Source organism: Aquimarina penaris (assembly GCF_040786285.1).
Taxonomy (GTDB): domain Bacteria; phylum Bacteroidota; class Bacteroidia; order Flavobacteriales; family Flavobacteriaceae; genus Aquimarina.
On the sequence record NZ_JBFMKQ010000004.1, the window covers coordinates 1 to 115,343 of the forward strand.

103 protein-coding genes and 1 pseudogene (1 of these 104 running past the window's edge) are annotated in these 115,343 nt (G+C 34.0%); 50 read left to right on the plus strand and 54 right to left on the minus strand.

The annotated features are described in order from the left end of the window. The 11 genes from ABW637_RS16885 to ABW637_RS16935 form a co-directional block, all read left to right on the plus strand. A partial coding sequence (locus ABW637_RS16885) for a non-ribosomal peptide synthetase (protein ID WP_367585906.1) occupies positions 1 to 2,196 on the plus strand: 2,196 nt, incomplete at its 5' end. Continuing rightward, the gene (locus ABW637_RS16890) at positions 2,193 to 7,814 is read left to right on the plus strand and encodes a non-ribosomal peptide synthetase (RefSeq protein WP_367585907.1); all 5,622 of its coding nucleotides are present in this window, start codon (positions 2,193 to 2,195) and stop codon (positions 7,812 to 7,814) included. The genes ABW637_RS16885 and ABW637_RS16890, both read left to right, overlap by 4 nt. Positions 7,815 to 7,824: 10 nt before the next feature. Beyond that, positions 7,825 to 8,568, plus strand: a complete 744-nt coding sequence (locus ABW637_RS16895) for a thioesterase II family protein (RefSeq protein ID WP_367585908.1) — start codon at positions 7,825 to 7,827, stop codon at positions 8,566 to 8,568. Between the two features lie 385 nt (positions 8,569 to 8,953). Further along, positions 8,954 to 10,303, plus strand: coding sequence for a TolC family protein (locus ABW637_RS16900; RefSeq protein WP_367585909.1), 1,350 nt, complete (start codon positions 8,954 to 8,956; stop codon positions 10,301 to 10,303). A 7-nt stretch (positions 10,304 to 10,310) separates the two neighbouring features. After that, a complete protein-coding gene (locus tag ABW637_RS16905) occupies positions 10,311 to 11,561 on the plus strand; it encodes an efflux RND transporter periplasmic adaptor subunit (RefSeq protein ID WP_367585910.1) in 1,251 nt (416 codons plus the stop codon). A 13-nt stretch (positions 11,562 to 11,574) separates the two neighbouring features. Then, positions 11,575 to 12,297 carry an ABC transporter ATP-binding protein gene (locus ABW637_RS16910; RefSeq protein WP_367585911.1) on the plus strand — a complete coding sequence of 241 codons (723 nt, stop codon included), beginning with the start codon at positions 11,575 to 11,577 and terminating at the stop codon, positions 12,295 to 12,297. A gap of 22 nt (positions 12,298 to 12,319) precedes the next feature. Beyond that, positions 12,320 to 14,704: an ABC transporter permease gene (locus tag ABW637_RS16915; RefSeq protein WP_367585912.1), complete on the plus strand. Its 2,385-nt coding sequence runs from the start codon at positions 12,320 to 12,322 to the stop codon at positions 14,702 to 14,704. Between the two features lie 103 nt (positions 14,705 to 14,807). Next, positions 14,808 to 14,960: a hypothetical protein gene (locus tag ABW637_RS16920; RefSeq protein ID WP_367585913.1), complete on the plus strand. Its 153-nt coding sequence runs from the start codon at positions 14,808 to 14,810 to the stop codon at positions 14,958 to 14,960. A 379-nt stretch (positions 14,961 to 15,339) separates the two neighbouring features. Beyond that, entirely contained in the window at positions 15,340 to 15,759 is a 420-nt protein-coding gene (locus ABW637_RS16925; protein ID WP_367585914.1) for a hypothetical protein, read from the plus strand. Between the two features lie 280 nt (positions 15,760 to 16,039). Then, positions 16,040 to 16,747: a 4'-phosphopantetheinyl transferase family protein gene (locus tag ABW637_RS16930; RefSeq protein WP_367585915.1), complete on the plus strand. Its 708-nt coding sequence runs from the start codon at positions 16,040 to 16,042 to the stop codon at positions 16,745 to 16,747. 161 nt (positions 16,748 to 16,908) lie between these two features. Beyond that, positions 16,909 to 17,991, plus strand: a complete 1,083-nt coding sequence (locus ABW637_RS16935) for a DUF2652 domain-containing protein (RefSeq protein WP_367585916.1) — start codon at positions 16,909 to 16,911, stop codon at positions 17,989 to 17,991. On the opposite strand, the gene ABW637_RS16940 is transcribed toward ABW637_RS16935, so the two are convergent. Both ABW637_RS16940 and gldJ read right to left on the minus strand, forming a co-directional pair. Continuing rightward, a complete protein-coding gene (locus ABW637_RS16940) occupies positions 17,988 to 19,268 on the minus strand; it encodes a UDP-N-acetylmuramoyl-tripeptide--D-alanyl-D-alanine ligase (RefSeq protein ID WP_367585917.1) in 1,281 nt (426 codons plus the stop codon). The two genes, ABW637_RS16935 and ABW637_RS16940, sit on opposite strands and share 4 nt — an antisense overlap. An 84-nt stretch (positions 19,269 to 19,352) precedes the next feature. Further along, a complete protein-coding gene (gldJ, locus tag ABW637_RS16945; RefSeq protein WP_367585918.1) occupies positions 19,353 to 21,029 on the minus strand; it encodes a gliding motility lipoprotein GldJ in 1,677 nt (558 codons plus the stop codon). Positions 21,030 to 21,449: 420 nt separating this feature from the next. Here gldJ and porV point away from each other — a divergent pair, with 420 nt between their 5' ends. The 6 genes from porV (at position 21,450) to ABW637_RS16975 (ending at position 27,773) form a co-directional block, all read left to right on the plus strand. Beyond that, positions 21,450 to 22,601: a type IX secretion system outer membrane channel protein PorV gene (porV, locus tag ABW637_RS16950; protein ID WP_367585919.1), complete on the plus strand. Its 1,152-nt coding sequence runs from the start codon at positions 21,450 to 21,452 to the stop codon at positions 22,599 to 22,601. Positions 22,602 to 22,771: 170 nt separating this feature from the next. Then, on the plus strand, positions 22,772 to 23,254 hold the full coding sequence (locus ABW637_RS16955; protein ID WP_367585920.1) for a cytidine deaminase: 483 nt from the start codon (positions 22,772 to 22,774) through the stop codon (positions 23,252 to 23,254). A gap of 150 nt (positions 23,255 to 23,404) precedes the next feature. Continuing rightward, a complete protein-coding gene (gene pdhA, locus ABW637_RS16960; RefSeq protein ID WP_367585921.1) occupies positions 23,405 to 24,406 on the plus strand; it encodes a pyruvate dehydrogenase (acetyl-transferring) E1 component subunit alpha in 1,002 nt (333 codons plus the stop codon). Positions 24,407 to 24,409: 3 nt separating this feature from the next. Next, a complete protein-coding gene (locus tag ABW637_RS16965; RefSeq protein WP_367585922.1) occupies positions 24,410 to 26,011 on the plus strand; it encodes a pyruvate dehydrogenase complex dihydrolipoamide acetyltransferase in 1,602 nt (533 codons plus the stop codon). An 84-nt stretch (positions 26,012 to 26,095) separates the two neighbouring features. Further along, a complete protein-coding gene (locus ABW637_RS16970; protein WP_367585923.1) occupies positions 26,096 to 27,070 on the plus strand; it encodes a M20/M25/M40 family metallo-hydrolase in 975 nt (324 codons plus the stop codon). 22 nt (positions 27,071 to 27,092) lie between these two features. Beyond that, positions 27,093 to 27,773, plus strand: a complete 681-nt coding sequence (locus tag ABW637_RS16975; RefSeq protein ID WP_367585924.1) for an SDR family NAD(P)-dependent oxidoreductase — start codon at positions 27,093 to 27,095, stop codon at positions 27,771 to 27,773. A gap of 37 nt (positions 27,774 to 27,810) precedes the next feature. Here the strand turns inward: ABW637_RS16975 and ABW637_RS16980 are convergent, their stop codons facing one another. The 3 genes from ABW637_RS16980 to ABW637_RS16990 all read right to left on the minus strand — a co-directional run bounded on the left by ABW637_RS16980 (position 27,811) and on the right by ABW637_RS16990 (position 30,086). Further along, the gene (locus ABW637_RS16980) at positions 27,811 to 28,185 is read right to left on the minus strand and encodes a hypothetical protein (RefSeq protein ID WP_367585925.1); all 375 of its coding nucleotides are present in this window, start codon (positions 28,183 to 28,185) and stop codon (positions 27,811 to 27,813) included. Positions 28,186 to 28,368: 183 nt separating this feature from the next. Further along, positions 28,369 to 29,244, minus strand: a complete 876-nt coding sequence (locus tag ABW637_RS16985; RefSeq protein WP_367585926.1) for a hypothetical protein — start codon at positions 29,242 to 29,244, stop codon at positions 28,369 to 28,371. After that, a complete protein-coding gene (locus ABW637_RS16990) occupies positions 29,241 to 30,086 on the minus strand; it encodes a hypothetical protein (RefSeq protein ID WP_367585927.1) in 846 nt (281 codons plus the stop codon). The genes ABW637_RS16985 and ABW637_RS16990 overlap by 4 nt, the downstream gene beginning before the upstream one ends. A 193-nt stretch (positions 30,087 to 30,279) precedes the next feature. On the opposite strand from ABW637_RS16990, the gene ABW637_RS16995 reads away from it, so the two are divergent. The 6 genes from ABW637_RS16995 to ABW637_RS17020 all read left to right on the plus strand — a co-directional run bounded on the left by ABW637_RS16995 (position 30,280) and on the right by ABW637_RS17020 (position 35,921). Then, positions 30,280 to 31,134, plus strand: a complete 855-nt coding sequence (locus ABW637_RS16995; protein WP_367585928.1) for a DUF4349 domain-containing protein — start codon at positions 30,280 to 30,282, stop codon at positions 31,132 to 31,134. 84 nt (positions 31,135 to 31,218) lie between these two features. Next, the gene (locus tag ABW637_RS17000; RefSeq protein WP_367585929.1) at positions 31,219 to 31,815 is read left to right on the plus strand and encodes a SprT-like domain-containing protein; all 597 of its coding nucleotides are present in this window, start codon (positions 31,219 to 31,221) and stop codon (positions 31,813 to 31,815) included. A gap of 2 nt (positions 31,816 to 31,817) precedes the next feature. Next, the gene (locus ABW637_RS17005) at positions 31,818 to 32,894 is read left to right on the plus strand and encodes a mannose-1-phosphate guanylyltransferase (protein WP_367585930.1); all 1,077 of its coding nucleotides are present in this window, start codon (positions 31,818 to 31,820) and stop codon (positions 32,892 to 32,894) included. A 5-nt stretch (positions 32,895 to 32,899) separates the two neighbouring features. Then, positions 32,900 to 34,342: a DUF389 domain-containing protein gene (locus ABW637_RS17010; protein WP_367585931.1), complete on the plus strand. Its 1,443-nt coding sequence runs from the start codon at positions 32,900 to 32,902 to the stop codon at positions 34,340 to 34,342. Positions 34,343 to 34,470: 128 nt separating this feature from the next. After that, positions 34,471 to 35,067 carry an LURP-one-related family protein gene (locus ABW637_RS17015; protein ID WP_367585932.1) on the plus strand — a complete coding sequence of 199 codons (597 nt, stop codon included), beginning with the start codon at positions 34,471 to 34,473 and terminating at the stop codon, positions 35,065 to 35,067. Positions 35,068 to 35,393: 326 nt separating this feature from the next. Continuing rightward, positions 35,394 to 35,921 (plus strand): DinB family protein, encoded by a 528-nt coding sequence (locus tag ABW637_RS17020; protein ID WP_367585933.1) that lies wholly within the window; start codon positions 35,394 to 35,396, stop codon positions 35,919 to 35,921. Positions 35,922 to 35,988: 67 nt separating this feature from the next. Here ABW637_RS17020 and ABW637_RS17025 read toward each other — a convergent pair whose 3' ends face one another. Both ABW637_RS17025 and ABW637_RS17030 read right to left on the minus strand, forming a co-directional pair. Next, positions 35,989 to 36,753: an ABC transporter ATP-binding protein gene (locus ABW637_RS17025; RefSeq protein WP_367585934.1), complete on the minus strand. Its 765-nt coding sequence runs from the start codon at positions 36,751 to 36,753 to the stop codon at positions 35,989 to 35,991. Then, on the minus strand, positions 36,753 to 37,490 hold the full coding sequence (locus ABW637_RS17030; RefSeq protein WP_367585935.1) for an MlaE family ABC transporter permease: 738 nt from the start codon (positions 37,488 to 37,490) through the stop codon (positions 36,753 to 36,755). Before ABW637_RS17030 ends, ABW637_RS17025 begins: the two co-directional genes overlap by 1 nt. 113 nt (positions 37,491 to 37,603) lie before the next feature. Between ABW637_RS17030 and pafA the strand changes: the two genes are divergently transcribed. Beyond that, entirely contained in the window at positions 37,604 to 39,244 is a 1,641-nt protein-coding gene (gene pafA / locus ABW637_RS17035) for an alkaline phosphatase PafA (protein WP_367585936.1), read from the plus strand. Here the strand turns inward: pafA and ABW637_RS17040 are convergent. The 9 genes from ABW637_RS17040 to gcvP form a co-directional block, all read right to left on the minus strand. Then, positions 39,236 to 40,297 (minus strand): flavin monoamine oxidase family protein, encoded by a 1,062-nt coding sequence (locus ABW637_RS17040; protein WP_367585937.1) that lies wholly within the window; start codon positions 40,295 to 40,297, stop codon positions 39,236 to 39,238. The two genes, pafA and ABW637_RS17040, sit on opposite strands and share 9 nt — an antisense overlap. Positions 40,298 to 40,369: 72 nt before the next feature. Next, complete coding sequence (locus tag ABW637_RS17045; protein WP_367585938.1) at positions 40,370 to 40,666, minus strand: carboxymuconolactone decarboxylase family protein; 297 nt, start codon at positions 40,664 to 40,666, stop codon at positions 40,370 to 40,372. A gap of 26 nt (positions 40,667 to 40,692) precedes the next feature. Beyond that, entirely contained in the window at positions 40,693 to 41,439 is a 747-nt protein-coding gene (locus tag ABW637_RS17050; protein ID WP_367585939.1) for an SDR family NAD(P)-dependent oxidoreductase, read from the minus strand. 62 nt (positions 41,440 to 41,501) lie between these two features. Further along, complete coding sequence (locus ABW637_RS17055; RefSeq protein ID WP_367585940.1) at positions 41,502 to 42,065, minus strand: TetR/AcrR family transcriptional regulator; 564 nt, start codon at positions 42,063 to 42,065, stop codon at positions 41,502 to 41,504. Between the two features lie 84 nt (positions 42,066 to 42,149). Next, the gene (locus ABW637_RS17060) at positions 42,150 to 43,001 is read right to left on the minus strand and encodes a glycosyltransferase family 2 protein (RefSeq protein WP_367585941.1); all 852 of its coding nucleotides are present in this window, start codon (positions 42,999 to 43,001) and stop codon (positions 42,150 to 42,152) included. A gap of 451 nt (positions 43,002 to 43,452) precedes the next feature. Further along, complete coding sequence (locus ABW637_RS17065) at positions 43,453 to 43,986, minus strand: class I SAM-dependent methyltransferase (protein ID WP_367585942.1); 534 nt, start codon at positions 43,984 to 43,986, stop codon at positions 43,453 to 43,455. A gap of 86 nt (positions 43,987 to 44,072) precedes the next feature. Beyond that, positions 44,073 to 45,131 carry a 3-oxoacyl-ACP synthase III family protein gene (locus ABW637_RS17070; protein ID WP_367585943.1) on the minus strand — a complete coding sequence of 353 codons (1,059 nt, stop codon included), beginning with the start codon at positions 45,129 to 45,131 and terminating at the stop codon, positions 44,073 to 44,075. Positions 45,132 to 45,252: 121 nt separating this feature from the next. Continuing rightward, entirely contained in the window at positions 45,253 to 45,618 is a 366-nt protein-coding gene (locus tag ABW637_RS17075) for a group III truncated hemoglobin (RefSeq protein ID WP_367585944.1), read from the minus strand. 70 nt (positions 45,619 to 45,688) lie between these two features. Next, positions 45,689 to 48,544, minus strand: a complete 2,856-nt coding sequence (gene gcvP, locus ABW637_RS17080) for an aminomethyl-transferring glycine dehydrogenase (protein WP_367585945.1) — start codon at positions 48,542 to 48,544, stop codon at positions 45,689 to 45,691. Between the two features lie 134 nt (positions 48,545 to 48,678). Here gcvP and ABW637_RS17085 point away from each other — a divergent pair, with 134 nt between their 5' ends. Further along, positions 48,679 to 49,506: a UbiA prenyltransferase family protein gene (locus ABW637_RS17085; protein WP_367585946.1), complete on the plus strand. Its 828-nt coding sequence runs from the start codon at positions 48,679 to 48,681 to the stop codon at positions 49,504 to 49,506. Here ABW637_RS17085 and ABW637_RS17090 read toward each other — a convergent pair. The 8 genes from ABW637_RS17090 to ABW637_RS17125 form a co-directional block, all read right to left on the minus strand. Next, on the minus strand, positions 49,495 to 49,749 hold the full coding sequence (locus ABW637_RS17090) for a hypothetical protein (protein WP_367585947.1): 255 nt from the start codon (positions 49,747 to 49,749) through the stop codon (positions 49,495 to 49,497). The two genes, ABW637_RS17085 and ABW637_RS17090, sit on opposite strands and share 12 nt — an antisense overlap. A 40-nt stretch (positions 49,750 to 49,789) precedes the next feature. After that, complete coding sequence (locus tag ABW637_RS17095; protein ID WP_367585948.1) at positions 49,790 to 50,053, minus strand: hypothetical protein; 264 nt, start codon at positions 50,051 to 50,053, stop codon at positions 49,790 to 49,792. 6 nt (positions 50,054 to 50,059) lie between these two features. Beyond that, the gene (locus ABW637_RS17100; protein WP_367585949.1) at positions 50,060 to 50,614 is read right to left on the minus strand and encodes a sigma-70 family RNA polymerase sigma factor; all 555 of its coding nucleotides are present in this window, start codon (positions 50,612 to 50,614) and stop codon (positions 50,060 to 50,062) included. Between the two features lie 119 nt (positions 50,615 to 50,733). Further along, positions 50,734 to 51,201: an SRPBCC family protein gene (locus ABW637_RS17105; protein ID WP_367585950.1), complete on the minus strand. Its 468-nt coding sequence runs from the start codon at positions 51,199 to 51,201 to the stop codon at positions 50,734 to 50,736. 3 nt (positions 51,202 to 51,204) lie between these two features. After that, the gene (locus ABW637_RS17110) at positions 51,205 to 52,116 is read right to left on the minus strand and encodes a TIGR01777 family oxidoreductase (RefSeq protein WP_367585951.1); all 912 of its coding nucleotides are present in this window, start codon (positions 52,114 to 52,116) and stop codon (positions 51,205 to 51,207) included. Positions 52,117 to 52,123: 7 nt separating this feature from the next. Next, positions 52,124 to 53,005: a methyltransferase domain-containing protein gene (locus tag ABW637_RS17115; RefSeq protein WP_367585952.1), complete on the minus strand. Its 882-nt coding sequence runs from the start codon at positions 53,003 to 53,005 to the stop codon at positions 52,124 to 52,126. An 11-nt stretch (positions 53,006 to 53,016) separates the two neighbouring features. After that, positions 53,017 to 53,457: a hypothetical protein gene (locus ABW637_RS17120; RefSeq protein WP_367585953.1), complete on the minus strand. Its 441-nt coding sequence runs from the start codon at positions 53,455 to 53,457 to the stop codon at positions 53,017 to 53,019. A 92-nt stretch (positions 53,458 to 53,549) separates the two neighbouring features. Beyond that, positions 53,550 to 54,053 (minus strand): GbsR/MarR family transcriptional regulator, encoded by a 504-nt coding sequence (locus ABW637_RS17125; protein WP_367585954.1) that lies wholly within the window; start codon positions 54,051 to 54,053, stop codon positions 53,550 to 53,552. 253 nt (positions 54,054 to 54,306) lie between these two features. On the opposite strand from ABW637_RS17125, the gene ABW637_RS17130 reads away from it, so the two are divergent. Beyond that, positions 54,307 to 56,826, plus strand: a complete 2,520-nt coding sequence (locus tag ABW637_RS17130) for a M20/M25/M40 family metallo-hydrolase (RefSeq protein ID WP_367585955.1) — start codon at positions 54,307 to 54,309, stop codon at positions 56,824 to 56,826. 79 nt (positions 56,827 to 56,905) lie between these two features. On the opposite strand, the gene ABW637_RS17135 is transcribed toward ABW637_RS17130, so the two are convergent. The 3 genes from ABW637_RS17135 to ABW637_RS17145 form a co-directional block, all read right to left on the minus strand. Beyond that, positions 56,906 to 58,927 (minus strand): M3 family metallopeptidase, encoded by a 2,022-nt coding sequence (locus tag ABW637_RS17135; RefSeq protein WP_367585956.1) that lies wholly within the window; start codon positions 58,925 to 58,927, stop codon positions 56,906 to 56,908. 555 nt (positions 58,928 to 59,482) lie between these two features. Further along, complete coding sequence (purE, locus tag ABW637_RS17140; RefSeq protein WP_367585957.1) at positions 59,483 to 59,968, minus strand: 5-(carboxyamino)imidazole ribonucleotide mutase; 486 nt, start codon at positions 59,966 to 59,968, stop codon at positions 59,483 to 59,485. A gap of 17 nt (positions 59,969 to 59,985) precedes the next feature. After that, a complete protein-coding gene (locus ABW637_RS17145; protein ID WP_367585958.1) occupies positions 59,986 to 61,143 on the minus strand; it encodes a 5-(carboxyamino)imidazole ribonucleotide synthase in 1,158 nt (385 codons plus the stop codon). A 165-nt stretch (positions 61,144 to 61,308) separates the two neighbouring features. Between ABW637_RS17145 and ABW637_RS17150 the strand changes: the two genes are divergently transcribed. Both ABW637_RS17150 and obgE read left to right on the plus strand, forming a co-directional pair. Continuing rightward, positions 61,309 to 62,415, plus strand: a complete 1,107-nt coding sequence (locus tag ABW637_RS17150) for an adenylate kinase (protein ID WP_367585959.1) — start codon at positions 61,309 to 61,311, stop codon at positions 62,413 to 62,415. Positions 62,416 to 62,502: 87 nt separating this feature from the next. Then, positions 62,503 to 63,501 (plus strand): GTPase ObgE, encoded by a 999-nt coding sequence (obgE, locus tag ABW637_RS17155; protein WP_367585960.1) that lies wholly within the window; start codon positions 62,503 to 62,505, stop codon positions 63,499 to 63,501. 11 nt (positions 63,502 to 63,512) lie between these two features. On the opposite strand, the gene ABW637_RS17160 is transcribed toward obgE, so the two are convergent. The 5 genes from ABW637_RS17160 to ABW637_RS17180 form a co-directional block, all read right to left on the minus strand. Beyond that, positions 63,513 to 63,833 (minus strand): GNAT family N-acetyltransferase, encoded by a 321-nt coding sequence (locus ABW637_RS17160; protein ID WP_367585961.1) that lies wholly within the window; start codon positions 63,831 to 63,833, stop codon positions 63,513 to 63,515. A gap of 155 nt (positions 63,834 to 63,988) precedes the next feature. Continuing rightward, positions 63,989 to 64,414, minus strand: a complete 426-nt coding sequence (locus tag ABW637_RS17165; RefSeq protein ID WP_367585962.1) for a DoxX family protein — start codon at positions 64,412 to 64,414, stop codon at positions 63,989 to 63,991. A 6-nt stretch (positions 64,415 to 64,420) separates the two neighbouring features. Continuing rightward, a complete protein-coding gene (locus ABW637_RS17170; protein ID WP_367585963.1) occupies positions 64,421 to 64,873 on the minus strand; it encodes a carboxymuconolactone decarboxylase family protein in 453 nt (150 codons plus the stop codon). A gap of 75 nt (positions 64,874 to 64,948) precedes the next feature. Continuing rightward, positions 64,949 to 65,524: a Crp/Fnr family transcriptional regulator gene (locus ABW637_RS17175; RefSeq protein WP_367585964.1), complete on the minus strand. Its 576-nt coding sequence runs from the start codon at positions 65,522 to 65,524 to the stop codon at positions 64,949 to 64,951. Between the two features lie 45 nt (positions 65,525 to 65,569). Further along, on the minus strand, positions 65,570 to 66,616 hold the full coding sequence (locus ABW637_RS17180; RefSeq protein ID WP_367585965.1) for an SMP-30/gluconolactonase/LRE family protein: 1,047 nt from the start codon (positions 66,614 to 66,616) through the stop codon (positions 65,570 to 65,572). Between the two features lie 212 nt (positions 66,617 to 66,828). Between ABW637_RS17180 and ABW637_RS17185 the strand changes: the two genes are divergently transcribed. After that, positions 66,829 to 67,440 carry a fasciclin domain-containing protein gene (locus tag ABW637_RS17185; protein WP_367585966.1) on the plus strand — a complete coding sequence of 204 codons (612 nt, stop codon included), beginning with the start codon at positions 66,829 to 66,831 and terminating at the stop codon, positions 67,438 to 67,440. Between the two features lie 33 nt (positions 67,441 to 67,473). On the opposite strand, the gene ABW637_RS17190 is transcribed toward ABW637_RS17185, so the two are convergent. The 9 genes and pseudogenes from ABW637_RS17190 to ABW637_RS17230 form a co-directional block, all read right to left on the minus strand. Further along, complete coding sequence (locus ABW637_RS17190; RefSeq protein WP_367585967.1) at positions 67,474 to 68,157, minus strand: TIGR02117 family protein; 684 nt, start codon at positions 68,155 to 68,157, stop codon at positions 67,474 to 67,476. Between the two features lie 180 nt (positions 68,158 to 68,337). Beyond that, the gene (locus tag ABW637_RS17195) at positions 68,338 to 68,904 is read right to left on the minus strand and encodes a DUF3575 domain-containing protein (RefSeq protein WP_367585968.1); all 567 of its coding nucleotides are present in this window, start codon (positions 68,902 to 68,904) and stop codon (positions 68,338 to 68,340) included. A 129-nt stretch (positions 68,905 to 69,033) separates the two neighbouring features. Further along, positions 69,034 to 69,457 (minus strand): annotated as a pseudogene (locus ABW637_RS17200) (alpha-2-macroglobulin family protein); the annotation flags it as partial. 76 nt (positions 69,458 to 69,533) lie between these two features. After that, positions 69,534 to 70,166: a DUF2306 domain-containing protein gene (locus ABW637_RS17205; protein ID WP_367585969.1), complete on the minus strand. Its 633-nt coding sequence runs from the start codon at positions 70,164 to 70,166 to the stop codon at positions 69,534 to 69,536. A 36-nt stretch (positions 70,167 to 70,202) separates the two neighbouring features. Then, complete coding sequence (locus tag ABW637_RS17210) at positions 70,203 to 70,481, minus strand: hypothetical protein (RefSeq protein ID WP_367585970.1); 279 nt, start codon at positions 70,479 to 70,481, stop codon at positions 70,203 to 70,205. 164 nt (positions 70,482 to 70,645) lie between these two features. Continuing rightward, positions 70,646 to 71,311, minus strand: coding sequence for a hypothetical protein (locus ABW637_RS17215; protein ID WP_367585971.1), 666 nt, complete (start codon positions 71,309 to 71,311; stop codon positions 70,646 to 70,648). A gap of 74 nt (positions 71,312 to 71,385) precedes the next feature. Continuing rightward, entirely contained in the window at positions 71,386 to 72,372 is a 987-nt protein-coding gene (locus ABW637_RS17220) for an alpha/beta fold hydrolase (RefSeq protein WP_367585972.1), read from the minus strand. Between the two features lie 126 nt (positions 72,373 to 72,498). Continuing rightward, positions 72,499 to 73,578 carry a helix-turn-helix domain-containing protein gene (locus ABW637_RS17225; protein WP_367585973.1) on the minus strand — a complete coding sequence of 360 codons (1,080 nt, stop codon included), beginning with the start codon at positions 73,576 to 73,578 and terminating at the stop codon, positions 72,499 to 72,501. A gap of 92 nt (positions 73,579 to 73,670) precedes the next feature. Then, positions 73,671 to 79,757, minus strand: a complete 6,087-nt coding sequence (locus ABW637_RS17230) for an alpha-2-macroglobulin family protein (RefSeq protein ID WP_445012729.1) — start codon at positions 79,755 to 79,757, stop codon at positions 73,671 to 73,673. A gap of 442 nt (positions 79,758 to 80,199) precedes the next feature. Here ABW637_RS17230 and ABW637_RS17235 point away from each other — a divergent pair, with 442 nt between their 5' ends. Further along, positions 80,200 to 81,558 (plus strand): UDP-N-acetylmuramate--L-alanine ligase, encoded by a 1,359-nt coding sequence (locus ABW637_RS17235; protein ID WP_367585975.1) that lies wholly within the window; start codon positions 80,200 to 80,202, stop codon positions 81,556 to 81,558. Between the two features lie 40 nt (positions 81,559 to 81,598). On the opposite strand, the gene ABW637_RS17240 is transcribed toward ABW637_RS17235, so the two are convergent. Together ABW637_RS17240 and ABW637_RS17245 are read right to left on the minus strand one after the other, a co-directional pair. Then, a complete protein-coding gene (locus tag ABW637_RS17240; RefSeq protein WP_367585976.1) occupies positions 81,599 to 82,042 on the minus strand; it encodes a DUF1569 domain-containing protein in 444 nt (147 codons plus the stop codon). A 107-nt stretch (positions 82,043 to 82,149) separates the two neighbouring features. Continuing rightward, positions 82,150 to 82,593 (minus strand): hypothetical protein, encoded by a 444-nt coding sequence (locus tag ABW637_RS17245; protein ID WP_367585977.1) that lies wholly within the window; start codon positions 82,591 to 82,593, stop codon positions 82,150 to 82,152. A gap of 228 nt (positions 82,594 to 82,821) precedes the next feature. Between ABW637_RS17245 and radC the strand changes: the two genes are divergently transcribed. The 4 genes from radC to ABW637_RS17265 all read left to right on the plus strand — a co-directional run bounded on the left by radC (position 82,822) and on the right by ABW637_RS17265 (position 86,545). Continuing rightward, a complete protein-coding gene (gene radC, locus ABW637_RS17250) occupies positions 82,822 to 83,520 on the plus strand; it encodes a RadC family protein (protein WP_367585978.1) in 699 nt (232 codons plus the stop codon). Between the two features lie 87 nt (positions 83,521 to 83,607). Further along, entirely contained in the window at positions 83,608 to 84,912 is a 1,305-nt protein-coding gene (locus ABW637_RS17255) for a polysaccharide deacetylase family protein (RefSeq protein WP_367585979.1), read from the plus strand. After that, the gene (locus tag ABW637_RS17260) at positions 84,905 to 85,591 is read left to right on the plus strand and encodes a YjjG family noncanonical pyrimidine nucleotidase (protein ID WP_367585980.1); all 687 of its coding nucleotides are present in this window, start codon (positions 84,905 to 84,907) and stop codon (positions 85,589 to 85,591) included. Before ABW637_RS17255 ends, ABW637_RS17260 begins: the two co-directional genes overlap by 8 nt. 183 nt (positions 85,592 to 85,774) lie before the next feature. Continuing rightward, positions 85,775 to 86,545: a hypothetical protein gene (locus ABW637_RS17265; RefSeq protein WP_367585981.1), complete on the plus strand. Its 771-nt coding sequence runs from the start codon at positions 85,775 to 85,777 to the stop codon at positions 86,543 to 86,545. Between the two features lie 85 nt (positions 86,546 to 86,630). Here the strand turns inward: ABW637_RS17265 and ABW637_RS17270 are convergent, their stop codons facing one another. Next, positions 86,631 to 87,914: a replication-associated recombination protein A gene (locus tag ABW637_RS17270; protein WP_367585982.1), complete on the minus strand. Its 1,284-nt coding sequence runs from the start codon at positions 87,912 to 87,914 to the stop codon at positions 86,631 to 86,633. A gap of 142 nt (positions 87,915 to 88,056) precedes the next feature. Here ABW637_RS17270 and ABW637_RS17275 point away from each other — a divergent pair, with 142 nt between their 5' ends. Next, positions 88,057 to 88,800 carry a rhomboid family intramembrane serine protease gene (locus tag ABW637_RS17275; protein WP_367585983.1) on the plus strand — a complete coding sequence of 248 codons (744 nt, stop codon included), beginning with the start codon at positions 88,057 to 88,059 and terminating at the stop codon, positions 88,798 to 88,800. Between the two features lie 10 nt (positions 88,801 to 88,810). Here the strand turns inward: ABW637_RS17275 and rlmB are convergent, their stop codons facing one another. From rlmB to ABW637_RS17325, 10 genes are all read right to left on the minus strand, one after another. Further along, entirely contained in the window at positions 88,811 to 89,545 is a 735-nt protein-coding gene (gene rlmB, locus ABW637_RS17280) for a 23S rRNA (guanosine(2251)-2'-O)-methyltransferase RlmB (RefSeq protein ID WP_367585984.1), read from the minus strand. Positions 89,546 to 89,613: 68 nt separating this feature from the next. Beyond that, the gene (locus tag ABW637_RS17285; protein ID WP_367585985.1) at positions 89,614 to 90,561 is read right to left on the minus strand and encodes a hypothetical protein; all 948 of its coding nucleotides are present in this window, start codon (positions 90,559 to 90,561) and stop codon (positions 89,614 to 89,616) included. Between the two features lie 16 nt (positions 90,562 to 90,577). Then, positions 90,578 to 91,351, minus strand: coding sequence for a SusD/RagB family nutrient-binding outer membrane lipoprotein (locus ABW637_RS17290; RefSeq protein WP_367585986.1), 774 nt, complete (start codon positions 91,349 to 91,351; stop codon positions 90,578 to 90,580). 80 nt (positions 91,352 to 91,431) lie between these two features. After that, positions 91,432 to 92,205 (minus strand): SusD/RagB family nutrient-binding outer membrane lipoprotein, encoded by a 774-nt coding sequence (locus ABW637_RS17295; protein ID WP_367585987.1) that lies wholly within the window; start codon positions 92,203 to 92,205, stop codon positions 91,432 to 91,434. 18 nt (positions 92,206 to 92,223) lie between these two features. Continuing rightward, complete coding sequence (locus ABW637_RS17300; protein WP_367585988.1) at positions 92,224 to 95,445, minus strand: SusC/RagA family TonB-linked outer membrane protein; 3,222 nt, start codon at positions 95,443 to 95,445, stop codon at positions 92,224 to 92,226. A gap of 718 nt (positions 95,446 to 96,163) precedes the next feature. Beyond that, on the minus strand, positions 96,164 to 96,889 hold the full coding sequence (locus ABW637_RS17305) for a hypothetical protein (RefSeq protein ID WP_367585989.1): 726 nt from the start codon (positions 96,887 to 96,889) through the stop codon (positions 96,164 to 96,166). A 118-nt stretch (positions 96,890 to 97,007) separates the two neighbouring features. Next, on the minus strand, positions 97,008 to 100,358 hold the full coding sequence (locus tag ABW637_RS17310) for a VCBS repeat-containing protein (protein WP_367585990.1): 3,351 nt from the start codon (positions 100,356 to 100,358) through the stop codon (positions 97,008 to 97,010). A gap of 227 nt (positions 100,359 to 100,585) precedes the next feature. Then, on the minus strand, positions 100,586 to 101,473 hold the full coding sequence (locus tag ABW637_RS17315) for a hypothetical protein (protein WP_367585991.1): 888 nt from the start codon (positions 101,471 to 101,473) through the stop codon (positions 100,586 to 100,588). 19 nt (positions 101,474 to 101,492) lie between these two features. After that, the gene (locus ABW637_RS17320; RefSeq protein ID WP_367585992.1) at positions 101,493 to 103,226 is read right to left on the minus strand and encodes a SusD/RagB family nutrient-binding outer membrane lipoprotein; all 1,734 of its coding nucleotides are present in this window, start codon (positions 103,224 to 103,226) and stop codon (positions 101,493 to 101,495) included. Between the two features lie 18 nt (positions 103,227 to 103,244). Continuing rightward, a complete protein-coding gene (locus ABW637_RS17325) occupies positions 103,245 to 106,484 on the minus strand; it encodes a SusC/RagA family TonB-linked outer membrane protein (protein WP_367585993.1) in 3,240 nt (1,079 codons plus the stop codon). Positions 106,485 to 106,957: 473 nt separating this feature from the next. Here ABW637_RS17325 and rpsL point away from each other — a divergent pair, with 473 nt between their 5' ends. From rpsL to rplN, 15 genes are all read left to right on the plus strand, one after another. Continuing rightward, on the plus strand, positions 106,958 to 107,332 hold the full coding sequence (rpsL, locus tag ABW637_RS17330) for a 30S ribosomal protein S12 (RefSeq protein ID WP_024770883.1): 375 nt from the start codon (positions 106,958 to 106,960) through the stop codon (positions 107,330 to 107,332). 23 nt (positions 107,333 to 107,355) lie between these two features. Then, positions 107,356 to 107,832 (plus strand): 30S ribosomal protein S7, encoded by a 477-nt coding sequence (gene rpsG, locus ABW637_RS17335; protein WP_367585994.1) that lies wholly within the window; start codon positions 107,356 to 107,358, stop codon positions 107,830 to 107,832. A gap of 10 nt (positions 107,833 to 107,842) precedes the next feature. Continuing rightward, positions 107,843 to 109,969 carry an elongation factor G gene (fusA, locus tag ABW637_RS17340; protein WP_367585995.1) on the plus strand — a complete coding sequence of 709 codons (2,127 nt, stop codon included), beginning with the start codon at positions 107,843 to 107,845 and terminating at the stop codon, positions 109,967 to 109,969. Between the two features lie 11 nt (positions 109,970 to 109,980). After that, positions 109,981 to 110,286: a 30S ribosomal protein S10 gene (gene rpsJ, locus ABW637_RS17345; RefSeq protein ID WP_010181931.1), complete on the plus strand. Its 306-nt coding sequence runs from the start codon at positions 109,981 to 109,983 to the stop codon at positions 110,284 to 110,286. Positions 110,287 to 110,434: 148 nt separating this feature from the next. Beyond that, positions 110,435 to 111,052 carry a 50S ribosomal protein L3 gene (gene rplC, locus ABW637_RS17350; RefSeq protein WP_367585996.1) on the plus strand — a complete coding sequence of 206 codons (618 nt, stop codon included), beginning with the start codon at positions 110,435 to 110,437 and terminating at the stop codon, positions 111,050 to 111,052. Next, positions 111,052 to 111,681 (plus strand): 50S ribosomal protein L4, encoded by a 630-nt coding sequence (gene rplD / locus ABW637_RS17355; protein WP_367585997.1) that lies wholly within the window; start codon positions 111,052 to 111,054, stop codon positions 111,679 to 111,681. The genes rplC and rplD overlap by 1 nt, the downstream gene beginning before the upstream one ends. A 5-nt stretch (positions 111,682 to 111,686) precedes the next feature. After that, a complete protein-coding gene (rplW, locus tag ABW637_RS17360) occupies positions 111,687 to 111,977 on the plus strand; it encodes a 50S ribosomal protein L23 (RefSeq protein ID WP_367585998.1) in 291 nt (96 codons plus the stop codon). Positions 111,978 to 111,986: 9 nt separating this feature from the next. Next, positions 111,987 to 112,811, plus strand: a complete 825-nt coding sequence (gene rplB / locus ABW637_RS17365) for a 50S ribosomal protein L2 (protein WP_367585999.1) — start codon at positions 111,987 to 111,989, stop codon at positions 112,809 to 112,811. Between the two features lie 6 nt (positions 112,812 to 112,817). After that, positions 112,818 to 113,096 carry a 30S ribosomal protein S19 gene (gene rpsS / locus ABW637_RS17370; RefSeq protein ID WP_019386271.1) on the plus strand — a complete coding sequence of 93 codons (279 nt, stop codon included), beginning with the start codon at positions 112,818 to 112,820 and terminating at the stop codon, positions 113,094 to 113,096. Between the two features lie 8 nt (positions 113,097 to 113,104). Beyond that, positions 113,105 to 113,512 (plus strand): 50S ribosomal protein L22, encoded by a 408-nt coding sequence (gene rplV / locus ABW637_RS17375; protein WP_367586000.1) that lies wholly within the window; start codon positions 113,105 to 113,107, stop codon positions 113,510 to 113,512. An 8-nt stretch (positions 113,513 to 113,520) separates the two neighbouring features. After that, positions 113,521 to 114,246 (plus strand): 30S ribosomal protein S3, encoded by a 726-nt coding sequence (gene rpsC / locus ABW637_RS17380; RefSeq protein WP_201922868.1) that lies wholly within the window; start codon positions 113,521 to 113,523, stop codon positions 114,244 to 114,246. A gap of 20 nt (positions 114,247 to 114,266) precedes the next feature. Continuing rightward, positions 114,267 to 114,686, plus strand: coding sequence for a 50S ribosomal protein L16 (gene rplP / locus ABW637_RS17385; RefSeq protein ID WP_027392546.1), 420 nt, complete (start codon positions 114,267 to 114,269; stop codon positions 114,684 to 114,686). Between the two features lie 14 nt (positions 114,687 to 114,700). After that, on the plus strand, positions 114,701 to 114,895 hold the full coding sequence (gene rpmC, locus ABW637_RS17390; protein ID WP_367586001.1) for a 50S ribosomal protein L29: 195 nt from the start codon (positions 114,701 to 114,703) through the stop codon (positions 114,893 to 114,895). 12 nt (positions 114,896 to 114,907) lie between these two features. Next, entirely contained in the window at positions 114,908 to 115,165 is a 258-nt protein-coding gene (rpsQ, locus tag ABW637_RS17395) for a 30S ribosomal protein S17 (protein ID WP_024770871.1), read from the plus strand. Positions 115,166 to 115,167: 2 nt separating this feature from the next. Next, positions 115,168 to 115,343, plus strand: partial view of a 50S ribosomal protein L14 gene (gene rplN / locus ABW637_RS17400; protein WP_367586002.1) — the 5' portion only. The gene runs 193 nt beyond the window's last position; the window shows 176 of its 369 coding nt (coding positions 1–176); its start codon is at positions 115,168 to 115,170; the stop codon falls past the right edge of the window.

Genomic DNA, 115,343 nt, shown 5'->3' on the forward strand with positions numbered 1-115,343 from the left:
TTGGCTTGCATTGGGAATCAATCGTATCAATATGAGGCACTTATAGATGAGTTAAAAATTGAACGTGATACCAGTCGAAATCCATTATTTGATGTTTTATTTTCATACCAGAATTTTATCGAAAAAGGACTGGATATTCCCGGGCTAAAATTGTCCGAATATCCAAATGATAGTAGGATGTCAAAATTTGATATGAGTTTGACCGCTACAGGAAATAATAATCAGTTTTCTTTTAGTATCGCTTACTCATTAGATTTATTTACGGAGCAAACTATAGAGAGATTTGTAGGATATTACAAGAGCATAGTTGCAGCAGTTACCGAAAATATAGATATTAAACTGTCTGATATAAACATTTTATCTGCAGAAGAGCAGAATCAGCTTGTAGACGAGTTTAATGATACATATTCCCCATATCCTAGAGAAGATTCTATAGTCTCTGTCTTTGAGACTCATGTTAACAATACGCCAGATCAAACGGCATTAATTTATGGGGACACCAAGCTTACTTATGCAGAGCTTAATCAAAGATCCAATACTGTAGCTCACTATTTACTAGATAAGGGGGTACAAAAAGGAGATGTTGTAGGGGTAATGTTAAATCGTTCCATAGAAATGATTGTTGGCATTATAGCTGTTTTAAAGACAGGAGGAATCTACTTACCCTTAGATGGCACTCAACCCAAACAAAGAGTATTACATAGTCTTAAGGATAGTAAAGCTGTAATGTTGCTTACAGACCAAGGCAGAAAAGAGCAGTACCAGGAACTCATTACCACTATTGATATTGATACTGGTATGATTGATAAAATGCCCAGCCATAATACGACTACAAGTATTGATAGTACCGATGCTGCTTATATTATTTACACTTCGGGATCAACAGGAAGGCCAAAAGGAGTAGCGGTAGGTCATCAATCGGTAATTAATCTTGTTTGTTTCCAAAGAGAAACGTATACCCTCAAAGATGATGATAGAATTTTACAACTGTCAGAGATTGTTTTTGATGCTTCTGTAGAACAACTATGGACCGCTTTGTTAAGTGGGGTTAGTTTGGTGCTTATTGATAAAGAGACAATGCTAAGCAGCAAGAATTTCAATGACTATATAAGAAAACATGAGGTTACCTGTCTATTGGCGACTCCTACGTTTTTAGAAAATATAGAGATAGAGTTTCATGAAAAATTAAGAAATATAGTTGTCGGGGGAGAGGTTTGTAATGCACATATAGCAAATAAACTGTATAAGAATTATAATTTGTTTAATGCTTACGGTCCTACAGAGGCCACAGTGATAAGTACAGTTCATGCAGTTAAAGAGCAGCCTGATTCAGATACTAAAATTCCAATAGGGAAACCAATACATAACACCCAGGCCTACATTCTAGGGAGCAATAAGGAACTATTACCGATCGGTGTTATTGGAGAGCTTTATGTTGGAGGAGAGTCTTTAGCACATGGATATCTTCATAATGATAAATTGACTCAAGAGAGGTTTGTAGACAATCCTTACAGGGCTAATGGCCGAATGTATAAGACAGGTGATTTGGCCAGATGGTTACCAGATGGTAATATCGAGTTCTTAGGACGAATAGATGAACAAATAAAAATAAGAGGGTTTAGAATAGAGCTAGGTGAGATAGAAAGTGAATTAAGAAATTTTGAAGCACTAGAGGAAGCCATATTAGTAGTTAAAGAAAAAGAAGGAGACCGCTACTTGGTTTGTTATTATACTGCTTTGGAAGAGATTAGCACCAGTGATCTAAAAAGCTATTTATCGGATAAATTACCAGAGTATATGATTCCGAATCATTATGTTCATTTAACTAGTATTCCCTTTAATTCAAGTGGTAAGGTTGACAAAAAGAATTTACCAGAACCAGAGGTGAAAATAGAACATGATTATGTACGACCTTCCAATAAAATTGAATGTCTAATAGCAAAAATATGGGCTGAAGTATTAGCCTTAGACGAAAAATTTATCAGTGTGGATAAAAGCTTTTTTGAACTGGGAGGTCACTCATTAAAAGCCATTGCTTTAGTAAATAAAATTGCCAAAGAATTTGAATTAGAAATCACCTTAAGAGAAATATTTGATAATCCAAAAATCAATAGCCTGTCGGACTATATCATAACGGTTAAACAAATTGAAATTGAAATAGAAAAAAAGGACAATATAATAGAACTAACTATATGAAAATAGATAAATATATCTCCGATTTGAGAAATCATAAGGGCATTATCATTAATGTTAAAGATGGCGAACTAAAAATTAAAGCCTCTCAAGATGACCTAACGCCCGAAATTATCAATGAAATCAAAGTTAGAAAAAGTGAAATAATTTCTTTTTTTGAATCTGTTAGTAAAGAAAAAGAACTAATCACTCCAGTTGAAGAACAGGAGCACTATGCTATTTCACATGCACAAAGAAGATTATGGGTAATAGAACAAATTTCGGGAGTAGAAGGGCTGTATAATGTTCCGTTAACGTATTCTTTTGATACCATAGACATACCATCATTTCGTAAGGCGATTAATGCTTTGTTAGAAAGGCATGAAATATTAAGGACTACGATTCATATGATTGATGGAGAACCTCGTCAGCGTGTACATGCAATTAAAGAGTTTGATTATGAAGTTACCTATGAAAAAGTAAATGAAGATGAGTTAGATGATATTATAGAAAAAGAAGCCACATCACCTTTTGATTTATCAATGTCTTCTATACGTACCACATTGGTACAATCCTCTGATGAAAAATATACATTGATATTAGTGCTCCATCATATAGTTACCGATGGATGGTCCACAAGTGTTCTCTTAAAAGATTTCTTGGCTTTTTATGATCATTATAGTACTGGGGTTCCTCTAAATTTACCAAAACTAGGAATACAGTATAAAGATTATTCTCATTGGCAACATGAGCAATTGAAACTTGGTAAATTAAATGCTTCTAAGAAATATTGGCATAAAAAACTATCAGGAGAACTAACTGCATTAAAATTGCCATTGGATGCTAAAAGAAGCATGCAAAAAGACCAAAAAGGGGCAGGAGCTTCTTTTCTTATTGATAGCGAAACGGTTGAGAAATTAACGAATTTGGGAAACCAACATGGTGCCTCTTTATTTATGGTAATGACTGCAATTGTTAAAGCATTATTATATAGATATACAGGACAGGAGGATATTATTGTTGGCTCTCCTGTAAGTGGTAGAAATCATAGAGAGCTAGAAAACCAAGTAGGATTTTATAGTAATACGGTTGTGCTTCGCTCAAGTATTAAAGGAACTTACGATATCCATCAGTTACTAACAGAAGTGAGTAATGTATTATTAGAAGCGTACGAACATCAGTTCTATCCATATGATATATTAGTAGACGAGCTAAGCTATGATAGAGAAATGAATAGGAACCCTTTGTTCGATGTAATGGTATCCCTGGATAATGATATAGAGGAAATAGATTCGATCCAGGATTCTAATTATACAGATGAAATTGCTACTACAGATGAAGGCGTTAGTAAGTTTGATATTACTTATGCATTTTTAAAATTAAAAGATGGTAGTTGTAAAATTGATATTAATTATAGCACCTCCTTATTCGAAAAAGAGAAGATAGTTAGGATGGCATCGCATCTTAAAAATATGATCTTATCTATTGTAGAAAATACGAATCAAAAAATTGATTCAATAGAGTACTTATCAATAGAAGAAAAAGACCAAATCTTGCGCCAGTTTAATGATACTGAAAAAGAGAATTATATAGATGCTAGCCTCAAAGAACTTATAGAATCTAATGCAAAGAAAAACCCTAATGCAAAAGGTATAATTTCCTTTGATGAAGAATTAACTTTTAATGAAGTAAACGTAAGGGCCAATTGCTTGTCGAATTATCTAAACCAAAACTATACAGTACAAAAAGGAGATTATATAGGAGTTATGATGGACGAAAGTGTTGATAGAATGATAACACTTTTAAGTATCATTAAACTAGGGGCAATCTATGTACCCATAGACCCTAGCTACCCCGATGAAAGAAAAGAGTATATTATTAATGACACTCAATTAAATATTTTGATTACCGATGAGCTGAGCGAGTTGGTTTATGAAAACCTTACTGTTGTAAATCCCAAAACGGTAAAACATGACATTGAAAAAACTGCTCAAAAAAATCCCGAAGTTAAAATAAATTCTGAGGATATCTTTGCCATTTTATATACTTCGGGATCAACTGGAGACCCCAAAGGAGTGATGATAAAAAACAAGGGAATCATTAATAGAATTCAATGGTTATGGGATACATATCAGTTTAGTAATAATGATGTTATTTATCAAAAAACACCTATCGTCTTTGATGTGTCTATAGGAGAGCTTTTTATGCCATTATGTTTTGGAGCCAAACTTTTGATCGCCAATAGTCAATCTAATATAGAAATTGTTGATACTATTAGAAAGTTTGGCGTTACCTATGTACATTTCTCTCCTACTATGTTGAACAAATTTCTGGAAATGGAAGAAGAACACATAGATAAATTATCTACGATAAGATTTGTTTTTGCTAGCGGTGAAGAATTATTAAAAGAAACAGTAAATAGGTATTATTCAAAATTTAAAGCACCTCTCATTAACCTTTATGGTCCTACCGAAGCATCTATAGAGGTTAGTATATATGAAACAAAACCAAATGACAAGATAATTCCGATAGGTAAACCAATTGCAAATGTAAATCTATATATACTAGACAATGGAGGTAAATTATTACCTGTGGGTGTACCAGGGGAGATCTATATTGGAGGAGTTTGTTTAGCGAAAGGATATTTAAATCAGGAAACAAAAACGAATGAACGATTTATTCATAACCCCTATCATACAGATGTAAATACCAAAATGTATAAAACAGGTGATATTGGGTGTTGGAATAGTAAGGGAGAGATAGAATTTTTAGGTAGGAAAGATAATCAAATCAGAATAGGAGGAAACAGAATAGAACCAGGAGAGATAGAATGTAAGATTCTAGAGCACCCAGAAGTTCAAGAAGCAGCTGTTGTAGTCAATGAAGATGATCATAAAAATAGCCATTTGGTTGCGTATTATGTTAAAAGGGCAAAGCAGACAAGAGCGACCGAACCAATAGAAAACCATTACAAACACGCTGGCGAAAACATTCCAAAACAAAAAGATGTGAATGAATCGATATCACAACTTACGATTAGTGAGATTTTCGAAAAATCAGTCGAGAAGTATTTTGATGATACGGCTTTGGTATATGAAGGAAAAACAATGTCCTATGCCGAGTTAAACAGTAAAGTAAACCATTTAGCATATCTACTTAAATCCAACTATCAAATACAGAATGGAGACTTAGTAGGTATAATTATGAATAGGTCAGAAAAGTTGATTATCACCATTCTCGCCATATTAAAAACTGGAGCCGCATATGTGCCTATAGATGCAGAATATCCAGAAAGTAGAATGAAGCAAATAGTGAATGATAGTTCTGTAAATCTATTAGTTTTAGATATCGATAATCATAATAGGTGTATAGATACAAGTATTCCTAAACTTATCTATAATGCAACTTTAAACTCAAATCTAAATGGTGAAAAAGCATTAGATAAAAACTATGGAACCCCCAGGGACTTATGCTACATACTGTATACATCAGGATCTACAGGGGTACCTAAAGGGGTAATGGTAGAACAGTATTCTGTTATAGATTATGTTAATACTTTTAAAGAGTATTTTGAATTAAATAATCTGGATACTGTAATTCAGCAATCTTCTATTTCTTTTGATACCTCAGTAGAAGAAATTTTTCCTATCCTGTGTGCAGGAGGAAAATTGGTTCTTTTTCCAGAAGGCGGTAAAGATGTAGATGCGATGATTACATCTGTAAATGCAAATAAAGTAACCGTGGTAAGTTCTACTCCTTTAGTCATAAGTGAGTTAAATCATAGAATGAAAGAGTTTACACATTATCCACGAATTATAATAAGTGGAGGAGATCAATTAAGAGATTCACACTTTAATAAAATTCCCGAGAGTATTAGGCTATATAATACATATGGCCCAACAGAAGCCACAGTATGTGCTTCATTTGCTCAAATAACTAAAAATACAAAATGTAATGTTATCGGTAGCCCTCTTAAAAATCATCGAATTTACTTATTAGATGACCAAATGAAAGAGGTAGATCATGGGACATTGGGTGAAATTTATATTGCCGGATCGGGAGTTGCCAGAGGTTATTTAAATAGAGATGAGGAAACAAATCAATGTTTTTTGTCAAATGTTTTAGGAGAAGATGTTCTTTATAAAACCGGGGACATGGCAAAATGGAATAGTGACGGATTGCTAGAGTTTTATGGACGTAAAGATAATCAGGTAAAAATTAGAGGGTATCGAGTTGAACCCGCAGAAGTCGATACAGTAGCTCTTTTATATAAAGATGTTACAAATTGCTATACAGTAGCAAAGGCGGATCCAAATGGGAATAAGCACCTGATTACTTATTATATCTCTTCAATAGAAATTGATAATGAACAGTTTCGTTCCTTTTTAAAAGAACGATTACCTCATTATATGGTCTCCAGCTATTTTATGAGAGTAGAGCATTTTCCAATAACAACTAATGGAAAAATAAATATAAAAGAGTTTCCGGTCCCATATATGCTTAGTATGGATAGAGCATTAAATATAGAGCTTAAAGAGTTTTTAAAATCAAAATTACCAATATATATGGTGCCCACTCAGTTTAGGAATGTAGAAAAACTACCACTAACAGCCACGGGGAAAGTAAATAGGAAAGAATTAGAGAAGAAAAATTTGTCATCCGAAAATAATCCAATCATTATAAAACCTGTAAATAGTACTGAAAATGGATTACTAAAAATATGGCAATCTATTCTTAATCAATCAGAGATTAGTACAGATAGTAATTTTTTCGAAATGGGGGGTAATTCATTAAAAGCTACTCAAATCGTCAGCGCTACTTTTAAAGAGCTAGGTTGCACTATATCATTAAAAGATATTTATAACAATCTTAGTATAATCGAACTTTCACAATTCATCGAAAACAAGCATAAAGATGATAGCTTAATTGTAAAATTGAAAAATACAGATAAAGAATATAAAAATATATTCTTTATCCCACCTATTATTGGTTCATCAACGATTTTCAGAGATTTAGCAACTCTAATCGAAGGTTATAATTCATTTGGTCTTCAGTATAAAGGATTTGATAAAGAAACAGATTTGAATAGTAGTATTGAAGAAATGGCAGCAACATTTGTACCAGAGATATTACAAGTAGAATCAAGTAAAACGATAACATTAGTTGCTTATTCTATGGGGGTACCTGTAGCCTTTGAAATGAGTAAAATTTTAGAAGAAAAATCATATGATGTTAAATTAATCTTTATCGATAGGGGTGTAAAAGAGAATTCAACAGGAGAAATATTAAATGAGGAATCTGTTACTGCTCAACTAGAAACCGAGTTGGCATTTTGGTTTAACGAAGTGCCTTCCGATGATAAAGAACGTATAAAAAAACTTGTTTTTAATAACTCAAAAATACTAGATGAATACATGGTAAATGGTAAAATTGAAAGCGATATTACTACCATTGAGGCAAGTCAGAATATTAACTTAGCTCATATGCAAGAATGGGATCAATATACTTATGGTACTGTAAGTCATTCTTATATTGAAGCAAATCATTATGGTATTTTGAATGCTGAAAACTTAGGGACATTATCAGAAATGATTATTCAGGAAATTGAAATTAATACAACTTGTAAAGAATTGATACAGTAAATAAATTGTTATGAGTAAAATAAATTTATATTGCTTGCCATATGCAGGAGGTTCTGCTACCGTATACAGCTCATGGAAAAATCTTTTAATGCCCAATGTAGTATTAAAGCCTATCGAACTATCGGGAAGGGGAAAGAGATTCGATGAATCGTTGTATGACAGTATAGACGATGCAGTAGATGATGTTTTAAATATCATTCGTGATGACATATCAAAAAATCCTTATGCATTATTTGGTCATAGTATGGGTGGTATTATGGTATATGAATTGGCAAAAAGGATACAACAAGAAAAACTACCTTTACCATTGCAAATCTTTATTTCTGGTAGAAGTGCTCCTAATATTCCAAAAGAAAGGAAAGCATTTAGTCAAATGCCTATTGATGAATTTAGAAAAGAAGTATTAAATCTAGGAGGAACCCCAAAAGAATTTTTTGAACATCCCGAACTGCTGGAATTATTTCTACCCATATTAAAGAACGATTTTAGACTAGTAGAAACATATCGTTTTATTGAAAAAAATGAAATTTTAGAAACAAGTTTAATTATTCTTTTGGGAAAAGATGATGACCTAACTAAGCAAGAAGGAGATGGTTGGATGATGTTGACTAATCGAGAGTGTTATATCCAGTATTTTGATGGAGGGCATTTTTTTCTAAACGAAAAAACTGAAGAAGTAGTAACGGTTATTAATAAGAATCTAAATAATAAACAAAGAAAAATACTTCGAAAAGAATTAGTGCTAGAACAATAAAACAAAGTAAGTTTTTTGATACAGAATGTACTTTTTAATTCCTCGTATACATTCATAATGTGTTTGGATGAGTTTACTTCAATTCTTATGTTATTTCTTTTTATAAGATGAATACTAGTCTCATTAGAGATATAACAATTTATTTTTAAAGAAGTTATCTGGATTCAAAATATGGTTTAATTTATAATTCACTCTGCATTAAACCATGTATCCAGGTTTCTAACAATCCCAAAGCTGTTTATACAATCTAAAAGCAGCTAGATCAATTCTTAAATGATATTACCCATATTTAGACGCGAATTTATTCAGTTAACAATCGGTCTGCACTAATATATCGCCTTCTTTTTCTTGTAAAGCGAGAATAACAATGTCAAATTAAATTATCATGAATCGAAAAATCAGAATTTTAAGTACCCTATTCTTAATTATTATGAATAGTTCCTTGTTTTCACAAGAGAAATGGTCCTTAGAAGATTGCATATCATATGCTCTTAGTCATAATCTAGAACTTAATGACTTCCAATATAATATTGATACAAACAAAGAAACACATAGACAAGCCATAAGAAGCTTACTGCCTAATGCTAATGGTGCCGTAGATTATGGTATTCGATATGGTAGATCAGCAGATCCGAATACTAATAGCATAGTCGATGCTGATTTTTTTTCTAATAATTATTTGCTAGAATTTGATATGGATTTGTTTAAAGGGTTTCAGAAATTAAACACCATAAAAGCAAGTAAATTAATTTATCAGGCTGCAAAAGAAGAATCTGCACAACAAAAATATTTATTAGGTTTTAGGGTTATGGCGGCTTTTTATGATATTCTTTTTTTTGAAGGAGCTCTAGAAATCTCTAAAGAACAACAATCAGTATCCCAATCTAACTATGATCTGATAAGTAAAAAAGTACAATTAGGAGTAAGTGCCAAGTCTGATCTTTATGACTCAGAATCATTATTGCTTACAGATAAACTAGAGGTCACTAAAAGTGAGAATAATTTAAGGACTGCTAAATTAAAGCTAATTCAAGAGATGAATTTAGAAGGGGGGAATGATATAGAAATTCAATCCGAAATTTTAAAAAACGATAGCATAACTAATCCTTTAGAAGTTCAAACAGATAATGTTTTTAACAAGGCAATGGATTTTCTTCCTATCATCGAAGCTAATCGACTAAAAGTAGAAGCGGCAGAAAAGCAAGTAAAAGTATCTAAATCCAACTACTACCCGTCATTAACTCTATTTGGAGGTGTTGGATCAGGCTATTTCGAAACCAATACAGATGATCTTGGAAATACGATATCCTTCAACCAACAATTTGAGAATAACATGTATAAGTACGTTGGTCTTTCTTTAAAAATCCCAATAAGTAATGGATGGACTACAAGATCAGACGTAAAACAGAAAAAAATAGAGCTTTTAAGAGCTAAAAATGATCTAAAAATACAAGAACAAGAACTTCTTAGAACAATTCAAGACTTGGTTTTAGAGCTACAGTCTTTAGAAGCTGAATATTCGCAAAGTAATTTGAAGGTAAAATCTCAATTTTTAGCATTCAATACCGCACAAAAAAAATATGAAAAAGGAATGATAAGTGCCATAGAATTATTTACGGCTAAAAACACATATGCTCTTTCACAAAATGAAAATTTGCAAATAAAGCTATCGCTCGAAGTAAATAAAAATACACTTGCATTCTATAAAGGATTATCAATTTTTAATATAAAATAATAAAAAGATGGACATACAAATTCAAAAGAAAAAAGGAATTCAAAAAAAGCACATTGGTTACATGGCTCTTGCTGCACTGTTGCTCGTAGCCGGATGGAAAATTGTATACAGTCAATCGTCAGGATCCTTTAAAACCGAAATGGATAGGGTTTCTATTGGAGAGGTCGTTCACGGTAAATTTGACGATTACATAACTATAAACGGAAATGTAGCACCAATTTTAACAATTTACATGGATGCCTATGTGGGGGGACGTGTGCAAGAAAAGTTAATAGAAGAAGGTGCAGCGGTAAAAAAAGGGGACATTATTTTAAAGCTAGAAAACCCAAATCTATATGAACAAATCTTAGCAAGCGAAAGTAATTTGGCATTAAAGCAAAACGATTTACGATCAACAAAATTAACTTTTGATTCAAGAAGAATAGATGGTCAAAAATCATTAGCAACATCAGCTCACGAATTACAACGCAATAAACGAAAGTTCGAACAGAATGAAGAACTGTATAAAGATGAATTGATTTCTAAAGAAACCTATCTAACGTCTAAAGAAGATTATATCCTTTCTAAAAAGCAGTTTGAAATTGTGAAACTGCAAACAGAACAAGATGCGCAACTACGCAAAACATCACTCTCAGGTCTTGATACCGATTTAGTAAGAATGAAACAAGCACTATCCATGGTGTATGAGCGAATAGATCAATTAAATGTTCGCGCTCCAGCCGATGGACAATTAGGATTTTTAGATGCAGAAATAGGACAGAATATAGCCCAGGGAGAACGTATTGGGCAGATCAATGTGCTTACAAACTACAAAATTGAAGCTAGCATAGATGAACATTACATAGATCGTGTTAAAAGAGATTTGACAGCAATATTAGATAGGAATGGAAAAAAATATGAATTACGATTAAGAAAAGTATATCCAGAAGTAAGAAACGGAAACTTTAAGGTTGATCTTGTTTTTGTAAATGAAAAACCAGAAACAATACGTACTGGGCAAAGTTATAACATAAAACTACAATTAGGAGAATCTTCAGACGCTACCCTCTTACCAAAAGGGAGTCACTTTCAAAGTACTGGTGGGCAGTGGGTTTTTGTAGTTAATCATGACAACCAAGAAGCAGAAAAAAGAAACATTCGTATAGGTAAACAAAACTCCCAATATTATGAAGTTTTAGAAGGATTACAAGCTGGAGAAAAAGTGATTACCTCCAACTATAATAGTTTCGAAAAAGCAGATAAAATAGTATTAAAATAAAAACAATCTAGAAATGATAAAAATTCAAAATCTTAAGAAAAGTTTTAGAACTGAAGAGTTAGAAACATATGCATTAAATGGAGTGCAGTTTAATGTAGACGAAGGTGATTTCGTAGCTATTATGGGACCTTCGGGATGCGGAAAGTCAACCTTATTAAATATTATAGGAATGTTGGACAACCCGAATGAAGGAAGTTACCTGTTTGCAGAATACGAAGTCGCAGGATTAACTGAACGACAAAGAACAGAATTACGCAAAGGGGTTATAGGTTTTGTTTTTCAAAGCTTTAATCTCATCGATGAACTTACTGTTTTTGAAAACGTAGAATTACCATTAATTTACCTTAATTACAACAAGAGCGAACGAAGAGAATTAGTACTAAAAGTACTAGAACGAATGGATATTGCTCATAGAGAAAAACACTTTCCTACTCAATTATCAGGAGGTCAACAACAACGTGTAGCGATAGCACGAGCCGTGGTTACAAATCCAAAATTAATTTTAGCAGATGAGCCTACAGGTAATTTAGATTCTAAAAATGGTTTGGAAGTAATGAGTCTTTTAACAGAATTAAATCAAGAAGGGACTACAATTGTAATGGTAACTCACTCAGACCGAGATGCACAATATGCTCATAGAGTAATTAATTTGTTTGACGGACAAGTAGCTACTGAAGTCAATAATGTAAAAATTGACCTAAAAAACAAAACCAAAGAAGAAGTAGCACAGTATTAATCTCTTAATAAAACACAGAAAAATGTTAAAAAATAATTTTAAAATCTTCCTAAGAAGTATTAAAAAACATAAGGGAATCTTTTTGATAAACTTAATCGGTCTTTCTACTGGATTAGCTTGCGTCTTATTAATTACTCTTTGGGTTTTCGACGAATTACAATTTGATAAATTCCATGAAAATGATGACAGATTATACCAGGTATGGAACCAATTTGAAGAGTCTGAAGGTATTTCAGTTCGTTCGTGGACACCGGATCTGTTAGCCGAAACTATGGTAGATAAATTCCCAGAAGTTGAACAAGCCGTAGCTCAAACATTACCCGAATGGTTTAGCAAAACACCTTTATTTGCAGATGGCAAAACAATAAAGGCTCCTGGGATATTTGCAAGTGAAGATTATTTCGAAGTCTTTTCTTATGAAATGGAACAAGGAAATAAAAGCCAAGCCCTGCAAGACGTCAATTCAATCACAATTTCTGAATCTTTAGCTAATCGCCTTTTTGGTAATACCCATGATGTAATTGGTAAAGTTATTGATTGTGATATTATGGGGATTAAAGATAAACATCAAGTAACTGGTGTTTTTAAAGATGTACCTTCTAACTCTACCACACAATTTGATTTTGTTTTGTCTTTTAAATCCTGGAAAAAGAAATCAGCAGCGACCGGACGAGAAATTAGTTGGGTAAACAATGCACCTTCAACATATATTGTTTTAAAAGAGGGTACGAACGTTGATCAATTTGCTGCTAAGATTAAAAACTTTTCAAAAACGCAAAGTAGTAATGTAGAAGCCGATTTAATCCTAACTCAATACTCATCAAATTATTTGTTTGGTAATTTTGAAAATGGAAAACAAACAAGCGGTCGTATGGATTATGTTTACTTGTTTGCTATCATTGCGTTTTTTATTCTATTAATTGCATGTATTAATTACATGAATCTCTCAACTGCTAATGCTTCTAGAAGACTTAAAGAAATAGGAACAAAGAAAGCATTGGGATCTCAACGAGAAAAATTAATTGCACAATTTTTTGGAGAATCTGTATCTACTGCTTTGGTAGCTTTATTAGTATCTATCTTTCTAGTTCTTATTATCATTCCAGAATTTAATCAAATCACAGGAAAAGAATTGAGCCTTAATTTTGGAAACACAATAATAGCGATCATACTATTAGTGGTTGTATTTACTGGATTACTGGCAGGAAGTTATCCGGCTTTGTATTTATCTCGTTTTAGTCCCACAGCTATTCTAAGGGGAAGAATGAAAAACTCATTGAGCGAATTGTGGATTCGTAAAGGATTGGTTGTTTTTCAATTCGCATTGTCAATTATTCTAATCGTAGTAGTATTTGTGGTTTCTCAACAAGTAGATTTTATACAATCTAAGGATTTAGGAATGAACAAAGATAATGTTGTTTATTTCTTAAAAGAAGGAGGGTTACAAGTTAATTCAGAATCGTTTCTTAACGAAATAAAATCTGTTCCTGGGGTTGTAAATGCAGCAACTACTAACCAAAATATAGTGGGAACAGAAATAAGTACAACAAGTGGTCTACTTTGGTCTGGAAATGAAGATGATGCAAACAAGGTGTTTCATAATATCCAAGTTGGTAATGGTTTTATAGAAACTATGAGTATTCAGGTAAAAGAAGGGCGTTCTTTTTCTAAGGACTATTCAACAGATAATACTGCAATAGTATTCAATGAAATGGCAATAAAAACTATGGGGATCGACAATCCTATTGGGAAAACAGTGCAGTATGTAGGGAACTCTTATACGATAATAGGAGTGCTTAAAGATTTTCATTTTCAATCCCTTCAGGAAGAAGTAAAACCTATGTTCTTCAGGCTTAATGATAACCCTAAGATTTCAGAAATTCTAGTAAGAATTGAAAAAGGCAGAGAACGTGAGGTGCTGGATAACCTAGAACGTATTTATCAACGTTTTAACCCTGGTTACTTATTCGAATATACCTTTTTAGATAAAAATTTTCAAGCTCAATACATAGCAGAACAACGAGTAGGGGTTTTGTCCAAATATTTTGCCGGATTAGCAATAATAGTTTCTTGTTTAGGATTATTTGGATTGGCAACCTTTACCGCTGAAAGAAGAAGAAAAGAGATCAGTGTAAGAAAAGTGCTGGGTCAAAGTGCTAAGCAAATTGTCATTATGCTTTCTAGCGAGTTTGCAAAACTTGTTCTTGTGGCTATTCTAATTGCATTACCGATTGCTTATATATTGACCAATAATTGGCTTACAACTTTTGCATATAGGATTCCTCTAAGTCTATTGTATTTTTTAGGCGCTGGTTTGATAGCATTATTGGTAGCATTATTAACAGTAGGAGGACAAGCAATTATTACTGCAAATAATAATCCGATTAAAGCCCTGAGAGAAGAATAACTACATTTTTTCTGATATGAACTGCCAAAGGGTAATACTATAACTATTGAGATAAAAATCATTTAAATTTTTAATAATAATTAATCTATTAAAAACAAACAACATGAAAAATTCACAAAGTAAAAAACAAAAATTAGGCTTAGAAAAATTAAAAGTTACGACCCTAGACAATCCAGAAACTATAAAAGGAGGAAAACATTTGCGAGCATGTACATTTGTTTGGTGTTGTGACGATGAAACAGTGGTTATAAAATAACCCTATGTTAAGTCAATTGCAAACTACCCTCTTGTGTAATCCACAATTAGTAAAAAAAGCAAAAATAGATTACTCTTCTCATACCTAAGTAGTGGTAAGGGTAATCTTTGCTTTTTTAATTTCTACTAAACACATAATATCTTTCAAATAAGATAAATCAAAAACACAACATCATGAGAAAAGAAAATGTAAAAAACGTTTGTGCAATCAAGAAAGCAATTTGTGAAAAAAAGTTGAATCGAATACATGGGACTCATGTTTTATCTGAGTCCCAAAATAATAAATGCCCGTGTTATTCGAATAGTTGTACAAATAACTATTAGTGCACTAAGCAAATTTCTCTTTACTTCCGTATTAACCATAATAAAACCTTTAAGATATGAATAGCGATTTAGAGTTTTTGTCGAACCATGTTTTAGAAAAAAATGTTTCTGAAATATTGAAAATAGAGAAAGATTTAATAAATATACTAGGGGTAGAGTTTCCAGTATTGGTTAATGACAAGGGGAGTTTTGTGAAAATTAAGGGTATCAAATTAGACGAAGCTACGTCTTCAAAATTAACTTGCCACATGTGGAGTTTGAATTTTTTAAACTGGACACTTCAAAAGTCGAACAATTATTTTGGGTTTTCTGATTTAAGAGAAAGAGTCGTAAAGCTACTTGTTACTACAATGGGTAATCTTGAAAATAGCGATACCCTAGATGATGTTGTCTCTCTAACAACGTATTTAGAAAAGGAGGAAAGGAATTTTATAAAAGATGGTGTGATTAATGAATCTAAAGCAACGGCCAGCTAAGATTTCTTCTTTGATAATAGTAGCCTTGTTTTAGCTTTTCTTCCCATTAAAAATATTCTGATTTTATAGTAGCATATAATCCAGATTTCAGGTAAAATATTACAAAGCTAATGATAGTAATTGCTAAGGTAAGTATATACTTCAATACGCTATAATACCTTAGTTAAATTAGAATTAGAAGATAGTGATCAAAGATCAAATTCTAATTGATATATGATTATTTCCTTTAACAGAAATAAGTCAAGAATTCTGCTTTCACAATGATTTTAAAACAGTATAAATGATTATACAAGATACATATATAAAAGCAATCCCTTTTTCAAGGATAGATGAATATCCTCAAATTAGGGTCGAGGATAAAGAATCTTATTTATTCCATTACTCATTTGATAAACAATTAAATAATGACCTTTGGAATCATTATTTAAACTTTTTACCCTATAATTTTCAAAAAGAAGTTTTGCGATTTCGACGATGGCAAGATAGATATAATTGTTTGATTGGTAAACTAATGGTGTACATGGGGTATAAGATGTTTTGTAATTCAGAATTAGAGTTTAAAAACTTCTTGAAAGACTCCTATGGTAAACCATATGTAGAAGGTTGCGGGATGAATTTTAATATTTCTCATAGCGGAAATACTGTAGTGTGTATATTTAGTAAACAACCTATCGGAATCGATGTAGAAGAGGTTAAAGATATTGAATATACCTTATTTGAGAATGTGTTTTCTGATAGGGAAATGGAAGAAATTAGCAAAGTAGGTCTCTCTAAGTTTTATGAGTATTGGACTAAAAAAGAGGCTATTATTAAAGCTATTGGTAAAGGAATGTCGATACCTCTTCTTGATATAAAAGTCGAAGATAACTATAGTATATATGACAATGTTAAGTGGAACATAAAAAGTCTACGATTAAATGACATGCATTGTTCTATTGCGTTTAAATCTAAGGCTACTCAAGTCAAATTAATAGAGATAGAGTTTTAACTATTTTTTGAGGGTTCATGGTTCTTGTATCATGATTATAATATTATTTCTGTTAAGATTAATTTTGTTTTTTTATTATTTTCTGTGAAAAAAGTCTGCACTATATAGTGCAGACTTTTTTGTTTAGGTGCTCTATTGAATTTATTTACTAATTTTAGAGTATGTCAAATTCATTACTTTTTATACCTGATATTTCTGGTTTTACACATTTTGTACAAAATACAGAGGTCGAACATAGTCAGCATGTGATTTCAGAACTATTAGAGGTTCTTATTAATGCAAATACACAGGATCTTAAATTGGCCGAGGTAGAAGGTGATGCGTTATTTTTCTACAAAGAAAATGAGGTGCCATCCCAAGAAAAGCTTCTTGCTCAGATCGAAACCATGTTCACAGCATTTTATAGTCATCTTAAACTTCTTGAAAAAAATCGAATCTGTCCATGTAATGCTTGTGCAAGTGCTCCTAACCTGCAATTAAAGATTATCGCCCATTGTGGAGATTTTCAATTTATTACGGTTCAGGAAAAACGTAAACCTTTTGGACAAACAGTTATTGAAGCCCATAGACTGCTAAAGAATTCTATTGAAAGTGATAATTATGCATTATTAAGTGCAGCGTTGGCAAAAACTATTGGTCTTCCTATTAATTACAAAAGTAAATTGTATTTTTTTAATGATGGAAAGGATACTTATGATGGTAAAGAAATAGCATATTCATTTTCTAAAATTGATAAGAATAAATTAAAACTTAATCCATTTGCAACTCCACAAGTTGTAGATTTCGAATGTCCTGCAAGTATTATCTTGAATAAAGAATTTGACATCTCAGCATCACAATTATTAGAATGTATTACCAATTACGCATATAGGCATTATTGGGTGAAAGGAGTAGATAAATTTGAATATAATCCAGATGAGGTTACAAGATTAGGCACAGAACATGTTTGTGTTATTGATGGAAAACGGTTAAATTTTATTACGGTAACAAAAAAAGCAAGTGAAGACGAAATTGTTTATGGAGAATATACTACGGATTTGCCGATTGATGCTATATATCAGTTTTTTATTATAAAACCAATATCTGAAAAAAAGTGCAGACTTACTGTAGAAGTATATCCGAAAGCAAAATCATTACTAAAAAAAATGATTTTATCTCTATTTATAAAAAGAGGAATTAAAAAATCCATACAAACCTCAATACATAATCTTGAAATGTATACAAAGGAGATTGACCCTAATTAGAGAAAGTCTAAAATTCGCTCAAGTTTCATACCGCGAGATCCTTTAATGAGAATTGTTCCTTTTTTATTCTTTAAATTCCAGTTATTTACAAGTTTGTCAAAGGATTCATATTTTTGGACACGAGAATCATTACAGTTAGTTCCAAAAAAAATAGTACCTATTAAGTATATTTCCTGAACTTGTGTATTGCAAATTCTATCCGTAATTTTTTGATGCTCGATAGCAGCATCATTGCCCAGTTCAAACATATCTCCTAAAAAAGCGATTTTAGCATCGGCATTAGATTGACTAAAATTATCTATAGCTGCATCCATACTTGTAGGATTGGCGTTATAAGCGTCTAGAATTATAGTATAGCCTTCTTTATTAATTATTTGCGAACGGTTATTTGTAGGGGTGTAAGACTCAATTGCAGTTTTTATTTTGTCGGGACTAATGTTAAAATAACTTCCAAAAGCTATAGCCGAAGCTATATTGGTAAAGTTATATGCACCAATTAGATTGCTTTTTATGACTTTATTTTGATAGGATACTGTAACATTAGGATTAGTTTCTAATAATTGGATAGAAACATCGCTAGTGCTGGATTGAGAAAAATTATAGGTAGTAATTCCAGAAGAAGCTTTTAGAAGTTTAGGATCATCTTGATTTAGAATAATCAATTTATTGCGCTTTTTAAGATGCCTATATAACTCAGTCTTCCCTTTTAACACACCTTCAATACCACCAAAACCCTCTAAATGAGCTTTTCCGATATTGGTGATATAACCGTAATCTGGTTGCGCAATAGAACATAGTAAATCTATTTCGTCTAAATGATTTGCACCCATTTCTACAATACCGATTTGGGTATCTTTGGTCATTGATAACAGTGTAAGCGGGACTCCAATGTGATTGTTTAGGTTACCAACAGTGGCTTTAGTTTTAAAGCTGGTAGAAAGAACACAGTTAATTAATTCTTTAGTAGTGGTTTTACCGTTACTCCCTGTTAATGCAATTATCGGAAGTGCAAGATACTTTCTATGGTATGAAGCTAATTCCTGTAATGTTTTTAATACGTCATCAACCAATATATACTTGTCAGACGTCTTAAATTTTGGTTCATCAATTATAGCATGCGAGGCCCCAAGTTCTATGGCTTGTTTTGCGTATGTATTTCCATTAAAGTTCTCTCCTTTCAATGCAAAAAAAAGAGTATTATTAATGATTTTTCGGGTATCTGTACATATACCACCATTATTTTGTAGAAATAATTGATGTAATTGATCGATAGTCATATGTATAATATTAAAAAACCCTGACAGTTAATGTACAGGGTTTTTTTATTTATAACGAACTTAATTTAATATACTTTTACTACTTTAATTTCTAGGCTTTTGGTGTCTAGGTGTTTTTTGCTTTCTAGCTTTGGTACCCACTCGAGACATCGCATTTCTAAATCCAATATAATCAGTAGCCATATCTTGTGGTAAGAACCTTCTTTGTGCTGGATCTAACCAATATGCTCTATCTTTCCAAGAACCACCTTTATATACTCTTACATTATCATCTACAATTGTGGTTCTTTTACTAGACTCATCATATCTTCTGTCTAATTTTGTACTATCCTCTGCATCCGGTCCTACGTAATGGATAGGAGCATTATACATTCTTCTGTTAGGTAAGTTTTCATCCTGATAGCCTTCAAAATATCTTGAAGAACTTTTATCACCATCTCTATAGTTTCTATTATCACTATCAGTAAAGTTTGTTCTCATGTACGTCTCGTTTTCATCGATAGGTACTTGTAGAATTCCACCTGGTAAAACTCTTGCGATAATTTTACCGTTACTCAAAGTATCATATACAATAGAATCTGTCATTACAACTTTCACAGTTCCATCAGGGTTAATGGCATTCTTTGTATATACATTACCTCTGTAGTAATTAAAATCATTGTACTCATCATCAACGATAGGTCTATAAACATCTGCAACCCATTCTGCAACATTTCCAGCCATATCATATAATCCATAGTCGTTAGGATCATAAGTCTTTACAGGAGCAGTAATGTCTGCGCCATCATCACTCCATCCGGCTATACCACCATAATCACCATCACCTTGCTTAAAGTTTGCTAATTGATCTCCACGAGTACTTCTTTTTCCTGAACGTGTGTATTTTCCACTCCAAGGATATTTTTTTCTACCTCTATAAATATTATAACTTCTAACTTCTACTAAACCTAAAGCAGCATATTCCCACTCAGCTTCAGTTGGTAATCTATATTTTGGAAGCAATAATCCATCCTTACGTTGGATATATAATCCTGTAGAATCGTTAGTTTTTGCATATTTTTCAGAAGATCTTCCTCCTCGAATAGCTTCATCATTACCACCATAGGTTTGAGTTGGAGCATTTAAATACGTTTCTGTATCAAAAGTACTTTCAGCTGATACATCTTCAAAAGGTGCATTTTCTTTAATTACTTGTTCTTCTTCAAGAATTCTTTCATTAACTCGATTGGTTCTCCAGTTACTAAATTCTACAGCTTGTATCCAATTTACACCTACAACTGGGTAGTTAGCGTAGGCAGGATGACGTAGGTAATTGTTGGTCATCATTTCGTTAAAACCAAGACGGTTTCTCCAAACTAAAGTATCAGGAAGTGCGCCATAATAAATATTTCTGTATTTTGGTTCGGTAGGAGGATAAACACCTTTCAACCAATCTAAATATTCAAGGTACATAATATTAGTAACTTCAGTCTCATCCATATAAAAGGATTGAACATGTTGCTGTGTAGGAGTATTATTCCAATCATGCATAACATCATCCTGTACACGTCCCATAGTGAACGTTCCTCCTTCAATAAATACTAAACCTGGACCTGTTTCCTGTTCTTTGTAATTTGTGTTTACCTGAAATCCACCGTCCTTGGAGTTGTATTTCCAACCTGTGGCCCTCGAATTATCACCATAGTTGTTCTTTGAACAACTGAACAGTAAAACACTAACGGAAAGTGCCATTAGCGATTTAATAATAAACGCGTTTTTCATAATCTTAAGTTCGTTAAAAGTAGAAATTAGGGCTTGCAATATAATAATAAACGTTAAAAATACCCTAATTTTTTTAAATTATTATCAATTCACGTTTTATAGTGAATTTATAACGACTTTGGTTTAACGCAATATTTCTAAATTTATTATTTATTTCAAAAGAAAAACGATAAAATTTGATTTCTTCGAAAAAATAGTATCCATGGGTTACTTATTGGTAATAATTTAAATAGATGATATAATAAGGAATACAGTTCATGTCTTAACGGTTAAAAAAAGATTTTTGCAGTAATTAAGCATACCATATATAAGATATTGGTAAAATATGCGTTAACAAATCAGCGAGTTGAAAAAAATATTGACTCACTATTTTTTAATCACTAAATAACTATATATTTGTCAAACTCAATTTTTGCAGGTATGAAAAAAACAATTATCCTTGGTCTTGTGTGTATAACACTTATAAATTTTAAAGCAAGAGCCCAGGAACAGAACAGAGCTATAACGACAGCTACACCATTTTTATTAATCGCAGCTGATGCCAGAGCGGCAGGTTTAGCAGACCAGGGGGTTGCTACCTCACCAGATGCGTTTTCACAACAATGGAATCCAGCTAAATATGCGTTTATAAAGAAAAAACAGGCAGTAGGTGTTAATTACACGCCATATCTTAGTAATCTCGTTAATGATATATTCTTAGGTAATGTAAATTACTATAATAGAATTGATGAAAGAAGTGCTGTTGCTGCTAGCTTTAGATATTTTAGCCTTGGGGATATAGAATTTAGACAAGGTCCTAACGATGAGCCAAATGTGCAAAAACCAAATGAGTTTACACTAGATGTTTCTTATGCTTTAAAGCTTAATGACCGTTTTTCTATGGCGGTTGCAGGACGTTATCTTAGATCAGATCTTAGACTACAAGGACTTGGTGCAGATGCTAGTGCGGCAGGTAGTTTTGGTGTAGATATTGCTGGTTTTTATAGAAGTGATGAAATCGCTTTTAGCTCATTTAATGGTAGATGGAGAGCCGGAGCTACAATATCTAATATAGGTCCAAAGATTAAATATGATGATGCAGGACAAGAAAACTTTATACCTACTAACTTTAGAATTGGTGGTGCTTTTGATTTTATCTTTAATGAAGATAACAGAATTTCGCCATCTATAGAGATTAGCAAATTGTTAGTTCCTACTCCAAAAGATTTTGATAATGATGGAGATATTGATGCTGAAGATAATAGAGAGTATCAAGATATTGGTGAGTTTGGTGCTATTTTCTCTTCATGGGGAGATGCTCCTGATGGATTTAGTGAAGAATTAAAGGAAATGACATGGTCACTAGGAGCAGAATATATGTATCGCGATGTATTTGCCTTTAGAGCAGGTTATTTTAATGAAGCCGAAGAAAAAGGAGCACGTAAGTTCTTGTCTCTTGGTGCTGGATTTAGATACAATGTTATAAATCTAGATGTGTCATACTTATTCTCTACATCGGCTGTAAAGAGCCCACTTGAAGGAACACTTCGTTTTGGTCTTACCTTTGGTTTCGGAGACGATTACAACGATTAGAATAAAAATATTAGTATAATATAAAAAAGTATCAAACTCTTGTTTGATACTTTTTTTGTTTGTAGTACATTGTGTGAATATAGCCTATAATGAAGGTGTAAGTAATAATATGATTTGATATGTTGCCACTATCATAATTATACTAACACACAGCAAAATAAAACCAACGCATGAAAGAAATAGAAATAAAATCTGTTTTGCAGGTATATGACTCATTTGATGAACTGCCGGATGATATTAAAAAATTAATGCAAAAATCAATAGAGATAAGAGATAAGGCATATGCACCCTATTCAGAATTTTTAGTTGGGGCGGCCTTGTTGTTAGAAAATGGAGAGGTTGTTTTGGGGAATAATCAGGAAAATGCCTGTTATCCATCGGGTCTTTGCGCAGAACGAACTGCAATCTATTATGCCGGGGCTAACTTTCCTGGGGTGTCGATTCTTAAAATGGCACTTTCTGCAAAATCTTTAAAATATCAATTGCTAACACCTACACCACCTTGTGGTGCTTGTAGACAAGCTATAGCAGAATATGAGCAAAAGCAGGAAGGATCAATAGAGATTTATTTTATGGGAGAAACAGGAAAAGTGGTTAAATCTTCTTCTTTATCTAATTTATTCCCCCTTATTTTTGATAATTCGTATTTATAACGTTTTCGTTGATTTAATTAGAAAACTCCTTTTCCCTTAATTTCGAATATGTTATTTTTGTTTTTAGTTCTCTTTATAAATCGGAGGGAGAATTAAAAGGATGTCAGTTTTTGAAACTGGTTTTTGTAATACAAATCAGCACAATTGTAAATGAAAAAAATAACCAAAGAAGTCTACCTTAATTGGTACGAAGAGATGCTTTTCTGGAGAAAATTTGAAGATAAGCTTGCTCAAGTCTATATTCAACAGAAAGTTAGAGGATTTTTACACTTATATAACGGTCAGGAAGCTATTCTAGCTGGTGCGCTACACGCAATGGATCTTACTAAAGATAAAATGATTACGGCGTATCGTAATCATGTGCAGCCTATTGGTATGGGTGTTGATCCAAGAAGAGTAATGGCAGAACTGTATGGTAAGGCTACGGGAACTTCTCAAGGTTTAGGAGGGTCTATGCATATTTTCTCAAAAGAACATCGGTTTTATGGTGGGCATGGGATTGTAGGGGGTCAAATACCTCTAGGAGCTGGTCTTGCATTTGCAGATAAATATAATAAAAGAGATGCAGTTACACTTACCTTTTTTGGGGATGGTGCCGCTAGACAGGGTTCATTACATGAAACTTTTAACCTTGCAATGCTTTGGAATCTACCTGTTGTATTCTGTGTAGAGAATAATGGGTATGCTATGGGGACTTCGGTAGAGAGAACTGCTAATCATACAGATATATGGAAACTCGGATTAGGGTATGAAATGCCTAGCGGTCCTGTAGATGCTATGAACCCAGTTAAAGTTGCAGAAGCATTTGATGAAGCAATTACTCGAGCAAGAACCGGTGGCGGACCTACTTTCTTAGAATTAAAAACATACAGATATAGAGGGCACTCCATGAGTGATGCCCAAAAATATCGTACCAAAGAAGAAGTAGCAGAATATCAAAAAATAGACCCAATTACTCAAGTTCTTGATATAATTAAGGAGAAAAAATATGCTAACGACGATGAAATAGCCACTATAGGTAAAAGAGTAAAAGATCGGGTTGCCGAATGTCAAAAATTTGCAGAAGATTCACCATTCCCAGAAAAGAATGTGATGTATGATGTAGTATACGAACAAGATGATTATCCATTTTTATCACACAAACCACAATAAATTATGGCTACAGTAATTAATATGCCGCGATTGAGCGACACCATGGAAGAAGGGGTTGTTGCGAAGTGGCTTGTTAAAAAAGGAGATAAAATTAGTGAAGGTGATATCCTCGCAGAAATAGAAACCGATAAGGCAACTATGGAGTTTGAATCTTTTTATGATGGAACATTGCTGCATATAGGTATTCAAGAAGGAGAAACAGCTCCCGTTGATCAGTTGCTTGCGATTATTGGTGATGAAGGAGAAGATATTTCAGACTTATTAAATGGGAATTCTGTTCAAAAAACCGAAACTTCTCCAGAAGAAAAAGTGGAGGAATCAACTCCGACGTCAGAAGAGGTTGCTGATATTCCAGAAGGGGTAGAGGTGATTACAATGCCTCGACTTAGTGATACTATGGAAGAGGGTACTGTAGCTACTTGGCTTAAAAAAGTAGGGGATACAGTAGAGGAAGGAGATATTCTTGCAGAAATCGAAACCGATAAGGCAACCATGGAGTTTGAATCTTTTTATAATGGAACTCTATTGCATATTGGTATAGAAGAAGGACAAACGGCTCCAGTAGATGCTTTGTTGGCGATAATAGGTCCTGCCGGCACAGATGTTTCTAAAATTAAAGATGGAGTAAGTACCTCGACTCCAGCTGCAAAAGCAGAAAAACCTGCTGTGAAAACCGAAACTAAAACTGAAGTTGCTCAAACAACTACGAAAACAGGTGGAAGAATATTTGCTTCACCATTAGCAAAGAAAATAGCAGCAGATAAAGGGATCGATCTTTCTCAGGTAAAAGGTACTGGTGAGAATGGACGTATCACTAAAAAAGATGTTGAGTCATTTACGCCGTCTGCAGTGGTTACCAGCTCTGCATCGGTAAAAGAAGCAAAATCAGCTGCACCAGTACAAACGTTTACTCCTGCGGGAGAAGAAAGTTTTGAGGAGGTAAAGAATTCGCAAATGCGTAAAGCAATTGCTAAAAGCCTTTCAGCCTCTAAATTTAGTGCACCTCATTACTATCTTACTATCGAAGTGAATATGGATAATGCCATTGCTTCTCGAAAAATCATTAATGAGTTGCCAGATACCAAAGTATCTTTTAATGATATGGTGGTTAAAGCTTGTGCAATGGCACTAAGAAGACATCCCCAGGTTAATACACAATGGACAGATAATAATACAGTTTATGCTAAACATATTAATATCGGAGTTGCAGTAGCTGTACCCGATGGATTAGTAGTTCCGGTATTGCCTTTTACTGACCATATGAATATTATGGAGATTGATACTAAAGTTCGTGATTTAGCTACTAGAGCAAGAGATAAAAAACTTACTCCTCAAGAAATGAGTGGTAGTACTTTTACAGTATCTAATTTAGGGATGTTTGGTATTCAGGAATTTACTTCTATTATTAATCAACCTAACTCGGCTATTCTTTCTGTGGGTGCTATTGTGAAAAAACCAGTAGTAAAGAATGATCAGGTCGTAGTAGGAAATACAATGAAAGTAACATTAGCTTGTGATCATAGAACAGTAGACGGTGCAACCGGAGCTCAGTTCTTGCAGACCCTAAGACAGTATCTTGAAAACCCAGTTACCATGCTGGCATAATTCAAGTTATCATCTATTTATACAAAAAATCCCGCTTCGATTGAAGTGGGATTTTTTTATCTTTATCTCGAAACAAAGTTTTTTATGAAAAAATATATAGCAGTAGTATTAATTTCAATATTGTTTATTAATTGTAAACAAGTAACTTCGGCACAAGAACAAGCTCAAGGTAAAGTAATTACTATTTCCGATGGTGCAAAAGCCTCAGAAGTTGAGGGTATTTTGAGTTTTTTGGCAAGTGATGAATTAAAAGGTAGAGATACAGGGAGTAAAGGGTTAGAAAAGGCAGCAAAGTTTATAGAGGGAGAGTTTAAGAAATATGGTATCGAGCCTTATTTTGAAACATATAGAGATGTTTTTGATGTCAATGGAGTAAAAACATTTAATATTGTTGGCTATCTAAAAGGATTAGACGAAACACTAGCAAATGAATTCGTAATTATTGGTGCTCATTTTGATCATATAGGAACAGGAAAAGAAGTTAATGGAGATACTATTGCCAATGGAGCAAATGATAACGCAGCAGGAACTACAGCTGTAATCTCTTTGTCAGAAAAATTTTCGCAATTAAAAAATAATAAGAGAAGTGTTCTTTTTGTGTTGTTTGGAGCCGAAGAAAAAGGATTGCTTGGATCTAAACATTTGGCTAAGGTGTTAAAAGAAAAGAAGGTTGATCTCTATACGATGTTGAATTTTGAGATGATTGGAGTGCCGTTAAAAGATAAATCGTATACAGCATATCTTACAGGATTCGAAAAGTCTAATATGGCGGATAAAATAAATGAATATTCTGATCAAGATGAATTGATAGGGTTTTTACCAAAGGCTAAAGAGTTTCAATTGTTTCAAAGAAGTGATAACTATCCGTTTTATTCTGCGTTTAATGTCCCTTGTCAAACAATTTCTACCTTTGATTTCACAAATTATAAGTACTATCACCATGTAGATGATGAGGCTTCAGAAATGAATTTTGAGTTTATGGCAGAGTTGATTAATAACTGTATTCCTGTGATCACTAAAATTACCACTACATCAAGTAAAGAAATTAAGTTAAACTAATTTTTAGCCTTTATCAAAACATATGAAAAATATAATTATCACCGGAGCAAGCAGAGGTATTGGCTATGAGATGTCTAAACTTTTTGCTGATGCAGGACATCAGGTATTAGCTTTATCCCGAAATGAGGGGCCTATTGCTTCTCTTCAAAATAAAAATATACATACATTTTCTTTTGATATCTGTAAGAAAGAAGATTTGCAGAAGATGGTAGATTTTGTTTCCAAAGAATGGAAACAGGTAGATGTTTTGATCAATAATGCCGGTATGTTGTTAAATAAGCCTTTTAATGAAATTTCTACCCAGGATTTTGAAGAGGTGTATAAGGTAAATGTATTTGGTGTAGCAGAAATTACAAGATTGATATTGCCTTTTATGAAAAGAGGAGGTCATGTAGTTACCATTAGTAGCATGGGGGGTATTCAAGGAAGTATGAAATTCCCTGGATTAGCAGCGTATAGCTCTAGTAAAGGAGCTGTAATAACACTTAGTGAGCTCCTGGCCGAAGAATATAAAGAAAGTGGTATTGCTTTTAATGTACTAGCATTAGGAGCTGTGCAAACCGAAATGTTAGAAGAGGCTTTTCCTGGATATCAGGCTCCCTTAAGTGCCATTGAAATGGCGACCTATATTAAAGATTTTGCTTTAACCGGTAATACGTTTTATAACGGAAAAGTGCTTCAGGTATCCAGTAGTACTCCGTGAAGTAACATTCAATCTAACAGAGGGGTTTAGGTAACTTCTAAAAACCTGCCACATGTACATTTTGCATGCTGAGATACTGGTAAAATTGATTTACAGTAAGTATTTTCTTTAACTCCTGATTCTGAAAGTATACTAAATTACTAATGCTTCTTGACTTTTCTTTTGCAGAGACCTTAGATTGCAGCACTTTATTTGCTTTTAGAGAATAATCAAATATTATTTTTTGAATTACCTTGCTCGAATTAATGGTGAGATTAAGTTCTTTCTGTAATTCGATTCCCTTTTCTATTGCCAATTTTCGCAATATTTTTGTCTCTTTTTCCTGTTGTTTTTGTTGTTCTTGTTGTTGTTCAGTTTGTGCCATACCACAAATACTGATAAAAAGAACGGCTATAGTTATTAATGTTCTCATATAAAACCCTTACGTTTTGTGTTAAAAAAATTTGAGGTTCTAAAAATATTAATAATTGATTAACAACGGGTTAAAAAATAAAGATACTCGATAAATGTTAATTTTTACTCGTCAAAATACTTAAACTCGATGGTTTTTTATTTGTGACAAGGGTGAAAAACCGTAAAAAAAATCATTTTTGTGTTATGACTTGCAATTTACTAGCACCAATTTTTTAACTACTTTTTTCGATGAAGTGTCATTAAGCGTGAAATCAACATAATAGGTGTGTTTTCCTTTAACCTTGGCAGTGGTAGGAGATGCTTTTAATTCAATTTTATATCGATTATTTTGATACGTTTCTCTCCAAAAGCTTCCTGGTTTTCTCTTTGCAGATCTTGGTTTTAGTACCGGAATTAGATATTTCTCAGTATTTTTTCCTTGTTGTATAATTCCATTGGCGTTGTCTTTAAAACGCCCAAAATACAATCTTTTATACGAAGTGTTTTTGGCATTTACCATAAACAAACAATCACAAGCATTAATTTCTTCCCAAGTAAAACTTAGGTCCCTTACAGAGAATCTTTCTACATGAATTGGTTTTTGATCAGGCTGTTTACTAGATGGGGTATCCTTTTTTTTAGGAGAAGAAAACGTGATCATGGTGATTTTTAATTGCTCTCCGTCAATTTCTGTTTTCGAAGTTTTAATATGAGTGATAAGTGTATCGATTCGTGACTCATAAATCACCTTGGTTTTTATTGTTTTAACCGAATCCGAAAGAATTTTAAAAGGAGCAATAAGTGTAACGTCTTTTATAGTTTTTTCTTCTGTTGAAAAGTGTTCTTCCTGCTTATTTTCGATGGTGAAATCTGGGTGTTTTTTGGCTAAAACACTTTTATCAATAGACTCCTGTATTTTTTGTTTAATTAATAAAACATACGCATCTTCTTGAGTAATAGAAATTTCTTCTTCAACAACACTAGAAGCCTTAGAAACTTCATCATCTAGCTCTTTAGATGAGTTCTTTGCACAACCGATAAAGACCAAAACTATGATAATGTAAATGAAGTGCTTCATGATCTCACTCTAAATTTTAATTTAACAATCTGTCCATTTAATCTTCTTGACTCTATAATTTCAATGTTTTTAAGACTTTGTGTGGGTGTGGTTAATGTATTAATAAAATTTTCTTTAGTATACATTTCAATTCCTAATCCGTATGGCAATACCTGAAAAATAGTAACATCATCGGCAATAATTTTGGATAGCTCTTTTCTTCTGTTTTTCCAGTCTTCCACTTTTCCATTAGCATAATAATGAAGCATCAGTGCATAATCGTCGGTTTGTATTTGTAAACGTTCAGGACTTTGAGCAGTGGCGATTCTGTATATGGTATCTGTTTTATGGTAAGGAGATTGTACCACAAAATTAATATAATCGTCGCTAGTTTTCCAGGAGAAACAACCGGTGCTGTCACTTTTGGTATGAAAAGGAGATTCTCTATTGTTAAGGATAATAATGTCAATAGGGATTTTTGTAATGGGTTGATTTCTATCTTGATCTATAAAACAAAAAGTAAAGGTATGTTTTACCGGGATCAAGAAATATAGTATACCCAATAGTAAAGAACCTATAGAGATAAACCATAGCCATTTAGGAATTTCATAACTCTTTTTGGCAAGATCAGCACTAGAGTGTTTTGTTTTAAAGTCATTCCAATTAGTATATCCGCAATATTGTGAGAGTATCGAAAGAATATCTATACGTGGTAATTTTTTTGAAGAATTTTTGAAATAACTATAGAAAGATTTTTCGCTAATACTGGTTTTAGTTCGGTCTTTAAGATCTTCTTGAAATGTAATGATATCTTGCCCCTTCCATTCAGAAATATCATAACTAGAAGCAGTATTATGCTTCAAAAACTGTTGAGCTACAGTTTTTTTAAGGAGATCGAATAGTATTTTTTCTTCAGGTGTGATGATTGTATCGTGTTAAAAGTAAGCCTCTTAGTTTTTGTAAAACAATTTACAATGATTTTACAAGAGTTCTACAATTGATAGAACAGATCTCTCAATATGTTTGTTTTGGATTAACAAGATAAAAAATATAAAAATGAAATCGAACAAATTAAACAGGAGAAAAGTAGTACTATTATTAGGAGTATTGATGTTTGGCTTTTCTTGCTCAAAAGAAGCAAGTAATTATGATGTGGCATCAGAAATAATAGCGCTTGATGAAACAGGAGAAATGCCCAATTTAAATTCTCATGAGTTAGAAGGCAAAGAGATTCAAAAAAAAGAAAATATCAATGCAAATCTAAAGGTAATAAAAAATGCCACCTCAAGGATTAAGGTTAAGAATGTAGAGAAAGCGACCTTACACGCTAAACAAATTGCTCTGCAGTACCAAGGTTATGTTTCTGATGAGCGTTTTACAAATACCAATCATACCAAAGAAAATCGATTTACGATAAGGATCCCCAGGGAACATTTTGATACGGTATTGGATCAGATATGTAAATCTGCAGAATTTGTAGATCATAAAAATATATCCACTATAGATGTCACCGAAGAGTATATTGATTTGAGTTCGCGATTAAAAACAAAGCTCGAAGTAAAACAACGTTATGAAACCATTTTACGCGATAATGCCAAAACGGTTAAAGATATTTTGGCTACAGAAGATAAGCTTAAAGAATTACAAGAGGAGATCGAAGCAACTCAAGGAAGGCTAAATTATATTAGTGCTAGAGTGGTCTACAGTACAATCCAACTAGATATGTATGAAGTTGTTATTCCAAAAGAAGAGCCAGAACAGTATACCCCAAGTTTTCTGGATAAAGCACAGGCCGGATTGTCTTTTGGATGGTCTTTGGTTGAACATGCAGCGCTGGTGTTGTTTTATATCTGGCCATTTATCGTTTTAGGGACGTTAGTTTTAGTGTATTTTAAGTGGATAAGAAAGTGAAAAATAATGAATTAAGCGTGTCAGTCTGGTGCGCTTAATTTTGTATTTTGCGCAAATAACAATGAAGAATAATAATTTTTACGTTTGAAGCAAATACTTGCACGATATATTCCAGAGCGATCTATTGAACCTGCATTCGACTTAATTGTAAAATGCAATGTACACCTCAAAATCGTTAACGAAAGAGTGACACGGCATGGTGATTATAGAAAAATGCCAGATGGGAGACATCAAATTACCGTTAATGCATCACTTAACAAGTATCGTTTTTTGATCACTTTGATTCATGAGATTGCACACCTTGTTGCTTTTGAGAAATATGGTCGTTATATAAAACCTCATGGGATAGAATGGAAAAGAACTTTTCAACAATTAATGCTGCCATACATTAATCCAGAAGTTTTTCCTTCTAAATTATTACCAGTGATCGCGCATCATTTTAAAAACCCAAGAGCTAGTAGTGATACCGATGAAAAATTATCATTAGCTCTTAAACAATACGATCCCGCCAACGATAAAAATTATATCTTTGAGCTGCCTTTTGGAAGTACTTTTAGATTGTATAATGGTAAAGTCTTTAAAAAAGGGAACAAAAAAGTGAAAAGATACGAGTGTGTTGAAGTAAACACGGGTAGAATCTATCTTTTTAACCCCAACGCCGAAGTTGAAATGTTGAATTAATTATGAATAAAAATTATTATGCCATATTAATGGCTGGTGGAGTAGGGTCCAGATTTTGGCCGGTAAGTACTTCTGATTTTCCGAAACAATTTCACGATATGTTAGGAACAGGAGAAACCCTGATTCAACGTACATTTTCGCGTTTAGCAAAAATAATTCCAACAGAAAATATTTTTATTCTTACCAATGAACGGTACAATGATTTGGTTCTTCGGCAATTACCAGAGGTAAAACAAAGACAGGTCGTTACAGAACCGGCAATGCGTAACACGGCTCCGTGTATTTTGTATGCAGCGTTAAAAATTCAAAAAGAAAACCCAGATGCTCTCATGGTGGTGGCGCCCAGTGATCATTGGATCGAGGATGAAGATGCTTTTATTAGTAATTTAGAACAAAGCTTTACCGCCTGTGCTAAAGAGGATATGTTAATGACCTTAGGGATTCAGCCCACATTTGCCAATACCGGATACGGGTATATCCAATATGATAAGGATAACAGTGCTATAAAAAAAGTAGCTCAGTTTACCGAAAAACCAGATTATAATACCGCTAAAGAGTTTTTAAGTGCGGGTAATTATTTATGGAATGCTGGAATCTTTATTTGGAGTGTTAATAGTATCGTTAAAGCATTTGCAAGATTTCAAAAAGACATGACGGCATTGTTTGAAAAGGGTATGGATACATATAATACCGAAGAAGAAAGTACTTTTATACAATCAAATTATGCCTTGGCCGAAAATATATCTATAGATTATGCTATTTTAGAGAAAGCTGATAATGTATACGTGCTTCCGGCAACATTCGATTGGAATGATTTGGGAACTTGGGGGTCATTATATGATAAATTAGATAAAACTGATGCTAATAATGCAGTAGTAAATGCTCGAGTTCTTTCGCAAGAATCTTCAGGTAATATGATCAGAACTTCTAAAGATAAAATTGTAGTAGTGGATGGATTAGAGGATTATATCATAGTCGATAAAGAAGATGTGCTTTTAATTTACCCTAAACAAAAAGAACAAGATATTAAAGAGGTGCTTAAAAAAGTAAAAGAAACATACGGAGAACAATACGGATAAAATCAATGGAAGATAATACTAACCCACCCGTTTCTCAGGAAGAAGTAACTGAGACTGTAAAAAGAGATGCAAAAGGACTATTTGCAAGTCTAAGCAAGTTTCTTAGAGAATTATTGAATATTAGATCAGAAACAGATAAGGATCAGACTATAGAGGATGTTAAAAATGATATTCCATTTAAAGGACATACCGCCTGGATTCTAATTTTTTCGGTATTTGTTGCATCTATTGGTCTTAATGTAAGTTCTACAGCTGTAGTAATAGGAGCGATGTTAATTTCGCCACTAATGGGACCGATTGTTGGGGTTGGATTAGCGATCGCAATTAATGATATTGATACTTTAAGAAGATCTTTGGTCAATCTTGGGGTAATGGTTGGGCTTAGTGTATTGGCGGCTACTTTGTACTTTTGGGTTTCGCCTTTAACCGAATTAACCCCAGAACTAGAGGCCAGAACCGCACCTACCATTCTCGATGTATTGGTGGCTGTTTTTGGGGGTTTGGCACTCATTGTGGCTAAATCTAAAAAAGGAACCATGCCCAATGCTATTGCAGGAGTAGCAATTGCTACGGCATTAATGCCTCCTTTATGTACAGTGGGATATGGTATTGCTGTATGGGAACCAGAGTTTTTTCTAGGAGCATTATATTTATTTAGTATCAACGCCATATTTATTGCATTATCAACCTTTATTGTTGCAAAATTATTGCGTTTTCCAATGTTACGGTATGCAAACTCTGCAAAACGTAAACGTACAGCACAATTAGCTTCATTATTGGCGGTATTGGTAATGATTCCTGCAAGTTATACGTTTTATGTAACCTTGAATGAGAGTAATGCAGAACATGATTACAAGATTTTCTTAGAAAATGATATCAATAGTAATGAAAATCTATATTTAAGAAAGGATTTTTATAATTACAATGAAAAAACTATTAAACTGTTTTTTGATGGTGAAATAGCAGATGCGGTAGTAAGTGATCTTAAAAATGAAGTCAAAAAGTATAGTCATATAGGCGATTTTGAGTTAAGTATAAATGGTAATAAATCAAGAGGACTAGACCAAGTTTCTAAAGCCTATGATCGTGCCATTGTAGAGTTAGATCGTTTACAAAAAGAAAATGATAAATTATTAGATGAGATCGAAGATTTTAAAATTCAGATTGCCGGTTTAGAAACTAATTTACGTGAAGCCAATAAAGTGGTGCCGGTTAAGGTATTGCCTTATTCAAGTATTGCCAAAGATGCAAAAATAAGATTCCCTGATTTAGCAGAATTGGGATATGGAGAAGTGTTACGATCTAATTTCTTAAAAGTGGATACTGTAAAAGTGATTTTCCCAAAATGGAAATTTCAAGTTACCGATAGTGTAAATGCTATTAGAGTGAATTCACTACAAGAATGGATTACCAAAGAAATGAAGGTGGATACTTTATTTGTAGAGTAACAAATAATGAAAAAACGACAATAATAAACAACTTATAAAGAGTTCTAAAAAAACATAGCTACTCCAAGAGGGCTATGTTTTTTGTTTATATTACAGGCTTTTTAGAATAAAACTATACATAATTATCTATGAAAGAATTACAATTTCCGGTCAAATTTGTTTTTAATATTACTACATTATCTAATGATTTTACTGCTAAGGATGCCAGTGGTAATACAGTTGCCTACGTTAAGCAGAAGATGTTTAAGTTAAAAGAGGATATCGCAATTTATGAAGATGAAAAGAAATCAAAAATAAATTTTAAGATCAAAGCTGATAAGTGGATTGATTTTTCTGCGGCATATAGCTTTTCAGATGGTAACGGTCAAGAAACCGGGAAAATTGCACGCAAAGGGTGGGCTTCTCTATGGAAAGCAGAATACGAACTCATCGATCAAAACCAAAAACTTCAGTATCATATTAGAGAAGAAAATGGCTGGATAAAAGTATTAGATTCTGTATTAGGTCAAATCCCAATATTAGGGATGTTAACAGGGTATTTATTTAATCCATCCTATAAAGTTGCCAATTTGAAGGACGAAACTGTAATACGACTTAAAAAAGAACCTTCGTTTTTTGGGAGAAGATTTCAAGTATCTAAACTAAAAGATATTGATGCCGATGATCAAGAGAGAGTACTTCTTGGTTTAATGATGATGATTCTATTAGAAAGAAGAAGAGGGTAGGGTAATGATACAGTATACCTATAGATAATATACACCTGTTGTGCATTTAGATATTTTTTAACCAAACTCCGTCAATTCGAGTGCTTCGACTTTAGGAGAAGTGTATCGAGAATAGGATTATTGGTTAAAAAAAGCTATTCTCGATACATTTTGTCTTCATTTCATTACGCAAAATACTCGAATTGACGCTTTTTTTGTAATGATTTTCCTAAATGCACAATGGATAATACACTTATATTCTATACAACATGTTTATAAAGCAAGCGACCATATTAATATTAGTTTTTAGCGTTACTTTAATTGGTTATAGTCAAAACACAAATACTATGCAATTACCTTATCAACAAATTCCAGAATATCCCGAAAATTATACTACAGGTAATGTTATATCTCGGTTTATAGATGGATTAGGATATCGTTATTATTGGGCCACCGAAGGATTAACAGAAAAGGATTTACAATTTTCTCCTTCAGAAGGAGGGAGAACAACCTTAGAGACTCTGGAACATCTGTATGGATTGGCAGAAGCGATTGTTAATGCGCCCCAGAACATACCTAATATTAGGCCTTATGATATACCAAAAATGACTTTTGATCAGCTCAGAAAAAAAACGTTAGTGAGTCTAAAAAAAGCGAGTGAGTTGTTTTCAGGAAAATCAGCAGAAGAGGTGTCAAATTATGGGGTGATATTTCAAACCAAGGAAAAACAAAGAGAATTCCCATATTGGAATATGATTAACGGACAAATATCTGATGCGATATATCACGTTGGTCAAATTGTGTCCTTTAGAAGGTCGGCAGGGAATCCTATGAGTCCAAAGGTTAATGTGTTTACGGGGCAAACTGCAAACTAGCCGTTTTTCAATATTAAAAGGTGAAATTAATTAGAGAGTAGAGAGTTAAGGGATGGGCTTATAATCGTTAAAGTCCTTTTAACTGTGCATCACGCACTTTTTTGAATAGGTTAGAAGAGTATACAAACTCGGTTACCGCTTGATTATCGGTTTTAAATATTTGAGTTTTATCACCTTCCCATTCTAAATACCCATTTTTAAGAAAAACGATTTTTTCTCCAATTTCCATTACCGAATTCATATCGTGAGTATTGATCACTGTAGTGATATCGTACTCTTCGGTAATTTCCTTGATCAGGTTGTCAATTACAATAGCTGTTCTGGGGTCTAGACCAGAATTGGGTTCATCACAGAACAAGTATTTAGGGCGCGTTACAATGGCGCGAGCAATGGCAACACGTTTTTGCATACCTCCACTAATTTCTGAAGGCAATTTTTTCTCAGCATTTTCTAGGTTTACCCTATTCAATACTTCATGCACACGTTCTTGCATTTCTTCTCTTTTCTGTTTTGTAAACATCATAAGAGGGAACATCACATTTTCTTCTACCGTCATAGAATCAAACAAGGCACTTCCTTGAAAAACCATACCCATTTGTTCTCTAAGATCTCTTTGCTGTTGTTCGTTAAGATCAGAATATGTGCTTCCATCATAACAAATTGTACCTTGCTCTGGTGTAAACAAACCAAGTAAACATTTTAAAAAAACGGTTTTACCACTACCACTGGTCCCAATAATTAAGTTCGTTTTACCACGATCAAAAGTGGTGGTTATCCCTTTTAGGATTTCTTCGCCATTAAAACCTTTATGTAAACCTTTAACTTCTATCATTAGCTTAATAATAATTGGGTGAGTACATAATTGGATATGATAATAACTACAGTAGTCCATACAAAAGCAGACGTACTAGCTTTACCAACTTCTAAAGCTCCTCCTTTCATATAATACCCATGAAAAGATGGTATTGTAGCTAGTAAAAAAGAATATAAAAATGTCTTTATAAAGGCATATACTAAGTGATACGGAATGAACTCTTCCCGCAAACCGGTTAAAAAATCGGTACTGGATACAAACCCTCCATAAACCCCTGCGATATAAGCTCCAAATATCCCTGTAAACATAGCAATGGCAATCACAAATGGATACATAAGCATTGCAATTATTTTAGGAAACACTAAATAGTTAAGAGAATTAATACCCATTACCTCTAATGCATCAATTTGCTCTGTAACTCTCATGGTTCCGATACTGGATGTGATAAAAGAACCAACTTTACCTGCCATAATTACCGAAATAAAAGTAGGAGCAAACTCTAAAATCACCGATTGTCTAGAGGCAAAAGCAATAAGCTTTTTTGGGATAAGGGGATTGGTTAGATTTAATGCTGTTTGTATGGCAACAACTGCCCCTATAAAGAATGCCAGAAATACTGTAATTCCCAGAGATCCAATAATCAAATCATCGATCTCTTTAAATATCAGATTTCTTAAAACCGAACCTTTAGTCATTCGACTAAAAACACCTTTTAACATTAAAAAATAGCGACCAATATCGTCTAGGTAAAACATTCTTTGAAATTAGAAAAGCTAAAATAGAAAAAAAAATAGCTACAGCATTTAACCTTGCATTAAAGTTTTACATTTGTACAAATGCTATTTTTGCTGAATAAATAATAAAAGTAATGATAAAGAAAGTATTCCTGATCGTATTAATATCGATAATTTTTATTCCTTGTAATGCGCAAGAAATGGATAAAATCAATACCTCACCAAAACTTGTTGTAGGTATTGTAGTCGATCAAATGCGGTATGATTATATAACACGATTCTATAATCGGTTTGGAGAAGGTGGTTTTAAACGTATGATTGGTGAGGGGTTTAATTGTAAGAACAATCACTTTAATTATGTTCCTACCTATACAGGCCCAGGTCATGCATCGGTATTTACAGGTACCACACCACAAAATCATGGAGTAATTTCTAACAATTGGTATGATAAATTTAGTAAAGAAACTGTGTATTGTGCAAGTGACTCTTCGGTAAAAGCCGTAGGATCTGATAGTGATTTAGAAAGAATGTCGCCGCATCGAATGAAAACCACTACCGTTACAGATCAAAATAGATTACACACGCAATTAAGAGGAAAAACTATTGGTATTGCTATAAAGGATAGAGGGGCGATACTTCCGGCAGGACATACTGCAAACGGTGCATATTGGTTTAGGGGAAAGGATGAAGGAAAATGGATTACCAGTACCTATTATCGTGAGGAGTTACCAGATTGGGTTCAGCAATTTAATGAATCAGGAAAGGCGAAGTCGTATTTTAAAGTATGGAATACCCTGTATGACATCAATACGTATAAAGAAAGTGGAGCCGACCAGAACAAATTCGAAGGCGGATATAAAGGGAAAGAAACTGCTACATTCCCTTATGATTTTACTAAGCTTAAGGATCAAAATGCCGGGTATGATATTGTTAAATCCTCTGCCTTCGGAAATAGTTTAACTGCAGATTTTGCTATTGCAGCGCTTGAAGGAGAGCAATTAGGATCAGATAAGGTAACAGATTTTTTAACAGTAAGTTTCTCGAGCACCGATTATGTAGGGCATAATTTTGGAGTAAACTCAAAAGAAATTCAGGATACGTATTTACGATTGGATAAAGATTTAGAACGTTTTTTAAATGCTCTTGATCAGAAAGTGGGTAAGGGGCAGTATACTGTTTTCTTAACTGCAGATCATGGAGCGGTTCATGTTCCATCGTATCTAAAATCGGTTAAAATTCCGGCTGGATATTTTGATACCAATGCATTTAAAACTAAAGTGGAGACATTTGTAAAAAATACATTTAAAGTAGAGGGTTTGATAGAAAATATGTCAAACAATCAAGTGTTTTTCAATTATGAAGTTTTGGCTAAAAATACTGTGAATGCTGAAGATTTGCAGAATTCAATAGCACATTTTGTTCTGCAAGAAGATCAAATTGATAAAGTGTTTACCAGAAAACAGTTAGAATCTGTTAATTATACTTCAGGAATTGCGGCATTAATTCAAAAAGGCTTTAATCAAAAGAGAAGTGGGGATGTAATTGTGGTGTTGGATCCGGCTACGATAATGTATTCTCTAACTGGTTCTACCCATGGTAGTGGATTGATATACGATACGCACGCTCCATTATTGTTTTTTGGACAAGGAATTAAAAAAGGAAGTACTACTCAAAAAACACATATTACCGATATAGCACCCACAATTTCTGCTTTGTTAGGGATTACTTTTCCGAATGGAGCCACAGGGGATGTGTTGCCTTTTGTATTAGAGTAATACTTGTTTTAGTTTTTGATATATGGATTGAGCGCTTTTTACAGCTCCTTCCATATATCCACCAAATTGAACCGCAGTTTCTGTTCCGCCAATAAATAAGCTGTTATTGAAAAATCCTTGTTGGTACACAGAATGGCCATTGTTTTGATGTGGAAATATAAAGTGGTCTGTCGGAATTGTGGTGTATTGCTCATTTTTCCATACGAGTTCTTCATATTCTAAATAGTCTAAAGCGCTATCTCCAAATAACTTTTGTAGTTGGTTAAAGACTTTGGTTTTTCTATTTTCTGTGGTTTCTAAATACATTTCGTTTTGTAAAAAACCTTTTAAAGCAAATCGATCATTTTGATAGTTAGAATGATCGTATAACTCGGTAATAGGCCCAACATTGCTAAATACAGTGCCGGAAAAATTATTTTCCCTCCAGAAAGCTTTTGTATAAGAAACTCCAAATTTAATCGATTCTCCCATCCAGGTATGCGTATTATTGGCAATTGTAACAAGATGAGTTGGTAATGCCGGATTACAGGTAATACTATTTACCAAAAGCATAGGAGGTAATGTAGAAACTACTTTGTTTGCTAAATATGCCGTATTGCCTGAATATAAAGTGACTTGATCTTCCGAAAAATCGATATGGTGAATTTTTGAATTTAAAATAATATCATTTTTATTAAAAGATGTAGCCAGTTTATGAATTAAGGTTTCTGATCCTTTTTGTATTCTAAAACTTGGTTCTTGATTATCTGGAATTTCAAATTTCTGTGGAGGAGCAGTAGAAAGAGGCTCAAAAAGCGCTATTCCTTTCATATATTGTTCAAAAACCGGAATATTTAATTCATCTAAAAGCCCTAGTAGATCTTGATGTTGTGTGCCTAGCCATGTAGCTCCCATTTCTATTGTGGTTTCATTACCCGATAACACTGTATTAATTCTTCCGCCAATTTTGTTTCTGGATTCTAAAATCTTAAAAGAAATCCCTTCTTTTTTTAGCCTATATGCAAGTAGTAAGCCCGTTAATCCTGCACCAATAATGATTACTTCTGATTTCATATTCGTATAAATATATAGAGTAAAGCTTCAAGAACAGAAGTTTTACTCTATACTTTTGTTATCATAGTGTTCTTATTGTCCCATAAGGTGAGTGCCGTGTACTACAGCGGCTCCAGCTCGTAAAGCGGCAGCAACAAAAGTTGTTTCTGCTAGTTCTTCTTGAGTGGCACCAGCTTTTATGGCATTCTTCTTATGTATTTCTAAGCAATATGGGCATTGCGTGGTTAGAGCCACTGCAACCGCCATTAATTCTTTATACTTTATCGGTATAGCTCCTTCTTCTAATGCGATACTATCAAAAGCTTGAAATGCTTTCATAGCCTTTTCTGCATTCTTGCCAAGTGTCCCTAATTGTTTTAGGTTATTCATGTCATACATAATTCTTCTTTTTTTAGTTAGTTTCTTCCCGCTGTTACACCGCCATCAGTATCCCAAATAGCTCCTGTAACCCAAGAGGCTTGATCAGATAAAAGAAACGTAATGCTGTTGGCTATATCTTGAGGGGTACCATTTCTTCCTATTGGATGAAAATTATTAAATCCTACTAATGCTTTTTTGGCTTCTTCTGCGCTTCCAAAGACACTATCGTAAACAGGAGTTTCTACTACGGCTGGTGATACAGCGTTAACCCGAATACCATGATCAGCCAACTCCATAGCTAGATGTTGTGTAAGAGAATGTAATCCTGCTTTTTGCATAGAATAAGCAGAAGAAGGAGTAGCTTTTACTGCCTGTTTTGCCCACATAGAGCCTACATTAACGATGGATCCACTGTTGTTTTCTTTCATCTTTTTGGCTGCCGATTGGGTAATAAAAAAGAAACCTCTATTGAGATCCTGGTACGAATCATAATCTTCTACAGTGTGATCTAGGAATGCCTTTGGGCCAAAAATCCCAGATGCATTTACCAAATAATCCAGACGATCCAATCCAGAAATACTAGTAATCAACTCATTTACGCTAGACGTATCTGTAATATCAACCTGATGCTTAATTACATTTTCTGCATCTTCAAGTTTAGATACATTTCTTCCTACTACATGAACGGTAGCGCCTTCTTTAAGTAAAGTTTCAACAGTTGCTTTACCAATCCCACTAGTTCCACCTATTACTAAAGCGGTTTTGTTTTTAAATTGTGTCATTTTTAGATGTATTAAAATTAATAAATGAACAGACAAGTCTGTCTTTTTTAGATTAAATTTTTTTAGCTCAATATATTTTCACAAAGACTCAATCCAGCATGTATTGGCCATTTGTCTTGATGCAATTTGCTTTCAGAAATAGCACTTTCGTATATTAAATAAATTTGTTTCGCCAGTGCTTCGTTTTTCTGATCAGAATTTTGACTGTAGTTTTTTTCTACTATTCCTTTTATGTATACTATAAACTCTTCTTTCTGTTTTTGAATCTCTTTTCTTATTTTTTGATTTTCTTGTGGGATTTCGGCAACAGTATTTAGACACCAACACCCATTAAAGTCTTTTTGATCAAAAAACTCCTGAAGAAAGTAAAATAGCGCATAGAGTTGTTTTTTTCCTTTTTCGGCATTATCGACAAAATTTTTAATGTCGTGTATAAATGTATCGTTACGATATTTAAGGTAGGCCAGGCAGATGTCTTCTTTTGATGCAAAATGATTATATAGGGTAGCCTTGGCAATGCCAGCTTCTTTTATGATTTCATTTATTCCGGTAAGGTTATATCCTTTTCTATAGAATAATTCTGAAGCTGTTTTTATAATATGTTGTCTTACTAAAGAATGTTTCATAGGACAAATCTAATAAATAATTTTCAAAAACAGACAAGTCTGTCTGTTTTTAGATCTATTTTAACAAATGAGCATGATATTCTGCTATTTAATCAATTTTCTTTTTATTTTTTTCCAACGAAGTTTACGGATAAAATCTCCCTCTTCTTTGGAAACAAGAAAGGTTTGTTTTTCTCTTTTAGCCTTAAAGAAACCTGCCAGGTAATCTGTGATGAGTTGAGGTCGTTTTTTTAGTAATGCTAATTTAATTGAAGCAATTAGAGTAATCCAAAATCCGTATCGTATTCTGTAAAAAGCTTCACCTTGTTTATATTTTGCTTTTGGATTATAGGTGTTTCCTGTTGGTTTTAGGTGTTTTACCTGAAGGGATTCGTCGGTTTTAATTTTCCAATTATGATATTGAGCCAGAAGTTCATCTATAGTGTCCCAGCCCATCGCAGGCTTAATGCCATTGATGTCATCAAAACAATCACTACGATATGCTTTTAAAGCACCACGGATGTGGTCTTTATTGGTTAAACTTTCTAAAACCCATGTATTGTTCTTTTCAATATAACAAAATCCACCTGCCATTCCGATACTTTTATCTTCGTTAAAATGCGCTGTAATTTTTTCTAAATAATTAGTTGGAAAAATTAGATCTGCATCAAATTTACAAATGATATCTGCTTTAGAGTCAAGAGTTTTATATCCCTTGTAAAAAGCATTGATTACTTTACTACCGGGCATATGTTCTTCAGAAGAATTTGTATTTACTAGGGATATAAAATCATACTTCTTTATAAATTCATTTACTATATCTTCGGTAGTATCGGTAGAATGATCATTAACCACCACTATTTTTTTTGGTAATTTGGTTTGAGAAACGAGTGATACTAAGGTTTTAGAAATAAAACGTTCTTCGTTATGAGCGGGTATGATTATACAAATGTTCAATAGTAGTTAGATATTAGTAGGTAGTTGGTTGTCATGAATATTAATTTACACAGATTATTATAAACAACATTTTGGATGAATAAATTTAGGATAAAATTTTAAAAATAATGATGATACCCGTTGTGCATTTAGAAAAATCATTACAAAAAAAGCGTCAATTCGAGTATTTTGCGTAATGACCTCTCGACTTCGCTTGAGATGACAGAAGACAAAATGTATCGAGAATAGCTTTTTTTAACCAATAATCCTATTCTCGATAGCTCTGCTGAGCCAGTCGAAGTACACTTCTCCTAAAGTCGAAACACTCGAATTGGCGGATTTTGGTTAAAAAATATCTAAAGGCACAATGGATTGATGATATCTTTTTTAAGATCTAATTTTATACATTATACCAAGAAGTAAGGAGATTGTGTATACTGATCGTAAGATAATCTTCTATCGATACTAACTACTACTCACTAACTACTCGTTTTTCGGCATAAACAATATAGTATCTTGGAGTAAAGAGTCGTAATAAAGGTCTAAATCCAATTTTTTTAATAGGGTGCGTCCATTTTTGACGGTCCTTAATTTCCCATCCGGCTTTTTCGAGCAACCAATCAAATTGCCAATCTTCAAATTCATGGTAATGCCTGTCCCAGGGATCGGTCTTGCTTCTGTAAGCAGGAGAGAACCATAGTTTTAGAGGGATCGAAGCGACTAACTTATCAGCTTTGATATCTTTTAGTGCATTAAAAGGAGCAATAAGGTGTTCAAAAATTTCGAAAGCAGTAACAATTTCAACATCATCATTTTTTACAGCTTCTGTGTTGAGATCCAGATCTTCACCAGAAGTGTTAGATACCGTGTATCCTTCTTTTTCCATAAAGTCTACAAATGGATTTCTTACACCCAGATCAAGCACTTTTGCCGGTGCAGATACATTTTTTCTAAGGAATTCTAATGTGTTTTTATATCTTTTATGAGGAAAAGTTCCTTCGTACATAATGGTAAAGTCAATAATTACGATTGTAAAAATAGACAATTACTAACATTACTATCTGTGCAATGCATAGAATTTTATAAAAGGGTTTAGTTTTGATAAAGAAAGGCATTGATATTCATACCAGCTCCTACACTGGCAAATAATAAAAGATCTCCTTTGTTAATCGATTGATCTTCTATTTTATCATTTAAAATAAGATCATATAGTGTAGGGATAGTGGCAACACTACTGTTTCCTAATTTTTTAATGCTCATGGGCATGATTCCTTTGGGAACTTCTTGGTCGTGTAAGCCATAGAATCGTTTTACTATAGCTTCATCCATTTTTTCATTGGCTTGATGAATCAATATTTTCTTAACATCGGCAATATCAAAATCGGTTTTGTCTAAACACGCTTTCATTGCGAGAGGCACATGGTTTAAAGCGAATTCGTAAATTTTTCGCCCATACATCTTAATGTACTTATTATGGTCTTCAGAGGAGTTGTTGTATGTTTTTCCGAAGAATAGAAAATTACTTTCTTCTAGGGTGTACGATGCGCTTATAGTAGAGATTATACCGCCCGAATCTTTTGTGACTTCAATTATAGAGGCTCCCGCTCCATCAGAATAGATCATAGAATCCCGGTCATGTTTATCTACTACTCGAGAAAGTGTTTCTGCTCCAATAACAAGACACTTTTTGGCCATATCACTTTTAATAAAGGACTGTGCCTGTATTACTCCTTCTATCCACCCAGGGCATCCAAATAGCACATCGTAGGCTACACAATATGGGTTTTTTATTTTGAGTTTGTGTTTTACTCGTGAAGCAAGGCTGGGTACAGTATCTGCTTGTGATGAATTTTTATCTACATCGCCAAAGTTATGGGCTACTATTATATAGTCTAAAGTTTCTGGATCAATTCCTGCATCTTCAATTGCCTTTTCTGCAGAAAGAAATGCTAAATCAGAAGTATTTTGTTGAGTAGAGGCATATCTACGCTCTTCAATACCTGTAATTTTCTTAAACTTCTCTATGATTACATCTGTAGAATGCTGTATTTGGTCCCCGTTTTCGTTAAGAAATAAATGATTTTCAAAATCCTCATTTTTTTCAATCCCTTTGGGAATATAGCTTCCCGTACCTGTTATCTTGATACTCATTACTCTTAATTTTGTTTTCTATAATAAGATACGAAGTAAAAAAGTTACATGTTATGCATGCATAACATAATTTACGATGCCTAACCTGATTTTTAAAGATTAAAAGGTTACTTGATAGTGCTTATTTTATCTTTAATTGCATCACTGTGGCGATAGATAAGGCTCTGGTTTTGATAAGATTTGCTTTTTCTCCTTTAAAATGGGTGTCCACTACATTGTTGAATAGTGATAGCCAAGTCTCGAAATGAACTTTTTCTAACTTTTTTTGATTACTTAAATCTTTATGAATCTGAAGTACATTCTTTTTATAATCTCCTTTTCTGAATAGCTGTTGTTCCCAAAAATCCGTAATCTGCGGAAGATGTTCTTCGAGGTTAATTTTAGCTATTTCTGTAAAGAATATTCCTATCGAAGGATCTGCGAATGCATTACTATAAAAAGTTTTCATGATGAATTCTATATCTTTTCTTGAAGTAATGTCGTTCACGATATATTTGATATTAATAGAAAGAGGTAACACTTATGGTTACCTCTTTTCAATTTTATTGGTAATTCATTTAGGCTTCAGCCTCCATATACTCTTCAATAGGGGCACAGGTGCATATTAAATTTCTATCTCCATATGCATCATCTACACGACGTACAGATGGCCAAAATTTGTTTTCGGCAATATAGGATAGGGGATATGCTGCTTGTTCTCTAGAATACGGAAATTCCCAACTATCGGCTGTAAGCATTGCTAAGGTATGTGGTGCATTTTTCATCACATTATTAGGTTTGTCTGTACTAGCCTCTGCGATTTCCTGCCGTATAGAGAGTAAAGCATCACAAAAACGATCTAATTCTGCCTTACTTTCACTCTCGGTAGGTTCTATCATAATAGTACCAGCGACCGGAAACGAAACCGTAGGAGCATGAAAACCATAATCCATAAGACGTTTTGCGATATCGGTAACTTCAATCCCATTGGCTTTAAAAGGTCTGCAGTCTATAATCATTTCATGGGCTGCTCTTCCTCTTTCTCCTGTATACAGTACGCTATAATGACCATCCAGACGCTCTTTGATATAATTAGCATTAAGAATTGCATATTCGGTAGCTTCTTTTAACCCTTTTGCACCAAGCATAGTAATATACCCATAGGATATCAAACATGCTAAGGCAGATCCCCAGGGAGCAGCAGAAATTGCAGTAATCGCCTGGTCTCCTCCTGTAGGTATAATTGGATTACCCGGTAAAAACGGAACCAATTGTTCTGCAACACAAATAGGACCTACACCAGGTCCACCACCACCATGAGGTATGGCAAAGGTTTTATGAAGATTTAGGTGACAAACATCTGCGCCAATGGCACCTGGATTGGTTAATCCAACCTGGGCATTCATATTGGCTCCATCCATATACACTTGCCCGCCATTCTCATGAATAATTTTGGTAATTTCTTTAATTGCTGATTCGTATACTCCATGGGTAGAAGGGTAGGTCACCATCAAAGCTGCAAGATTGTCTTTATACTTAAGAGCTTTTTCTCTTAAATCATCTACATCAATATTACCTTCTTCGGTGGCTTTAGTAACCACTACTTTCATTCCGGCCATAACTGCCGAGGCTGGGTTGGTTCCATGAGCCGAAGATGGGATCAAACAAATATTACGATGATGATCTCCTCTGGATTCGTGATATGCACGAATCACCATTAGTCCGGCAAACTCTCCCTGAGCACCAGAATTAGGTTGTAATGATGTGGCAGCGAAACCTGTAATTTCGGTTAATTGATCTTCTAGTTTTTTTAATATTTCCTGGTATCCCCGGGCTTGCTCTATAGGCACTAAAGGATGGATATTACCCCATTGCGGATCACTAAGTGGCAACATTTCTGAAGCTGCATTTAGTTTCATAGTACATGATCCCAGAGGAATCATAGAATGGTTTAAAGAAAGATCTTTGCGTTCTAACTTTTTGATATAACGCATCAATTCTGTTTCAGAATGATATGTATTGAATATATCATTTGTTAGAAACTCTGTATTTCGTTTAAGACCTTGATCTAAATTATCTGTGCTTTGGATTTCTTTGATTTGAAGAGTATCTTTTCCTGCAGATTTAGCAAAAATAGAAACAATAACATTTAGATCTTCAATAGTAGTTGCCTCATTAATAGATATAGAAACTGTAGTAGCATCAGGGTAATAAAAATTCACCTCATGCACTTCTGCTATTTCTTTTATTTTAGTGGCATCTGCTTTTATACGAATAGTGTCAAAATATGCAGTATTTAACTGTTCGAAACCTAAGTTTTTCAATACGTTGCTTAGTTCTGCAGCCGATGCATTAACTTTTGATGCAATATATTGTAAACCTTCTGGGCCGTGATATACTCCATACATTCCAGCCATAACCGCCAGAAGCACTTGAGCAGTACAAATATTAGATGTAGCTTTATCACGTTTTATGTGTTGCTCTCTGGTCTGAAGCGCCATTCGTAATGCACGATCTCCATTGGTATCTTGGGTAACCCCAATGATTCTGCCTGGAATATTTCTTTTGTATTGTTCTCTGGTCGCAAAGTAAGCGGCATGAGGACCTCCATATCCTAGCGGGATACCAAATCGTTGTGTAGTTCCAACTACAACATCGGCATCAAAACTCCCTGGTGATTTTAGAGATACTAAGCTCAAAATATCTGCCGCTACGGCTACTTTGATTTCAGCTTGATGTGCTTTTTTAACAAAATCAGCATAGTCATATACTTGGCCTGATTTTCCGGGATATTGAAGAATAGCTCCGTAAAACTCGGTAGAGAAATCAAATTGCTCATGATCTCCAACCACTAATTCAATATGTAAAGGTATTGCTCGTGTTTTTAATAAGGAAAGTGTTTGAGGTAAAATCTCTTCAGAAACAAAGAATTTACTAACATTATTCTTTTTCTGATCTCTAGAGCGTACTGCATAAAGCATAGTCATTGCTTCAGCAGCAGCTGTGCTTTCGTCTAATAAAGAAGCGTTTGCGAGTTCCATACCAGTAAGATCACAGATCATAGTTTGGTAATTCAACAAAGCTTCTAATCTACCCTGAGCAATTTCTGCCTGATAGGGTGTGTAAGCAGTGTACCAACCTGGGTTTTCTAGAATATTACGTTGTATTACTGCTGGTAGACAAGATTCGTGATATCCAAGACCAATATAGGTTTTGAACGCTTTATTCTTGATAGATAATTTTTGAATATGTGCCGAATATTCTTGTTCGCTCATTGCAGAAGCAAGATTGAGAGATTTTTTTAAAAGAATATCATCGGGAACAGTTTCAAAGATGAGTTGATCTATTGAATCTACTTTAATAGTGTTTAACATGCTGTCCAGGTCCTTTTCTGATGGACCTATGTGACGCAGTTTAAATGAGTCAGTTTTCATAGCGAAAAACAGTTGAAATTGAGACCGCAAAAGTACACATTTAATTGTAAAAAATTTCACAATTAATTAACCCAAAGGCATCAAGTTTTTAACCAATTTCGGGTCTTATTAACAGATTACCCTAAATTTGTAGTGTGGAAGCCTTAAAAAGTATATTTAGATTTTATATTAATAGCAGTATTCATGTTGCTTTGGCAATTTGTGCTTTAGTACAAGTTACATTTATTAAATTCGAAATTACTAATGGAAACACATTTCTTCTTTTTAGTTTTTTAGGTTCGATAGCGGCATATAATTTTGTTAAGTATTCTAAGGTTTCTAAACTTCATCATAGAAAGCTCACCAAATCTATGAAAGGGATTCGCGTATTAACTTTATTGTGCAGTGTGTTTTTTGTGTATTTTGCTTTTAAGGTATCTTATAATACTTTACTATATATGATTCCTTTTATCGCCCTAACGGTGTTGTATGCAGTACCAGTTTTTCCGAATAAAAAAAATTTACGGAGTGTAGCTGGGATTAAAATTTTTATTATAGGATTGGTTTGGACTGGAGCTACTGTATTGATCCCGATGATCTATGCCAATGGGGAGTTAAGTTTTGACTTTTTAATTGAAATGATTCAACGATTTTTGTTTGTTGTGGTGTTGATGTTACCTTTCGAAATAAGAGATCTTCAATATGATGCAGAAACATTAGAAACAATTCCACAAAAAATAGGGATAACGAGAACTAAAGTCTTTGGGAGTATTTTGCTAGTGGTTTTTTTGTTGTTGACTGCTATAAAAGATATGCTCTCTTCAATAGAGATTTTAAGTACAATCTTAGTGGCTGTAATTAGCCTTTTGTTTTTGTGGGGTACAGAGAGATCTCAATCTAAATATTATTGCTCTTTTTGGGTAGAAAGTGTTCCTATAATGTGGTTTGCTATACTGCTGACACTTCAAAACTTATTTAGCTAATTCTTCTCTTAATCTTTGTTTCATCGATTCTTTTTGAGGCAAACTAATGATATGAATATCAGATTTTTTTATGGCCTTTGTAAGCTTCGTGTTTCTTTTAGAATAGGCACGCGTAACCTTACAGTAAATCAATCGAATATTGAGCTTTACAATTTCTAGTGCCGAAGCTTCTCCATACTGATTTTTATCACAAATATATTTTGCTTCTTCGCAGGATACAAATAACTTATTAGTGCTGTTCATTACGATTTTAGGTACTTCTTTTTTATTGAGATATTTTTAATTAATCTTTCATTTTTTGTTTTAGTCGTTCTTTCATTGCATTCTTTTCATATTGATTAATACTAATTACTTTCGGGTCTTTAACCAACTTAGTTAATTTTGTATTGTTTGTAGAATATTTTCTACAGGCTTTACAATATATTAGGTGTATGTTCAGCTTTACTTTTTCCCAAAAAGTAGCTTCTTTATACTGATTCTTATCACAGAAGTGATTAGCATCAGAACAACTTACAAATATTCCGTTTTTATTTTCTTCCTTACTCATTATTTCTTAAAACCAATTTTTTTCTAAGCACTCAGCCATTGCCGTACGTGCTCGATGGATAATAACCCATAGGTTAGACGCAGTAATATCGAATTCATTACAAATGGCTTCGGTATCAAAACCTTGAATTGTTTTCATTTGAAAAATCTGCGCTTGTTTTTCTGGTAATTTACCCATGCAATTGTGTATTGCTAATCCAAGCTCTTCATTTTCAATATCGCCTTCGGCATTTTTGTCAAAGGGATCCGCTACTCGTTCTTCTAACCAATCCCCTTCGGTTTCAGAATCTGTGGTGTAATTTATTCTAACTTCAGCTTTGCCTTTATTACTGTTAATTTTGCGATAATGATCAATAATCTTTCTTTTTAGAATAGAAATCAACCAGGTTCGTTCACTGGCTTCGCCTTTAAAATTTTTCATGGATTTAAGGCCGGCAAAAAATGTTTCTTGCACAAGATCCTGAGCGATTTCTCTATCATCAACTCTTACAATAGTGTAGTTAAAAAGATAATCACTGTATTTATCCACCCATGAATTGGGGTCTATGGTGTTTGTTGACATTGTTATTTCTATTGTTGCGTTCACCAAAAATAGGATAAAAAGTTGAATCTTAATATGCTTTGACTATTCAATAATGAATAAGGCTAGTATATAAATCCTTACAAATAGGTGTTTCGATGCTATTTCTCTAGCTTTTTTGCTTCTACATATAATTTTATAGATCTATTTCGCGAGGTAAGAAATGTAGTAAGGTATTTTTTTAGAATTATTTTATCAAAGACTTTGCCGCAGACTCCATAAGGAGTTTCATAATGAAGTATATCTGTCATTTCGGTCCCTGCATCTTTGTTTTGAAAAATATGCTGATGTTTGAAGGATTTGAAATGCCCTTTTATCATTTCATCGGTAAAATGATTTGGTGAATCAAAAGTGGTAATTTTACTTTGGTGAGTAAGGTAGATACCAAAATGTTTACCTCTCCAGGTTACGGTTTCATTTAATCCAATTAATCCGGTAGTAATACCTGCAATGGCTTTTTCTTTAGTCTTTTTTGCAGAATGTAAATGAAAATCGATACTTCGGGATACATCAAAAACTTCTTTGATAGGAGCTTTTATATACGTTTTGAGACGAATAGTGGTCATCATAAATTAACTAGTAAGATTGTGTAAAGCATTTTTTAAATTTGGATATTGAAAAACAAAACCATGATTTTGAAGCTTTTTTGGAACCACATTCCGGCTTTTAAGTATTAATTCGGTTTCGGTTTTAATAAGGCGAGCTCCAAATTCTAATATTGGTTTTGATAATGATACCCCAAACGAAATTTTCATGAGCTTTCTAAGAGTTTTCATAAATACTTGATTTGTTGTAGGTTTTGGCGATACAATATTAACAACACCTGTGATTTCTGGATTATTAATAATGAATTCTAAACTCCTGGCAAAGTCTATTTCATGTATCCAACTTAATTTTTGATTTCCATGGCCTTGTTTTCCGCCAAACCCAATTTTGGTTAAGTTTACTATAGGTTGAAGAGCACCGCCATTGTCTCCTAAGACAATAGAAGTTCTCAACGCTACTTTTCTGGTTTTTGGTGTTTGTTGTTCGAAAAATGTGTTTTCCCAAGATGTTGCCACATGAACAGAAAAGCCAGTTCCGATCTCACCATATATTTCATCCATTTCTTTATCTAACGAATGGCGATAAATGGTTGCTGTAGAAGAATTAAGCCAAACCTTGGGAGGATTGTGACACTCTTTAATAGCTTTTCCTAAAATTGCTGTAGATTCTATTCTAGAATTTAATATTAAGTCTTTATTTTTTTTAGTGTACCTGCAATCCACTGATTTGCCGGTCATGTTGATGAGTACATCAGCGTTTTCCAGTTCATTTTTCCAGTTCCCAATAGTTTTAGCATCCCAATTAATAAACTTAATATTATTTTCTATTCTGCTTTTTCCACGAGTTAGAATGATGATGATTTCCGACTTAGGTTTAAAATATTCTATTAGTATTCTTCCCAAGAAACCAGTTCCGGCTGCAATGATTACTTTTTTCATATGTTCTTTATTTTTCTGCTGTAATTAGATAATACCCGAAACTCCTCATATGTAATCCTGAAAGAAGGGCAAATAAGGAGCCTTTAAGATTCTTCAAGCTTTGGGGTTTTAGATTTTCTCTTTTCAATAATTTTTTAAGAATAAATCCTGTGATGGCAAAAGGCACGTGTAGCACCGATGGAGCTACTCTAAAAGAAATATCTTCGATTTGAATATTTTTAAAACCTATTTTTTCTAAGTTACATTGTACTTCGCTAATACTTCCCAATCCTTCGAGACTCCATCCTTTACATAGTTGTTCGTAACAATAGTTACTTCCAATGCAGAGTTGTTCTTCATTTTTCTTAAGAAAAGCATCTGCGATTACTAATTTAGAGTTAGGTTTCAGTATTCTGTAAGCTTCTTGTAACGCTTGTTTATCATGACCAGAGTGACATAAACTCTCTATGGCGTAGGCTCCATCGATACTGTTAGATTTAAATGAAGTGTTGCAATAATTTTCTTCTAGGATCAATCCATTTTTATGTTTCAATCTTTTATTACCTTCATTTACCTGAAATGTGGATAGTGTAACCCCAATAATATTTAATAGCGGATATTTTCTTAGTCCATATTGCATAGCGCCTCCGATCCCACATCCCAGATCAGCAACCAAAGAGTTTCTTACAGAAACACTAAGTCGATTAAAAACTTGTTGTGTCATCTCATTGAGCATAGAATCTCGTCTAAACAGATTGGTTTTAAAAGGAATATAATATCCGAAATGCATATTAAAATCCTTGCTCCAAAATTCATAATCTTCTGTAGCTTCATCATAGAATTGTATGATATTACGTTTTGTAGCAGATCTTCTTTGTTTTAGTTTTTGTAGTATGGTAAGTGTGCTCATATCTTTAAAGTTTACAAGTTGAAAAACCCGATGCAATTGTGGATTAATAATAGTGTATATACTATTGCAAAGAGTATAAATAAGCAATTCATAAAATAGCTACCTATCTTAAATATTAGCTTTTTAGGAATTTCATACATGGGGTAATAAGCAATTTGGGTTGCAACCTTACCTACCCAATACGCTGCGATTAATCCTGTTATGGCTATGGCAAGAGCAGATTGTTCTTTTAATTGAGAGGTGAGTACGATCGCTATCAACCCAAATGAAAAATTAAGCCCTTGGATATATCTGCCATAGGTTTTTGCTATTTCCTGATTAAGGGGTTTTAATTGTTTTACATCATTGTACCAATCAAAAACCTGATGCCTGATATAAGGATATATTAATGCAGTAAATATTTGGCCGATGCCGCCAATAATAATAAGCCAGTTGGGAATGTTTAATTTCATTTTTTAATGTTTTAAACTTTCAGAAAAAATTGAAAGAATTGTTGAAAATTAAAAGGAGATTTCCTCCTTTCTTATTTAAGGGTTTAAAATTGTTATTTAATTAGTTTAACCAATGCTTTTGTGATCCAGTTATGATCTTGTCCAACAACTTTATTCATTAGAATGTCTAGTGTATCTGCCATTTCGTGCAATGCCTTGGTTTGTTTAATAAGCTCTGTAGTATTGGCTGTCCCATCTTCTTGGATGTTAGAAACATCATTTAAAACTTTGATTGTAGGTTGTAACTCTCGTCTACTTCTTTCTTTAGCAATTTGTCTTGCCAGCTCCTGTACATCTTTTTCGGAAGTAAAATACTCTTTACGCTCACCCATTTTATTTTCTTTAAAAACAATACCCCAATCCATTAATTGACGTAAATTCATACTTGTATTTCCTCTGGATATTTGCAGCTCTTCCATGATATCCTCCATAGAAAGAGGTTCGGGCGATATTAATAAAAGAGCATGAATTTGCGCCATAGCTTTATTAATTCCCCACAAAGTCCCTAGAGCTCCCCATGTTGAAATAAATTTATTTTTTGCCTCATCGTAATTCATCTGCTCTAGTATTAATTTTTAATAGTTAAATGAAACTTGCTAAGATCAATTTGATCGCATTGATTCAAATAATAAGGTCTGTTTTAATAGTACAAATATATAAAAAATATTAAACTTTCAAAAAATATTGAAACTTAATTGCTTTTACCTTGTTTAATAGATGGGGTAATCCAGTTATTATTTTGTGGACTATCCATTTTTGTTAAAACTTGATTTTGCGTAAGTTACGCTACTAACACAAACTCATATAATAATGAAAAAATTAAATTTAATTATTTCAGTAGGATTGCTATGCTTATTCTTTAGCTATAGCTACGCACAAGAACAAAAAAATATGTTTTATGCGACTATGCAAACCAGGGATGCCCAGGGGCTCAAAATTGATCATCCCGAAGACATTAAAATTATAAGCTCCAATAATGGCTATAGTGCGGTAATGCTTAGTCATAATGCGGCTGAAGAATTACATCATAAGGTATTGGTTCACGGACCTGGATTTATCTACGAAACTTCAGAAAAAAATGCGCTTTCTTCGATCGGAAACATTAATAAAAAGTCAGCTAGGGCGCAAAGAGCTGTTTTTTCAATTACACAAGACGCACTGGTAAGACAAAGTCTTGATTTGGTAAACAATTTTAATATAGCCAATCAGATCCAGGAATTAGAAAATTATGGATCACGGTATCATACTACTAATAGTGCAAGACAAGCTGTTTTGGATTTAAAAACGAAATGGGAAGGTTTAGCTGCAGGTCGTAGTGATGTATCGGTAAGAATTGTAAACCATACAAGTACTAACATGCCTTCATTAGTGATGACTATAACAGGGACAGAAGAGCCAGATGAATTTGTAATCATCGGAGGGCATATAGATTCTACCGCCAGAGGTGGAAATAGTAACAATGCCCCTGGAGCCGATGATAATGCATCAGGTATTGCTACGATAACAGAGGCAGCTAGAGTATTGTTTTCAATGAATTTTAAGCCTAAAAGAACAATGGAATTTATGGCTTTTGCTGCAGAAGAAGTTGGACTTAGAGGGTCTAAAGAAATCGCCGAAGATTACAAAAGACGTAATGTAAATGTAGTAAGCTATATGCAATTAGATATGACTAATTATAAAGGCTCTACTAATGATATTTATGTATCAACAGACTCTTATAATGACGACACTCTAAATGATTTTCTTATAGAGTTAATGAATTATTATAATGCATCAGGAACGCATAGACTTACCTATGGGACTTCGCAATGTAACTATGGTTGTTCTGATCATTATAGTTGGGCACAACAAGGTTATGATGTGGCTTTTCCTTTTGAGGCTACATTTAATGAAAGTAATCCTAATATACATACTACCAGAGATACTTTTGATCGCTCACCCACACCTAATGCAACTCATGCAGCTAAATTCGCAAAGCTGGCATTAGAATATTTAATTGAAATCTCAAACGGAGTAACAGGTGGACCTACACCTAGTGAGTGTACAACAGCTATTTCTGCTTTTCCTTATAAGCAAGGGTTCGAGGGATCCATCGGTTCATGGCAACAAGCGACAAACGATGATTTAAACTGGACAATTGATTCTAACGGAACTCCATCAAATGGAACAGGACCAAGTAGTGCTGCAGAAGGATCTTCTTATATCTATGTTGAAGCTTCCGGTAACGGTAATGGGTTTCCTAACAAGAGAGCAATACTTATCTCTCCCTGTTTTAATATAAGCGCATTATCAAACCCAAGTTTAGCTTTTAAATATCATATGCAAGGAGATGCAGTAGGTAATTTATCTGTTGAAGCAAGTACAGATAATGGGGGTACGTGGACTAATGTTTTTAGCAAATCTGGATCTCAAGGCAGTAGTTGGAATACAGCAAGCATTGATCTTTCTTCTTATCAAAGCGCTCCTGTGCAACTTAGATTTAATGCGGTTACAGGAAATAGCTGGCAAGGAGATATTACTATTGATGATGTAAGTGTAGGTGAATCTGTTGTAGATCCGGGGCCAGGGAACTGTGATTCTTTAGATTTTAATAGTCTAACAATTACATCCTTTTCTAATCAAGACAATGCAGGGGATTACACAATTATAGATGGTGGCTCAGGATTATCTTTACAAAATAATACCTGGAAATCTGTCTCCTTAAATTATACAGTAACTGCGTCAACGGTAATAGAATTTGATTTTAGTAGTTCTTCTCAGGGAGAAATCCATGGGATTGGTTTCGAAAATGATAACAACTTAACAGCGAATAGATATTTTAAGGTACATGGTACTCAAAATTATGGAGTAACGAGTTATGATAATTATTCAAGTGGTACTAAAAGATATACTATTCCTGTTGGGGATTTCTATACTGGTACTATGAATCGATTGGTATTTGTTAATGATAATGATGCAGGAAGCGGTAATACCTCTGTTTTCTCCAATATAAAGATTTACGAAGGCTCTTGTGGTAGATCTGTAAAAGCTACTGATTTGGGTGCTGTTACTCCTGTATTTGGAAATACGAAAGAAGGGATTTTATCTACAATAACAGTAGGTCCTAATCCAACAATAAATAATTTTGTAATTAATGTAGCTAATAAAAGCGCTAATACGGTAACTGCTTTTATCTATTCGATTTCAGGAAAAAGAATATCTAAAATTCAATTGAATAATGGAGCCAATAAGGTGTCGGCTAAAAAATTATCTTTGAAATCAGGGATGTATCTTATTGAAGTTGAAACTCAGGGAGAAGAAACTATAACAAAAAGAATAGTGATTCGATAAATTTAAATGATAAAAAACAATAAAGGTGCTTCAATATAACTGAAGCACCTTTTTTTATTCCTTCTTTAGATCTTAAGAATTACTTTATCAACCCAGCACGTTTTAACAAGGCTTCAGGCTTGGGTTCCTGCCCTCTAAAACGTTTATATAGTATCATTGGGTTTTCGGTACCACCTTTAGACAATACATTTTCTTTAAACTTAGTAGCCACTGTTTTATTAAAAATTCCATTTTCCTTAAAATACTCAAAAGCATCTGCATCCAGTACTTCTGCCCATTTGTAAGAGTAATACCCTGCAGAGTATCCACCTTGAAATATATGCGAAAAAGCCGTGCTCATACAGTTTTCTGCTACATCGGGATACAATGAGGTTTTAGTAAATACGTTTTTCTCATGCTCCTTTACATCTTTAATTGCACTAGGATCTTCACTATGCCAAGCCATATCCAATAAGCCAAAACTTAATTGACGTAACGTAGCCATACCTTCCATAAAAGTAGCCGATTCTTTAATCTTTTTTACCAATTCCATAGGGATCACTTCACCGGTTTCATAATGTTTAGCAAATAATTCTAAAGCCTCTTTTTCGTAACACCAGTTTTCTAGTACCTGGCTTGGTAGCTCTACAAAATCCCAATACACACTGGTTCCAGATAGACCAGGGTACGTAGTGTTAGCTAACATGCCGTGTAAAGCATGGCCAAACTCATGAAATAGTGTGGTTACTTCATTAAATGTTAGTAATGAAGGCTTACTAGGGGTTGGTTTTGTAAAATTGCAAACAATAGAAACGTGAGGTCTTACATTTTCGTCACTTTTTTTCATTTGGGATTTATAAGATGTCATCCATGCTCCATTTCGTTTGCCAGATCTGGGATGAAAATCAGCATAGAATAGCGATATAAAGTTTCCTTCTATGTCCGTTACATTATACGTTTTAACTTCATTATGATATTTGTCGATTGTATCAGTTTCTTCAAATTGAAGTCCAAATAATTTAGAAGCGATCGTAAATACCCCATTAATTACATTCTCTAGTTTAAAATAAGGTTTTAACTTCTCATCATCTAAATCAAAAAGTTTCTGCTTTAATTTTTCTGTATAATAGGCACTATCCCATTTTTGAAGCTGATCAATGTTATCAAGATCTTTTGCAAAAACTTCCAGTTCTTTAAATTCTCTTTCGGCTGCAGGTTTTGCTTTTTCCAGAATTTCATTTAGAAATGAAAATACTTTATCTGGGGTTTCTGCCATTCTTTCTTCAAGAATATAATGTGCATGGGATTTGTATCCTAACAACTGGGCACGTTTATGTCTTAGGTTGGCTATTTTAAGAACAATCTCTTGATTATCAAGATCGTCATTATGAAAACCTTTTGATCCAAATGCAAGGGCTAATTTTTTACGCAGCTGTCTATTGTCAGCATAGGTCATAAAAGGAACATAACTCGGGTAATCCAAAGTAATCATCCAGCCATCTTTGCCTTTTGCTTCAGCCATAGCTTTTGCAGCTTCTTTAGCTCCATCAGGAAGACCATCTACATCGGATTCATTAGTAAGTAACATTTCAAATGTATTCGTCTCTGCTAAGACATTTTCACCAAATTTTAATTTAAGCTTAGAAAGTTCTTTATCTATTTCTCTTAAATTTTCTTTTTTCTCTGCTGCTAGATTGGCACCATTTCTTGAAAACGATTTATATTTTTTTTCAAGAAGTGTATATTGCTCGGGTGTAAGGTTTAATTTTTTTCTTTGCTGATAAACGAGCTCGATTCTTTTAAATAACTCCTGGTTAAGATTAATGTCATTTTCATACTCTGCGATGATCGGAGAGATTTCTTGCGCTATTTTCTGAATTTCCTCATTGGTTTCGGCACTATTTAAATTAAAAAACACACTAGTAACCCTATTGAGCAATTCACCTTTATAGTCAAGTGCTTCTATTGTATTTATGAACGATGGTTCGTCTGGATTAGATACTATGGTTTGAACTTCTTTCTTTGCTAGTGAAATAGCGTTTTTTATAGCTGGTAAATAATCTGCTGACTTTATTTTTGAAAATGGCGCGGTATCAAATGGTTCTAGTAATGCATTGTTCATTGTTATAATGATGTTTTGTTAATTATGTGCTTTATATCGAAAAAATCAACCTTTCGTCGTAAATGATGAATATGATTTTATCTATTTTTATCCTAACTACTTTTTATACTAATACATTTGACTTGGTTTATTAGTGATGGTCTAGCAATGAGAAGCGAATCATTATTTTTATCTGGGGTATGGGTACTAATATGTGTTTTCAAAGCATAGACCAAATATATCGAAAGAGCTGCAAACACTGTAGCTCTTTTTTTTTGTTTTTTCCTTGATAAAACAATTTTGTCACTTTTTTTTGATAAAAAAATACTTGTACAAAATAAAACTGTGTATTTCATCGAGTAAATGCATATTTTATCGAAAATTGTTAATAAGTTTTTCTTACTTTTATTGTGTAATTAAAGTAAGGTTTTACCTTTGCTATAGGTTTTAAGAGTATGGTCTTACGATGAATTTTTTGTGTAATATATTTAAGTTGGTTAATAAATATTGTTATATTCTTTTGTAAGACCAGATATTTAAAAGAGTCACTGAGAAGTGGCTCTTTTTTTGTATCTATTATTTCTTTATATTTTTAGCACCTTCGATAACCTTTTGTTTTAACCCTTCTTTATAGATTATCACCTTATCAAGAACACAAGTATCACTAGCACCAATGATTTGTGCTGCTAGTATCCCAGCGTTTAACGCTCCATCAAGAGCCACAGTGGCAACAGGTACTCCTCCGGGCATCTGTAAAATAGATAGTACAGAATCCCAACCATCTATAGAGTTGCTCGATTTTACAGGAACACCAATTACGGGTAAAGGAGACAATGAAGCTACCATACCCGGAAGATGAGCTGCACCACCAGCACCCGCTATGATTACTTTTATCCCTCTGGTATGGGCATGTTTTGCATAATCGAATAATTTTTCTGGAGTACGATGTGCAGAAACTATATCAACTTCTACTTCGATATCAAAACCTTGTAATATTTCTATGGCTTTTTCCATTACCGGCATGTCACTTGTACTGCCCATTATAATTCCCACCTTGCTCATTACGTTATTAATTATTGTTATTTACTTATTACTTTAATGGTTTTCTTTACTTTTTCTGCAATCTTTCTTGCTTCATTAATATCTTCATGAACAATAGTTACATGTCCCATTTTTCTGAAGGGTCTTGTTTGCTTTTTACCATAAATATGAGGAGTCACCCCTTTCATTTTCATGATTTCTTCAATGTTCTTATAGAGCACATCGCCCGAATGACCTTCAATACCAACAAGATTTACCATAATACCGCCTAATTTACTTTCGGTATCACCGAGTGGTAAATCCAAAATCGCTCTGATATGCTGTTCGAATTGATTGGTGTAACTCGCTTCGATACTATAATGGCCACTGTTGTGGGGTCTAGGAGCTACCTCATTAACTAAAATTTTATCGTTTTTGGTTAAAAACATTTCAACAGCTAATATCCCCACATGCTCAAATGCTTTAGATACTTTTTTAGCCACTTTAATTGCCTCATCTGCTATTTTACTATCAATTCGAGCTGGGCAGATAACATATTCAACCTGGTTGGCTTCTGGATGGAATTCCATCTCAACCACCGGGTATGTTTTAATTTCTCCCTGTGGATTACGAGCAACAATTACCGCCAATTCGTTTTTATAATCAACCAATTCTTCAATAATGCATTCTACATCGGGTAGTTTGGCTAAATCGGCTCCGGATTTTACGATAGAAACTCCTTTACCGTCATAACCTCCTTGAGTGCTTTTCCAAACAAAAGGTAGTTTCATTTTATTACTAGTAATACCTTCGGTAAGATGAGCCTTATTAGAAAATCGTATAAATTTTGCTGTAGGGATCCCGTTTTCTTTATAAAAGAGTTTTTGTTTTCCTTTATTTTGTATGTTTTCCAAGGTTTTTGCACTTGGATATACTTTCTTTCCTTCTTTTTCGAGCTGTGCTAAAGCTTTTATATTTACAGTCTCAATCTCAAAAGTGAGGACATCTACTTTTTTTCCAAAATTATAAACGGTTTCATAATCCATAAGATTACCTAGTTGAAAGTAATCGCAACCAATTTTGCACGGAGCATTTGGGTTAGGGTCAAGAACATAGGTTTGGATATCATATTTTCGCGTGTCATACAACATCATCTTACCTAATTGTCCGCCTCCTAAAATTCCTAATTTAAAGTCTGAAGAGAAAAAGTTTGTCATTATTGGGGTTTCAAATTTACCTTAAAAGACAAAAATAATTTTTTCAAAAGGAATAACCATAATAATACAAGGTAAATGCAGTGCTTAAACTTTTATAAGTCTTATTTGTAATCACTATCTTTGCCGCTTTAAACTAAAAGCTAGGACTTGACAAGTAATAAAACAATGATAAAACTACACGATTTACAGTTTGTTCCTTTTATTTCTGAGGATGAAATAACGGCTGCTATTGATGAGGTTTCTGTTAGGTTGAATAATGAACTTGCAGATAAAAATCCACTGTTTATCGGGGTGTTAAACGGGGCTTTTATGTTTGCATCAGAAATAATTAAGCGTTTTAACCATAATTGTGAAGTAAGTTTTGTCAAATTATCATCATATGAAGGAACTGAAACTACACATCAGGTTAAAGAACTCATAGGGTTAGATCAAGAAATTTCGGATAGGACGGTTGTAGTTATTGAAGATATAGTGGATACGGGTAATACTGTTGAAGTTTTATCCGAGTTATTAAGAAATATGGGGTGTCTAGAATTTAAAATAGCTACTCTTTTCTTTAAATCTGAAGCATATACAAAACAAATTAATATTGACTACCACGGGATCGAAATCCCTAATCGATTTATTGTAGGATATGGATTAGACTATAATGGTTTAGGTCGTAATCTTACAGAAGTATACCAATTAAAAACAACTAACATGACAAATTTAGTGTTATTCGGCCCTCCGGGAGCAGGAAAAGGAACACAAGCAGAAGTTTTAAAAAAGAAATACAATCTGGTACATATCTCAACAGGAGATGTGTTTAGATATAATATAAAAAATGCTACAGAACTTGGTACATTGGCTAAGTCCTATATTGATAAAGGACAACTAGTACCCGATGAAGTAACCATTAATATGCTTAATGCCGAAGTGGATAAAAATCCTGATGCTCAAGGTTTTATTTTTGATGGATTTCCGAGAACCGAAGCACAAGCAGATTCATTAGCCGAATTATTATCTTCTAAAGGAACAGAAGTTAGTGCTATGGTAGCTCTAGAAGTAGATGATGAAGTATTGGTACAACGATTACTAGAAAGAGGAAAAACATCTGGAAGACCTGATGATGCAGACGAAGGAGTAATACGTAACCGTATTAAAGTATATTATAACGAAACGGCAATTTTGAAAAACTATTACCAAAAACAAAATAAGTATTTTGGTGTAGACGGAGTAGGAGGAATTGATGAAATTACAGAACGTTTAAGTGAAGTAATAAACAAATTATAGAGTATTAGCCCAGCAAATGCTGGGTTTTTCTAATTAGAATTATAATAATAAGGTCCTAGCCTTTGCCAGGATGACAGAAAGTGAATTATGACAGAAGGAAATTTTGTAGACTATGTAAAATTACATATAACTTCCGGAAACGGAGGTAAGGGATCTGTACATTTACATCGAGAGAAGTATATTACCAAAGGAGGCCCTGATGGAGGAGATGGTGGACGTGGAGGTCATATTATTTTAAAAGGTAATTCTAATATGTGGACACTTCACCACCTTAAGTTTAAACGTCATTTAAGAGCAGAACACGGTGGGCATGGTAGTAAGAGTAGAAGTACCGGGGCCGATGGGGCAGATATTTATGTTGATGTACCTTTAGGAACGGTAATACGAGATACAGAAACTCAAAATATCATTCATGAGATTACTGAAGATGGGCAAGAATATATTGCTGCCGAAGGAGGAATGGGAGGTCGAGGAAATTGGCATTTTAAGAGCCCAACAAACCAAACACCTCGTTATGCTCAACCTGGTATCGAAGGTCAAGAACATGATATTACTCTAGAGCTTAAAATACTAGCAGATGTTGGCTTGGTAGGGTTTCCAAATGCAGGAAAATCTACGTTATTATCTGTTATTACATCTGCAAAACCTAAGATTGCAGATTATGAATTTACCACATTAAAACCAAATTTAGGGATTGTAGAGTACCGTGATTTCCAAACGTTTGTAATGGCTGATATACCGGGTATTATCGAAGGAGCAGCAGAAGGCAAGGGTATTGGTCATCGGTTTTTACGACATATCGAACGTAATTCGACATTACTGTTTTTGGTTCCTGCAGATGCACCTGACATCAACGAACAATATGAAATTTTGTTGGATGAATTACGCCGTTATAATCCTGATCTTTTAGATAAAGAACGACTGATTGCAATCTCCAAATGTGATATGCTTGATGATGAGCTACAAGAAGAATTAAAAATCGAATTAGATCAGCAACTTAATGTGCCTTACTTATTTATTTCATCTGTTGCTCAGCAAGGATTACAAGAGTTAAAAGATAAACTTTGGGGAATGCTAAACGCATAATCATTAATTGATTATACAGAGTATCCTTGTTTTAATAACCCTTCACCGGCTTCGGGATGTCTTTTTAGGTATACGGCCACAAAAGGACATAACGGAACCAATTGATATTTTTTTTCACGAACATACTCTAAAGTCTTTTTAATAATAGCACTACCCAGCCCTTTGCCTTCTAATGACTTTGGGACTTCGGTATGTGTTAAGTATATAGAATTTCCTTTGGCGAGAATATATTCTATAAACGCGATTTCATTTTCAACATGAAATTCAAAACGTTTTTTAGGGCTCTCTGTATTATTGATTAGAGATAATTGTGACCAGTCTTTTTTTTCCATAATAGCAACGATTGAAGTACTAAATTTAAAATTTTTAAGAGCAATAATTACTTAAGGTAAGGTTAAAGTTCGGTCATTGTAATTATCCAATTAATGTAAGTTCGATATTAAATTTGTTTATATCCTTAGATTTAATATCGAACTCAGGTTGATTATTATCTATTATCAAATAAAATATCAATCTCAAGATATTTCTCTTTCATTAAGCTAAGACCAAATGCAGCTGCTGCTGCCGAGAATACAGAGTAATCTAGCGGAGCTTTAATACCTATGGTAAATGTCATTGTTAATGCAAAAATTAGCAATAGATAACCACTTAATTTGGCAACTAATGATGTTTTAAAACCAATAAGCAACAACAAAGCTAAAATAACTTCAGTAAGTGTTGCTATACTACCGAGTACATTGACAAAATTATCGGGAGCCCAGGGGTTGAGTATTTTTGTGTATTCTAAAAAGTTATCCCAGTTTCCCCAGGCAGAGTTTTCTTTTGGCCAAAACCCAAATCGATCTCCTACAGCAGATAAAAATCCAAAGGCAATGCTTACTCTTAAAAAGAGTTTTATGTATACGATTTTCATATGCTTTTAGTTTTGAGATGGTACAGGGGCTAATAATGTTGCTCTTCCTATCCTGTTCCAGACATTGATACAACATATTGCCATGATAATATCTGATACTTTTTCTTTGCCAAAAAGTGTAATGGCATCTTCGTATAATTCCTGGTGTAATCCATCTTCAGAAATATGAGTTATCTGCTCGGTCATTTCGAGAATAATGTGCTCTTCTTTAGTAAAAAAAGGAGATTCTCTCCATGCAAGTAATGCATGTATACGGTATTGCTTCTCTCCCTGTTCTATAGCTTCTTTAATATGAGATTGTATACAATACGCACAACCGTTGATTTGCGAAGCTCTAATCTGAATAAGTGAAAATTCTGTAGTTGTTAATGAACTCTTTTTAATGGTGTTATAAAGTTCAAATATGGGTTTGTAGGCATTAGGATTAATTTCATTAATATTGATTCTTTCTGTATGCATGTCTTTATTTTTAATTGTTTAAGACAAAATTCTACATTAAGAATAATTAAAAAATTAATCTAGATTAAGAAATGTTTATAGCTTCTTTTTTCTTCTAATTTTACTTAGAAATTCTGGAGTGAATCCTAAATAAGAAGCTAGCATGTATTGAGGTACGCGCTGTACAAAATCCGGGTTATATTCACAAAAAACGGTATAAAGTTCTTCTCCCGATAAATTATACATGAATTGAATTCTACGCTGGTCTGCTATTCTAACTTTTTCCAGGATAATTCTGAAGTATCGATTTAATTCTAAAGACTCTTTTAAAATGTTATCCAGTTTTTGCTTACTTATTTTTAATACCTGCGAATCTTCTGCTGCTTGAATATTTAGTTCTGAAGGGGTTTGATTGATAAAACTATCAAAATTAGTAAGCCACCAATCCTCAATTCCAAAATTAACGACCTTTTCTACCCCTTTCTTATTGATAAAAAAAGACCGGAAACATCCTGTAAGAATGAAATATTGAAACTTACAGTATTGTCTTTCTTTTAAGATATATTGTTTGTTTTCAATGTTTTCAAATTCCATTAAATTCAAAAAAGATTGAAGTTCGCCCTCGGGTGGAGCTACAAATTTTAGGATATGATCTTTAAGTTGCTCGGTCATTTTTCTGTAGAAATCTAATCAGACATAAGGAGTAATTTTTTGAAGTTATTTTCCTTTTTTCAAAATTAAAAATTCATCATCCATCACATTACCCGTTAAAATTAAATCTCCGAACGCGGTTGCAGAACTAGAACCAGACATCATTTCACCATCGTTAACATAAATTTTCTCAACCGAGTACTCATTTTTTTCACGATAGGTTACTTTAATTACTTCTGAAGGTGCGGTGTTTTCTTTTCCTTGCGCATATGCTTTAAATCGTAATAAATTTGGATGTGCGCCACTCCAAAGATGGCCTTCGTTATCAATTTCGATATTATCTACTCCTGTACCACAAGGGATGTCCTCTATAAAATCTAGTAATCCGTCTTTGTTTCTAGAGTATACTTTAATTTCAAACCCTCGAGGCGATGCAACGTAAAGCAGGTTACGTTTAGGGTCAAAATTGATTCCGTTAGCATAGGCAATTCCATCAGCAACTTCAATAAATTTTTCACCATCAAAATACACAACATTAGATACCGAGAGTCCTCCATATTCTTCAAAAAATTTCCCTATTCCTTTAGTGTATCCATGATCGTTAGTAACATAAAATCGATTTTCATCAATTAGTACAATGTCATTTGGGCTTTTTAAGGAAGGATCTGTAATGGTTCTCTTATGAATAAGGTTCCCATTATATAGAGAAAAAACTTCTATAGAATGACCTTCTAGAGTATGATTAATAGCCATTATTGTATATGTGCTATCCTTTTTTATCATTGAAATGCCATGAGGAGCAAATGGTTTTTTTAAGGAAGCGGTAAGATTTGTAATATCGAAATTACCACTTTTTAATTCCAAAATGTATAACCCTCCTTGTTCTTCTTTTTTTGGAGGGTACACCAATCTATGGGTAGATGAAACTATGGCAAAACTGTCAACATAACTAATAGTGATATCCTCAGCACCGGGAAGCGCTACTTTTTTAACAACTTTACCGTCAAATTGGTTTTCAACAGTTCTAAAAAATCCAGTAGAAACCAGAGTATGGGTAATAAAAGAAAGGACTAGAACTAAAATAATTAAGGTAATTCTTTTTGTAACTCGCATGAATGATTTTTTGGTAGATGATAAACAAGGATATAAAACTCGTATTACTTCGTAGACTAAGATACCAAATTATATAAGAATTAATAGTGCATATTCTTTTTAAACGCTAGCTTAATTTTAAGACTTCATTAACATTAATTTAACCCAAACTTACCAAAGAAAAAAGAGTATACGACGTTAAAGAAATCTAAAGACTAAAAAATTCTACCAAAATGAAAATTAATAATGTTTTTACCGTTTTAGCCTTATCTGGATTATTGTTAACTACTGCATGTAACAACAGCGAAAAGTATATTGTTACTAAAGATGAAAATGGAAAATTAATAGCGCAAAAGATACCTGCTAATGGAGTGGTAGAGGAGGTTGAGGAAAAGGTTCCAACCATAGCCGAATTTATATCAGTTGATAAAGGATTTTCTACATTTACTAATGCGCTTAAAGCTACAGAACTATACCATACTTTAGACGAAGAAGGTATCTACACTATATTTGCTCCTATTAATTCTGCTTTTGAGAGTTTACCAAAAGGATTACAAGAAAAACAGTTAAAGCCAGAAGATAAAGAACAGCTTATTGATATTTTAAAATATCACATCATTCCTAGTAAAATTACAAAACAAGATATTATTGTGGCCATTAATGACGGAAGAGGAAGTATACCTTTAAGAACTTTAGGAGGAAACCTACTTACAGCTTCTTTAAAAGGCGGTAGCATATTTTTGATTGATGAAATGGGCAATGGAGGTCGATTAATTACTACAGATGTCGAGGCCTCTAATGGATTTATTAACACCATTGATAATGTAATGATGCCGAAGAAGTGAGAAGAAGTTACATATATACTCAAGTCGAAAGCCTTAATAGTTTTCGACTTTTTTCAATTTGGAGAAGTTATTTTTGTGCATATTAAGCAGCCCAAAATCAAATGGTGTCCATAAACAAGCTTTTATATCACTTTCTTTGAGAGCGGTATTTACCCATGTATTACAGGTATTAAAACCTGTATAGTTTCCTATAGCTTCATAAAAATCATCGTTTTTGTAATACCCTAAGCCAGGGAGTAATATTTTTTTACCATCATTATCTAATCTAAATGTATTATCGATATATGTATTAATATTATCGAGCTGAACTTTGCTAATCTTTACTTCTACCCAGTCCTTCTGAATCTTTTCATATCTTGTTACGTGAAGTAAAGTTGAGCTATTAACACATAATGCTCGAAATCCATTAATAAATGTTAGGTCTGCCCATGTAAGGGTTTCTACATAGAAGTTTTTGTCACCCCATCCAAACGAGAAAAACCGGGCTTCATTATTATATATTTGTCCATCCAGTATGGTAGTTTTTAAATCATTTTTATGAGTAATAATTTCTAGATGAACACCATTAGAACTTAAGTAAATACTATGTTTTTTCTCTGCATAATCGTTATTTTTATTTACAGGGATGTATGTTAGAATCAAAGATATAATGAGGTATACAACTGGGATCGCCAAAATGATTGCTGTATATTTTAGTATTTTCTTTGTTTTCCTCATAACCTGGTTTGATACTACTATGCTAAATGTAACAAAAAGTATTTGTTTTTACTGATTATTCAGACCTGTGAGGTTTAAAATATAAAAGCTGTACTACAATTATATAGTACAGCTTTTGTTTATTTATATTATCCATATTCATAGATGATCAACCAATCATACATGCTATAGTATGATCATTTATTTTAATACCCACCCCAAAGTGATGTCACCTATGGGGGTTATTTCACTTTGGATATCGCTAAATGCATATGCTATTCCTATATCAAAAGCTAGATTAAAACGTTTCCAAAATGTACGCTGAAGCCCATATACAGGGCCAACATGAGCGTAGTAAGCGTCGTCAGGAGGGGTATCGCCGATAATTGGATCGGTATGAATATACTTAGCTAATATTCCCACAAAATTAGCAGAATTGTTCAACGTGTTTTTCCCTTTTCTTGTACGCCTTTTAAAGTTATAATAATATCGGTAGTATGCATCTGCGTTTAGATAAAGTCCCCATCTTGTTTTACCTGTTAATCCATTTTCTATAGCCCAAAGTTCTGTTCCCAATTGTAAAGCCAGGCTAGTGTTTTTGGTTAACCTCATTTCGTACTCTATACTAGGAGTAATCAAAAGATTGAATTTGAATTGATGATTTTCTACACCAGAAATACTGTCTTGAGCGTAGTTGAAAATTGAACTTAGTAAAAACGTAATTAAAATCACTTTTTTAATCATATCATTTATTTGTTTAGTGTTCATATAAAACACCATTACGAGGTGTTTATTTTATCTAAATACTATTAATACTATTTTATATGTCGATGGCGCATTAAACTTTTTAAAAGAAAAAGACCCCACAGGTTTATCAAGCCTGTGAGGTCAAGGTGCTTATTTTACTTGTACTCGTATTCCTTCAGAATGACTAGAAAACTCAGGAGCATACATACTTTGTATGGTAGTTATCCCATTAGAGAAATCTCCTTTATTATTAACACGAAGATCATATTCAAAAACATAAACTCCTTTTGGTAAATAGTCAAAGAAAAAGTTTGTCGACGCATCTTTAGTACTTTCATAATACCCTAAACCATCTTGCCATTTGTATTGTGATAATACATTAATTGGTTCTGGTCCAGCAGCACGCATATCTTTCATATGTACAAACTCCATAGCACGATCGGATCTTAATTCGATATGTACTCTTACCAAGTCACCAAGTTGTACATCGGTTTTTTCTGTAATTTCTTTGATTTCTTCACCAGTATCAGTGTTCTTTTTTTAGGAATAATTTTTTCTTAAGCGATAAGGGTGTAATCTTATCTTTTCTATAAGCCTATCTGTATTGGTAACGAGTGAAACGCTATCATCAGCTTATGGTACTTTCTAATTTAAAAATTATTCTTCTTTACCAGATATACTAAACATTCTGCTATTGCCAGATTTGGTATCCAACAGAGCCATGCCACAGTTCTGTAAGCATCCAGAAATTCTGTACCCCAAATTTGCAGACCAGCTAACCACAGGCGTAGTGTAATAGCGGCAAATGTCAGCGAATAACACCTAATCATCCAGAACCGATGTTTTAGGATTTTCTTCTTTCTAATATTGGTATAGCCAAAATATCCACTAAGAATCCAAAATATGGCTAGTGTTGCAAATCCAACTTTTGAGATAGGACCTCCATAAGCTAGTGTCGACATATACAAGCCACTAATTCCGCCAAATAAAACACCAAATAGATAAATTCGACCAAGCCACCTATGTACATTTATGTATTTATGTGTGACTGTTTTTGGTAAGAATAAAAAAGGGCCAATAACAACAGCTATCATCGCACAAGCAACATGTGTTATAATCCCTGTTGTATGGGCAATATAAATCAACTTCTGTTGTGGAAAATAGAACTCTGAATTTAAGGCTAGATAAGGACTAGCTATAAGGAACATTAGTATGGCCAGGAATGTCATTACACCCCAGCTTACTTTTTTTATTACATTTTTAATTGTGTTTATCGCTATCATTTTTTTGAATGGTCTTGATGGTGATTAATCAATTTTCTAAAGTAAATGCCCTCCGATTTTTCGAGTGATCATGTCTAATTGATCAACACTTTCCTTTAACATGGTGATGATGGATTTAAAACAAGTTGAATCCTTTTCATAGCTATCTATTATACTTATAAGCCCAAGAATGTTAACCACAGGTTTTCGAACCTCATGACTATTTATAAACCGGATTTTGTCAATAATTGCCTGTTTATTCTTTGCCTCTTTTTGCAATTCACAAATTCGGCTTATCAATGTCTTGTATTCGATCGAATCCTTAAATGCACTCATATCATAATTTGGTTGATGACCAACAGATGTATGTTAGTCTTATTAAAAGTCAGATAGAACATTACTGTGAAAGAGGGTGGATTGCTACTATCAACAGGGGGCACAACTAATTAGTAGTATTATTGATAGCAGCTTTTCCACAATTTTATTCACCTATGCTTTGATTAAAATTTCTTGATTAAACCAAGTTGACCATAGAATGGCATCTGCGCATTCTCATCCTTCTTTTCAGCATTGGTCATCCCCAATCGCATAGAAATATCAAAACTTTTACCGAGCGTTTTACTGGCTTGGATACCATAGAAATAATGACCTCCTGTGGGAATATACCATCCATCAGTTACTTCAGAGTATATATCCCTCATGGTATCTGAGTGCTTCAAATTTGAAATAATTGATTTATCATAACCTATTTCAGCGGCAATATGCCAGCTCGTTTTGTAATAACCTGCTACAGTAGAAAATTCTGACCCGAAACTTGTGATCCTTACAAGACTGTTTTCAAACCTCCTGAAATTACCGAGAACTTTTGCAGTCAGTGAGAAACCGTTCCTTTCTATTACTTCAATTTGAGCACCATACCTTATCTTGAAATCATCTGTCAGCTTTTTTCCCATAGGTGAGGAATAGTCCATACCAAGCAAAATGGGTCTAAAGACTTTTATCAACCGACCATAGCCTAGCTGTGCAGTGGTGCCAAAGTCGTATCCAAAATTGAAATATGCCAGGTTTTTCTGATCTTTGTCAATCGATCTCCAGTTCAATGTTTGAGCCTGTCCTTCACCAGTACTGGCCACGACTATTATTATGAGTATGAATATTTTTTTCATTTTCTTAAGTTTTATGAATTGAGCCGTGCGCTATCATGTTCAGCGTCTTTCTCGTTCATGTTTATTTATTAAAATTATTGGTTTGTTTTACTCAGGTAGTTCAACACTAGAGGCTCTACATTGTTCCATTTGAAATAGATCATTTCATGGCCAGTACCAGCTACTTCTGCAATTTCAGAATTAGGAAAAAAGGCGGCTTCTCTCTTTGCGAAATCCAATCCGTATGAATTGTTTAATTCACCATATAAAAATAGAACAGGAGTAGTGTACTGGTTTAAGTTGTTAGTGAAATCATAACCTTCGTTAGCGGCAATGTCTGCGAGACTATATAGTGCCACTGCACCATATCTCCATAATGGAGAGTAGCCTTCTATACCTTCGTCATTTCCTCTGGCATAGCTAAATGGTGAAGAAAGAATGAATTTATAATCCAGTACTTCATGTTTATCACTGGTTAAAAACTGGTCGTAATACAATACGTCATTGGTAGCTTCTGAGAACAAGGAGAATCTGCGACTTGATTCAGCGTAAGCTTCCAGATCATCTGATGTAAAGCCGCCACCCTCAGCAAAGATAGCCCCATCAATATGCTCAGGATATTTGTTGATGTAGCCTGCTGCTAATATAGCCCCCCAGGAGTGTCCAAATAAAAATACCTTCTGATCTGCCGATGTGCGATAATACTCAATTACTCCAGAGAGATCATCAAGTAGTAAATCCATATCATAACTACCTCTGTCATGTCTTTGGGATAATCCGGATCCTCGCTGATCGAAGAATACCACATAAAACCCCTCAGTTTCCAATTGACTTACGTTAAGACCATTGCGGTAATCTGCACCGGGACCTCCGTGTAGAAAGACAACCATCGTATTATTTGGGTCTCCAAAAGTTTCTGAGTGTAGTTGGGTACCATTGACAGAAATAGAAGACAAAGAAGGGTCTTGATCTACTGTAAGCGGAACGAGCAAGCCTGGTTCTTCAAATTCATGTGTTTCGCATGAACTAGCCATGATACTGTAAATGGCCAAAGCAATAAGTGATAAGAATTGATTTTTCATGTTTGTTTTTTTTGATTAAAAATTATGGTGCAAACATGGGACAATACTCGATGCCAATCGCTCCGCCTTGCAAGGTGGCACCATTTAGTGGTACACCCTTACAAAGTGGGACTTATTCAATTTTAGCTAGTTCTTTTTGATAGAAGCGAAATATTCAGAAGGTGTTTGCCCTAGAGCCTTTTTAAAATAACGGTTAAATGCAGATTTAGAGTTAAAACCGCAATCATAGGCTAAGGACAGCAAAGTGAGGTGATGATTTTTTGGATTACTTATTAGCAGTTTAAACTCCTGTAGACGATAGTTATTTACAAAATCATAAAAATTTCTTCCTTCTTTTTCATTAATTACCTGTGATAGATGATTGGGGTGAACATTAAGCCTTGAAGCCAAATCGCCAATAGAAATTTCTGTATTTTTAAATAGTGATTCCTCCTGCATTAGCTTAGTCAGATTCTTGTATAATTCGGATGCAGCGTCTTCTTTAAGGCTTGATTTAGCATATTTCTCCCTTTGCTCTGTTTTCTGCTCAACTGTTCCTTTAGTATCAAAAACACGCACTTGTTTAATGCCGAAAAATGCAATGAGAAAAATAAATAGGGTAACCCCACCAAAAGTGAATACATTACCCTCTTCGAAAATGACGATTAACCAAATCACTCCCATACCTGCCGTTAGGAATTGTAGCCAACGTAAGTCTATTTTTTCAACGTCTGAGAATTTGTCTAAAATATTATTTCTATACTTTCTTAACAATAAAAGCGACCAGATGACATAAGTTACACCAGACATCATTGTTGCATAGTTTAACACAATCATGAAAATTTTATAACCAGCTCCATTATTTTTAAACACCCAAATCTTCTGGTCAGGAGAGAGTATGAAAAATTGTATTAAGTATATATACATGAAAATTGCTGGTAAAAAATGAAGCCATAACATCAATTTTCTTTTGGGAAGCAGATTGGTGAGTGAGGCTACATAGAGATAGAGAAAAACACTTTGTAGCAGGGGTAATGGAAATGCGACACCCAATAAAAAAGGGTATTCAAAAATCAGGTTGGTGTATTCCAGATAAAATAAAATGAGATGGACAATAATCAAAAACATCCACAAAGTCAAAATCTGATCAGATTCAGTTTTCTGTTTTTTACTGAAAAGTAAAAATTCGATAAGTATGGCGATTGCGATCCCTGCGATAAAAACCATTTTTCATTCTTTGCTAGTAAATATATGACCTATAACGTTAAGTATAACAAACGTAGCCGCCGATAAGTGGCTATAATTTATTATATAGTGACTTACTTTACGCTAACTCTAACTCCTTCAGAGTGACTGGAGAATTCTGGAGCATACATACTTTGTATGGTGGTTATCCCATTAGAGAAATCTCCTTTATTATTAACACGAAGATCATATTCAAAAACATAAACTCCTTTTGGTAAATAGTCAAAGAAAAAGTTTGTCGACGCATCTTTAGTACTTTCATAATACCCTAAACCATCTTGCCATTTATATTGTGATAATACATTAATTGGTTCTAGTCCAGCAGCACGCATATCTTTCATATGTACAAACTCCATAGCACGATCGGATCTTAATTCTATACGTACTCTCACCAGGTCACCAAGTTGTACATCGGTTTTTTCTGTGATTTCTGTGATTTCTTCACCAGTATCTGTATTCTTTTTTACAAATAACTTTTTCTTCAATTTTAGCGGTGTTTCGGCAGAAGTGATTTTATCTAAATCTTCAAAATATTGCCAGTATAATGCACCCCAGGCGATACCTTTTCCTTTTTTGGTGATTTTGGCAGTCGCCATATCGGGTTTTACTTCGTTACCATTCCAGGAAGTTTTAAAATATCCTGTTCCGGCTTCAACTTTTACATCTTCCATTGTAGATGGATCAATCTTTTGATCACCCAATACGATTTCGACCATATCGGTTACAGATAACCAGTCACTTCCTTGCAATAATAATGCATATACCGCATCTGATGTTGCTTTGGTGGTTTTCCAGCGGTTTGTTTGTTTGTTTTTTAGTAACCAGATTTTAAGATTATCTACAATTTCGGTTCGTTTTGGTTCTTGCTCAATTTCAGAAAAGACTTCAATCATTAAAGATTGTGTTTCAATGGGTGCTTGGTACCAAAACCAACTGGCCGTATTTGATTTCCAATACATACCTAATTCTTCGCTGGTAACGCTTTTTTCATCTAAGGATCTGATAATTTTGGTTGCGGTTGTACTATCATCATTTCTATGTGAAATTAATGCAAGTAATCCTTGAGCATATAAACTTTGATCTAACCAGTATTTTTTAGATTGCCCTAAATAATAACTCCATGCTTCATTGGTGTTTTTTGGTCTTTTGATATCATCAAAGAAACTGCGCATATAGAGGTAATGTATCTGAGTGTAACTCAAATGATTTTTGTTTAAATCTATCTTATTTCTCTTGCAATATTTTTTTAATTCGTCGTACTCTCGCACAAACTCTTTATCCAGGAAACGAACGGCATTTTGTAACATGCTTGATGTATTGTTGTCAAATTTGGTCACGCCCAATTTTTTTAGATGACCAAAACCTGTGGTAATGTGCTGTGTAATGTATCGGTTTTCACGACCTCCTTTAAACCAAGGGAATCCACCAGAGCCATATTGCATTTGCCTTAATTTGTTTAGAGCAGATTGTAACTCATTATTCATTTTATTAAGGTCAAAAAGTAAGGCAATTCTCTTTTTTTGTTCCGTTTCACTTTGTGCATCTCTAAGCCAGGGTGTTTCCTGAATGATTAGTGATTTTAATTCTTGATTTTTTTCCAGATTACTAAGCAAAGCATCGGTTGATTTCCATTGATTGAAAACCTCTTGAATCCTTGGGTTAGAATTTGCGATATGACTAGCCAATGCATTTGCATAATACCTTGAGAAGGTCTGTTCAGAACATTCATAAGGATACTCCATAAGATAGGGTAGTGCTTGTACGGCATACCAGGCAGGATTGGAGGTCATCTCTAGCGTTAGCTTATGGTGTTTTAAGGAGTTAGAATTAGTATTCTTTAACTTATCTAGCGTAAACGTTTTGGTTTGATCAGAACGAATCCACATAGGTAGCGTTTCGGTGACTAACATTCGGTTGCTAAGTACCGGAAGCACATTTTGTTCGCCATCAGAAAATTCTCCCGCTTTTGCAACAATTTTGTATTGTACGGTTTGTACATTATCGGGTATTTGCAATTCCCAGGACACATTTGTATTTCCTTTGGCCTTTATTTCAAAATTCTGACGAGCATTATTGTTTTGTAGCTCGGTATCAATTTTTGAATTGGAGAGCGCATCAAATAACTGAAGTTCTACAATCCCACTAAGGTCTTTGGTCGCAAGATTTGATAGTTTAGAGCTTATCACTATTTTATCCCCTTGTCTCAAGAATCTTGGCGGATTAGGTAGCACCATCAGTTCTTTTTGAGTTACCGCCTCAAGCGTTTTTGTGCCAGAGTGCAACTCTTTAGTATGTGCCAACAGTTGCAGTTTCCATCTTGTAAGTGCTTCGGGTGCGGTAAAATTAAAACTTACATTACCTTCGGCATCTGTACTTAATTTTGGAAAGAAAAAAGCAGTTTCCTGAAGGTTCTTCCGAATTTTTACACCTTCTAGTGAGGTTTCTTTTTGAGTATCTATTGACTTATCTTCTTCACGTCCATTTTGTTCAGTAAACCCATCAGAAATTTCATCATCTTCTAACTCTGATTTAGCTTCTTCCATTTCAACTTGATCTTTAGCCATTGAACTTTGCATCATAGGGGCAGCCATCTCTGCAGATTTCATCAGTCGGTTTCTTCCGCCAAAGAATTGCTGTCCAAAATACAAGTCAAACCAATTGAGCTGATCGTACCCTTGATGATCATAATAGTGACTTACACTACTGTGATTATTTAATTTAAAAACGTGTATGCCAAAACTTTGAGTAGCTTGTCTTCTGCTTTGAGTATAGTATGATGGACGAGAAATAGGGTTAAAATACCATTGATGATCTTTAAATTGATCCAAAGAAGCATCATACATGCTGGCAAGTACTTCTGCTGTTGCTTTATCTCCTTTTGGTCCTTTTATTGTAAAGCTCCAGGTTTCTTCCTGTCCCGGTGATAGTTTGTCTCTAAAAGTTTTAGTCTCTATGCTAAGTTCTGTTGGTTCATAAGGTACTGGGATCAGCAAAGTACCATTTTGATATCCATTATAGTTTACAAAACTATAACTTACCGAAAATCCCCCAAGATCCTCTTTTTGAACAGGAATTTTAATGGTTTTATTATTCTTAGAAAGTTTGATCAATCGGGTTTCTATGATCTTATGATTCTTTTCTATGTCTAAAGTAATCGTAATATCCTCTGAAGCAGAACTAAGCTTTATTATAGCTTCATCACCAATTTGGTAATCTGTTTTATTAGTGGTGATTTCGAATAGTTGTTGATCGCTAATGAGAGTGTCACTTTGACTGTATAGCGTAATATATTCTATATCTTTTACTGCTTGTCCAAATCGATCTTTGGTGTTAAGTTCTATAATATATTTGCCTGATTCCCATTTTTTAATAGCACCTAGAGCTAACTTTTGAGTTCCTTTTTCATTTTTGTTTGATGCTTTTGTATCATAAGTAGTATTGAATACTAATTTTCCTTTTTCCCATGATCGATAGTCATGCTCATTCTCGAAGGCATCGTGCGGAAATAATTTTTTAAATTCTTCTTCTTTGAATCCTTCATAATCAGGAGCTTTCCAAGGGCGAAGACGTATAGGTTTTGAAGGCGCTTTTAATTTAAAAATTTTGATTGACCCTGTATTGGCAATCGCTTCGTTATTAAGATTTAGAGTGGTTATAGTAAGCGAATGGTCTTTTTGAGTTTTGTTAATCTTATTACTAATAGTAAGATCTGCTATCATTGCGTGATACCCTACATTAACAATCGTAGTTGTGCTTCGGGTTTCGCCGTTGATATCGGTAACATCTGCGCTAACCTCATAGTTAAAAATTGGCTGATTGTCTTTAGATACATTAAGATCGGGTAGTGCAGTAAAGTCTATTTTGTACTCTCCTTTGTCATCGGTTTTGGTTTCGCCATGAGTAATCTCTTGGGATTCTGATGTAAAATGTGGATACCAATAACACCATTTTGGGTATTGAACCTTGCGATGTACACGATAAACCACTTTAGCATCAGTAATAGTACTTCCTGCATACGCAGTGGCTGTCCCGGTAAGTTTTATGATATCATTAATTTTATACGTTTCGGTTACTGGGTTAAATTTGGTCTCAAACTTGGGGCGTTTATATTCTTCTACAGAGAAAGATATGCTTTGGAAATTAAAAGTATGTATAGTATAAATACCCGTTAAACCGGCAGAAGGAAGTATAAACTCACCGCTAAACGATCCATAATCATTGGTTTTAAAATTTAAAGTTTTTACCTCTTGTCCGTTCACATCTTTTAATGTAGCAAAAGTAGAGTGATTGGGTAGCACTTTAAAATCTTCATTACCTGTAGAAGACATCATAATGCCTTTAAAATAAACGGTTTGCCCGGGTCTATAAATACTTCGGTCTGTAAAAAGGAAGGTATTGTAGTGGTTTTGATTAGTATTTGGATTAGGGGTATAAGATGCGTTGAGATAATATCCATCAAAATGTGCTACATCTTTTTCATGAGTCACCGTAATAGTAACATCGTAGTAGGAGGTGTTAAGCGTTAAATATCCTTGGCCTTTTTGATCTGTTATTAAGGTTTTATCTAGTTTTTTCCCATATCCTCTATTGTTATTTGTTTTCAAATGTATTTTGGCATTAGCAATAGGGGCACCATTGTTTCTGTCTACCACCTGAAAAATAGATGAAGAAGGAGTTCTGTTTTCGATGAGTGTTAGGTTGCTTATTTGTACATCCCCATAAGAGAATGCAGATTCTTCCGAAAGCTCTTTAGAATAGGTTGCCATGACCAAATACGAACCTTGTTCTAGTTCTGGTAATAGTACTTCGGTGGTATGGGTTTGATAATCATGTTCATCGCAAATTTCGGCCTCCCAAGTTTTACTTGTTTTTAGAGCGTTTAAAAATTTTATTTGATCTTCTGTCTGATATAACTTTTTTAAGCTGTTTAACTGCTTACGATTAACTTTTAAAGCTTTAAAATATAGTTTGTTTATGTTTTTATATGAAATAAGTAGCCGTCCCGGTTTTTGTATTGGGACATATTTTTCGGTTTTAATATTGAGTTCCTTATGTAGTATTTGTTCCTTTAGTGTTAAGCATTTGTTAGCACCTCTAGACTTGGGGAATTTTTTAATAGTAGCATTACATATTTCTAATGCGTCTTTTAATTTCCACCGCTGTGTTTCGTTTTCTTTGGGTATATATGACGAGGCTTGCTCATGATATAGATTTGCGATTTCAAAATCATATAATGCAGAGGCTTTGTTGGTAGCAAATTTTTCCTTTTCAGAAAGTAATGTTTTTAACAGTAGAGCCTGTTTGTCGTTAAATGTAGCATTCTCATAAACAAATTTTATGCGCTCAATATTTACTTCGATTAAGGCATCGGGTTGCTTATCTCTGGCATGAAATTTTAATAAATTTTGATATAGTTGTAAAGCATTAAACTGTAGTGATAATGAATCTTTGGTTTCTATTTTTAAAGATGAAAAAATGGTATGTTCTTTTAAATATTGATCATCATCTATCGTAAAGGCATAAGAAGGCTTGGAGATGTTGGTTTCTGAAGTTTTGTAGAACTCTAAAGCATTATGAATTAAAAAGTCATAAAGTGTAGGTCGATATTTTTTGGAATCTTCTGCGGTAGTCAAAATTTCATCGAACTTACTTAGATCAGTTTGTTGTGCTAAAACTCCATTTTGAAGTGATTTTTGATAATACTGATGTATTTCGATAAATAATGTTTCTAGATCCCAAGTTCTAAAATCTTCCTGGTCCACTTTTTCTGAAGTTTGGGTCCTATTATAAAATTTCCACCTATTTTGTTGAAAATACTGCCAATATAGGTTGGCAAGAATACTTTCTAAAATGTTCTTTTTAGGAAATTTGCTTTGATCAACTTCGGTTTTAAAATCTTTTATGATCGTAAGTTGTGCGTTTTCCTCAAGAGTAAGCATATATTTTGCCTTATGTAATAAGGTTTTTATGACTTGATTGTCATTATTCTCTCCTTTAGCTTTACTATATATGATATTAACTACCTCTAGAGCAGATTTTGGTAATCCCTGTTGGTCAAAAGCTTCAACTTTTTTCCAATCGGCCTGATACTCATTTTGACCTTTCATAATATATGAGTTTGATAAACAGATTATAATAAGGATGATATACTTCTTCATCATAAAGATTTTAAAACGTTAAATAAATATAAACAAGTCTTATACCAAATTCTTAGGTTAGGTTTATAATTTGTAAATAACAATATAAAGCTACGCAATACATATGATAAATGAGTGAAATAGGAGTTTTGTTTAGTCTGTTTAGTAAATCACTGAGTTTGTGAATCACATAGTCTTAAAAAACTTAAGCTGCTAGTTGCTTTTTAATGAACATTTTGAGTTTCTTCTCCATAGGGAGAAGGTTAGAGCCTGTGCTGAACTTGTTTCAGTAATGAGGGGATTTTTACATCAAGAACCCTCACCTTAGTCCTCTCCAAGAGGGAGAGGAAACAAGTATTTTAATAATAAGGAATAACTAGCCACTTAAGTTATTCAGTTTTTCGTTCTCACATTCTTTCATTTTTAATTGTAGATTGTATCTTTACTTTCGATTTAAGAACGAACTATGCGAGTACATTTTATAGCAATTGGGGGTAGTGCGATGCATAACCTTGCGATTGCACTACATCAAAAAGGATATCAGGTAACTGGAAGCGATGATACGATTTTTGAACCTTCGAAATCTAGATTAGATGCATACGGACTACTACCCACGGATTTTGGTTGGTTTTCAGATAAAATTACCCAAGATCTTGATGCTATTATTTTAGGAATGCATGCTAAAGAGGATAATCAAGAACTCCTAAAAGCCCAGGAATTAGGTCTAAAAATATATTCGTATCCTGAGTTTTTGTATGAACAATCTAAAAATAAAACACGTGTAGTAATAGGTGGTTCACATGGTAAAACGACAATAACCTCTATGATTTTGCATGTACTGCATTATCACGATAAAAAAGTGGATTATATGGTAGGAGCCCAGTTAGAGGGGTTTGATACTATGGTACATCTTACAGAGGAAAACGATTTTATGGTATTAGAAGGAGACGAATATCTATCTTCACCGATTGATCGTAGACCAAAATTTCATCTATATCAACCCAATATAGCGCTGGTTAGTGGCATTGCATGGGATCATATTAATGTATTCCCAACGTATGATAACTATGTAGATCAATTTAGGATTTTTATGAGCTCTATAATTAATGGTGGAGCATTGGTTTATAATGAAGAGGATAAGGACGTTAAAGAATTAGCAGAAGCTACAGAAAACCCTATTCGTAAATTTCCATATACAACTCCGGTGTATAGAGTAGAGGATGGGAAAACGCTACTAGACACGCCAGAAGGAGAAATGCCAATAGAAATTTTTGGAGCCCATAACTTAAGCAATCTGGCAGGCGCCAAGTGGATTTGCCAACATATGGGGGTTGATGAAGATGAATTCTACGAAGCTATCGCTTCTTTTAAAGGGGCTTCTAAACGACTAGAAAAGATTGCCGAGGCAAATACTGCTGTCGCATATAAGGACTTTGCCCATAGCCCTTCTAAAGTAAGTGCTACCACTACAGCGGTAAAAGAACAGTATAGTGATAGAAAAGTGATCGCTTGTCTCGAATTGCATACTTATAGTAGTCTTAATGCAGAGTTTTTAAAAGAATATGAAGGAGCTTTGAACGCCGCCGATGAAGCTGTTGTTTTCTACTCTCCTCATGCTGTAAAGATTAAAAAACTAGAAGAAGTTTCGACTTCTCAGATAGAAAAAGCTTTCAATCGTAATGATTTGATTATTTATACAAACCCAGAAGAATTTCAGAAATATCTAAAACAAAAGAATTTTTCTAACTCGGTGTTACTTCTAATGAGTAGTGGTAATTATGGTGGATTAAACTTTGATGAGGTAAAAGAGTGGATCGAAAACTAAAAATGTAACCTTAATGATGTTTTGAGAGATACCTAGAGAATCAGACATTAAATTGTTTAAGGTGGTGATCAAGATGTTTATACTGCATCTTTCCCCATTGCTCTGGAGTAAATGTACCAAACATAGGATGAGGAGACCATTCTTTTTTATCCTTTTGGTTAGAAAATTCGGATACAAGACCTAATAAACCTTCTTTTTCTTTCTCAAACTCTTTTTGATCTACCACTTTTAATTTAGAATGGGTGGGTAAGTTTTTCTTCCATGGTTTATCATTATACATTGCTTTTTTGAAGAACAATTTAGCCAAAAAACTAGGTTTAAGTTCTGGATGTTCTTTTTGGAGAGCAATTTTTAATGGAAACTGGCAATGAAACAACATTTGTGACACATCCATTTTTCCCCATTCTGGAATGCTGTTATTAGAAAGACTTTTAATACGATCTTCTATTTCATTTTGAGTCGTCTGTTCAAATAAAGATTTCATAACCTCAGATTTATGTAGTGAGCACTACTCAAAAATAAGATATAAAATTTAAAAAATAAAGGCTAATCCTACGATTAGCCTTTATAAATATATATTGTTATGTTTGATTAACCTACTTCATCAAAGAATAAGCTTAAGAATCCATCAAGGTCATCACTTTTATTAATGTCTTTAGGAGTTCCTAAATTGATCATTAATGGTTGATCTTTAATTGTACCCATCAAAAAATATTGAAAAGTAGTTCCCATCTTAAATTTAAATCCTTTCAATTGCCCACCAAAAGAAGTAAAAGTAACTTCAGTTTTGGCGCTATTACTTTCTGCAAATGCACTTATGGTCGCATTAAAAACTTCATTTAACATGTCACTGCTATAGTAGTCCCACTTTATAGAAGTTCCATTGCAAGCTTGTAGTTCGTATACAGACTGAGCTTCACATCCTCTAGGCACTTGTATGTTATTTCCTACTAAATCTAAAAAGGAAATTTTCTTGTCCTGCCCATAAAAGCTTAGCGTTGAAAAAAGTAAAACGATAGTAAAAATATTCTTCATAAATAGGTTAATTTGAAGTTGTTAAATTATTCATTTTAGAAATAAGGGTGGCCAAATATAGTAAAACTTTCATTTTCAAACAAATATATACAATGAATATTAAGTAATGTTTGAAAAAAAGAGCATAGGTTTTATAGATTAAAAGCATAATAATTCGTTGTAATTGAGATAAATAGTTTATACTTACAGATAGAAATATTCATATTTTTTTAATTGTAAAATGATTATATGAGTGAACTAAATTCCTCATTCTCGATCAAAAAATGGAGCGAAAATGATCGTCCAAGAGAGAGATTAATCGCTAAAGGGAAAAATACCTTAACAGATGCCGAATTAATAGCAATACTTATTGGTTCTGGAAATCGAAATGAAAGCGCTGTGGCATTAAGTAAACGTATACTTGCCAGTGTGGATCATAATATCAATGCATTAAGTAAACTATCTATAAAACAGTTGATGAACTTTAAAGGTATAGGCGAAGCTAAGGCTATTGCTATTGTTGCTGGTTTAGAGTTGGGTAGGAGAAGAAGAGAAGAAGAAGTTTCGAAGATACCAAAAATTACCTGTAGTAGAGATGCGTTCAATATTTTTCAACCTATAATAGGAGACCTTGATCACGAAGAGTTTTGGGTGTTGTTCTTAAATAATGCGAACAAAGTAATTCAAAAAAAACAAATTAGCCTTGGAGGCAAGACAGGTACTATAGTAGACCCTCGTATTGTTTTTAGATCGGCATTAGAATATGGTGCTACCGGAGTTATATTAGGACATAATCACCCAAGCGGAACACTCAGTCCCAGCCAATCTGACCAAAATATTACTCAAAAATTAAAACAAGCTGGTCTTAGCTTAGATATAAATGTGTTGGATCACCTTATTATTACCGAAAAGAATTATTTTAGCTTTGCAGATGAATCTATTTTATAAATTATAGTTTTCTGTAAATAAAAGTTTGGATAAAATAGTAATGGTATATCACTTGTAATCCAAAAAAAATAATTCGTAATTAGAACTATGTTACTAATTCATGTACAAAAAGTTACACCAAGAGTTTCCTATACTTTCAAACAAATTTGTAAGAGAATCTTAGGACTTGATGTAGATTTAACTTCTAAAATCGAAACGTTCATTGCTCATGATGGACCTAAATTTTCTTACGGAAAGCAACCATTGAGTAAAGAACTTTATTTTCAGAGTGTAGATTTACTTTTTGAACACGGGTTAAATGATGTAGATATCCAAGTATTTGATTGGGAAGATACAAAGTGTTTTTTTGAAGTAAAGCACGCTAACTCGGCATTACCCTATGATATTTTTGCTGCAACCTTTTATTTGTTAACACGCTATGAGGAGTATTTGCCTCATGTAAAGGATGCGATGGGGCGTTTCCCTGCCACCGAGAGTATTGCGTATTCTAGTACTTTTTTGCAGGATCCGGTTGTCGATATATGGGCATATAAATTCAAGGATGTTCTTTTAGAAAAATATCCCGACTTAAGATTTGGAGATAAAAAATTTAAACTCATACCTGTTATTTCTGTTGATCAGACCTTTGCATATAAGAATAAGGGAATTTTAAGGTCAGTGGGGGGTGGTATTCGAGATTTGTGGAAATTAAAATTTGATGAATTTACCGATAGAATAAAAGTAGGAATTGGGGTGAAGAAGGACCCTTATGATACATTTGATTTACTAATCGATTTGCAAAAACGAAAAAAAAGAAAAGCAAAGGTATTGTTTGGAGTAGGTGATTATTCTAATTATGAAAAAAATATCGGCTACAATCATCCCAAACATCAATCTACAATTAAACATATTGCAGATTATATAGATGTTGGATTAAAAGCCTCATACGATGCTGTGTGTAATTTGTCGATTTTGAAAAAAGAAAAACAACGAATAGAAAGTATTCTAAATAGAAGGTTGTTATATTCACTTTGTTCCTTCTTTAAAATTAAGTTACCTGAGGCATATAGAAATTTTATCGAATTAGAAATTCAGGAAGATTATTCTATGGGATATTCTGGGTATTCTGGTTTTAGGGCTGGAACTTGTACTCCATTTATGTTTTATGATTTGGATTATGAAGTACAAACCCCTTTGATTGTACATTCTTTTTGTTTTTCTGCCCTTGAAAATAGTGAAGTAGTACGTGATGAAGAATCTGTGAGAAAGGAAATTACGTCCTATATCGAAAAAATTAAAAAAGTTAGAGGTACTTTTATTCCTGTATTTAGCAATACTACTTTTAGTGACTTAGACAGTCAAGAATTTTGGAAACCAATACTAGAATATATCTGGAATTTAGAAGATGAATAATATAATCAAGCACATTTTTTTTGACCTGGATCATACGCTTTGGGATTTTGATAAAAACTCTTCATTGGCATTTGAGATGCTTTTTGAAAAATTCAGCGTACATCTAAATATAAATGATTTTATAAATGCGTACCAACCCATTAACATGAAGTATTGGAAGCTTTATAGGGAGGAAAAAGTAAGTAAAGAGAATCTAAGAAGAAACAGACTTATTGAGGCTTTTACTTCTTTTGGAATTGAATTTCATCTGGATATTATCGATACTATGTCTGATGATTATATTAAATTTCTGCCACTTAATAATCATCTCATAGAAGGTACAGAAGAATTGCTAGAATATCTTAATCCAAAATATGATTTGCATATCATAACCAATGGTTTTAAAGAGGTACAAAATCAAAAGTTATCTAGTTCTGGAATAAGACATTATTTTAAAACAATTACAGATAGTGAAGAAGTTGGGGTAAAAAAGCCGAACCCATTTATTTTTGAGCACGCAATAAAAGTATCTGGTGCACATACCACCAATAGCATTATGATCGGAGATAATTATGAAGCAGATATTTTGGGCGCCGAAGCTTTGGGTTTAAAAACGATATGTTTTAATTATCATAAAGAAAAACTTCCAGTACAGAACATACAAGTTTCAGAGCTGAAGCAGATAAAAAAACACCTCTAGTTAATTTATCGATCTCTATTCGTGATTTGACGCAGATCTTAACTAGAAATATTAAATTAATTCATTGTAGAGTGTAATAATTATCTGGATTATTATAATCTTGCAACTGAGTTTAAAAATGTATACTTATAATTTTAAAATGTAAAGCATATGCAGAGGTTTTTGTATTTCATAATTTTTATAATGTTTAGTGCGAATATATATGCACAGAAAAGTGTAAACGATTATAAATATGTAGTGGTTCCAGCGGGTTATAGTTTTTTTAATGATAAAGATGCCTATCAATTAAATTCGCTAACTAAATTTTTATTTAACAAATATGGGTTTAATGCATTCAAAGTGGGGGATGATTTTCCAGAGGATCTCAAAAATAATGGATGTAAAAAGTTATTAGCAGATATTAAAAAGGGTAATGGGCTTTTTGTAACCAAATTAATTATTGAGTTAACAGATTGTAATGGGGTCGTTGTTTATAGTTCTTCCGAAGGAACAAGTAGAGAAAAAGAATATAGAAAAGCATACCAAGAAGCACTTAGAGGTGCGTTTAAAGATGTAGAGAAGCTCGGTTATAAGTATAATGGGTCACAAGAGGTAAGAACTGCCGCGGCCGCTGTACCTTTGGAGAAAAAAGATAAACCTTCTGATAGGGTAGAAGCCACTAAAGAAGAACAACCAGTTAGTACTGCGCCATCAGAAAATACACTGAGTTATACATTAAATGATCAAAGTTTTGTGTTAGAAAAACAGGAGTATGGTTATGAACTCCTCCAAAAACAGAATGATAAATTGATTTCATTAGGAAAAATTTACAAAATGACCAGAGATAATAGTTATTTGGTGAGTGCTAAAGATTTAAGTGGGGGAGGACATTTTGATGGATTTGGGAATTTTATACTTGAAAGAATAAATCCTGCAACTAATAAATTAATTACAGATACTCTTGCCAGGCAATAGCCAAAAATTTTTAAGGTTTACTCCACTGCAGAGGGTGTAATTTGACGTGTAACGAAGTGTAATGGATACTGTAATAAAAATATAATTAATAGTTGTATTTATCTCCCCATAGTGATTTTAGAAAAGTCCTAAACGAATTTTCGCGTTGATTATCACCGGGGTCGTATAGTTTAGTATCTTTAATCTCATCTGGAAGAAATTCTTGATTAGCAAAATTGTTTTTGTAATCATGCGAATATTTATAATCTTCTCCATACCCCAATTCCTTCATCAGTTTTGTAGGAGCATTTCTAATGGGTAACGGTACAGATAAATCACCAGTTTGTTTTACCAATTGCTGAGCTTTATTGATAGCCATATAGGATGCATTGCTTTTTGAAGAGGTGGCAAGATATACCGCACATTGGCTCAATATTATTCTAGCTTCGGGGTATCCAATGGTAGTAACCGCCTGGAATGTATTATTGGCCATTATTAATGCTGTAGGATTGGCATTTCCAATATCTTCTGAAGCCAATATAATCATTCTTCGAGCAATAAATTTAAGATCCTCACCACCTTCTACCATACGAGCCAACCAATAGACCGCCGCGTTGGGGTCACTACCACGAACAGATTTTATAAACGCAGAAATAATATCGTAATGTTGCTCCCCGGTTTTGTCGTATCTAACCGTATTTTGTTGTACAAGTTTAAGAACAAGGTCATTGGTAATTACAATAGGTTCTTGTTCTTGACTCATTACAATCAACTCAAAAATATTAAGCAATTTTCGTGCATCTCCACCACTAAGTCTTAATAACGATTCAGTTTCTTTAAGTTCTATTTCTTTTGCTTTTAAATACTCGTCCTCTTGCATTGCTCTCTTTAACAATGCTTCTAATTCTTTTTTACCAAAGGGGTTGAGTACATACACCTGACAACGAGATAAGAGTGCGGGGATTACCTCAAAACTTGGGTTTTCTGTTGTAGCTCCGATAAGAGTAATCCAACCCTTTTCAACAGCGCCTAACAACGAGTCTTGTTGAGATTTACTAAATCGATGGATCTCATCTATAAATAAGATAGGGTTCTTAGTGGTAAATAAACCACCGCTATTCTTAGCTTTATCGATTACATCTCTCACTTCCTTAACACCACTGTTTATAGCACTAAGTGTGTAATAAGGTCTTTGAGATTCGGTGGCAATAATATTAGCCAGGGTTGTTTTTCCTACTCCTGGTGGGCCCCACAGAATCAATGAGGGTATAATGCCTTTTGTAATCTGTTGTGTTAGAGAGCCATCATCACCAATCAAATGCTCCTGACTAAGATATGTTGACAGGGATTTTGGACGTATCCGCTCTGCTAAGGGTTGATTCGTGTTCATAACAACAAAGTTACAAAGCTTTGTAAGATTTAAATCAGAAAATGAATTAATAAAAAAGGTAATGCTCTTGATATCCAATAAAAACCTGCCAATTTATCTGAACTTAGTATTTTGGACTTTTTTTTGATATATTCAATTTGTCATGAAAGAAAGAAGTGATCATTTTAAATTTAGTACTGGAGTAGTGGGATATCCTTTGTTATTCGTGCTACTTATTTGGATAGTTTTTTGGTTTGAGGTTCGTTTTGGATTCGATTTTAATCATTTTGGGGTATATCCAAGAACATTTATAGGGTTAAGAGGAGTGTTGTTCTCACCTTTTATTCATTCTGATATAACTCATCTTTGGCATAATACGTTGCCATTACTCATCCTATCTGCAGCGCTTTTCTATTTTTATAAACCCAATGCATGGAAAGTGTTATGTATAGGAATTCTTTGTACTGGTATTTTGACATGGTTGTTTGGTAGGCCAGCTAATCATATAGGAGCTAGCGGAGTAGTATATATGCTTTTTGGTTTCTTGTTTTTGAAAGGTATTATCGCAAAACATTTTAGATTAACCGCCTTGTCTTTTGTTGTGGTTTTTATTTACGGAAGTATGATCTGGTACATTCTACCTATAGATCCTAAAATCTCTTGGGAAGGACATTTATCTGGATTAATAACCGGAACATTACTTGCCATCTTAATTAAAAATGGAGTAGCCAAACCCGTATTGTACAAATGGGAATCCCCAGATTATAATCCTGAACAAGATGAGTTTTTAAAACACTTTGATGAGGATGGTAATTTTATAGAACAATTACCTGAAGAAGAAATAACAAGTGATGAAATGAAAATAGTGTATGAGTATAAAACTGATACTGATAAGTCTGAAGAATAGAATTAAAAGATTATAATCGTTGCCTAATTACTTCATATAAGAAGACACCACAGGCAACAGATACATTTAAAGAACCAATTTCACCCCGCATAGGTAGTTTAGCTTGTTTGTCTACCAGTTTAAGAACCGAACTTGAGATCCCTTTACCTTCACTACCCATAATGATAGCACTTGGAGTCGTCATATTAATATCATAAATAGGATGAGGAGCTTTTTCTGTGGCGGCTATAACTTGTATACCCGAACCTTGCAAATAAAACATGGCATCTTTGATATGATCTACTTTACATATTGGGATTTTAAATACTGCACCGGCAGAAGTTTTAACAGTATCTGCACTTACCGGAGCACCGCCTTTTTTTTGTATAATAATACCATGTACGCCTGTACATTCTGCAGTTCTGATAATTGCACCAAAATTACGAACGTCTGATAATTGATCTAATATCAAGAATAATGGAGTTTCGCCAGATTCTATAACTTGCATCACAAGATTTTCGAGATCATAAAATTCGATAGGGGAGACATAGGCAACTACACCTTGGTGATTTTTGCGAGTAAGTCTATTTAGTTTTTCTGCAGGAACGTATGAGAACGATATATTTTGTCTTTTCAATGCACTCATGAGCTCTTTGGCAAGCTCACCTTGTAACCCTTTTTGAACAAACAGCTTATCTATAGTTTTACCGGAAGATATAGCCTCAATTACAGCTCTAATGCCAAATATTTGTGATTCATTTTTCATAATGTTCCTTTAATAAAAAATCACCTCTGTAAAGAGGTGATTTTTAAACTATTTAGTAATCAATATAATTATTGAGATAGTACCATTGTAAATGTTCCACCACAACATGTAAGTGTCACTGGTAATGTTATCGTTTTAGGAGTTACACAAGGAACAGATAGACCACCTGCACCTGCTAGGTCACCAAAATCAGAAGCAAATCCTATAATAGAAGCTGGAAATGCTAAACCTTCTCCACCAGTAAGACCACCGAAAGAAGGATCGATATCTACAGTTAAATCACCTCCACCGGCAAATCCAACAGAACCACCAACAATAGTGATTTGGTTTTCACCAGGACCAGCGATAACTTCTCTTGTTGGATCAGGATCAGTTAATCCTAATGCAGTTGCAAGACCATTAGATACAACATTATACGTACCTAATGCATCGTCGATTGGGAATGAAGGACATGCTATTGTAAATTGAAATAAGTATGCTTGTCTATATCCCGCTTCATTTCGAAGTTCGTCAATAAAACTACCTGTCAATTCATAAGTTTGTGGATCATCATCGTCAAGATCATCAAATCCTATAGCTACGTTTTGATCATAAGTAATACCATCATCACCAGTCACCGAAGCAACGAAGAAGAACGTATCTCCAAAAGTAACATCGGCAGCGGTAAGACCTAGTGGTGTAAAAAGATCCGTAGATGAGAAACTTACATCAGCTGGAAAAGCAGTAATCGTTGTTAATGCAACTGTGTCAGTCTGAGTGCCACCAAGATTGGCCGCAATTCTTAGGTCGTATGATGCAATATTGTTATTTGCATCCAATACTCTAAAACTAAAGGATACATCATTGATATCGTCAACCCCTACAATTGGTATTGGAGTTTCATCAAATCTAGCAAATGGAGCACTTTTTGTCAAAGAGTTATTTATGAAATCTTTATCTTCATCTTCGCAGGAAACTACCAGGACAATAGATAATAATAGCATAAAAAAGGCTATATATTTATTTGTTATTTTCATCTTTATTATTTTTTTATTAATCTAAATTATCAGGGTTTGTATCCCAGAATGTTCTAACATCAATTGTTTTTTGATCGATACTAGAATTTGCATTAACCTCTGCAGCAGGATACATAAAAGTTCTAGCGAAAGGTCCAGGAACCTGTACATGAGTCTCTAGATCACTTGGGAAGCTTGTTCTTCTATAGTTGTTCCAGGCTTCATATCCATTACCCCATAAGGCTAAGTAATACTCCTTAATAATAACGTCTAGTCGTTCGTCATCTGTAGTAGCAGCATCATATAAAGCTAATACTTCAGTTACATATGCATCTACATCAGCAGTTGTAGCGGCAAAAGCAGCGTTAACCTGAGCGGGAGCAAAGTTTAATACTTTGTCCATAGATCCTCTAACACCTTCTTCTAGCAAAGTTCTTGGATCACCTGTAGTACTACTTATCAAGGCAGATTCTGCCATCATAAATTTAGTATAAAAAGATAGCATGAACGGGTAGATTCCTGCTCCACCTGCTCCAGCACCTGCCGCAACCGATGTAAAGTCATCTGCATCAAACTTACCACCAATAGGGTATAAGCCATAAGTGGCTCTTTCTATACCATCATTTGGTACACCTAGGGCATCACCATGATCTCTACCGATATAGCCATCACCTATATAACAAAAATTGAATCCAGGTAAACCTTCACATGGTAAATCATCTCCTGTTGGATCCTCATCTGTTTGTCTGTAAAAATAGTAACGTAGTCTTGGATCAGGATTTCCTCCTTTACCGTCTTTAAACTGAGTCATATAGTAGTTGTTCATATAATCCCCTGCGCCATCATTATCATAGGTAACCGCATAATAAGGGTGTCTACTATCTGTTGGACTTAGTACCGAGAATACGAGAACTGAAAATCTTCTGAAGGATCATCAATTATACCTTGAGCAAGAAGAGCATTGATCTCACTAGAGAAATCTCCAATCAATCTCATTTGTAAGTACATTTTGAACTTTAATGTCCTAGCTAATGTAAGCCATTTTGCTCTATCACCACCATAGAAAAGATCATCATTTGGCATGATTGATTCTGGAGTGCTAATGTTTGCAATAGCTTCATCAAGAAGAACTAACATAGCATTATAGATGTCCTGACCACTATCAACTCTTGGGCTAGGAAAATCAGTTGCATTTAATGCTTCAGAAAATGGAACATCTCCCCAAGTATCTACAAGAGTTACATAGGTATAGGCTTTTAGTATTTTTGCCACTCCGGCAGTACCTAATATCCCTCTTTCTTCGGCAACTGGTAATAAAGTCTCTATGTCCTTTAATGTCTCTCTATAAAAAGATTGCCATATATTTCTGTTAATATTACCAGAAGTTAATGAGAAAGGACCTGCATAAGGGCCAAATAAATGTTGCATCCTCATAGTTTCCGAAGCTCTAACATTAAGTCCGTCTTCGTTTCCTTCATTAAATGCATAGGCATTTGCAAAAAACAATGCGGCATTGTTTAAGAGTAAACTTGGATCGGCACTTTCTGGCACTTCTCTACTTGGGTCGTTTAATTGTTCGAGATCGGTTGTCTCACAACTTGTGACAATTGTAATAAGTAGCAGTGAAGCTAATATTACATTGAGTCTATTTTTTACTGTTTTCATTTCTAATTTTTTAGTATTTTAAAAAGAAGCTTTTAAGCTAAACCCATATTTCTTAGACGATGGTGCAGTTTGGAAATCTAAACCTAAACCATTACCTACCCCAGTACTAATTACTTCTGGATCGAAGTTTGTACCATCAGGTACATTAGGAGCCCAATACCATAAATTCTGACCTAAAACACTGAAAGAAAGTGAGCCAAACGGTGTGTTGTCTAAGAATTTCTTTGGTAAACTGTATGTCAAAGAAACCTCTCTCAATCTCCATAATGAACCATCATATATTCCTTGTTCAGCAGGGTCAATTAAATTTAAGAAATATACTTCATTTGCTCCTAATTGAATATTGTTTGGAATTTTATTACCGGAAGCATCTAATAATGGTGTTCCTGTACCAGGATCTGCCAAGACTCCAGGAATAACAAATGTTCCTTCTCTGTCTTCAGTATCTGTTGTTACCCCTCTTCTTAGTAAGTTGTTTATCGTATTAGAAGAGAAATCACCACCATGTGTATACTCTACCTGAGCAGCAAGACTGAACCCTTTGTAAGAGAATGTATTGATAGAACTCGCTCTCCAGTCTGGGTTTGGATCACCTATGATTTTATCATCTAATCCTAAATCACCACTTGCAATAACAGTTCCATCATTTGGGTCGATAATTAAGTTACCTTCGTTATCTCTTACTGCAAAACTACCTCTAAGTACACCAAGAGGCTCACCTTCTATAGCGTAGTTACCTAAGTTAGAAAAACCAGCGATAAATACATCGTCACCTCCAGGTAAATCTACTACAGTACTTTCTGCAGCTGTAAAGTTGAAGTTAGAAACCCACTGGAATCCATCATCAGAACTTTTGAAAGGTGTAACTTCTAAATCAATCTCAATACCTTCGGTTTCAATTTTACCAGCATTAATAGTTTGAAAAGTGTTACCCGTAGATGGCCCTAAGGTTTTAGATAGGATCTGATCTTTAGAATCTCTTTGGTATACACTTAATTCAAGACTTATTCTGTTATTTAAGAAATTGGTTTCAATACCAGCTTCAAGTTCTCTATGTAATTCTGCTTTCAAATCAGGATTCGGAGCAGTATTTAAGTTAGAGTTGGTATTGATAATACCACCAGCTCCTGTTGTAAATTGAGAAGTTGCGATATTAATTGCAGCTCTCGTGTTATATGCTCCAGGGAAACCTGCTGAAGTACCATATCCAAATCGTACTTTCATGAAGTTTAAGAAATCAGATTTTAATCCAGGAATCGCTGTTGTTGGTACAAATGCAACCGATGCACTTGGGTAAAACAGAGAACGATTATCTTGTTCTATAGTAGAAGTCCAGTCATTACGAGCGGCAAGTGTTAAGTAAAGTGCACTGTCATAATCAAATTCTAATTGTCCATATAAACCAACAGTGTTCTCTTTTACTACTTGACTTAATCTACTTCCGAAAGGATCTATATTACTTTGAGTCTGATAATTTGTATGATCTATAAAATCAAATACTAATTGACCTGTACTAAACACACCAAACTTTTCAAAAGTTTCTGCATTAGAGTTAAATCCTAAAGTACCATTTAATCCAAGTTTTTCAGTTAGAGATACACTTTTGATGTTAAATAATAAACTGTGATCCCAGATTGTATTGGTTGCAGATGTTGTTTTTAAGAAACCATTTTGAGCTTCTAAACGACCGACACCACCTTTATTTACATAAAATTCTTGTTCTTCAACATAAGTATCCAAACCAACTCTGTAGGTTAATGAATAGTTATCGTTAAAATCATAGGTAGTACTTATGTTATTATAAAAACGATTAACGTTAATCGTTTCTTTTGCATTTTCTGCTAACCAACGAGGGTTGTTTTGGTCAGTTCTATAATATACATTTGCTCCAGTAACCGGATCCTGAAATGGTAATCCATTTAGATCTAAGTTTCTTGGAATAAATAATGTTCTTGTAAATAGAGAAAAGTTTCCTGTACCATTGTTAGCAGAAACCGGTGGAGTAGTAAACTCACTAGTTGCAAAGTTGAAAGCACCAGCTACCGTAAATTTGTTACTTAATTTGGCAGAACCACCAAGACCAAAATTAGTTCTTGTGATATTGTTGCCTGGTACATAACCATCTTCATCAGTGTGTCCGAAATTGATGTTATAAGAAACATCTTCTGAACTTTTAGATGCGTTTAAAGAAGTTGTGTAACCAAAACCTTGTCTAAAGAAATCTTTAACATTATCTTCAAATGGTCGGTATTGCACAGTTTGTCCTTGAAACTGAGGGAATACATTTGCAAAACGTCCTTGATTGTAATGAGCAGGAACTGTAATGTTTCTATCGAACCTGTCTCCCCAGTTACCAACGAAAGCAACATTTGCTGATTGGTTAGCTCCTTGCCCGTATGTATTTTGATAGTCTGGTAAACCAGCAATTTCATTTACAAACACAGATTGGTTGAAGGTAACTTCAAATCCTTTATTAACTAGTGCTGTTGATCCAGTTTTAGTGGTAATTAAGATTACCCCATTCCTACCTGCATCTCCATATAGTACAGTTGCACTTAAACCTTTAAGTACACTTACATTGGTAATACTGTTAGGGTCGATATCCAAAAATCTACTTGAAGCAGATACAGAACCATTACCCGTAGTAACATTACTTTCAGCATTGGTGCTGGTGTTAAAAGGAATACCATTTACCACAAACAATGGTTGGTTATCACCTGTAATAGATACATTACCTCTAATACGGATATTAGTACCACTACCTGCAACACCACCTGATTGTACAACATTTACACCAGAAACTTTACCAGTAAGTACCCTACCAATATCTGCTTCGGGTCTACTTTCTATAGCATCATTTTTAAGTGTACTAACAGCATATCCAAGAGACTTCTTTTGTCTTGATATCCCCTGTGCAGTTACTACAACTTCTTCTAGCTCAGAAGCAGAAGCTTCTAGTTGAATGTTGATATTATCATTGTCTGCGACAACAACTTCTTTTGTTGTAAAACCTACATAACTATAAGTAAGCACAGCACCTCTATTAGTATTAATGGTATAGTTACCATCAAAATCGGTCTGTGTACCTGTAGCAGTACCTTTTACAACGATATTTACTCCAGGCAATGGTAGTCCGCTATTGTCGGATACATTACCTGAGATCGTTTTTTCTTGTGCAAACGATAGTTGCACTACAAACGCCAGAATTAGCGTTAGAATTCCACTAAACTTTGTTCTCATTTTATAGATTTATTTGAATTAGCCAATGCCAAAAATGATAATAATATCTTAATAAAGCAATTTTTTAGTATTAAAATTTAAATTATGCTTTTTGGTGTATGCTTTATAAATAGAAGCCGTGGTGACGCTACAATAATAATTTATGTTATATTTTTGATAACCTATCTTCTTTTAATTTTTGATAGATGTAGAAGTTACTTTGGTATTGATATTTAGATAGAACATTTTGAAGAGTTATATTTTTTGTTTCTGAAATTCAAAGTATTAAATAAAAGTAATGTTATTTATTATTCTTCTTTTATATATAGAATTTATGGTAATCCGAAGTACTTATATTTAGGTTTGAGGCTCAATTTTTTGAAAAAAGACTTCTTATAGAGAAGCCGTTAAATTCGTTTAAAGTATTAAAATATTTTGTTGTTAACCTGTGATAGCTTCCAAAATAACCGACTATGATGTACTTCCTACTTTGAGGAAGTTTTCTGTGATTAAGCAATCAATAGTAGTTTTAAATATATAAAGGGGAGGAAAATAAGATCCTCTTGTTATATTATCCCTGGCATCATCTTTTAAGAAAGACCTTCCATGGGTAAGCTTAAGTGTAAATCCTAATGCAAAATCATCTTTCTACTGAATTTTATTTTTATCAACTCTTACTAAAAGATATTAATTTTACTTGTAACAAAAATATAAGATACTTTAATGTATTATGATTTGGTTATTTTGTTTTATAACTATAATTAAATATCTTTTTTAAATCATTTTCATTTCTATAAGAGAGATTGTTGGATTTAACATAGACATCTAATACGGGAATAGTAATGTTTTTTTCAACTAATTCGGTTATAAATTTCTTTTTTAATTTAAAAGGGGTAAACGTAGTGCCCTTCATTATATAATAGGTTTCAATTTTTATGATCTTATTTTTGCTTCGATTTAGCATGGGGTCTGGTGAGCTTTCAATGATTTTCAAAGAATACTTTTTTAAAATTGAAAAATCGGTATTTTCATAAATTACTTCAAATACTTTTTCTTTACCTTCTAAGGGACTGAAAAACGATTTAAATTCTTTTCCATTTACAATAACTTTATCAATACTTCTAAAATCAAAAATATAAATAGAGTCTCCTTCAATTTGAGACATGAATTCTCCCTTACTAATATTGAAATTAAAATTACCGAATGTGTAGTTTTTCTTATTGACTTTTATAATAGTTGTATTGTTCCAGCTATCAAACAAGTATACAGAACCATCTGTAGCGGTAGTAGTTTCTTTAAGAGAAGAAAAGCTTCCGCTTAAGATAGCAGCCTGTCTTTTAAAATTGTTAAATTTTATTGGTTGCCCCGCCGCATTACTGTTAAAGTCTGTCGATGTTAGGTTTTGAGCATATGTACAACTAATTGTAAAAAATAATGCTATGGCAATAATGTGTAAATTCTTCATGACATAATGATTTATAGTTGTTTTTAAATATGCTTTCATCCGAAAGCAAAGAAAAAATGTTGATTAACAATAAAATTATGAAACTTTATTTTTGTTGTTAAAAACTCATGGTATTTTCTTACAGTTGGGTATGCCGTTTAAGTTGAAAGGTTTCAATATCTGCATTATTAAGACCAATAAGTAAGAATTGTTTATTGTTTTGTAATATGCATTCCATAGATTTTGCATTACCATTAATATACAATCCTGTTTTATCTGGTCCGAGTACACTGTATCCATTTTTTTTATTTGAAAGCATTACCAATCCAAATGCGTTATCTAGACGAGGGGTTTCCACTTCAGTATTATAAATAGTTCCAACAATAATTATATCTTCATAGCCATCTCCATTGAAATCAAGCGATTCGCTATCTAAAATTGGTATTGTTTGAGCCATTTTAGGAAGGATTATTTTTTCAAAACTATCATTGCCCTTGTTTAAAAGAAGAACAGAATTAAATTCGTTTGCTTCACGTTGGTATGCGGTATTAATTTTGTCTCCGTAAATTTTCTCTAAATCTGCATTGGCAAACTCTTGATATGTTGGGATTTTTTTTGCGATAAATGGCATTTGTTGCGACGAGCATTCACGCCCTCTGGCGGGAACAAAATTTCCATTGTATTTATAGCTTAATACGACATCATGAGTCCCGTTTGAGTCAAAATCATCTGCGTAAACTCGTAATGGTTTTTGCTTGGTTGCCTTAAACTTTAAATTTAAACCAACGTTTCCAATGATATAATCTTTATTACCATCATTATTAATATCAGTTTCAGTAATAGAAAACCACCATCCTTTTTCCTTATCCAAATTACTTTTATTTGAAATATCTTTAAAAACTCCTTGTTCATTTTTAAACAACCCAATAGAAGTCCATTCGCCAACAGCGATAAAATCTTGCCACCCATCATTGTTGAAATCGGTAGCAATTACTTTATTTACAATCCCAAAATTTTCAAATGAAGGGGCAATTTGTTTGGTTACATTTTTAAATGTCCCATTGACATTTTCATAAATTATGGATGATTCTGGGATAGGGTATTTTTGAGATACGATCCTATTTCCAATAATTAGGTCAAAATCACCATCGTTATCAAAATCAATTTTTGCTATAGTTTTTCCGCTAAAACTTGGATTGTTATCAGAGAATTGATGTTTTGTAAAGTTTGCATTCCCGTCATTTATATATAATCTATCTTTTAGGTATTTTGAATTTTCTTTAAATTCATTTCCTCCACTTACCACATATATGTCAGTATCGCCATCAGAATCAAAATCAAAAAATAAGGTTTCCATGTCTTCAAATTGAGCATCCCTAAGAAATAGATCAGTATTACTTTTTTTAAACCCTTGTTTAGTTTGTATAAATAACTGCCCTGCTTGTCCAGAGGCACCACCAATATATACATCCTCTTTTTTATCCCCATTTACATCTCCTTTTGCAATACAAGGGCCTAATGTTGATTGTTTATAGGGTAACAATATTTCATTTTCAAAATCATTGTAATCGTTTTCTGTATGTTTAAAACGTATAAGATTCTTTGTTTTATTAAATGAGATGGGTTGTTTTAGGGATTCTGATCTTTTTTTGAAAACAGCATTTTTTTCAGATACATTTAGAGTTGTATTTACTTTTACATTATATAATCTTTCGTGTTTTCCGGATAGCCATGTAATTTTTACAGTATCTATAGATGTCGTTTTGCCTAAACCAAAATGGATAGTTTTGTCAACAGAAGATAAATAACCACGTACCCTTTTTGACTCTTTAGTTTTTATGATGCCACTATGATATAAAGTTACCTTTGCAAAATCCTCAGATGTCTTACCTGCGGTATTGATTTTCAAAAAGTTTCCATGGTTATTTTCTATACTCAAGTTTTTGTATAAAAACGATTCTCCGTCTATATTGTTTACTACAATTTCTAAATCACCGTCATTATCTAAGTCTGAATATGCTGCGCCATTAGAAAATGAAGGTTCATTGAGTTGCGTAGTAGAAGTTATATCTTCAAAATTTAAATCTCCATTGTTTTTAAAAAGGATATTAGATAATTTTTCTGAGGGTAGGCGATTATATATTTCTTTTTTTACATCCAAAGGGACATTTCCTTTATAAAATTTTTTTGCCTTATAAATTAATGTCCGTATATCATTGTCCAGAGCGTATTTTCTATAGCCATTGGTTACATAGATATCATCATTTTGATCGTTGTTAAAATCAAAAACAAGTCCAGCCCAACTCCAATCTGTTTTAGATAGCCCTGTATGTTGAGCGATATTATGAAAGGTGTTATTGCCAGTATTCAGCTGTAATGAATTAAACATGTATTGATTGTGTAAATTAAGTTTGTTAATTAATAAATCAAACTTTTTTACATTCATAGATGCCATTAAAGTTTTAGATCTTACATGATCGCTTGATGCCATGTCTAAAACAAAAATATCTTTTAAATTGTCATTATTTATATCTGCAATATCGACGCCCATCCCATAAAACGATACATGTTTGGTATATTCTTTAATTTGGTCTGTAAAAGTGTTGTTCTTATTGTTGATGTATAATGCATCTGGGACATAATAATCGTTAGCTATGTAGATATCTGGCCATCCATCATTATTAATATCACTAACGCATAATCCCAAGCCAAAACTTGGTTGAAGTAGCCCTGCTTTTTTTGTGATATTTATAAATTTTCCACCTATGTTTTGGTATAAATGACTCGAACTTTTAATTCGTTTTGACTCTTCCTTAAGAGTATTATAAAAGGTGGTTGGGTCGACGCCATAATACTCGTTTTCGTTCATTACAATACAATCCAAGTCTCCATCTTTGTCAAAATCAAAAAAAGCAGATTGGGTGCTTAAACCATGATCATCTAATCCGTATTCTGAAGCTTTTTCTTTAAAAGTTAAATCTTTTTGATTGATAAGGAGCAGGTTCTTTCTGGAACTCCCCGCTTTGGGTCCTCCTTGAGAGATATAGATGTCCATCCACCCATCATTATTTACATCTGCAAAGGTGATCCCATTGGACCAGTTTTTATCGATGTTGATATTTGCCGTTGCCGATATATCTTCAAAAACAAGGTTTCCCTTATTTATATAGAGTTTGTTTGGTACTTGGTTGCCACAGAAAAATATATCTTTTAAACCATCATTATTGAGATCTTCAATGCCAACTCCGGCACCATTATAAAAGAAATCGAAATCGAATAAATTAGATTTTGTGGAAATAGTATCTACAATTGTATTTTTAAAATACAAATTACTAGTTGAGGCAGGGACTTTTATAAAATATGGTCGTGAAGATTCTTTTCTTACTTTTTCTTCTGTTTTTTTGTTCTGTACCTTTTTTGCGCTTAAGTCCTCTTTGCAAGAATAAAGCATAAGAAGTATAGATGGGAATATAAAAAATAATTTGCTCATATTATTAAATGATTCTATAACTGGTTAAAGATACAAGACCACTTCGCTTTTAAAAATAAAACACAGGACTTTTTTTAAACTAAAAACCAGCAGGTCATGTTTTTTATATTTAGGATTACATGGTTACAATCAATCAAAAAGTGACTTTTTGCTGGATAACAGTGGTGTATAAAATAAAAAAAGGTTTCTACATGTAGAAACCTTTTTTTTGTTTTATAAGTTATAAGCTATAAACAAATATTTAAAAATATTTCTCCAGCTGCTGGGCCAGGCCCATCTGCTGCTGCTTCAAGTGGGTCAGAGCCATCAAGAGCATCGTAATTTATTTTGTAACTATGTTCATCCTCAAAACTACCTGCCGTATATGTAAACACCAATTCTGTAGTTCCGCCAGGAACTGGTATCACAAAATTGGCTCCTCCACCATCGTCTATAGTGTAGTCGGTAGATGTGCCATCTATGGTTACGGTAATGAATGCGCCATCCCAGCCATCTCCAAAACTATCAACTAAGTTCAAAGTGTATTCTCCAGCAAAAGGTACTACAGGAATACATTTTAGGCCGACATTGTATATAAAAGGAGAGGAAAAAAAGGAACCTCCAGAAACTGTTCCTCCTAAATTCTGGTTACTAAACACCCTTCCATTGGTTAGTTCTAACTCAAAGCGAAAACTAAATACATCCCCTCCGTTATATTCACCAATATTCAACCCATTAACAGCTAAAGCTTCGGCCAATGTAGATGAAAAATCTAATCGCGGGAGATCAAAATCTGAAACTGTTAAGCCAGCACCTGTTTCGGTCAAAATTAGTACTTCATCTTTGCTATTGTCAACTCCATCATCTTTGTTGTCTGTAAAACTTTGATATAGTCTAATTTCAGAGATCAAGCCACCATTTTGAGCATCTTGTTCTTCAACGGCTACATCAAATACAAATCGAGCATCGTTGGGGTCAAAAAAATTAAATGTATTAGTAGCACTAATAGTTCTTAAAACAGCTCCATTAGTAACTCCTTCAAAAACATTGTCTACGGTTTTATCATCTGTACTGCATGATTGCATCACAGAAAATGCAAAGAGGAGTACAAAAAATTTATTTATATATTTTTTCATGAAGAATATTTTTAAATTATTAATTTGCTATTGGAGCACTAGGGTTAGTATCCCAAAATACAGGTTGTGCCTGATCTGGTTTTTGACTAATACTAGAGTTTGTGTTCACCTCATTTGCAGGGTAAAACAAAGATCTAATAAATGTACCGGGATTAGGATCTAAACTTGGCTGTAAGGTAGTTGGATACCCTGTTCTTCTATAAAAATTATAAGATTCAATTCCGTTACCAAATACAGCAATAAAGTATTGTTCTCCTAAAACATCCCATTTCCCTGCCATGTCTGCTGCATCAAAATCTGATTCAACACTTGCAATATAATTACTAACATCGGTACTTGAAGGTTCAAAAGAAGTATCTGCAGAAGTATCAAGGCTAACAAAACTTTGTACTTTGGCAATAGATTTTGTTATACCGGCAGACATAAAAGTTCTGGCTGTTCCGGGATCTCCATTTACCATGGCTATTTCTGCTTGCATAAAATCTACCCATGCAGCTGTTAAAATAGGTGTGATTCCTGCACCACCACCACCTGCTCCTGCAGCAACATTTTTATTGTCTGGGTCTGTGTCAAATCGATCATCGTCAAAATTTCCACCAACAGGGTAAACACCAAATGTAGTACGTAAAAAACCGTCTGGTGGGATACCAGCATCATCATGGTGATCTCTTCCCCAGTATCCATTATCTAAATAGCAAAATGTAAATCCGCCTGTAACATAATGTGCAGGGGCGCTTTGTAAAGAGCATTGTAAGGTTTCTTCATCAGGAGGTACTCCGGTAGCACCAGGAACAGCACCAATTTGTCTATAAAAGTAGTAGCGAATTCTTGGATCCATAGAAGTATCCATTTTGTTCATTAACCAGTTAGACATGTAATCACCAGCTCCGGTAGCCGTATAATTTAAGCCATATCTGGGATGTCTGGTATCAGGTTGAGAAGGGCTTGTGGCAGGCCAATTAAATTGAAAATCATCTGCCGTAGCACTAATATAGTCTCCAGAACTTAATATATCTGCAATACTCGTTAATGCAGTAGGATCTACTAAACGTCTTTGATTGTATAAACGCATTTTAAGCGTGTTTGTAGCTTTAACCCATTTTTCATAGTCGTTTCCGTAAAAGAAAATTGTTGAAGGTTCAAGCTGAGCAATTATGTCACTTTCGAAATTTACAATAGCATTGTCTAAAAGAACCAATGCAGCATCGTAAATAGAGGCTCCACTATCTGGAGTTGGGTTTAAATTATCTATTCCTGAAATTGCTTCTGTATAGGGTATGTCTCCATAAAAATCGACCATGGCTGTCATTACATAGGCTTCTATAAATTGAGCAATGGCGATATGTCTGGTTTGTTGATTTGCTTCTGCAATAGGAACCATAGCTCTAATATCTGCTAAAATACCTTGATAGGCATTTACCCACTCATCATCAGAATCACTACCCAAATAATTGGTGCTATATTGTTTGCTCGAAGTTGATGCTGTAAGCCTTGTTAATTCTGTTCCAAAGAGGGATAAACCATCTCCATTGGTGTTCCCTCCGGTTACCCAATTATCATTTGGATCAAAATCTGCATCCCCTTCTATTTGTCTAACAAAGTCTTCTTGTATAGATGCTAAAAATAAATCTACACTTGCTTGCTCTGGAGTTAAAAAATTAGGATCCTCCGTAAGATCTAATTCCTTAGTTTCACATGACAAAACCAGAAAGAGACTTGTTGCTATTAATATATATCTATTTATATTTTTCATTTTTTATAAATTATAAAATTAAAATGTTGCCTTTACGCTAAATCCATATCTTCTAGCACTAGGGCCATTAATGAAATCAAAACCAAAGCCGTTTCCTACACCGGTTCCAGAAGTATTTGGATCAAAACGTGCACCATCTGGAGTATTTACAGCATCATACCATAGGTTGTTGCCGGATGCAGTTATTGATAAAGATCCAAAAGGTGTTTTGTTTAAGAATTTTTTTGGAAAAGTATAAGCAAGTGAAACTTCTTGTAGCCTGATTAATGTGGCATCGTATACTTGGTTTTCGTTAGGGCCAAATAGGATATTACTAAAATAATAATCAGAATTATTTATTTGTATTGTATTTGGGTTCCCATTAGCGTCAACTCCTGGTAAAATAAAAGTATTTTCTCTATCTAAAGTTTCTACAATTAGACCTCTACCTAATAAAGTAGAAACGGTACTTGAATAAATATCCCCACCTTGAGTGTAGTTTAACTGTACCCCTAATGAGAAATTTTTATATGAAAAAGTATTTTTAACGTTCATGACATAGTCTGGATTTGGGTCTCCAATAATCCCATCTTCAGGATCTTGGATATAAAATCCATCTGAACCAACTACTTTATTACCATTGTCATCTCTTAATATTCTGGTGCCAAAAAGAACACCAAGTGGTTCTCCTTTAATAGCTGCGTTTCCAAGATTAGAAAAACCAGAGTATACCACTAAATCTGTATCTAATCCTAAATCAGTAACTTCAGACTTATAGGTAGTAAAATTTAAGTTAGCATCCCAGTTAAACCCATCCTCTTCTATACTTTGAACAATGTTAACCCCCAAGTCCAATTCGAGACCATTATTTTTAATCTCACCAATATTTGTTCGTATAGTAGTGTTACCTGAAGTTGGTCCTAAAGGCCTATTGATAATTAAGTCTTCGGTGATTCTTGAGTATAGAGATAAGTCTACAGAAATCCTGCTTTTCCATAGTCGAGCTTCCAAACCTACTTCGTATTCTGTTAATAATTCTGGTTTTAGATCTGGATTTCCTAAAATATTACTTGTAGTATTGGATACTACATTAGAGCCTCCATTTTGAAAATCTTGTGTGTCTAAAAATAATGTATTAGCAACAGGGAATCCAGGATCTCCAAAACTTGCAGAAGTTCCATATCCTGCTCTAATTTTTAAATAGTTGATTGCATCCGATTTTATACCACTAAAAGCGGCAGTGGGTAAAAAGGAAACGCTGGCACTTGGGTAAAAAATAGATCTGTTCTCACTTTCAAAATTGGATACCCAATCGTTTCTTCCTGCAAGGGTTACAAATAAGAAATTATCATAATCAAATTCTGCTTGCCCATATACACCTACAATGTTTCTTTCAAAGAAAGATTGGATTTCGTTGTTTTTTGCGAAGTTAAAATGCCTTAAAACACCAAATGATTGTTGACCGTCACTAGCAGTACCATTTTGATCAAAAATTAAATTTCTTGTAGTAGCACCCACACTAAAATTGGTGCCTATTTTTTCAGTAATTTGAGAATTTCCTGTCAAAGATATATTATGATCGTAAATAGAGTTTAGGTTATTCCATGTTTCATAAAAACCACTAGCCAACCTTACATCACCACTATTACTGTTTACTCCTCCTTTATTTTGAAAGTTTGTATTGCTCTCATTATAAACATCAATACCTGCACGATAAAAAATGTTTAAGTTATCATTAAAATTATATTGTACGGTAGCGTTACCAAAAACACGATTCGTTAATTGTGAAGTTTGTGCATTGTTTAAGGTCCATAACGGATGCTGGATACTATTGTTTTGTCTATAATATACACTACCACCTGTTACGGGATCTTGAAAAGGTAAACCTTGGACGTCAATACTCCTAGGTGTAAACCATAAATCCCCAAAAATAGAGGAACCAGTACCTTCAGCTCCATTACCCTGACTTAAGGCAACTGGAGGAGAAACGAAATTTGTTCTGGCAAAATTTAAAGTCCCACTGACGGTAAACTTATTGCTAAGTTTTGCATTACCCCCTATACCTAAAGTATTACGTCCTAATTTATTTCCAGGAGTAAAGCCTTCATCGTCCAGATGACCATAATTTACATTATATGATATATCTCCATTATCTGAAACTCCTCTTAAGTTTACAGATACAGAAGCAGCTCCTCCTATTCTAAAAAACTTTTCTACACTATCATAGGGTCTCCAGTCATAACGTGCTCCTTGAAATTCAGGGAAAGCTGCTTGGATTGCTGGAGTAGAGGTAGAATATGGATGTGGAAGTGTAGCATTTTCATCAATAGCAGAACTGTTTCCATAACCAGAAACTCCTTCTTCTCTAAAGCTAGGTCCCCAGTTACTAAAAAACCATCCAAAAGATTGATCAAAACCATTACCATATTCATCCTGATAATCTGGTAGCGAGGCTATTTGGGTGAAAAAATAGGAAGAAGAAACAGTTATTTCCATTTTCTTTTGAGCATTACCGGCAGCTCCTGCCTTAGTAGTGATCAATACAACACCGTTCCTACCGTCACTTCCGTATAAGGTTGCGGCAGCTAAGCCTTTTAATACACTTACACTTTCAATACTATTAGGATCCAAATCTAAAAATCTACTAGATCCATTATTACCATTTACAAAGTCATTTCGAGCTCCTTGTCGGCCCGAAGCATTAGTGTCTGTGCTAAATGGCACACCGTCTACAATAAATAATGCCTGGTTGCTTGAACTGAACGAGTTTTGCCCTCTAATAACAATATTAGTACCAGATCCGGTAAGACCACTCTGTTGTGTGATCTGTACCCCGGCAGCTTTACCAAATAATACTCTTCCAATATCTCCTTCAGAGCGTTGCTCAATTTCTTGACTTTGAATTTCGCTCACCGCATACCCCAGAGATTTCTTTTCTCGTTTTATACCTTGAGCAGTAACAATCACTTCTTCTAATTCTGAAGTCGATGCGATTAATTGAATATTAATTGTGTTATTGGGTCCCACAATGGTCTCTTGATTAGAGAAGCCTAAAAAGCTATACATTAGGGTGCTTCCTTCTGAAGCTTCGATGGAATAATTTCCGTCAAAATCTGATTGAGTTCCCGTATTTGTTCCTTTAATGATAATGTTTACCCCGGGAAGTGGGAGTCCGCCATTATCTGTTATTTTACCAGTTACGGTTTTTTCTTGCGCAAACGAAATGTGCGCAACTAATGCCATGAAAAGCATTAGAATTTGCTTAGTTAGTGATCTCATGTATTTTAATTATTAGAATTAGCCAACTATAAAAGTGTGGAAAAGAATTAACTATTTTATGGGTTTTTAGTTTTTTTTAACTAAAACCAAGGTGTTAATTAGTTAAATTAACATAATTTAACAAACGAAACTAAATTACTTTTTAAGTGCAATTTGCAGGGTCTTCGAAAAAGAAATCACATCTAATTTCTGCAACGATTAGGCATGATTACGCTGTTTTTTTTGCATTTTTAATTCTGGCTTCAGATAACATTTGTACCTAAACTAGTATGAAGTTTAGTGTGCCATATTTTATTCAAGTACTTCTATTGTTTCTTGTGGTTTTACAATATGAAACTAATAGTGGAACTATATTATTTTAACTTATTTGAAAATTAATCTCTTAGGATTTGATTTGCTAAAAAATATTTCTACCTTTGCAGCCCTTTAAAAAGGGAGATTATAAATATTTTTAAAATAGTGTAAAGCAAATTATGCCAACAATTTCACAATTAGTAAGAAAAGGTAGAGCCAAAATAACTAAGAAGAGTAAATCGGCTGCTTTGGATTCGTGCCCGCAACGCCGCGGTGTTTGTACGCGTGTTTATACCACTACACCAAAAAAACCAAATTCAGCTATGCGTAAAGTAGCTCGTGTTAGGTTAACAAATGGTAAAGAGGTAAACGCATACATCGGTGGTGAAGGTCACAATCTCCAGGAGCACTCGATAGTATTAGTTAGAGGTGGAAGGGTAAAAGATTTACCAGGAGTTAGATATCACATTGTTCGTGGAGCCTTAGACACCGCAGGTGTAGAAGGAAGAACACAACGTAGATCTAAGTATGGTGCTAAACGCCCTAAGAAGTAATTAAAAAACTTTAAGAAGAAGACATGAGAAAAAGAAAGGCTAAAAAAAGACCTATTTTACCAGATCCTCGTTTTAACGATCAATTAGTGACTCGTTTTGTAAACATGATGATGTGGGATGGTAAAAAGTCAACTGCTTTTAAGATTTTCTATGATGCGATGGATATCGTAGAAGAGAAAAAACAAAACGAAGAAAAAACTGCATTAGAGATTTGGAAAGATGCATTGTCTAATGTAATGCCACACGTAGAGGTACGAAGCCGTAGAGTTGGTGGAGCTACTTTTCAGATTCCTAATCCAATCAGACCAGACCGTAAGATATCTACCGCTATGAAGTGGTTGATTCAGTTTTCTCGTAAAAGAAACGAGAAATCTATGGCTCAAAAACTTGCTGCAGAAGTTATAGCTGCAGAAAAAGAAGAAGGAGCTGCGGTTAAGAAAAGAGTAGATACTCATAAAATGGCTGAAGCAAATAAAGCATTCTCACACTTTAGATTTTAATCATTAAGAAATGGCTAGAGATTTAAAATATACAAGAAATATAGGTATTGCTGCGCATATTGACGCAGGAAAAACTACGACAACAGAACGTATTCTTTATTATACGGGTGTAAGTCACAAAATTGGTGAGGTGCATGATGGTGCGGCTACAATGGACTGGATGGAGCAAGAGCAAGAACGTGGTATCACGATTACTTCTGCTGCAACAACGTGTGAGTGGAAATTTCCAACTGAAAACGGACAGGCTGTGGCTGATACTAAAGGATATCATTTTAATATTATTGATACTCCGGGTCACGTTGATTTTACGGTTGAAGTTAACCGTTCTCTTCGTGTTCTTGATGGGTTAGTGTTCTTATTTAGTGCGGTTGATGGTGTTGAGCCACAATCAGAAACTAACTGGAGACTTGCTGATAACTATAAAGTTCCAAGAATTGGATTTGTAAATAAAATGGACCGTCAAGGGTCTAACTTTATGGCAGTTTGTCAACAGGTGAAGGATATGTTAGGGTCTAATGCTGTGCCAATTGTAATGAATATTGGTGACGAGGCAGACTTTAAAGGTATTGTAGATTTAGTGAAAAACCGTGCAATTGTTTGGCATGATGAAACACAAGGTGCTACATTTGATGTCATAGATATTCCTGAAGAATTGAAAGCTGAGGCTGCAGAGTTAAGAGGTAAACTTATCGAAGAAGTTGCTGCTTATGATGAAAATCTTTTGGAGAAATTCATGGAGGATGAAGATTCAATTACAGAGGATGAAGTGCATGCTGCTCTTCGTGCTGCTGTGATGGATATGTCAATCATTCCTATGATTTGCGGTTCTGCATTTAAAAATAAAGGAGTTCAGTTTCTTTTAGATGCTGTTTGTCGTTACTTGCCATCTCCAACAGATAAAGAAGGTATTGTAGGGGTGAACCCAAATACAGAAAAAGAAGAAATGCGTAAGCCAGATGTAAAGGAGCCTTTTGCTGCTTTAGCATTTAAAATTGCTACTGATCCTTTCGTAGGTCGTTTAGCATTCTTTAGAGCATACTCTGGTCGTTTAGATGCAGGTTCATATATTTTGAATAACCGTTCTGGTAAAAAAGAGCGTATTTCTCGTATTTATCAGATGCACTCTAATAAGCAAAATGCTATCGATTATATAGAAGCAGGAGATATTGGAGCTGCTGTAGGGTTTAAAGATATCAAGACTGGTGATACTATGTCTGATGAGAAAAATCCTATTGTTTTAGAATCAATGGACTTCCCTGATCCGGTAATTGGTATTGCGGTTGAGCCTAAGACTAAAGCAGATGTTGATAAATTGGGTATGTCTTTAGCTAAATTGGCTGAAGAGGATCCAACATTTACGGTGAGAACCGATGAGGCTTCAGGACAGACTATTATTTCTGGAATGGGAGAGCTTCACTTAGATATTATTGTTGATCGTCTAAGACGTGAATTCAAAGTTGAGGTAAATCAAGGTCAACCTCAGGTAGAATATAAAGAGGCTATTACTCAAGCTGCAGATCATAGAGAGGTTTATAAAAAACAATCTGGTGGTCGTGGTAAATTTGCAGATATTGTATTTACAATTGAGCCAGCAGATGAAGGTCAAGTAGGACTTCAGTTTGAATCTACAATTAAAGGTGGTAACGTTCCTAAAGAATTTATCCCTTCTATTGAAAAAGGATTTAAAATGGCTATGGTAAATGGTCCATTAGCTGGATATGAAGTTGATGCTATGAAAGTAACATTAAAAGATGGATCTTATCATGATGTGGATTCGGATCAGTTATCTTTCGAATTAGCTGCTAAATTAGGTTTTAAAAATTCAGCAAAAGCTGCTAAAGCCGTGATTATGGAGCCAATTATGAAGCTAGAAGTTATTACTCCAGAAGAAAATATGGGTGATATCGTAGGTGATCTTAACCGTCGTAGAGGACAAGTTAGTGATATGGGAGATCGTGCAGGTGCAAAAACTGTGAAAGCTACCGTTCCGCTTTCTGAAATGTTTGGATATGTAACAACATTAAGAACATTGTCATCTGGTAGAGCAACGTCTACAATGGAATTTTCTCACTATGCAGAAACTCCTTCTAATATTTCAGAAGAAGTAATTGCAGCTGCTAAAGGAGTTAACGCTTAATTATTACAGAAATGAGTCAAAAAATTAGAATAAAACTAAAATCTTACGATCATAACTTAGTGGATAAGTCTGCTGAGAAAATCGTAAAGACGGTAAAGAGTACGGGAGCTGTAGTAACAGGGCCAATTCCATTACCAACACATAAGAAGATTTTTACAGTGCTTCGTTCTCCGCACGTAAATAAAAAATCCAGAGAGCAATTTCAATTAAGTTCTTATAAAAGACTATTGGATATTTATAGCTCTTCTTCAAAAACGATTGATGCGTTGATGAAGCTGGAATTACCAAGTGGAGTTGAAGTTGAGATCAAAGTGTGATAAAACTTTAAGTAAGTAATCTTACGATAAAATGTCCCAAGCTTCGTGCAAGGGAAAAACGGCAAAAAAATACATTCAGGGTTGAAGTATTTTGACCCTGTTTTTTTGCAAAACTAAATTATAGAATACTAATTAATAATTAATAAATATGTCTGGGTTAATAGGAAAAAAGATCGGTATGACCAGCATTTTCGACGAGAATGGAAAAAATATTCCATGTACTGTGATCGAAGCTGGGCCATGCGTGGTTACCCAAGTCAGAACTGAAGAGGTTGACGGTTATCAGGCTGTTCAATTAGGTTTCGATGACAAAGCGGACAAAAATGCTACCAAAGCGGCCTTAGGTCACTTTAAAAAAGCAGGAACTGTTGCTAAACGTAAAGTTGTCGAATTCAAAGGTTTTGAGGAGGAGTACAAATTAGGAGATACGGTAACAGTTGAACACTTTACTGAAGGAGAATTTGTTGATGTTGCAGCAACTTCAAAAGGTAAAGGTTTTCAAGGAGTTGTAAAAAGACACAACTTTGGTGGTGTTGGACAAGCAACTCACGGTCAACATAACCGTTTAAGAGCTCCTGGTTCGATAGGTGCTGCATCTTATCCTGCAAGAGTTTTCAAAGGAATGAAAATGGCAGGAAGAATGGGTGGAGAAAAAGTAAAAGTTCAAAACTTAAGAGTGTTAAAAGTAGTTGCTGAAAAGAACTTACTTGTTGTTAAAGGATGTGTTCCTGGACATAAAAACGCTTATGTAACGATTCAGAAGTAATGAAAGTAGCGGTAATTGATATAAACGGAAAAGAAACAGGAAGAAAGGCAGACCTTTCAGACACTGTTTTCGGTATAGAGCCAAACGATCATGCTGTATATTTAGATGTGAAACAATACTTGGCAAATCAACGTCAAGGTACACACAAGGCTAAAGAGAGAGCAGAGATTGTTGGTAGTACTAGAAAGATCAAGAAGCAAAAAGGAACGGGTACTGCTAGAGCTGGTAGTATTAAGTCTCCTATATTTAAAGGTGGTGGTAGAGTTTTTGGTCCAAGACCAAGAAATTACTCTTTTAAATTGAATAAGAATTTAAAGAGATTAGCACGTAAATCGGCGTTAAGTATTAAGGCAAATGACAAAGCAATCACGGTTGTAGAAGACTTTACTTTTGACACTATAAAAACTAAGAATTTTACTGCAATTTTGAAGTCTTTAGGACTTGAAAACAAAAAATCTTTGTTTGTGTTGTCTGAGTCAAATAAAAATGTATATTTGTCGTCACGCAATTTGAAAGGTTCAGAAGTTGTAACTGCTTCAGAATTAAGTACTTACAAAATACTTAATGCGAATAGTGTTATACTTTTGGAAGGTTCTTTGAAAGGAATTGAAACGAATTTAAGTAAATAGAAGCCATGAGTATCTTAATAAAACCTATTATTACGGAAAAGGCTACTGCTGATAGTGAGGTGTTTAACCGCTATGGATTTGTAGTAGATAAAAAAGCGAATAAGGTAGAGATCAAAAAAGCGGTTGAGGCTGCTTATGGAGTATCTGTTACTAAGGTTCGTACATTAAATGTCCGTCCAGATCGTAAAACTCGTTATACAAAAACGGGAATGGTCTCTGGTAAAACAAGTGCTTATAAAAAAGCAATTGTACAGGTGGCGGAAGGTGAAGTAATTGATTTATATAGTAATCTTTAAGACTAGAAAATGTCAGTAAGAAAATTAAAACCAATTACCCCAGGTCAGCGTTTTAGAGTAGTAAATGGGTTTGACGCCATTACTACTGATAAGCCGGAGAAAAGTTTATTAGCTCCGAAGAAAAGATCTGGTGGTAGAAACAGTCAAGGAAAAATGACTATGCGCTACAAAGGTGGTGGTCATAAAAGAAGGTATCGTATTATAGACTTTAAGCGAGATAAGCAGGGAATACCTGCTACTGTAGCTACAATAGAATATGATCCAAACAGAACTGCATTTATAGCGCTTGTAAATTACCAAGATGGTGAAAAGCGTTATGTTATCGCTCAAAATGGTTTACAGGTAGGACAGAATATCGTTTCTGGTGCTAATGTTGCTCCAGAAATTGGTAATGCAATGCCGCTTAGTGAAATTCCATTAGGTACAATCATTTCTTGTATAGAATTACGACCTGGACAAGGTGCTGTTATGGCGCGTAGTGCTGGTTCATTTGCTCAGCTTATGGCTAGAGATGGTAAATTTGCTACTGTAAAATTACCTTCTGGTGAAGTGAGAATGATACTAGTTAACTGTGTTGCGACTATCGGAGCTATCTCTAACAGTGATCATCAGTTGATCGTTGGAGGTAAGGCAGGTAGAACAAGATGGTTAGGTCGTCGTCCACGTACAAGACCAGTAGCGATGAACCCTGTCGATCACCCAATGGGTGGTGGTGAAGGACGTTCTTCTGGAGGTCACCCACGTTCTAGAAAAGGTCTTCCTGCTAAAGGATATAGAACCCGTTCTAAGACGAAAGCGAGTAATAAGTATATTGTAGAACGTAGAAAGAAATAATAAGATATGGCACGTTCATTAAAAAAAGGACCTTACGTTCACTATAAGTTAGAGAAAAAAGTAGCTGCAAATGTAGAAGCTAATAAAAAGTCTGTTATTAAGACTTGGTCAAGAGCATCTATGATTACTCCTGACTTTGTAGGGCAAACAATTGCAGTTCATAATGGTCGCCAATTCGTACCGGTGTATGTTACCGAGAATATGGTGGGTCATAAATTAGGAGAATTTTCGCCAACACGTTCTTTTAGAGGACACGCTGGTGCTAAAAATAAAGGTAAAAAATAATTTAAGTCATGGGAGTTCGTAAAAGAGAAATGGCAGAAAGAATTAAGGAAGAGAAAAAGCAAATTGCTTTTGCTAAGCTTAATAACTGCCCTACGTCACCTCGTAAAATGCGTTTAGTTGCGGATTTAGTTCGTGGTGAGAAAGTTGAAAAAGCGCTTCAGATTCTTAGATTTAACCCTAAAGAAGCATCACGTCGTTTAGAAAAGTTATTGCTTTCTGCAATAGCTAACTGGCAGGCGAAAAATGAAGACGCTAGCATCGAAGATGCAGATCTTTTTGTAAAAGAGATTCGTGTAGACGGAGGAAGTATGTTAAAAAGACTTCGTCCTGCTCCACAAGGTCGCGCACACAGAATAAGAAAACGCTCTAATCACGTAACAATCGTGGTTGCAGCAAACAATAATACACAAAGCTAATATAAACTATGGGACAGAAGACAAATCCAATCGGAAATCGCCTTGGTATCATTAGAGGTTGGGAATCCAACTGGTACGGAGGTAATGACTACGGTGATAAACTTGCCGAAGACGATAAGATTAGAAAGTATGTACACGCACGTTTATCAAAAGCTAGTGTATCTAGGGTAATTATTGAGCGTACGCTTAAACTTGTAACCGTTACTATCACTACTGCTAGACCTGGTATTATTATCGGAAAAGGTGGACAAGAGGTAGACAAGTTGAAAGAAGAGCTTAAGAAAATTACCGAAAAGGAAGTTCAGATCAATATTTTTGAAATCAAGAGACCAGAACTAGATGCATTCTTGGTAGGTTCTAGTGTAGCAAGACAAATTGAAAGTCGTATTTCATATCGTCGTGCTATCAAGATGGCTATCGCGGCTGCGATGAGAATGAATGCTGAAGGTATCAAAATTCAGATTTCAGGACGATTGAATGGTGCAGAGATGGCGCGTTCAGAGTCTTACAAAGAAGGTCGTATTCCTTTATCAACATTTAGAGCTGACATAGATTATGCTTTGGTAGAAGCTCATACTACTTATGGTAGATTGGGTGTGAAAGTATGGATCATGAAAGGCGAAGTATATGGTAAAAGAGAACTTTCTCCTTTAGTTGGTTTATCCAAAAAACAAGGAAAAGGTGACAGAGGTGGACGAAGTGGTGGAAACAACAAATCACGTCGTAGAAAGTAATTTTTTAAAGTAAATTAACAATGTTACAGCCTAAAAGAACAAAATTCCGTAAGCAACAAAAAGGACGTATGAAAGGTCTTTCTCAAAGAGGACATACACTTTCTAACGGGACTTTCGGAATCAAATCATTAGATTCAAGTTTTGTTACTGCTAGACAGATAGAAGCAGCTCGTATTTCTGCAACTCGTTATATGAAAAGAGAAGGTTCTCTGTGGATTAAAATTTTCCCAGACAAGCCTATTACAAAGAAACCTCTTGAAGTACGTATGGGTAAAGGAAAAGGTGCTGTTGAGTATTGGGCAGCAGTAGTGAAACCAGGAAGAATATTATTTGAAATAAGTGGTGTGCCATATGATGTAGCTAAAGAGGCATTGCGTCTTGCTGCTCAGAAGCTGCCAGTGAAAACTAAGTTTATTGTATCAAGAACCTATCAAGGTTAAATTCGAAAGAGACTATGAAACAATCACAAGTAAAAGAATCGTCTACAGCTGAATTACAAGAGGAACTTAGTAAAACTCAAAAAGAGTATTCAGATTTAAGAATGGCTCACGCTATGTCTCCATTAGAGAACCCTTTGCAATTACGTAAAGTGAGAAGATCTATTGCAAGAATGGCAACAGAGCTAACAAAAAGAGAATTAAACGGTTAATTCTGCTGAAAGATGGAAAAAAGAAACTTAAGAAAAGAACGTATAGGAGTTGTTACTAGTAACAAAATGCAGAAATCAATCGTGGTTGCTGAAGTTAAAAAAGTAAAACACCCAATGTACGGAAAGTTCGTGTTAAAAACGAAAAAATACGTTGCACACGATGAGAAAAACGACTGCAATATTGGTGATACTGTAAAGATCATGGAAACAAGACCTATGAGTAAAACCAAGTGCTGGAGATTAGTAGAAGTAATTGAAAGAGCGAAGTAATTATGGTACAACAAGAGTCTAGATTAAAAGTAGCCGATAACACAGGTGGTAAAGAAGTTTTAGTTATCCGTGTTTTAGGTGGTACAGGAAGAAGATACGCTTCTGTAGGAGACAAGATCGTTGTCAGTGTAAAAGAAGCAACTCCAAATGGAAACATTAAAAAAGGAGCGGTTTCAAC

Excerpts from the sequence above, each read along its gene's own strand:
- ABW637_RS17145 (WP_367585958.1), bottom strand. The coding sequence starts at position 61,143 with ATGACAAACTTTTTCTCTTCAGACTTTAAATTAGGAATTTTAGGAGGC.
- gcvP (WP_367585945.1), bottom strand. The coding sequence starts at position 48,544 with ATGAAAACTGACTCATTTAAACTGCGTCACATAGGTCCATCAGAAAAG.
- ABW637_RS16975 (WP_367585924.1), top strand. The coding sequence starts at position 27,093 with ATGAAAAATATAATTATCACCGGAGCAAGCAGAGGTATTGGCTATGAG.
- ABW637_RS17300 (WP_367585988.1), bottom strand. The coding sequence starts at position 95,445 with ATGAGAACAAAGTTTAGTGGAATTCTAACGCTAATTCTGGCGTTTGTA.
- ABW637_RS16965 (WP_367585922.1), top strand. The coding sequence starts at position 24,410 with ATGGCTACAGTAATTAATATGCCGCGATTGAGCGACACCATGGAAGAA.
- ABW637_RS17225 (WP_367585973.1), bottom strand. The coding sequence starts at position 73,578 with ATGGTTTTTATCGCAGGGATCGCAATCGCCATACTTATCGAATTTTTA.
- ABW637_RS16890 (WP_367585907.1), top strand. The coding sequence starts at position 2,193 with ATGAAAATAGATAAATATATCTCCGATTTGAGAAATCATAAGGGCATT.
- ABW637_RS17230 (WP_445012729.1), bottom strand. The coding sequence starts at position 79,757 with ATGATGAAGAAGTATATCATCCTTATTATAATCTGTTTATCAAACTCA.
- ABW637_RS16895 (WP_367585908.1), top strand. The coding sequence starts at position 7,825 with ATGAGTAAAATAAATTTATATTGCTTGCCATATGCAGGAGGTTCTGCT.
- ABW637_RS16900 (WP_367585909.1), top strand. The coding sequence starts at position 8,954 with ATGAATCGAAAAATCAGAATTTTAAGTACCCTATTCTTAATTATTATG.
- ABW637_RS17050 (WP_367585939.1), bottom strand. The coding sequence starts at position 41,439 with ATGACACAATTTAAAAACAAAACCGCTTTAGTAATAGGTGGAACTAGT.
- ABW637_RS17220 (WP_367585972.1), bottom strand. The coding sequence starts at position 72,372 with ATGAAAAATCAATTCTTATCACTTATTGCTTTGGCCATTTACAGTATC.
- ABW637_RS17305 (WP_367585989.1), bottom strand. The coding sequence starts at position 96,889 with ATGAAGAATTTACACATTATTGCCATAGCATTATTTTTTACAATTAGT.
- ABW637_RS17270 (WP_367585982.1), bottom strand. The coding sequence starts at position 87,914 with ATGAACACGAATCAACCCTTAGCAGAGCGGATACGTCCAAAATCCCTG.
- rplC (WP_367585996.1), top strand. The coding sequence starts at position 110,435 with ATGTCTGGGTTAATAGGAAAAAAGATCGGTATGACCAGCATTTTCGAC.
- rlmB (WP_367585984.1), bottom strand. The coding sequence starts at position 89,545 with ATGAAAAATGAATCACAAATATTTGGCATTAGAGCTGTAATTGAGGCT.
- fusA (WP_367585995.1), top strand. The coding sequence starts at position 107,843 with ATGGCTAGAGATTTAAAATATACAAGAAATATAGGTATTGCTGCGCAT.
- ABW637_RS17090 (WP_367585947.1), bottom strand. The coding sequence starts at position 49,749 with ATGAACAGCACTAATAAGTTATTTGTATCCTGCGAAGAAGCAAAATAT.
- ABW637_RS17170 (WP_367585963.1), bottom strand. The coding sequence starts at position 64,873 with ATGCATACAGAAAGAATCAATATTAATGAAATTAATCCTAATGCCTAC.
- ABW637_RS17105 (WP_367585950.1), bottom strand. The coding sequence starts at position 51,201 with ATGATGACCACTATTCGTCTCAAAACGTATATAAAAGCTCCTATCAAA.
- ABW637_RS17275 (WP_367585983.1), top strand. The coding sequence starts at position 88,057 with ATGAAAGAAAGAAGTGATCATTTTAAATTTAGTACTGGAGTAGTGGGA.
- ABW637_RS16915 (WP_367585912.1), top strand. The coding sequence starts at position 12,320 with ATGTTAAAAAATAATTTTAAAATCTTCCTAAGAAGTATTAAAAAACAT.
- porV (WP_367585919.1), top strand. The coding sequence starts at position 21,450 with ATGAAAAAAACAATTATCCTTGGTCTTGTGTGTATAACACTTATAAAT.
- ABW637_RS17055 (WP_367585940.1), bottom strand. The coding sequence starts at position 42,065 with ATGAAACATTCTTTAGTAAGACAACATATTATAAAAACAGCTTCAGAA.
- ABW637_RS16905 (WP_367585910.1), top strand. The coding sequence starts at position 10,311 with ATGGACATACAAATTCAAAAGAAAAAAGGAATTCAAAAAAAGCACATT.
- ABW637_RS17195 (WP_367585968.1), bottom strand. The coding sequence starts at position 68,904 with ATGAACACTAAACAAATAAATGATATGATTAAAAAAGTGATTTTAATT.
- pdhA (WP_367585921.1), top strand. The coding sequence starts at position 23,405 with ATGAAAAAAATAACCAAAGAAGTCTACCTTAATTGGTACGAAGAGATG.
- rplP (WP_027392546.1), top strand. The coding sequence starts at position 114,267 with ATGTTACAGCCTAAAAGAACAAAATTCCGTAAGCAACAAAAAGGACGT.
- ABW637_RS16910 (WP_367585911.1), top strand. The coding sequence starts at position 11,575 with ATGATAAAAATTCAAAATCTTAAGAAAAGTTTTAGAACTGAAGAGTTA.
- ABW637_RS17295 (WP_367585987.1), bottom strand. The coding sequence starts at position 92,205 with ATGAAAACAGTAAAAAATAGACTCAATGTAATATTAGCTTCACTGCTA.
- ABW637_RS17175 (WP_367585964.1), bottom strand. The coding sequence starts at position 65,524 with ATGACCGAGCAACTTAAAGATCATATCCTAAAATTTGTAGCTCCACCC.
- ABW637_RS16920 (WP_367585913.1), top strand. The coding sequence starts at position 14,808 with ATGAAAAATTCACAAAGTAAAAAACAAAAATTAGGCTTAGAAAAATTA.
- ABW637_RS17130 (WP_367585955.1), top strand. The coding sequence starts at position 54,307 with ATGAAAAAATTAAATTTAATTATTTCAGTAGGATTGCTATGCTTATTC.
- ABW637_RS17190 (WP_367585967.1), bottom strand. The coding sequence starts at position 68,157 with ATGAGGAAAACAAAGAAAATACTAAAATATACAGCAATCATTTTGGCG.
- ABW637_RS17290 (WP_367585986.1), bottom strand. The coding sequence starts at position 91,351 with ATGACTCAGTTTAAAGACGGTAAAGGAGGAAATCCTGATCCAAGACTA.
- rplD (WP_367585997.1), top strand. The coding sequence starts at position 111,052 with ATGAAAGTAGCGGTAATTGATATAAACGGAAAAGAAACAGGAAGAAAG.
- ABW637_RS17150 (WP_367585959.1), top strand. The coding sequence starts at position 61,309 with ATGATAAAACTACACGATTTACAGTTTGTTCCTTTTATTTCTGAGGAT.
- ABW637_RS17010 (WP_367585931.1), top strand. The coding sequence starts at position 32,900 with ATGGAAGATAATACTAACCCACCCGTTTCTCAGGAAGAAGTAACTGAG.
- rplW (WP_367585998.1), top strand. The coding sequence starts at position 111,687 with ATGAGTATCTTAATAAAACCTATTATTACGGAAAAGGCTACTGCTGAT.
- ABW637_RS16995 (WP_367585928.1), top strand. The coding sequence starts at position 30,280 with ATGAAATCGAACAAATTAAACAGGAGAAAAGTAGTACTATTATTAGGA.
- rpsC (WP_201922868.1), top strand. The coding sequence starts at position 113,521 with ATGGGACAGAAGACAAATCCAATCGGAAATCGCCTTGGTATCATTAGA.
- rpmC (WP_367586001.1), top strand. The coding sequence starts at position 114,701 with ATGAAACAATCACAAGTAAAAGAATCGTCTACAGCTGAATTACAAGAG.
- ABW637_RS17095 (WP_367585948.1), bottom strand. The coding sequence starts at position 50,053 with ATGAGTAAGGAAGAAAATAAAAACGGAATATTTGTAAGTTGTTCTGAT.
- ABW637_RS17040 (WP_367585937.1), bottom strand. The coding sequence starts at position 40,297 with ATGAAATCAGAAGTAATCATTATTGGTGCAGGATTAACGGGCTTACTA.
- ABW637_RS17125 (WP_367585954.1), bottom strand. The coding sequence starts at position 54,053 with ATGAATTACGATGAGGCAAAAAATAAATTTATTTCAACATGGGGAGCT.
- ABW637_RS17015 (WP_367585932.1), top strand. The coding sequence starts at position 34,471 with ATGAAAGAATTACAATTTCCGGTCAAATTTGTTTTTAATATTACTACA.
- ABW637_RS17045 (WP_367585938.1), bottom strand. The coding sequence starts at position 40,666 with ATGAATAACCTAAAACAATTAGGGACACTTGGCAAGAATGCAGAAAAG.
- ABW637_RS17165 (WP_367585962.1), bottom strand. The coding sequence starts at position 64,414 with ATGAAAATCGTATACATAAAACTCTTTTTAAGAGTAAGCATTGCCTTT.
- obgE (WP_367585960.1), top strand. The coding sequence starts at position 62,503 with ATGACAGAAGGAAATTTTGTAGACTATGTAAAATTACATATAACTTCC.
- ABW637_RS17315 (WP_367585991.1), bottom strand. The coding sequence starts at position 101,473 with ATGAAAAAATATATAAATAAATTTTTTGTACTCCTCTTTGCATTTTCT.
- ABW637_RS17025 (WP_367585934.1), bottom strand. The coding sequence starts at position 36,753 with ATGATAGAAGTTAAAGGTTTACATAAAGGTTTTAATGGCGAAGAAATC.
- ABW637_RS17030 (WP_367585935.1), bottom strand. The coding sequence starts at position 37,490 with ATGTTTTACCTAGACGATATTGGTCGCTATTTTTTAATGTTAAAAGGT.
- gldJ (WP_367585918.1), bottom strand. The coding sequence starts at position 21,029 with ATGAAAAACGCGTTTATTATTAAATCGCTAATGGCACTTTCCGTTAGT.
- pafA (WP_367585936.1), top strand. The coding sequence starts at position 37,604 with ATGATAAAGAAAGTATTCCTGATCGTATTAATATCGATAATTTTTATT.
- ABW637_RS17185 (WP_367585966.1), top strand. The coding sequence starts at position 66,829 with ATGAAAATTAATAATGTTTTTACCGTTTTAGCCTTATCTGGATTATTG.
- ABW637_RS16970 (WP_367585923.1), top strand. The coding sequence starts at position 26,096 with ATGAAAAAATATATAGCAGTAGTATTAATTTCAATATTGTTTATTAAT.
- ABW637_RS17120 (WP_367585953.1), bottom strand. The coding sequence starts at position 53,457 with ATGAAATTAAACATTCCCAACTGGCTTATTATTATTGGCGGCATCGGC.
- ABW637_RS17325 (WP_367585993.1), bottom strand. The coding sequence starts at position 106,484 with ATGAGATCACTAACTAAGCAAATTCTAATGCTTTTCATGGCATTAGTT.
- ABW637_RS17020 (WP_367585933.1), top strand. The coding sequence starts at position 35,394 with ATGCAATTACCTTATCAACAAATTCCAGAATATCCCGAAAATTATACT.
- rplB (WP_367585999.1), top strand. The coding sequence starts at position 111,987 with ATGTCAGTAAGAAAATTAAAACCAATTACCCCAGGTCAGCGTTTTAGA.
- ABW637_RS17235 (WP_367585975.1), top strand. The coding sequence starts at position 80,200 with ATGCGAGTACATTTTATAGCAATTGGGGGTAGTGCGATGCATAACCTT.
- ABW637_RS17245 (WP_367585977.1), bottom strand. The coding sequence starts at position 82,593 with ATGAAGAATATTTTTACTATCGTTTTACTTTTTTCAACGCTAAGCTTT.
- ABW637_RS17285 (WP_367585985.1), bottom strand. The coding sequence starts at position 90,561 with ATGAAAATAACAAATAAATATATAGCCTTTTTTATGCTATTATTATCT.
- ABW637_RS16940 (WP_367585917.1), bottom strand. The coding sequence starts at position 19,268 with ATGACTATCGATCAATTACATCAATTATTTCTACAAAATAATGGTGGT.
- ABW637_RS16925 (WP_367585914.1), top strand. The coding sequence starts at position 15,340 with ATGAATAGCGATTTAGAGTTTTTGTCGAACCATGTTTTAGAAAAAAAT.
- ABW637_RS17180 (WP_367585965.1), bottom strand. The coding sequence starts at position 66,616 with ATGCGAGTTACAAAAAGAATTACCTTAATTATTTTAGTTCTAGTCCTT.
- ABW637_RS16935 (WP_367585916.1), top strand. The coding sequence starts at position 16,909 with ATGTCAAATTCATTACTTTTTATACCTGATATTTCTGGTTTTACACAT.
- ABW637_RS17160 (WP_367585961.1), bottom strand. The coding sequence starts at position 63,833 with ATGGAAAAAAAAGACTGGTCACAATTATCTCTAATCAATAATACAGAG.
- rplV (WP_367586000.1), top strand. The coding sequence starts at position 113,105 with ATGGGAGTTCGTAAAAGAGAAATGGCAGAAAGAATTAAGGAAGAGAAA.
- rpsJ (WP_010181931.1), top strand. The coding sequence starts at position 109,981 with ATGAGTCAAAAAATTAGAATAAAACTAAAATCTTACGATCATAACTTA.
- ABW637_RS17115 (WP_367585952.1), bottom strand. The coding sequence starts at position 53,005 with ATGAGCACACTTACCATACTACAAAAACTAAAACAAAGAAGATCTGCT.
- rpsG (WP_367585994.1), top strand. The coding sequence starts at position 107,356 with ATGAGAAAAAGAAAGGCTAAAAAAAGACCTATTTTACCAGATCCTCGT.
- ABW637_RS17260 (WP_367585980.1), top strand. The coding sequence starts at position 84,905 with ATGAATAATATAATCAAGCACATTTTTTTTGACCTGGATCATACGCTT.
- ABW637_RS17240 (WP_367585976.1), bottom strand. The coding sequence starts at position 82,042 with ATGAAATCTTTATTTGAACAGACGACTCAAAATGAAATAGAAGATCGT.
- ABW637_RS17005 (WP_367585930.1), top strand. The coding sequence starts at position 31,818 with ATGAATAAAAATTATTATGCCATATTAATGGCTGGTGGAGTAGGGTCC.
- rpsQ (WP_024770871.1), top strand. The coding sequence starts at position 114,908 with ATGGAAAAAAGAAACTTAAGAAAAGAACGTATAGGAGTTGTTACTAGT.
- rpsL (WP_024770883.1), top strand. The coding sequence starts at position 106,958 with ATGCCAACAATTTCACAATTAGTAAGAAAAGGTAGAGCCAAAATAACT.
- ABW637_RS17065 (WP_367585942.1), bottom strand. The coding sequence starts at position 43,986 with ATGTACGAAGGAACTTTTCCTCATAAAAGATATAAAAACACATTAGAA.
- ABW637_RS16980 (WP_367585925.1), bottom strand. The coding sequence starts at position 28,185 with ATGAGAACATTAATAACTATAGCCGTTCTTTTTATCAGTATTTGTGGT.
- ABW637_RS17110 (WP_367585951.1), bottom strand. The coding sequence starts at position 52,116 with ATGAAAAAAGTAATCATTGCAGCCGGAACTGGTTTCTTGGGAAGAATA.
- ABW637_RS17205 (WP_367585969.1), bottom strand. The coding sequence starts at position 70,166 with ATGATAGCGATAAACACAATTAAAAATGTAATAAAAAAAGTAAGCTGG.
- ABW637_RS16955 (WP_367585920.1), top strand. The coding sequence starts at position 22,772 with ATGAAAGAAATAGAAATAAAATCTGTTTTGCAGGTATATGACTCATTT.
- radC (WP_367585978.1), top strand. The coding sequence starts at position 82,822 with ATGAGTGAACTAAATTCCTCATTCTCGATCAAAAAATGGAGCGAAAAT.
- ABW637_RS17215 (WP_367585971.1), bottom strand. The coding sequence starts at position 71,311 with ATGAAAAAAATATTCATACTCATAATAATAGTCGTGGCCAGTACTGGT.
- ABW637_RS17310 (WP_367585990.1), bottom strand. The coding sequence starts at position 100,358 with ATGAGCAAATTATTTTTTATATTCCCATCTATACTTCTTATGCTTTAT.
- ABW637_RS17135 (WP_367585956.1), bottom strand. The coding sequence starts at position 58,927 with ATGAACAATGCATTACTAGAACCATTTGATACCGCGCCATTTTCAAAA.
- ABW637_RS17210 (WP_367585970.1), bottom strand. The coding sequence starts at position 70,481 with ATGAGTGCATTTAAGGATTCGATCGAATACAAGACATTGATAAGCCGA.
- ABW637_RS16985 (WP_367585926.1), bottom strand. The coding sequence starts at position 29,244 with ATGAAGCACTTCATTTACATTATCATAGTTTTGGTCTTTATCGGTTGT.
- rpsS (WP_019386271.1), top strand. The coding sequence starts at position 112,818 with ATGGCACGTTCATTAAAAAAAGGACCTTACGTTCACTATAAGTTAGAG.
- ABW637_RS17320 (WP_367585992.1), bottom strand. The coding sequence starts at position 103,226 with ATGAAAAATATAAATAGATATATATTAATAGCAACAAGTCTCTTTCTG.
- ABW637_RS17265 (WP_367585981.1), top strand. The coding sequence starts at position 85,775 with ATGTTTAGTGCGAATATATATGCACAGAAAAGTGTAAACGATTATAAA.
- purE (WP_367585957.1), bottom strand. The coding sequence starts at position 59,968 with ATGAGCAAGGTGGGAATTATAATGGGCAGTACAAGTGACATGCCGGTA.
- ABW637_RS17100 (WP_367585949.1), bottom strand. The coding sequence starts at position 50,614 with ATGTCAACAAACACCATAGACCCCAATTCATGGGTGGATAAATACAGT.
- ABW637_RS16930 (WP_367585915.1), top strand. The coding sequence starts at position 16,040 with ATGATTATACAAGATACATATATAAAAGCAATCCCTTTTTCAAGGATA.
- ABW637_RS17255 (WP_367585979.1), top strand. The coding sequence starts at position 83,608 with ATGTTACTAATTCATGTACAAAAAGTTACACCAAGAGTTTCCTATACT.
- ABW637_RS17070 (WP_367585943.1), bottom strand. The coding sequence starts at position 45,131 with ATGAGTATCAAGATAACAGGTACGGGAAGCTATATTCCCAAAGGGATT.